General features: G+C 68.6%; 101 protein-coding genes and 1 pseudogene (2 of these 102 cut by a window edge). 54 read left to right on the top strand and 48 right to left on the bottom strand.

Going from position 1 to position 114,344, the window contains the following annotated elements; translation table 11 throughout:
- The 3 genes from JGR64_RS08750 to JGR64_RS08740 all read left to right on the top strand — a co-directional run.
- Positions 1–599, top strand: the final stretch of a protein-coding gene (locus JGR64_RS08750; RefSeq protein ID WP_199372982.1) for a DUF4105 domain-containing protein. The gene continues 1,240 nt to the left of window position 1, outside the view; the window shows 599 of its 1,839 coding nt (coding positions 1,241–1,839); the start codon falls outside the window, past its left edge; its stop codon occupies positions 597–599.
- Between the two features lie 71 nt (positions 600–670).
- Positions 671–2,239: a glycosyltransferase family 39 protein gene (locus tag JGR64_RS08745; protein WP_199372981.1), complete on the top strand. Its 1,569-nt coding sequence runs from the start codon at positions 671–673 to the stop codon at positions 2,237–2,239.
- 5 nt (positions 2,240–2,244) lie between these two features.
- Positions 2,245–3,441: an MFS transporter gene (locus tag JGR64_RS08740; protein WP_234446937.1), complete on the top strand. Its 1,197-nt coding sequence runs from the start codon at positions 2,245–2,247 to the stop codon at positions 3,439–3,441.
- 13 nt (positions 3,442–3,454) lie between these two features.
- On the opposite strand, the gene yeiP is transcribed toward JGR64_RS08740, so the two are convergent.
- The 7 genes from yeiP to JGR64_RS08705 all read right to left on the bottom strand — a co-directional run bounded on the left by yeiP (position 3,455) and on the right by JGR64_RS08705 (position 11,619).
- Positions 3,455–4,021 carry an elongation factor P-like protein YeiP gene (yeiP, locus tag JGR64_RS08735; protein WP_185115472.1) on the bottom strand — a complete coding sequence of 189 codons (567 nt, stop codon included), beginning with the start codon at positions 4,019–4,021 and terminating at the stop codon, positions 3,455–3,457.
- Between the two features lie 9 nt (positions 4,022–4,030).
- Positions 4,031–4,801 (bottom strand): SDR family NAD(P)-dependent oxidoreductase, encoded by a 771-nt coding sequence (locus JGR64_RS08730; protein ID WP_199372979.1) that lies wholly within the window; start codon positions 4,799–4,801, stop codon positions 4,031–4,033.
- Between the two features lie 31 nt (positions 4,802–4,832).
- The gene (locus JGR64_RS08725; protein ID WP_199372978.1) at positions 4,833–7,415 is read right to left on the bottom strand and encodes an EAL domain-containing protein; all 2,583 of its coding nucleotides are present in this window, start codon (positions 7,413–7,415) and stop codon (positions 4,833–4,835) included.
- Entirely contained in the window at positions 7,412–8,305 is an 894-nt protein-coding gene (locus JGR64_RS08720) for a hydroxymethylglutaryl-CoA lyase (RefSeq protein WP_199373249.1), read from the bottom strand. The genes JGR64_RS08725 and JGR64_RS08720 overlap by 4 nt, the downstream gene beginning before the upstream one ends.
- An 8-nt stretch (positions 8,306–8,313) precedes the next feature.
- Positions 8,314–10,326, bottom strand: a complete 2,013-nt coding sequence (locus tag JGR64_RS08715) for an acetyl/propionyl/methylcrotonyl-CoA carboxylase subunit alpha (protein WP_199372977.1) — start codon at positions 10,324–10,326, stop codon at positions 8,314–8,316.
- A gap of 48 nt (positions 10,327–10,374) precedes the next feature.
- Positions 10,375–10,758, bottom strand: coding sequence for a GxxExxY protein (locus JGR64_RS08710; RefSeq protein ID WP_199372976.1), 384 nt, complete (start codon positions 10,756–10,758; stop codon positions 10,375–10,377).
- 78 nt (positions 10,759–10,836) lie between these two features.
- The gene (locus tag JGR64_RS08705; RefSeq protein WP_199372975.1) at positions 10,837–11,619 is read right to left on the bottom strand and encodes an enoyl-CoA hydratase-related protein; all 783 of its coding nucleotides are present in this window, start codon (positions 11,617–11,619) and stop codon (positions 10,837–10,839) included.
- 84 nt (positions 11,620–11,703) lie between these two features.
- Between JGR64_RS08705 and JGR64_RS08700 the strand changes: the two genes are divergently transcribed.
- From JGR64_RS08700 to JGR64_RS08690, 3 genes are read left to right on the top strand one after another with little or no spacing between them, the layout of a single operon-like run.
- On the top strand, positions 11,704–11,952 hold the full coding sequence (locus JGR64_RS08700) for a FeoA family protein (RefSeq protein ID WP_199372974.1): 249 nt from the start codon (positions 11,704–11,706) through the stop codon (positions 11,950–11,952).
- Entirely contained in the window at positions 11,949–13,829 is a 1,881-nt protein-coding gene (locus tag JGR64_RS08695; RefSeq protein WP_199372973.1) for a ferrous iron transporter B, read from the top strand. The genes JGR64_RS08700 and JGR64_RS08695 overlap by 4 nt, the downstream gene beginning before the upstream one ends.
- A gap of 3 nt (positions 13,830–13,832) precedes the next feature.
- On the top strand, positions 13,833–14,072 hold the full coding sequence (locus JGR64_RS08690; protein WP_199372972.1) for a DUF6587 family protein: 240 nt from the start codon (positions 13,833–13,835) through the stop codon (positions 14,070–14,072).
- A gap of 107 nt (positions 14,073–14,179) precedes the next feature.
- On the opposite strand, the gene JGR64_RS08685 is transcribed toward JGR64_RS08690, so the two are convergent.
- The 11 genes from JGR64_RS08685 to JGR64_RS08635 all read right to left on the bottom strand — a co-directional run bounded on the left by JGR64_RS08685 (position 14,180) and on the right by JGR64_RS08635 (position 25,717).
- Positions 14,180–15,079 (bottom strand): hypothetical protein, encoded by a 900-nt coding sequence (locus JGR64_RS08685; RefSeq protein ID WP_199372971.1) that lies wholly within the window; start codon positions 15,077–15,079, stop codon positions 14,180–14,182.
- 239 nt (positions 15,080–15,318) lie between these two features.
- Positions 15,319–15,687: a hypothetical protein gene (locus JGR64_RS08680; RefSeq protein WP_199372970.1), complete on the bottom strand. Its 369-nt coding sequence runs from the start codon at positions 15,685–15,687 to the stop codon at positions 15,319–15,321.
- On the bottom strand, positions 15,684–16,241 hold the full coding sequence (locus JGR64_RS08675) for a polymer-forming cytoskeletal protein (RefSeq protein WP_199372969.1): 558 nt from the start codon (positions 16,239–16,241) through the stop codon (positions 15,684–15,686). Before JGR64_RS08675 ends, JGR64_RS08680 begins: the two co-directional genes overlap by 4 nt.
- A gap of 125 nt (positions 16,242–16,366) precedes the next feature.
- Complete coding sequence (locus JGR64_RS08670) at positions 16,367–17,974, bottom strand: carboxyl transferase domain-containing protein (RefSeq protein ID WP_199372968.1); 1,608 nt, start codon at positions 17,972–17,974, stop codon at positions 16,367–16,369.
- Between the two features lie 99 nt (positions 17,975–18,073).
- Positions 18,074–18,433, bottom strand: coding sequence for a hypothetical protein (locus tag JGR64_RS08665; protein WP_199372967.1), 360 nt, complete (start codon positions 18,431–18,433; stop codon positions 18,074–18,076).
- Between the two features lie 116 nt (positions 18,434–18,549).
- On the bottom strand, positions 18,550–18,897 hold the full coding sequence (locus tag JGR64_RS08660; protein WP_199372966.1) for a hypothetical protein: 348 nt from the start codon (positions 18,895–18,897) through the stop codon (positions 18,550–18,552).
- 122 nt (positions 18,898–19,019) lie between these two features.
- The gene (locus tag JGR64_RS08655; RefSeq protein WP_199372965.1) at positions 19,020–20,195 is read right to left on the bottom strand and encodes a thiolase family protein; all 1,176 of its coding nucleotides are present in this window, start codon (positions 20,193–20,195) and stop codon (positions 19,020–19,022) included.
- Positions 20,196–20,288: 93 nt separating this feature from the next.
- The gene (locus tag JGR64_RS08650) at positions 20,289–21,446 is read right to left on the bottom strand and encodes an isovaleryl-CoA dehydrogenase (RefSeq protein ID WP_199372964.1); all 1,158 of its coding nucleotides are present in this window, start codon (positions 21,444–21,446) and stop codon (positions 20,289–20,291) included.
- Positions 21,447–21,550: 104 nt separating this feature from the next.
- Complete coding sequence (locus JGR64_RS08645; RefSeq protein WP_199372963.1) at positions 21,551–22,654, bottom strand: Glu/Leu/Phe/Val dehydrogenase; 1,104 nt, start codon at positions 22,652–22,654, stop codon at positions 21,551–21,553.
- Positions 22,655–22,832: 178 nt separating this feature from the next.
- Complete coding sequence (locus JGR64_RS13895) at positions 22,833–24,092, bottom strand: 2OG-Fe(II) oxygenase (protein WP_234446936.1); 1,260 nt, start codon at positions 24,090–24,092, stop codon at positions 22,833–22,835.
- Positions 24,089–25,717, bottom strand: a complete 1,629-nt coding sequence (locus JGR64_RS08635; RefSeq protein ID WP_199372962.1) for a phospholipase D family protein — start codon at positions 25,715–25,717, stop codon at positions 24,089–24,091. Before JGR64_RS08635 ends, JGR64_RS13895 begins: the two co-directional genes overlap by 4 nt.
- Positions 25,718–25,802: 85 nt before the next feature.
- Between JGR64_RS08635 and JGR64_RS08630 the strand changes: the two genes are divergently transcribed.
- The 9 genes from JGR64_RS08630 to JGR64_RS08590 all read left to right on the top strand — a co-directional run bounded on the left by JGR64_RS08630 (position 25,803) and on the right by JGR64_RS08590 (position 45,010).
- Positions 25,803–27,935 (top strand): C1 family peptidase, encoded by a 2,133-nt coding sequence (locus JGR64_RS08630; RefSeq protein ID WP_199372961.1) that lies wholly within the window; start codon positions 25,803–25,805, stop codon positions 27,933–27,935.
- A 126-nt stretch (positions 27,936–28,061) separates the two neighbouring features.
- Positions 28,062–28,637 carry a biliverdin-producing heme oxygenase gene (locus JGR64_RS08625; RefSeq protein ID WP_199372960.1) on the top strand — a complete coding sequence of 192 codons (576 nt, stop codon included), beginning with the start codon at positions 28,062–28,064 and terminating at the stop codon, positions 28,635–28,637.
- Entirely contained in the window at positions 28,634–30,325 is a 1,692-nt protein-coding gene (locus JGR64_RS08620) for a GAF domain-containing protein (RefSeq protein ID WP_199372959.1), read from the top strand. The genes JGR64_RS08625 and JGR64_RS08620 overlap by 4 nt, the downstream gene beginning before the upstream one ends.
- Before the next feature lie 83 nt (positions 30,326–30,408).
- Positions 30,409–33,960 carry a methylmalonyl-CoA mutase family protein gene (locus JGR64_RS08615; protein WP_199372958.1) on the top strand — a complete coding sequence of 1,184 codons (3,552 nt, stop codon included), beginning with the start codon at positions 30,409–30,411 and terminating at the stop codon, positions 33,958–33,960.
- Between the two features lie 269 nt (positions 33,961–34,229).
- Positions 34,230–34,655, top strand: coding sequence for a very short patch repair endonuclease (locus tag JGR64_RS08610; RefSeq protein WP_199372957.1), 426 nt, complete (start codon positions 34,230–34,232; stop codon positions 34,653–34,655).
- A 2-nt stretch (positions 34,656–34,657) separates the two neighbouring features.
- On the top strand, positions 34,658–36,082 hold the full coding sequence (locus JGR64_RS08605) for a DNA cytosine methyltransferase (protein ID WP_199372956.1): 1,425 nt from the start codon (positions 34,658–34,660) through the stop codon (positions 36,080–36,082).
- 66 nt (positions 36,083–36,148) lie between these two features.
- Positions 36,149–38,035 carry a hypothetical protein gene (locus tag JGR64_RS08600; protein ID WP_199372955.1) on the top strand — a complete coding sequence of 629 codons (1,887 nt, stop codon included), beginning with the start codon at positions 36,149–36,151 and terminating at the stop codon, positions 38,033–38,035.
- A gap of 847 nt (positions 38,036–38,882) precedes the next feature.
- Positions 38,883–39,542 carry a hypothetical protein gene (locus JGR64_RS13890; RefSeq protein WP_199372954.1) on the top strand — a complete coding sequence of 220 codons (660 nt, stop codon included), beginning with the start codon at positions 38,883–38,885 and terminating at the stop codon, positions 39,540–39,542.
- Between the two features lie 494 nt (positions 39,543–40,036).
- Positions 40,037–45,010 (top strand): ATP-binding protein, encoded by a 4,974-nt coding sequence (locus tag JGR64_RS08590; protein WP_199372953.1) that lies wholly within the window; start codon positions 40,037–40,039, stop codon positions 45,008–45,010.
- Positions 45,011–45,304: 294 nt separating this feature from the next.
- Here JGR64_RS08590 and JGR64_RS08585 read toward each other — a convergent pair whose 3' ends face one another.
- From JGR64_RS08585 to JGR64_RS08560, 6 genes are all read right to left on the bottom strand, one after another.
- A complete protein-coding gene (locus JGR64_RS08585; protein ID WP_255531422.1) occupies positions 45,305–45,448 on the bottom strand; it encodes a DUF188 domain-containing protein in 144 nt (47 codons plus the stop codon).
- Positions 45,449–45,463: 15 nt separating this feature from the next.
- Positions 45,464–46,270 carry a beta-eliminating lyase-related protein gene (locus JGR64_RS08580; protein WP_199372951.1) on the bottom strand — a complete coding sequence of 269 codons (807 nt, stop codon included), beginning with the start codon at positions 46,268–46,270 and terminating at the stop codon, positions 45,464–45,466.
- 45 nt (positions 46,271–46,315) lie between these two features.
- Complete coding sequence (locus JGR64_RS08575; RefSeq protein WP_199372950.1) at positions 46,316–46,759, bottom strand: FKBP-type peptidyl-prolyl cis-trans isomerase; 444 nt, start codon at positions 46,757–46,759, stop codon at positions 46,316–46,318.
- A 79-nt stretch (positions 46,760–46,838) separates the two neighbouring features.
- Positions 46,839–47,249 (bottom strand): RcnB family protein, encoded by a 411-nt coding sequence (locus tag JGR64_RS08570; protein WP_199372949.1) that lies wholly within the window; start codon positions 47,247–47,249, stop codon positions 46,839–46,841.
- A 123-nt stretch (positions 47,250–47,372) separates the two neighbouring features.
- Entirely contained in the window at positions 47,373–48,326 is a 954-nt protein-coding gene (locus JGR64_RS08565) for a TerC family protein (protein WP_199372948.1), read from the bottom strand.
- A gap of 244 nt (positions 48,327–48,570) precedes the next feature.
- Positions 48,571–49,728 carry a beta-eliminating lyase-related protein gene (locus JGR64_RS08560; protein WP_199372947.1) on the bottom strand — a complete coding sequence of 386 codons (1,158 nt, stop codon included), beginning with the start codon at positions 49,726–49,728 and terminating at the stop codon, positions 48,571–48,573.
- 173 nt (positions 49,729–49,901) lie between these two features.
- On the opposite strand from JGR64_RS08560, the gene JGR64_RS08555 reads away from it, so the two are divergent.
- Entirely contained in the window at positions 49,902–50,375 is a 474-nt protein-coding gene (locus tag JGR64_RS08555) for a nuclear transport factor 2 family protein (protein ID WP_234446935.1), read from the top strand.
- A gap of 16 nt (positions 50,376–50,391) precedes the next feature.
- Here JGR64_RS08555 and JGR64_RS08550 read toward each other — a convergent pair whose 3' ends face one another.
- Positions 50,392–51,054 (bottom strand): hypothetical protein, encoded by a 663-nt coding sequence (locus JGR64_RS08550; RefSeq protein ID WP_199372945.1) that lies wholly within the window; start codon positions 51,052–51,054, stop codon positions 50,392–50,394.
- A gap of 274 nt (positions 51,055–51,328) precedes the next feature.
- Between JGR64_RS08550 and JGR64_RS08545 the strand changes: the two genes are divergently transcribed.
- Complete coding sequence (locus JGR64_RS08545) at positions 51,329–51,889, top strand: hypothetical protein (protein WP_199372944.1); 561 nt, start codon at positions 51,329–51,331, stop codon at positions 51,887–51,889.
- A 111-nt stretch (positions 51,890–52,000) separates the two neighbouring features.
- On the opposite strand, the gene JGR64_RS08540 is transcribed toward JGR64_RS08545, so the two are convergent.
- The 3 genes from JGR64_RS08540 to JGR64_RS08530 form a co-directional block, all read right to left on the bottom strand.
- A complete protein-coding gene (locus JGR64_RS08540) occupies positions 52,001–53,500 on the bottom strand; it encodes an FG-GAP-like repeat-containing protein (protein ID WP_199372943.1) in 1,500 nt (499 codons plus the stop codon).
- A 19-nt stretch (positions 53,501–53,519) separates the two neighbouring features.
- The gene (locus JGR64_RS08535) at positions 53,520–54,218 is read right to left on the bottom strand and encodes an SIMPL domain-containing protein (RefSeq protein WP_234446934.1); all 699 of its coding nucleotides are present in this window, start codon (positions 54,216–54,218) and stop codon (positions 53,520–53,522) included.
- A gap of 68 nt (positions 54,219–54,286) precedes the next feature.
- Positions 54,287–55,075 carry an SHOCT domain-containing protein gene (locus tag JGR64_RS08530; protein WP_199372941.1) on the bottom strand — a complete coding sequence of 263 codons (789 nt, stop codon included), beginning with the start codon at positions 55,073–55,075 and terminating at the stop codon, positions 54,287–54,289.
- A 163-nt stretch (positions 55,076–55,238) separates the two neighbouring features.
- Between JGR64_RS08530 and JGR64_RS08525 the strand changes: the two genes are divergently transcribed.
- From JGR64_RS08525 to JGR64_RS08515, 3 genes are all read left to right on the top strand, one after another.
- Positions 55,239–55,739, top strand: a complete 501-nt coding sequence (locus JGR64_RS08525) for a GFA family protein (protein WP_199372940.1) — start codon at positions 55,239–55,241, stop codon at positions 55,737–55,739.
- A 78-nt stretch (positions 55,740–55,817) separates the two neighbouring features.
- A complete protein-coding gene (locus JGR64_RS08520) occupies positions 55,818–56,771 on the top strand; it encodes a DUF4344 domain-containing metallopeptidase (protein ID WP_233348028.1) in 954 nt (317 codons plus the stop codon).
- A gap of 75 nt (positions 56,772–56,846) precedes the next feature.
- Positions 56,847–57,947 (top strand): alkene reductase, encoded by a 1,101-nt coding sequence (locus tag JGR64_RS08515; RefSeq protein ID WP_199372939.1) that lies wholly within the window; start codon positions 56,847–56,849, stop codon positions 57,945–57,947.
- Between the two features lie 16 nt (positions 57,948–57,963).
- Here the strand turns inward: JGR64_RS08515 and JGR64_RS08510 are convergent, their stop codons facing one another.
- Both JGR64_RS08510 and JGR64_RS08505 read right to left on the bottom strand, forming a co-directional pair.
- Entirely contained in the window at positions 57,964–58,443 is a 480-nt protein-coding gene (locus tag JGR64_RS08510; protein WP_199372938.1) for a VOC family protein, read from the bottom strand.
- Positions 58,440–58,883, bottom strand: a complete 444-nt coding sequence (locus JGR64_RS08505; RefSeq protein ID WP_199372937.1) for a VOC family protein — start codon at positions 58,881–58,883, stop codon at positions 58,440–58,442. Before JGR64_RS08505 ends, JGR64_RS08510 begins: the two co-directional genes overlap by 4 nt.
- A 203-nt stretch (positions 58,884–59,086) precedes the next feature.
- Here JGR64_RS08505 and JGR64_RS08500 point away from each other — a divergent pair, with 203 nt between their 5' ends.
- From JGR64_RS08500 to JGR64_RS08490, 3 genes are all read left to right on the top strand, one after another.
- Entirely contained in the window at positions 59,087–59,905 is an 819-nt protein-coding gene (locus JGR64_RS08500; protein WP_199372936.1) for an alpha/beta hydrolase, read from the top strand.
- Positions 59,906–59,968: 63 nt separating this feature from the next.
- Positions 59,969–60,568, top strand: coding sequence for a YdeI/OmpD-associated family protein (locus JGR64_RS08495; RefSeq protein ID WP_199372935.1), 600 nt, complete (start codon positions 59,969–59,971; stop codon positions 60,566–60,568).
- Positions 60,569–60,726: 158 nt separating this feature from the next.
- Positions 60,727–63,291, top strand: a complete 2,565-nt coding sequence (locus tag JGR64_RS08490) for a TonB-dependent receptor (protein WP_233348026.1) — start codon at positions 60,727–60,729, stop codon at positions 63,289–63,291.
- A gap of 115 nt (positions 63,292–63,406) precedes the next feature.
- On the opposite strand, the gene JGR64_RS08485 is transcribed toward JGR64_RS08490, so the two are convergent.
- Both JGR64_RS08485 and JGR64_RS08480 read right to left on the bottom strand, forming a co-directional pair.
- Positions 63,407–64,468 carry a DUF3667 domain-containing protein gene (locus tag JGR64_RS08485; protein WP_199372934.1) on the bottom strand — a complete coding sequence of 354 codons (1,062 nt, stop codon included), beginning with the start codon at positions 64,466–64,468 and terminating at the stop codon, positions 63,407–63,409.
- Between the two features lie 190 nt (positions 64,469–64,658).
- On the bottom strand, positions 64,659–65,189 hold the full coding sequence (locus JGR64_RS08480) for a DUF1036 domain-containing protein (protein WP_199372933.1): 531 nt from the start codon (positions 65,187–65,189) through the stop codon (positions 64,659–64,661).
- Positions 65,190–65,623: 434 nt separating this feature from the next.
- Here JGR64_RS08480 and JGR64_RS08475 point away from each other — a divergent pair, with 434 nt between their 5' ends.
- The 4 genes from JGR64_RS08475 (at position 65,624) to JGR64_RS08460 (ending at position 70,655) form a co-directional block, all read left to right on the top strand.
- A complete protein-coding gene (locus JGR64_RS08475) occupies positions 65,624–67,324 on the top strand; it encodes a DUF4231 domain-containing protein (RefSeq protein WP_233348023.1) in 1,701 nt (566 codons plus the stop codon).
- Positions 67,325–67,387: 63 nt separating this feature from the next.
- The gene (locus tag JGR64_RS08470; RefSeq protein WP_199372932.1) at positions 67,388–69,520 is read left to right on the top strand and encodes a TIR domain-containing protein; all 2,133 of its coding nucleotides are present in this window, start codon (positions 67,388–67,390) and stop codon (positions 69,518–69,520) included.
- Positions 69,504–69,929, top strand: coding sequence for a hypothetical protein (locus JGR64_RS08465; RefSeq protein ID WP_199372931.1), 426 nt, complete (start codon positions 69,504–69,506; stop codon positions 69,927–69,929). The genes JGR64_RS08470 and JGR64_RS08465 overlap by 17 nt, the downstream gene beginning before the upstream one ends.
- 108 nt (positions 69,930–70,037) lie before the next feature.
- Positions 70,038–70,655: a hypothetical protein gene (locus JGR64_RS08460; protein WP_199372930.1), complete on the top strand. Its 618-nt coding sequence runs from the start codon at positions 70,038–70,040 to the stop codon at positions 70,653–70,655.
- A gap of 7 nt (positions 70,656–70,662) precedes the next feature.
- Here the strand turns inward: JGR64_RS08460 and JGR64_RS08455 are convergent, their stop codons facing one another.
- Complete coding sequence (locus JGR64_RS08455) at positions 70,663–71,157, bottom strand: hypothetical protein (protein WP_199372929.1); 495 nt, start codon at positions 71,155–71,157, stop codon at positions 70,663–70,665.
- Between the two features lie 238 nt (positions 71,158–71,395).
- Here JGR64_RS08455 and JGR64_RS08450 point away from each other — a divergent pair, with 238 nt between their 5' ends.
- The 5 genes from JGR64_RS08450 (at position 71,396) to JGR64_RS08430 (ending at position 76,716) form a co-directional block, all read left to right on the top strand.
- Positions 71,396–72,070, top strand: coding sequence for a DUF5666 domain-containing protein (locus JGR64_RS08450; protein WP_199372928.1), 675 nt, complete (start codon positions 71,396–71,398; stop codon positions 72,068–72,070).
- Positions 72,071–72,165: 95 nt separating this feature from the next.
- A complete protein-coding gene (locus JGR64_RS08445; RefSeq protein ID WP_199372927.1) occupies positions 72,166–72,576 on the top strand; it encodes a hypothetical protein in 411 nt (136 codons plus the stop codon).
- A 12-nt stretch (positions 72,577–72,588) separates the two neighbouring features.
- Positions 72,589–73,695: a PHB depolymerase family esterase gene (locus tag JGR64_RS08440; protein WP_199372926.1), complete on the top strand. Its 1,107-nt coding sequence runs from the start codon at positions 72,589–72,591 to the stop codon at positions 73,693–73,695.
- A gap of 29 nt (positions 73,696–73,724) precedes the next feature.
- Positions 73,725–76,190 carry an HAD-IC family P-type ATPase gene (locus tag JGR64_RS08435; RefSeq protein ID WP_199372925.1) on the top strand — a complete coding sequence of 822 codons (2,466 nt, stop codon included), beginning with the start codon at positions 73,725–73,727 and terminating at the stop codon, positions 76,188–76,190.
- Between the two features lie 55 nt (positions 76,191–76,245).
- Entirely contained in the window at positions 76,246–76,716 is a 471-nt protein-coding gene (locus JGR64_RS08430) for a DUF1456 family protein (protein WP_199372924.1), read from the top strand.
- A 23-nt stretch (positions 76,717–76,739) separates the two neighbouring features.
- Here the strand turns inward: JGR64_RS08430 and trmY are convergent, their stop codons facing one another.
- Positions 76,740–77,477, bottom strand: coding sequence for a tRNA (pseudouridine(54)-N(1))-methyltransferase TrmY (gene trmY / locus JGR64_RS08425; RefSeq protein ID WP_233348021.1), 738 nt, complete (start codon positions 77,475–77,477; stop codon positions 76,740–76,742).
- A 21-nt stretch (positions 77,478–77,498) separates the two neighbouring features.
- Here trmY and JGR64_RS08420 point away from each other — a divergent pair, with 21 nt between their 5' ends.
- Positions 77,499–77,846, top strand: coding sequence for a DUF1428 domain-containing protein (locus JGR64_RS08420; protein WP_199372923.1), 348 nt, complete (start codon positions 77,499–77,501; stop codon positions 77,844–77,846).
- 257 nt (positions 77,847–78,103) lie between these two features.
- On the opposite strand, the gene JGR64_RS08415 is transcribed toward JGR64_RS08420, so the two are convergent.
- The 3 genes from JGR64_RS08415 to JGR64_RS08405 form a co-directional block, all read right to left on the bottom strand.
- Positions 78,104–79,480, bottom strand: coding sequence for a vanadium-dependent haloperoxidase (locus tag JGR64_RS08415; RefSeq protein WP_199372922.1), 1,377 nt, complete (start codon positions 79,478–79,480; stop codon positions 78,104–78,106).
- A 119-nt stretch (positions 79,481–79,599) separates the two neighbouring features.
- On the bottom strand, positions 79,600–79,827 hold the full coding sequence (locus tag JGR64_RS08410; protein WP_199372921.1) for a helix-turn-helix transcriptional regulator: 228 nt from the start codon (positions 79,825–79,827) through the stop codon (positions 79,600–79,602).
- A 1-nt stretch (position 79,828) separates the two neighbouring features.
- Entirely contained in the window at positions 79,829–80,362 is a 534-nt protein-coding gene (locus JGR64_RS08405) for a DUF2975 domain-containing protein (protein ID WP_199372920.1), read from the bottom strand.
- Between the two features lie 260 nt (positions 80,363–80,622).
- On the opposite strand from JGR64_RS08405, the gene JGR64_RS08400 reads away from it, so the two are divergent.
- Positions 80,623–82,044, top strand: coding sequence for a hypothetical protein (locus tag JGR64_RS08400; RefSeq protein ID WP_200649738.1), 1,422 nt, complete (start codon positions 80,623–80,625; stop codon positions 82,042–82,044).
- Between the two features lie 52 nt (positions 82,045–82,096).
- Here JGR64_RS08400 and fabR read toward each other — a convergent pair whose 3' ends face one another.
- Complete coding sequence (gene fabR / locus JGR64_RS08395) at positions 82,097–82,741, bottom strand: HTH-type transcriptional repressor FabR (RefSeq protein WP_199372918.1); 645 nt, start codon at positions 82,739–82,741, stop codon at positions 82,097–82,099.
- A gap of 257 nt (positions 82,742–82,998) precedes the next feature.
- Here fabR and gntA point away from each other — a divergent pair, with 257 nt between their 5' ends.
- The 5 genes from gntA (at position 82,999) to JGR64_RS08370 (ending at position 86,835) form a co-directional block, all read left to right on the top strand.
- Positions 82,999–83,751, top strand: coding sequence for a guanitoxin biosynthesis heme-dependent pre-guanitoxin N-hydroxylase GntA (gntA, locus tag JGR64_RS08390; protein WP_199372917.1), 753 nt, complete (start codon positions 82,999–83,001; stop codon positions 83,749–83,751).
- Complete coding sequence (locus JGR64_RS08385) at positions 83,748–84,395, top strand: urea carboxylase-associated family protein (RefSeq protein ID WP_199372916.1); 648 nt, start codon at positions 83,748–83,750, stop codon at positions 84,393–84,395. The genes gntA and JGR64_RS08385 overlap by 4 nt, the downstream gene beginning before the upstream one ends.
- Before the next feature lie 34 nt (positions 84,396–84,429).
- On the top strand, positions 84,430–85,470 hold the full coding sequence (locus JGR64_RS08380; protein ID WP_199372915.1) for an LD-carboxypeptidase: 1,041 nt from the start codon (positions 84,430–84,432) through the stop codon (positions 85,468–85,470).
- A 76-nt stretch (positions 85,471–85,546) separates the two neighbouring features.
- Positions 85,547–86,152, top strand: a complete 606-nt coding sequence (locus JGR64_RS08375; RefSeq protein WP_199372914.1) for a DUF6151 family protein — start codon at positions 85,547–85,549, stop codon at positions 86,150–86,152.
- 101 nt (positions 86,153–86,253) lie between these two features.
- On the top strand, positions 86,254–86,835 hold the full coding sequence (locus JGR64_RS08370; RefSeq protein WP_199372913.1) for a hypothetical protein: 582 nt from the start codon (positions 86,254–86,256) through the stop codon (positions 86,833–86,835).
- Here the strand turns inward: JGR64_RS08370 and JGR64_RS08365 are convergent.
- The gene (locus tag JGR64_RS08365) at positions 86,802–87,461 is read right to left on the bottom strand and encodes a glutathione S-transferase family protein (RefSeq protein WP_199372912.1); all 660 of its coding nucleotides are present in this window, start codon (positions 87,459–87,461) and stop codon (positions 86,802–86,804) included. The two genes, JGR64_RS08370 and JGR64_RS08365, sit on opposite strands and share 34 nt — an antisense overlap.
- Positions 87,462–87,511: 50 nt before the next feature.
- On the opposite strand from JGR64_RS08365, the gene JGR64_RS08360 reads away from it, so the two are divergent.
- Positions 87,512–88,069, top strand: coding sequence for a DUF3228 family protein (locus JGR64_RS08360; RefSeq protein ID WP_199372911.1), 558 nt, complete (start codon positions 87,512–87,514; stop codon positions 88,067–88,069).
- A 7-nt stretch (positions 88,070–88,076) separates the two neighbouring features.
- Here the strand turns inward: JGR64_RS08360 and JGR64_RS08355 are convergent, their stop codons facing one another.
- Positions 88,077–88,799: an rRNA pseudouridine synthase gene (locus tag JGR64_RS08355; protein WP_199372910.1), complete on the bottom strand. Its 723-nt coding sequence runs from the start codon at positions 88,797–88,799 to the stop codon at positions 88,077–88,079.
- Positions 88,800–88,919: 120 nt separating this feature from the next.
- Between JGR64_RS08355 and JGR64_RS08350 the strand changes: the two genes are divergently transcribed.
- From JGR64_RS08350 to JGR64_RS08340, 3 genes are read left to right on the top strand one after another with little or no spacing between them, the layout of a single operon-like run.
- Positions 88,920–90,143: a putative DNA modification/repair radical SAM protein gene (locus JGR64_RS08350; protein ID WP_199372909.1), complete on the top strand. Its 1,224-nt coding sequence runs from the start codon at positions 88,920–88,922 to the stop codon at positions 90,141–90,143.
- Positions 90,143–91,606, top strand: a complete 1,464-nt coding sequence (locus JGR64_RS08345; RefSeq protein WP_199372908.1) for a UdgX family uracil-DNA binding protein — start codon at positions 90,143–90,145, stop codon at positions 91,604–91,606. Before JGR64_RS08350 ends, JGR64_RS08345 begins: the two co-directional genes overlap by 1 nt.
- A 38-nt stretch (positions 91,607–91,644) precedes the next feature.
- The gene (locus JGR64_RS08340; RefSeq protein WP_199372907.1) at positions 91,645–92,262 is read left to right on the top strand and encodes a YbhB/YbcL family Raf kinase inhibitor-like protein; all 618 of its coding nucleotides are present in this window, start codon (positions 91,645–91,647) and stop codon (positions 92,260–92,262) included.
- A 30-nt stretch (positions 92,263–92,292) separates the two neighbouring features.
- On the opposite strand, the gene JGR64_RS08335 is transcribed toward JGR64_RS08340, so the two are convergent.
- Positions 92,293–94,230, bottom strand: a complete 1,938-nt coding sequence (locus JGR64_RS08335; protein ID WP_199372906.1) for a prolyl oligopeptidase family serine peptidase — start codon at positions 94,228–94,230, stop codon at positions 92,293–92,295.
- 163 nt (positions 94,231–94,393) lie between these two features.
- Here JGR64_RS08335 and JGR64_RS08330 point away from each other — a divergent pair, with 163 nt between their 5' ends.
- The 3 genes from JGR64_RS08330 to JGR64_RS08320 are packed head-to-tail and all read left to right on the top strand — an operon-like array spanning position 94,394 to position 97,480.
- Entirely contained in the window at positions 94,394–96,460 is a 2,067-nt protein-coding gene (locus tag JGR64_RS08330; RefSeq protein ID WP_199372905.1) for a S9 family peptidase, read from the top strand.
- Positions 96,461–96,505: 45 nt separating this feature from the next.
- Positions 96,506–96,985: a DUF1801 domain-containing protein gene (locus tag JGR64_RS08325; protein ID WP_199372904.1), complete on the top strand. Its 480-nt coding sequence runs from the start codon at positions 96,506–96,508 to the stop codon at positions 96,983–96,985.
- Between the two features lie 48 nt (positions 96,986–97,033).
- Positions 97,034–97,480: a GNAT family N-acetyltransferase gene (locus JGR64_RS08320; RefSeq protein ID WP_199372903.1), complete on the top strand. Its 447-nt coding sequence runs from the start codon at positions 97,034–97,036 to the stop codon at positions 97,478–97,480.
- 16 nt (positions 97,481–97,496) lie between these two features.
- Here JGR64_RS08320 and JGR64_RS08315 read toward each other — a convergent pair whose 3' ends face one another.
- Both JGR64_RS08315 and JGR64_RS08310 read right to left on the bottom strand, forming a co-directional pair.
- Positions 97,497–98,234: a UPF0149 family protein gene (locus JGR64_RS08315; RefSeq protein WP_199372902.1), complete on the bottom strand. Its 738-nt coding sequence runs from the start codon at positions 98,232–98,234 to the stop codon at positions 97,497–97,499.
- A 55-nt stretch (positions 98,235–98,289) separates the two neighbouring features.
- Entirely contained in the window at positions 98,290–99,366 is a 1,077-nt protein-coding gene (locus JGR64_RS08310; protein ID WP_199372901.1) for a Gfo/Idh/MocA family oxidoreductase, read from the bottom strand.
- Positions 99,367–99,572: 206 nt separating this feature from the next.
- On the opposite strand from JGR64_RS08310, the gene JGR64_RS08305 reads away from it, so the two are divergent.
- Positions 99,573–99,854, top strand: a complete 282-nt coding sequence (locus JGR64_RS08305) for a hypothetical protein (protein ID WP_199372900.1) — start codon at positions 99,573–99,575, stop codon at positions 99,852–99,854.
- Between the two features lie 54 nt (positions 99,855–99,908).
- Here JGR64_RS08305 and JGR64_RS08300 read toward each other — a convergent pair whose 3' ends face one another.
- A complete protein-coding gene (locus JGR64_RS08300) occupies positions 99,909–100,433 on the bottom strand; it encodes a hypothetical protein (protein WP_199372899.1) in 525 nt (174 codons plus the stop codon).
- Between the two features lie 139 nt (positions 100,434–100,572).
- Here JGR64_RS08300 and JGR64_RS08295 point away from each other — a divergent pair, with 139 nt between their 5' ends.
- Entirely contained in the window at positions 100,573–102,435 is a 1,863-nt protein-coding gene (locus JGR64_RS08295) for a winged helix-turn-helix domain-containing protein (protein ID WP_199372898.1), read from the top strand.
- 150 nt (positions 102,436–102,585) lie between these two features.
- Positions 102,586–104,334, top strand: coding sequence for a GGDEF domain-containing protein (locus tag JGR64_RS08290; protein ID WP_199372897.1), 1,749 nt, complete (start codon positions 102,586–102,588; stop codon positions 104,332–104,334).
- Between the two features lie 16 nt (positions 104,335–104,350).
- On the opposite strand, the gene JGR64_RS08285 is transcribed toward JGR64_RS08290, so the two are convergent.
- Both JGR64_RS08285 and JGR64_RS08280 read right to left on the bottom strand, forming a co-directional pair.
- On the bottom strand, positions 104,351–105,943 hold the full coding sequence (locus JGR64_RS08285; protein WP_199372896.1) for a M20/M25/M40 family metallo-hydrolase: 1,593 nt from the start codon (positions 105,941–105,943) through the stop codon (positions 104,351–104,353).
- A gap of 81 nt (positions 105,944–106,024) precedes the next feature.
- Positions 106,025–107,344 carry an aminotransferase class V-fold PLP-dependent enzyme gene (locus JGR64_RS08280; RefSeq protein ID WP_199372895.1) on the bottom strand — a complete coding sequence of 440 codons (1,320 nt, stop codon included), beginning with the start codon at positions 107,342–107,344 and terminating at the stop codon, positions 106,025–106,027.
- A 126-nt stretch (positions 107,345–107,470) separates the two neighbouring features.
- On the opposite strand from JGR64_RS08280, the gene JGR64_RS08275 reads away from it, so the two are divergent.
- The gene (locus JGR64_RS08275; RefSeq protein ID WP_199372894.1) at positions 107,471–108,499 is read left to right on the top strand and encodes a histone deacetylase family protein; all 1,029 of its coding nucleotides are present in this window, start codon (positions 107,471–107,473) and stop codon (positions 108,497–108,499) included.
- Here the strand turns inward: JGR64_RS08275 and JGR64_RS08270 are convergent.
- Positions 108,436–109,671, bottom strand: a complete 1,236-nt coding sequence (locus JGR64_RS08270) for an MFS transporter (protein ID WP_233348019.1) — start codon at positions 109,669–109,671, stop codon at positions 108,436–108,438. The genes JGR64_RS08275 and JGR64_RS08270 overlap by 64 nt on opposite strands.
- Before the next feature lie 108 nt (positions 109,672–109,779).
- Between JGR64_RS08270 and JGR64_RS08265 the strand changes: the two genes are divergently transcribed.
- Entirely contained in the window at positions 109,780–110,685 is a 906-nt protein-coding gene (locus JGR64_RS08265; protein ID WP_199372892.1) for a LysR family transcriptional regulator, read from the top strand.
- Between the two features lie 129 nt (positions 110,686–110,814).
- Complete coding sequence (locus JGR64_RS08260) at positions 110,815–111,702, top strand: acyltransferase (RefSeq protein WP_199372891.1); 888 nt, start codon at positions 110,815–110,817, stop codon at positions 111,700–111,702.
- 16 nt (positions 111,703–111,718) lie between these two features.
- Here the strand turns inward: JGR64_RS08260 and JGR64_RS08255 are convergent.
- Positions 111,719–112,471: pseudogene (locus JGR64_RS08255) on the bottom strand (PQQ-dependent sugar dehydrogenase); the annotation flags it as partial.
- 135 nt (positions 112,472–112,606) lie between these two features.
- Between JGR64_RS08255 and JGR64_RS08250 the strand changes: the two are divergent.
- Together JGR64_RS08250 and JGR64_RS08245 are read left to right on the top strand one after the other, a co-directional pair.
- Positions 112,607–113,938, top strand: coding sequence for an amidohydrolase (locus JGR64_RS08250; RefSeq protein ID WP_199372890.1), 1,332 nt, complete (start codon positions 112,607–112,609; stop codon positions 113,936–113,938).
- An 87-nt stretch (positions 113,939–114,025) separates the two neighbouring features.
- Positions 114,026–114,344: the 5' portion of a YajD family HNH nuclease gene (locus tag JGR64_RS08245; protein ID WP_199372889.1), read on the top strand. The gene runs 56 nt beyond the window's last position; only the first 319 of its 375 coding nucleotides appear in the window; it begins with the start codon at positions 114,026–114,028; its stop codon lies off the right edge, out of view.

Here is a 114,344-nt window from a genome sequence, read left to right as displayed (position 1 = left end):
GGCTCGGCTACCGTTTCGAGCCCTGGAACGCCCACTACCAGGCGCTGTACGACACTGCACGCGAGAGCCTCGCGCTGGAGCACGCCGCCGTGGCGGACTGGCTGCGCATGGCGCCCGTGCAGCGTGCGCCGTGGCTGCAACGCGGCGACATGCGCGCGTCCGCGGCACTGCTGCTGCTGGAAGAGGCGGCCCTGCGCCGCGAGGAGCAGCAGGCGCGCGATGCGCTCAAGCGGCTCGTGTTCCGCGCCGGCGCCGCCGGCGGTGCCGCCTACCGGCGCGCGACCGACGTGCCCGGCGACGGGCTGCTGCCGATCCTGGCCGAGGCGTTGCGCGAAGGTGGCGCACTGGCCAGTCCGTCGGCCCTGCTGTCGCTGCCGGGTTACGGCCTGCCGCTGGCGGCCGAGCGCACGCAGGCCCGTACCGGCGCTGGCGCACGTGCGGCCCGCCTGCGCGCGCTGGAGGACCGCCTGCGGGCCGCGGCCCGTGACCGGTTGCCGCGGGCGACACGGGAATCACTGGAGCAGGCCGAAGCCAACGTGGCCGCCCTGGGCGCCCGCCTGCGTGGACTGCACGAAGCCGAAGGCGGCGTTGCCTTCTAGGCGCGGCGGCGCTGCGACAATTCTCCGATGCGGCCGCGGCGATGATGCCGGCTCCACGTGCAGGCCGCCGCATGCGCTTCTTCCGACTCCATCACCCTCCGGGCGCAGTCCGTCCCGTCGACCTTCGGGTCGTCAGGGATCGCAGTGCCTGGGGTTTCGCGCTTCTCTGCATCCTGCTGGCGTTCGCGTTCCTCGGCAGTCGCGGGCTGTGGGATCCCGACGAGGGGCGCTACGCCAATGTGGCGCTCAACATGCTCGACAGCGGCGACTGGCTCAATCCGAAGCGCAGCGGCGATGTCGGCCATTGGACGAAGCCGCCGCTGACCTACTGGGCGATCGCCGCGAGCGTGGGCGTGTTCGGCAAGACCGCCGCGGCGGCGCGGCTCCCGGCGGCGCTCTCCTACCTGTTGTGCATCTGGCTGACCTGGCGCATAGGCAGGCGGCTGGCGCCGGGCTGCGAACGCACTGCCGCGCTGGCCTACGCCACCATGCTGCTCCCGTTCGGGGCGTCGCAGATGGTCACGACCGACTTCCTGCTCGCCGCATTCGAGACCCTGGCGGTATGGGCGTTCGTCGAGGCGCGGATGTCGGGCCGGCATCCTGGCGCCTGGGGGGGCCTCATGTGGGTGGGCTTCGCGCTGGCGTTCCTGACCAAGGGGCCGCCGGGACTGTTGCCGTTGCCGGTGCTGCTGGCATTCGACTGGCTGGTGTGGCGCCGGCATCCCGGGTTCCGCTTGTGGGGACTGTCGCTGTTCTGCCTGCTGGCGCTGCCCTGGTTTGTCGCGGTCGTCGCCGACAACCCGGGGCTGCTCGAGTATTTCGTGGGCGACGAGGTGGTGAATCGTGTCGTCACCGACAAGTTCGGGCGCCACGAACAGTGGTACGGGTGGTTGCTCGTGTATGCGCCCACCCTGGTCGTGGGGACCATGCCGTGGTCGCCGGCGCTGTGGCGATGGCTGCGCGCACTGCCGGCCGACCTGCAGCGGTGGCGCAGCGTCGAAGGCCGGCAGGCCGACCCTGCGGCGCTCTTCCTCGCGCTGTGGGTGCTGCTGCCGCTGCTGGTGTTCTGCCTGGCCCAGTCCCGGCTGCCGCTGTACCTGCTGCCGCTGTTCGTGCCGTTGGCACTGCTGGTCGCGGTCCAGCGCCGGAAGGAACACCGGAGTTTGCCGCGGTGGCCGTGGCTGGCCGCCTGGGTCGTGGTGCTGCTGGCGCTGAAGCTTGCCGCGAGCTTCTGGCCCACGCACAAGGACGCGTCACAGTGGGCAGTCGCGATCCACGAGCGGGCGCCGGGCCCGGTGCACGAAGTGATCTTCGTCGAGGACATGACGCGTTACGGACTGCGCCTGCACCTCGATGCCGAGATCGAAAAGATCGGCCTGGATCCGGTTCCTGCCGGGGCCAGGGCACGCTTCAATCCGGTCGATGACGAGGATCTCGCGACCGAACTCGCGGAGGCCGCCGACCAGCCCGGAGCGGTCTGGATCTGCAAGCAGTCACGGTGGCCCGGCATCCGTCTTCGGATCGCGGCGCTGGGATTCGTCGCCACCCCGCTGGGCACGCCCTATCGCGGGCGCGTCATCTTCAGGACCCGCCCTGTCGCGGCGCTCTCCGGACCCGTGGCCGGTCAGGACCGGCATTGAGCCGCGTGGCCAGGCCGACCTCCCGTTTCCGGCGCCTGCCCGTCCCGCCCACGGTCTGGACGCTGGGCTTCGTCAGCCTGTTCACCGACATGGGCTCGGAAATGGTGCACGCGCTGTTGCCCGTGCTGCTGGTCCAGGGCCTGGGGGCAAGCATGTTGGCGATCGGACTGATCGAGGGCGCGGCGGAGTCGCTGGCGATGGTGGTGAAAGTGTTCTCCGGCTATCTCAGCGATGCCGTGGGCCGGCGCAAGCCGCTGGTGCTGTTGGGCTATGGCCTGGCGGCCGCGGTCAAACCCGTGTTCCCGCTGGCCGACTCGGTCGCCACGGTGACGCTTGCGCGGCTGCTCGACCGCCTGGGGAAGGGCATCAGGGGTGCTCCCCGCGACGCGCTGGTGGTCGACGTGACGCCTCCCGCCGTCATGGGTGCGGCCTTCGGGCTGCGCCAATCCATGGACACCGTCGGCGCCGTGCTGGGGCCGCTGCTGGCCATGGCGCTGATGTGGCTGCATGCAGGCGACATCCGCACCGTGCTCTGGTGGGCGGTGCTGCCAGGCGCAGTTGCGGTGGTGCTGCTGCTCCGGTTGCGGGAACCGCCCCGGCAGCATGGGCGCGCCACTCCGCCATTGACCCGGCCGGGCCTTGCGCGGCTCGGCTCCGGCTTTGCGCGGCTGGCGGTGCTGGGCGCCTTGTTCTCGCTCGCGCGGTTCAGCGAGGCGTTCCTGATCCTTCGCGCCACAGATGTCGGCCTGGCGCTTGCCTACGTGCCACTGGTGCTGGCGTTGATGAGCCTCGCCTACGCAGCGACTGCGTATCCGGCGGGCCGCCTGGCCGACCGGATGCCCCCGGCGATGCTGCTGGCGGGTGGCATGGTGATGCTCGCGCTGGCGGACATGGCACTGGTCCTGGCCAACGATGCGACGTGGGTGCTCGTCGGTGCCGCACTGTGGGGGCTCCACCTGGGCCTGACCCAGGGGGTGCTCGCAAGCATGGTGGCCGGCGTGGCGCCGGAGCAGCATCGCGGCACCGCGTTCGGCGTGTTCAACCTGGTGTCGGGCGTGGCGCTGCTGGCCGCAAGCGTGCTCGCCGGATGGCTGTGGGACAGCGCAGGACCGGCGTGGACGTTCGGGGTCGGGGCGGGGCTGTCGCTGCTGACCCTGCTGCTGATCCCCGTGCTGGGTGCCGGGGGTAAGCGCCCGCCGTAGCGGGCGCGCCCTGTCAGTCGGCGCGGCCGGAGAACTCGCCGCTGGTGGTGTTGACCAGCACGCGCTCGCCGTTGCCGATGTACTCCGGCACCTGGATCTCGATGCCGGTGGACAGCCGCGCCGGCTTCGGCCGCTTGGTAGCCGTGCCGCCCTTGAGTTCGGGCGGGGTTTCCACGACTTCCAGGGTCACGGTCTGCGGGAGCTGGAGCGCGACCGGGGCGTCGTCGATCAGCTGCACGTAGCAGCCGCTGAGGCCATCGGTGATGTAGCCGGCACCGTCGCCGACCATCGCCGGATCGAGCGGGTAGGGCGTGAAGTCCTCGTCGTCCATGAACACGAAGGCATCGCCGTCCTTGTAGGAGAAGCTGGCCTGGCGGCGCAGCAGCTCGACTTCCTTCAGGTCGTCGTCGCCGTCGAACGAGGCGTCGGTCTTGTTGCCGCCGGGCACGCTGTACATGGTGAAGCGGAAGCGCACGTTGCCGCCGCGGCCCTGCGGCGAGCTGCGGTCGATGTCGCGGACCTGGTACACGGTGCCGTTGTGCTCGACCACGTTTCCTTTCTTCACGTCATAGGCTTTCATCGAGGGTCCTTACTTGGGTGCGAGGCGCACGGCGCCGTCGAGGCGGATGGTTTCGCCGTTGATGTAGCGGTTGCCGATGACGTACGCGACCAGGTCGGCGAACTCTTCGGGGCGGCCAAGGCGCGAGGGGAACGGGATCGACGCGCCCAGCGAGGCCTGCACGTCATCGGGCATGCCGTCGACCATCGGCGTCCAGAAGATGCCGGGCGCGATGGTGTTCACGCGGATGCCGAAGCGCGCCAGTTCGCGCGCCATCGGCAGGGTCATCGCGACCACGCCGCCCTTGGACGCCGAGTAGGCGGCCTGGCCGATCTGGCCTTCGTAGGCGGCGACCGAGGCGGTGTTGATGATCACGCCGCGCTCGCCGTCGTCGCCCGGCGCGTTGTGCTGCATCTGCGCGGCAGCGGCCTTGGCGACGTTGAAGCTGCCGACCAGGTTGACCATCACCGTTGTGGAGAACTGCTGCAGCGGCATCGGTGCCTCGCGGCCGAGCACGCGGCCGGCGCCGAGGATGCCGGCGCAGTTGATCGCCGCGTCCAGCCCGCCGAGGAAATCCTTCGCCGCCGCCACGTTGGTTGCCACGCCATCCTCGCTGGTGACGTCGGTGCGGAAGTAGCGTGCGTTGGCATCGCCGAGCGCGGCGATCGCGGCGCCGCCCTTGTCGTCATTCACGTCGAACAGCGCGACCTTGCCGCCGGCGTCGACGATGCGCGTGGCCACGGCAAGGCCGAGGCCGGAAACGCCACCGGTGACGATGGCGCGGGTGTCCTGGAGCCGCATGGAGTGGGTTCCTTGAGGGTAAACCGCGATTTTAGCGCGTCCCCGGTGCTCCAAGGCTCAGCGCGAACTGGTCGGCCGGCAGGCCCGGCGAGAACAGGAAGCCCTGGCCAACCGGCACGCCGAGCGCGAGCAGGAACGCGCGCTGCTCTTCGTTCTCCACGCCTTCCGCCACCAGCCCGAGGCCGAGGCTGTGGGCGATGCCGGCGACCGCCTGGCAGACGGCGACGTCCGACGCATTGCCGGGCACGCCGGCCACGAACAGCTGGCTCAGCTTCAGGCCCTGGATCGGCAGCCGGCGCAGGTAGTTGAGCGCGCTGTAGCCCTCGCCGAAGTCGTCGATCGCCAGCGCGACGTCCATCGCGCGCAGCTGGGCGAAGGTGTTCATCGTCTCGGGTGCGTCCTCGATCAGCACGCGCTCGGTGAATTCCAGCTCCAGCGCCGCGCCGGGCAGGGCGTATTCGTCGAGCAGCGCGCGCACGTTGGCGGCAAGGTCGTCGCCCAGGAACTGCCGGTAGGACACGTTGACCGCCACCCGCACGATGCCGTGCCCGGCGTCGCGCCATTCCGCGACCTGGCGGCAGGCCATGCGCAGCACCCAGAGCCCGATGCGCACGATGTCGCCGGTGCTTTCGGCCTGGCTGATGAAGTGGTCGGGCCGCATTTCGCCCAGGCGCTCGTTGCGCCAGCGGATCAGCGCCTCTGCGGCGACGATGCGGCCGCTGACGAGGTCCACCTGCGGCTGGTAGACAAGGTGGAACTCGTCGTTGTCGGCGGCGTGGCGCAGCTGGGTTTCGAAGCGCAGGCGGTCGCGCTGCGACTGCGCCATGGCCGGGGTGAACACCTGCCGGCCGTTGCGCACCCGCCGCTTGCTCGCGTACATCGCGGTGTCGGCGCTCTGGATCAGCGCGTGCGGGCTCTCGCCGTCATCGGGCGCGCGCGCGATGCCGATGCTCGCGGTGACCGCGAACTCCTCCTTCTCCACGCCAAAGCCGATGGCGAAGGCGTCGAGGATCGCGTCCGCCAGCCGCTCGGGGCTGTCCGGATCGTCGGCGGTGGAGCAGGCCACCAGGAACTCGTCGCCGCCGAAGCGCGCAATCAGGCCCTCGGTGCCCACGGCCCGGCGCAGGCGCTGCGCGGCGGTCACCAGCAGGGCGTCGCCGGCGGAATGGCCCAGCACGTCGTTGACCATCTTGAAACGGTCGAGGTCGATGTACAGCACCGCCACCCGCGACAGCGTGGCATCGGCCATGCGCGCGGCCAGCTCGCCCAGGATCGCGTCGCGGTTGAGCAGGCCGGTGAGCGGATCGGTGCGCGCCTGCACGCGCAGTGTTTCCTGGCCCTGCTTGTGCGCGGTGATGTCCTGCAGGGTGCCGGTGATGCGGCTGGCGCCCGGGTCGCCGGGTTCGGCCTCGCCGATCACGCGCACCCAGAATGCGTGGCCGTCGGCGCGCGAGCCTTGCAGCTCGAGGTCGAAACCGTGGCCTTCGAGGATCGTCGCGTCCACCGCACGCCGGAAGCGCGCGCGGTCGTCGTGGGCGAGGCAGGCGATCATGTCGTCGATCGACGCCGGCAACTGCGCCTGCGCCAGGATCCCGGCGGCGACATCGGTGAGGTACAGCCGTGCTGCGGCGCGGTCCCATTCCCAGCCACCGATGCGCGCCAGGGTCTGCACGCGATGGAACAGCGCGCTGTCGCGCTTGAGCGCGGTGACGTCGGAGAACATCGACAGCGCCTGGTGCGGCCGGTCGCTGCCGGCGGCGTACTGCGGCACCGAAGTCACCGACAGCCAGCGCAGCTTTCGCTGCGGGCGGTGGTAGAGGCCAAGCAGGGTGCTGCCGATCAGGCGGCCTTCGCGGATGGCGCGCATGGCGGGATACTCCTCGGCCGGCATTTCGCTGCCGTCCTCGCGCACCACCATCCACTCGCTCGCCGGGCGCGGCGTGCGCTGGTTCGGGTGGCCCGGCACGTGGCCCGGTACGCCGATCATGCGCAGCGCGGCGGAGTTCGCGTACACCAGGCTGCCATCCGCTGTCTGGATCACGATGCCCTTGTCGATCACCTCCATCAGCTCGCGGTAGCGCACCTCGGCTTCGCGCCGGCGGCTGAGGTCGCGGGCCACCGCCACCACGCACTTCCGGCCGTCGTGCAGGAAGCCGGCCGAATGCACTTCCACCGGGAACCGCGTGCCGTCGGCGCGCATGTTGCTCACTTCGATCACGAAGCTCTCGCCGCGGTCCACGGCGTCCCACACCGGCGCCATGTGGTCCTCGGGCAGGTCCGGGTTGAGCACGTGGATCGGCTGGCCGACGATCTCCTCGCGCGGCCGCCGGTAGGCCGCCATGCCGGCCTTGTTGAGGTCGAGCACGATGCCATGCTCGTCGATGATGCTGACCGGGTCGGGTACGGCGTCGAACAGCGCGTGGTAGCGCAGGCGCGCGACCTCGGCGTCCACGCTGGCCGCCTGCAGCGCATCGCGCGCGTGGCAGAGCATCTCGCGGGTGTGGGCAGGCAACGAGAGGTCGCGGCAGGCGGAGTCGAGCGCTGCGAGGACCTGCGCGTTGCCGTCGTTGTCCGACAGCAGCGCGTGGGTTCCAGGCAGGCTCGTCGCGGTCATGTCGCGGTGCGCGCCCGCGTTACCCTGCTGCCGCTTTCGCGGCCGAGTAACCCGGCCAGCCAGCGGCCGGTGTCGGCCAGCGCGTCAAGGTCGACTCCGGTCTGGATGCCCATGCCGTGCAGCATATACACCAGGTCCTCGGTGGCGAGGTTGCCGCTGGCGCCCTTCGCATAGGGGCAGCCGCCGGTGCCCGAGACCGCAGCATCGACCACCGCCACGCCTTCCTCCAGGCAGGCCAGCACGTTGGCCAGCGCCTGGCCGTAGGTGTCGTGGAAGTGCACCGCGAGCGCAGGCATCGGCACCGCGTCGGCCACCGCGCGCAGCATCGCGCGCGCCTTGCCCGGGGTGCCCACGCCAATGGTGTCGCCAAGCGAGATCTCGTAGCAGCCCATCGCATGCAGCGCGCGCGCCACGCGCACCACCTCCGCCACCGGCACGTCGCCCTGGTAGGGGCAGCCGAGCACGGTGGAGACGTAGCCGCGCACGCGCACGCCGTCGTCGGCGGCCTGCGCCAGCACCGGGCGGAAGCGTTCCAGCGATTCGTCGATGCCGGCGTTGGTGTTGCGGCGGTTGAAGGCTTCCGACGCCGCAGTGAACAGCGCGACCTCGGTGGCGCCGACGGCGCGCGCGCGCGCGTAGCCCTGCAGGTTGGGCACCAGCACCGGATAGGCCACGCCATCGCGCCGCGCGATGCCGGCGAACACGTCCGCGGCATCGGCCAGCTGCGGCACCCACTTCGGGCTGACGAAGCTGGTGGCTTCGATCGTCTGCAGGCCGGTGGCCGACAGCCGGTCGACCAGCGCGATCTTGTCCGCGGTGGCGACGATCGCCGCTTCGTTCTGCAGGCCGTCGCGCGGTCCCACCTCGACGATGCGCACGCGGGACGGCAGGGCCATGGTCAGGACTCCAGGACCACCAGCACCGCATCGGCCTCGACGAAGTCGCCTTCGTGCGCGCGCAGCTCGGCTACGACACCGTCGCGCGGCGCCTTGAGCGCGAGCTCCATCTTCATCGCCTCCATGACCAGCAGTTCCTGTCCCTGCGCCACGCTGTCCCCCGGGGCTACCCTGGTGACGACAATACGCCCGGGCATCGGTGCCGCGATACGGTCTCCCGAGCCGGCGGTGTCGGCCAGGTCGGCCTGGTAGGGGAGGGCGCGCTCGAAGCGCCAGTGGCGACGCCCGTCGTGGAGCATCAGGCGGCCTGCGTGGGCATCGAGCCGGTAGCGCCGGCCGGCACCGTCGAAGCGCGCCGACAGGCCGCCGTCGATCAGGCGCGCCCCGGCCACCGCGCTGTCCGCGCCATCGCGGCTGATGCGGTAGTCGCCGTGCGCACCATGCGCCTCGAACACATGGCGCTGGCCGTCGGCGCGCAGCACCACGCGGCGCAGGCCGGCGTGGCCCAGGCGCCAGCCGTCGGCGATCGCCCAGGGCGAGCCGGGGTCGCTGCTGCCGGCGGCGGCGCAGCGCGCCTCGGCTTCTTCGGCAAGGAGCGCGGCGGTGGCGGCGGCGAGCAGGGCGGCATCGTGGTCGCCGGCAGCGGCGCCGGCGTCGTCGCCGATGAACTCGTCCAGGTGGCGGTCGAGGTAGCCGGTGTCGATGCTGCCGTCGACCACCGCCGGGTGGCGGACCAGGCGTTCGAGGAAGGCGATGTTCGACTTCGGGCCATCGATCGCGCAGTCCGCCAGCGCGTCGCGCAGCCGCGCCAGCGCGCCGGCGCGGTCGCGGTCATGGACGATCAGCTTGGCGATCATCGGGTCGTAGAAGATCGTCACCACGTCGCCCTCCACGACGCCGGCATCGACACGCACGTGAGCCGACGGTGCGGGCAGGCGCAGGCGCTGCAGGCGGCCGGAGCCGGGCAGGAAGCCGGCGTCGGGGTCCTCGGCGTACAGCCGCACCTCGATCGCATGGCCGTTGCGAGCAATCGCGTCCTGCGCCAGCGGCAGCGGCTCGCCCGCGGCCACGCGCAGCTGCCACTCCACCAGGTCCAGGCCGGTGACCATCTCGGTGACGGGGTGTTCGACCTGCAGCCGGGTGTTGATCTCCATGAAGAAGAACTCGCCCGACGGCGCGACGATGAACTCCACCGTGCCGGCGTTGGCGTAGTCGATGGCGCGCGCGGCCAGCACCGCGGCCTCGCCCATGCGCGTACGCAATTCCGGCGTGAGGAACGGCGAGGGCGCCTCCTCGAGCACCTTCTGGTAGCGGCGCTGCGCGGAGCACTCGCGTTCGTTGAGATGGATGGCGTTGCCGTGCGCGTCGCCGAACACCTGGATCTCGATGTGCCGCGGCGATTCGATGTAGCGCTCCAGCAGCACGCGGTCGCGGCCGAAGGCATTGCGCGCCTCGCGCTGGCAGCTTTCCAGCGCCGGCAGGAACTCCGCGGCCGCGCGCACCACGCGCATGCCCTTGCCGCCGCCGCCGTGCGCGGCCTTGATCATCAGCGGATAGCCGATGCGGTCGGCTTCGCGCTGCAGCAGCTCCGGCTCCTGGCCTTCGCCGGTGTAGCCGGGCACCACCGGCACGCCCGCGGCGTCCATCAGCTCCTTGGCGCCGGCCTTGCTGCCCATCCTGCGCATCGACGCCGCCTTCGGGCCGATGAAGGCGATGCCGGCGGCCTCGACCGCGTCGGCGAAGTCGGCGTTCTCGCTGAGGAATCCGTAGCCCGGATGGATGGCCTGCGCACCGGACTGCTTCGCCACGTCGAGGATCGCGTCGCCACGCAGGTAGCTGTCCTGCGGCCGCGGCCCACCGATCGGCCACGCCTCGTCCGCCAGGCGCACGTGCTGCGCGTCGGCGTCGGCTTCGGAGTACACCGCCACCGTGGCGATGCCCATGCGCCGCGCGGTGCGGATGACGCGGCAGGCGATTTCGCCGCGGTTGGCGATCAGGATTTTCTGGAAGAGCATTCTTTTGGCCACGGATTTGCGCGGATTACGCGGATCAGGCTGAGGAGTCTATGAGAAAACGCGCCTGCGGAATTCGGGGCGGGGACCGAAGTTGAGGAGGAGGCCCACGCGGATGCGCGTCGCTTTGAGGTAGTTGAGCAGCTGCGCTTCGTGGGCATCAGTCAGGGAGCGTGCTGCTTTGATTTCGACGAGCAGGCAACCCTCGACTAGAACGTCCGTGCGGAATTCGCCCACCAGGTGGTTGTGGAACCGCACCTCGACGGGGACCTGCCGTTCCGCTCGCAGTCCACATTCATGCAGGCGAATCGCAAGTGCCTGCTCGTACACGCTCTCCAAAAACCCGTGCCCCAACTCGTTATACGTATCAAAGAAAGCCCCGATCACCTGCTTGCTGACCCTGCGATGCATCAGCCCCGTCATGTCCGCATCCATGCGTCCTCCCTCCATTGGTTCTTGCCTCGACCCGATCCGCGCAATCCGCGCAAATCCGTGGCCAAAAACGCTGTTGCTCTACTCCACCCACCCCGGCGCGCGCTTGTCGAGAAAGGCGGCCAGGCCTTCCTGGCCTTCCGGCGACACGCGCAGGGCGGCGATCAGCGCGGCGTTGTCGTGGTCGAGGCGGTCGGCATCGGTTGCGGTGGCGACTTCACGCACCAGGCGCTTGGCATCGGCGGACGCGAATGGCGCGGCCTTCAGCAGCAGCGCCACCTGACGATCGACGGCGGCATCCAGCTCGTCGGCGGGTACCAGCTGGTGCAGCAGGCCGATGCGCAGCGCCTCGGCGGCATCGAAGATCTCGGCCGTGGCAAACCAGCGCCGCGCCTGGCGGCTGCCGATCGCGGCGATGACGTAGGGCGAGATCACCGCCGGCAGCAGGCCCAGGCGGCTTTCGGTCAGGCCGAACTTCGCCTCCGGCACGCCGATGGCGATGTCGCAGCAGGCCACCAGGCCCACGCCGCCGCCAAACGCCGCGCCGTGCACGCGCGCGATGGTCGGCTTGGGCAGGCGGTCCAGGGTGCGCATCAGCCGCGCCAGGGCGAGGGCATCGTCGCGGTTCGCGCCTTCGTCGGCCGCGGCCATGGCGCGCATCCAGTTGAGGTCGGCGCCGGCGGAGAACGAGGCGCCGCGGCCTTCCAGCACCACCACGCGCACCCCGGCGTCGCCAGCCAGCGCGTCGAGCGCGGCGGTGAGTTCGGCGATCAGCGCGGCATCGAACGCGTTGTGCAGCGTCGGACGGTCCAGGCACAGGCGTGCCACGGCACCATGCCGCGTAAGTGTCAGGGGTGCCGGCATCTCGAGCCTCCGCGTTTGGACATAAATGATAGCCGCGGGCCGTCACCGCGCTACAATGAGAACAGTTCCCATTTGGAAGTTGCCGTGAGGCTGACCGAGCTGCCGCGCCGCGAACGTGCCATCGTCGAGCGCGTCGAGTCGCGATACGACAACGACCACATCGCGCGCCGCCTGCGCGAGCTCGGTTTCGTGGCGGGCGAAGAAGTGCAGGTCACCGCCGCCGGTCCGTTCGGCGCCGAGCCGCTGCTGGTGCAGGTTGGCTACACGCGTTTCGCGCTGCGCCGCGACGAGGCCGCGCGCGTGGTGCTGCGCAACGGCGACGCGCGGCCATGAGCGCCGACGCCAGGGCGCTGCCGCGGCTGGCGCTGGTCGGCAACCCGAATTGCGGCAAGACCGCGCTGTTCAACCAGCTGACCGGCAGCCGGCAGAAGGTCGCCAACTACACGGGCGTCACCGTCGAGCGCAAGGAAGGCCGCCTGATCGCGCCGTCCGGGCGCCAGTACGCGGTGCTCGACCTGCCCGGCGCCTACAGCCTGCATCCCTCGAGCCTGGACGAGGCGATCACCCGCGACCTGTGTCGCGGCTTCTATCCCGGCGAGCCGGTGCCCGACGCCATCGTCTGCGTGATCGACGCCACCAACCTGCGCCTGCACCTGCGCTTCGCGCTGGAAGTGCGCGAGCTCGGACTGCCGATGGTGATCGCGCTCAACATGGCCGACGCCGCCGCACGCCGCGGCGTGGTGATCGATCGCGCCGCACTGGAGGCCGAGCTTGGTGTGCCAGTGGTGGAGACCGTGGCCGTGCAGCACGACGGTGCCGTGGCGCTGGTCGAACGGATCGAAGCGATGACCGCGGCGCCGCGGCCGCCCCACGTTCGCCTGGGTGGCACCGACACGGCGGTCGACAGCGACGCGCTGCACGCGGAAACCCGGCGCCTGCTGGCACTCGCGGTCACCATGCCCACGCGCACCGCACGCCTCGACGACAGCCTGGACCGGTGGCTGCTGCACCCGGTGTTCGGGCTGCTGACGCTGGCGGTGGTGATGTTCCTGATCTTCCAGGCGGTGTACGCCTGGGCCACGCCGGTGATGGACCTGATCGAAGCCGGCACCGCGTGGCTGGGCGAGGCGGTCGCCGCGGTCATGCCGGATGGTCCGCTGCAGAGCCTGCTGGTCGACGGCATCATCGCCGGGCTGGGCGGGGTGGTGGTGTTCCTGCCGCAGATCCTGGTGCTGTTCGCCTTCATCCTCGCGCTGGAGGAATCCGGCTACCTGCCGCGCGCGGCGTTCCTGCTCGACCGCATGATGGCGGCGGCGGGCCTCTCCGGCCGCTCCTTCATCCCGCTGCTGTCGAGCTTCGCCTGCGCGGTGCCGGGCATCATGTCCACGCGCTCCATCCAGGACCCGCGCGACCGCATCGCCACGATCATGGTGGCGCCGCTGATGACCTGCTCGGCGCGGCTGCCGGTGTATGCGCTGCTCATCGGCGCCTTCATCCCCACTCGCGAAGTCGCCGGCATGTTCAACCTGCAGGGCCTGGTGCTGTTCGCGCTGTACATGGCCGGCATCGTCAGTGCGCTGGCGGTGTCGTGGATCATGAAGCGCTGGCGCCGCGACAAGGGCGAGCATCCGCTGCTGCTGGAGCTGCCGTCGTACCGGGTGCCGCACCCGCGCGACCTGCTGATCGGGCTCTACGAGCGCGGCATGATCTTCCTCAAGCGCGTCGGCGGCATCATCTTCGCGCTCACCGTGCTGCTGTGGGTGCTGCTGTCGTTCCCGGCGCCGCCGGTCGACGCCATCGGCTCGGCCATCGACTACAGCTTTGCCGGCCGCATTGGCCACGCGCTGGCCTCGGTGTTCGCCCCGATCGGCTTCAACTGGCAGATCTGCATCGCGCTGATCCCGGGCCTGGCCGCGCGCGAGGTCGCGGTGTCCGCGCTGGCCACCGTGTACGCGCTGTCCGCCGTGGACGACGAAGCCGCCAGCCAGGCCCTGCTGCCGATCATCAGCGACGGCTGGTCGCTCGCCACCGGCCTGTCCCTGCTGGTGTGGTTCATCTACGCGCCGCAGTGCATCGCCACCTGGGCGGCCATCCGTCGCGAGACCGGTTCGTGGAAGCTCATGGCCATCAACGCGGTGTTCCTGTTCCTGCTGGCGTACCTGGCGTCGTTCGCCACCTATCAGATCACCGTGGCGCTGGGCGGCGGCTGAGCCATGGATGCCGGTCTCGCCGTGCAATACGTGGTCGTGGCGCTGGTGGTCCTGCTCGCCGCCTGGATGGCGCTGCGCCGGCAGTTTCCCGGCACCACGCGTCGCCTGCGCATCGCGATCGCGCTGCCGCTGGTGCGCGACGGGCGGCCGGCGTGGATGCGGCGCCTCGGCCTGCGCATCGCGCCTGCGGGCAGTGGCGGCGGCGCGGCCTGCGGCAACACGTCATGTGGTGGCTGCGGTTGATGGGTTGAATTGTCGCGCGCTGGCGCGTTGGCACATCGCTCCGCGGTCTGACGGCCCTGCGGGCCTTTAGGCCCGCTGCGCGATGCGCCAACGCGCCTGTGGCGACATTACGGTGGCGTTGAGAGGCGTGCGTGTACGGCGCGGGCGAATCCTGCGCCGGCGTGGGGATCCTGGCCGAGGTAGAAGTCCGGTTCGATCAGTTCGGCTTCCATCAACAGCCAACGGCCGTCGGCGTCGGGCACGACGTCGATGCGTGCGTACAACAGTGGCGTGCCGATCGCGGCGAGGGTCTGCCCGGCCAGCGCAAGCGCGCCCTCGGGCGGATCGGGCACGGCGGTGTAGAGGCCTCCGTACTGCACCTGGATGCGGAAGTCGCCTGGGACGGGGCGCTTGTTGACCGCGTGGCTCAGGCGCCCGCCGAAAAACAGCAGCGAGGTTTCGCCTTCGGTCTCGATCGTCGGCAGGTAGGGCTGGATCATGGCGGCACCGTCGGGCGCGCCGACCAGTGCCTCGCCGCGACGCAGGCGCTGCGTCTGCCAGGCACCGCCGGATACGGTCGGCTTGACGATCAGCTGTGCGGCGCCGGTTGCCTCGAACATCGCATCGATTTGTTCGCGCGTGACGCGCTCGGTCCACGTAGTCGGCGGGATTGCGATGCCGCGCTGCGCCAGCACGTCGAGGTAGTGCTTGTCGGAGTTGGAAGCCAGCACCTCGGCCGGGTTGGCGATCGCCACGCCCGCGTGCTGCCACGCGCGGCATGCCCGCAGCCAGCGCGCGTGGTCGAGGTGATAACCCCACACCAGCAACGGCAGCACGAGCGGGAATTCCATCAGCTGCGCGCAGTCGTCGACATGCGCGGTCCAGGGCGTGGGCGTTGCCGTCACGCCTGCGGTGGCGAGCGCGGCGGAGAGCCGCGCGAGCACGCCGGGCCAGCTCCCGGCATAGGTCTCATCCTCCGGGTCCGGGGTGAGGATGGCGACGCGGTTCGATTCGACTGGGGTGTGCATGGCGAGAGTCCTTGTCGCGCTGGCGGGTCGTCACATCGCTTCGCGGTCTGACGGCCCTTCGGGCCTTTCGGCCCGCTGCGCGATGCGACAACCCGCCCGTGGCGAGCTTTTCGCGGCCCGGAGGGCCGCCGGCCCGCGGCGGCGCTGGGAGCGGTGGGCGTGCACCGTGCGGAGCCGGCCTCGGCACGCAAGACGGTGGAGCACGGTGCACGCCCACCGCCAACGCCAAGCACAAGGCTCTAATGCCGCGAAGTAGGCTTCTTCGGCATCCGCCGCATGTCGTTGGTCGGCATCAACTCCACCGCCAGGGTAAACGTGCGCGCATCGCCCGGATGGATGGCACCCACGCCGACCACCTGGTGCGACACCTCCTTGCCCTCGTCGTCACGGATGGTCAGCACCACCGAATATTCCCAGGCACCACCTTCGGCGGGATGGCGGATCTCGCCCTCCACCTGCAGCGCACGGGTGACCTGCGTGGGCTGCGCCTTGTCTTCAAAGCGCAGGTAGTGCCGGCACGATGGACATGCCACCGCGCTTTCGAGGATTGTCGTCTTGCAGTGCGGGCAGGTGCGCGTGGCACCTGCCGCACCGGGGCGCGTGCTCACGAGACCAGGTCGAGCCCGGCCTTCGAAGCGTCCTTCTTGCCCTTGTCGTCCTTGGCCGGCGCATCGCCGTCGCCCCAACCGCACTCCACGTTGCCGCGGATGCGCGCGCCGGCCGCGACCGTCAGCGTGCCCGCCTTGACGTCGCCCATCAGGACCGACGACTGCTGCAGCTCCACGCGCGACGCCGACTCGATGTTGCCTTCCAGCTCGCCGGCCACCGTGACGCGCTGCGCGCGCACGCCACCGTTGAGCTTGGCGCCGCTCTCGATGGTCAGGTCGCCTTCGACGTTCACGTCGCCCTTGAACTTGCCGGCGATGCGCACATGGCCGCTGCCGGAGATCTTGCCCTCGATGGTCAGGTCGGCCGCGATCAGCGATTCCTTGAGCTGCGGCTGCGCCGGCACGCGCGGGGTCGGCGTGGGCGTCTGCACCGGAGCGAAGTCGGCGATCGCGGGAGTGGGCTCGCGCACCGGCGTGTCGGCCTGGCTGTTGCTGTTGCCGAACGGCAGCGTGGTGTCTTTCTTGGCGGAGCCTTGCGGGTTGAAAATGGCCATCGGGGGATGCTTCCTCAAGTACAGGGTAGGGCGTCAGGGAAGTCCGAGCCTATCACGCGCGCACCTTCACACCGCTGTGACATGGGTCACCAAAACTGAACCGGGCCAATGACTTGCGTCCGCCGCTACATGCGGAACACGCCGAACCGGGCGGGCTCCACAGGCGCATTCAGTGACGCGGAAACCGCCATGCCAAGCACCCGACGGGTGTCGGCTGGGTCGATGATGCCGTCGTCCCACAGCCGTGCCGTCGCATACCAGGGGCTGCCCTGCGACTCGTACTGGTCGCGGATCGGCGTCTTGAATGCTTCCTCCTCGTCTGCGCTCCAGCTGCCGCCACGCGCCTCGATGCCGTCGCGCGTGACCGTGGCCAGCACGCTGGCCGCCTGCTCGCCGCCCATCACGCTGATGCGCGCGTTGGGCCACATCCACAGGAAGCGCGCGCCGTAGGCGCGGCCGCACATCGCGTAGTTGCCGGCGCCGAAGCTGCCGCCGATCACCACGGTGAACTTGGGCACGCTCGAGCACGCGACGGCGGTGACCATCTTCGCGCCGTCCTTGGCGATGCCGGCGTTCTCGTATTTCCTGCCGACCATGAAGCCGGTGATGTTCTGCAGGAACACCAGCGGGATGCCGCGCTGGTTGCACAGCTCGATGAAGTGCGCGCCCTTGAGCGCCGACTCGGAGAACAGGATGCCGTTGTTGGCGACGATGCCGACCGGATAGCCGTGCAGGTGCGCGAAGCCAGTGACCAGCGTCTTGCCGTAGCGCGCCTTGAACTCCTGGAATTCGCTGCCGTCGACGATGCGCGCGATGACCTCGCGGATGTCGAACGGGCGGCGCGTGTCCTTCGGCACGATGCCGTACAGCTCCTCGGCCGCGAACAGGGGTTCCACCACCGGGCGTGTCGCCACCGGCAGGACCTTGCGGCGGTTGAAGGTGCCCACGATGTCGCGCGCGATCTGCAGCGCGTGGCGATCGTCCTCGGCGAAATGGTCTGCCACGCCCGAGACCGCGGTGTGCACGTCGGCGCCGCCAAGGGCTTCGGCATCCACCATCTCGCCGGTGGCCGCCTTCACCAGCGGCGGGCCGCCGAGGAAGATCGTGCCCTGGCCCTTGACGATCACCGACTCGTCGCACATCGCCGGCACGTAGGCGCCGCCGGCCGTGCAGCTGCCCATCACCACCGCGACCTGCGGGATGTTCTCGGCACTCATCCGTGCCTGGTTGTAGAAGATGCGGCCGAAGTGCTCGCGGTCCGGGAACACCTCGTCCTGCAGGGGCAGGAAGGCGCCGCCGGAGTCGACCAGGTACACGCAGGGCAGGTGGTTCTCGCGCGCGACTTCCTGCGCGCGCAGGTGCTTCTTCACCGTCATCGGGAAGTAGGTGCCGCCCTTGACCGTGGCGTCGTTGGCCACGACCACCACTTCCTGGCCCATCACCCGGCCGATGCCGCAGACCATGCCGGCCGCGGGCGCGGCGCCGTCGTACATGTCCTCGGCGGCAAGCGGCGCGATCTCGAGGAAGGGCGAACCCGGGTCGAGCAGGGCGGCGATGCGCTCGCGTGGCAGCAGCTTGCCGCGCGCGGTGTGCTTCTCGCGCGCCTTGTCACCGCCGCCGTCGGCCGCGCGCGCCAGGCGCCGGTCGAGCTCGGCGACGAGTGCACGGTGGTGATCGACGTTGCCGATGAAGTCGCTGGACGCGGTGTCCAGGCTGCTGCTGAGGACGGGCATGCGCTCACACGTGGCTGCGGGTGGCCGGCAAGGATACCCGCAAGAAAAAAGGCCCGCCGAAGCGGGCCTTTGCTGCCGGGCAGAGCCAGGCGGCGAAGGTCAGTCTTCGACCTTGTCGGCGGCGGCGTCGGCCTTGTCGGCGGCGTCGCGCAGCGCGTCGGCGGTGGCGGCCTCGGCATTTTCGGCGGCAGCGGCTGCGGCGGCCTGCGCTTCGGCGGTGGCCTGGTCGACAGCGGCACCGGCTTCGGCAGCGGTTTCGCCGGCGGCAGCGGCAGCGGCGTCGGCGGACGCGGCGACGGCGTCACCGGTGGCTTCGGCGGCCTGGCCGATGGTGTCGCCAGCGGTCTCGGCGGTGGCTTCGGCCTCGGCGGCGGCCTGCTGGGCGGTGGAGGTCTCGTTCTGGCACGCGGCGAGCGCGAAGGTGCAGGCGGCCAGCAGAGCGACGGTCTTGATCTTCATGGGAAATCCCCTGAGGTGTGGTTGAGCGGAGTTTGCAGCGGGAGTTGCAATGGAAAAGCCGCTGGCGGACCAGCGGCTTTTCTTTCTACATGACGCTAGGGATACGGCTGACCCGATTACGGGGTCGCCGCGTCCTTGACAGCCTCGGCCTCGTTCTCGGCGGCGTCGGCAGCGTCCTGCGCGGTGTCGAGCGCGTCTTCGGCGGCATCGGCAGCGGCGTCGGCGGCTTCGCCGGTACCGGCGGCAGCGGCGGCAGCGGCCTGGTCGGCAGCGGCGTCAGCAGCGGCAACGGCCGAGTCGGCAGCGGCGTCGGCAGCCTGGGTGCCGGCCATGGCGGCGTCGGCAGCAGCCTGGTCGGCGGTCTGCGCGGCGTCGGCAGCGGCGTCGGCGGCGGCGTCCTGGTTGGAGCACGCGGTCAGGGCGAAGCCCAGCGCCAGCGCGATCAGCAGCTTGTTGATGGTCATTTGGTACATTCCTCGTCGTGGATTGGGCAACGCGCAACTGCGCGCCGCGACAATGATGACAAGCCTCGATTGGCTGTCAAGCGGAAGTTTGAAGTGCCAGAGGTAAAGGGCGTGTTAACGGATCAGGCAAGTTCGACCGCGATCGCGGTCGCCTCGCCGCCGCCGATGCACAGCGAAGCCACGCCACGCTTGCCTCCGCTGGCCTTCAGGGCGTGCAGCAGGGTGACCACCAGGCGGGCACCACTGGCGCCGATCGGATGTCCCAGCGCGCAGGCGCCGCCATTGACGTTTACCTTGGCGTGGGGAATGTCGAGATCGTGCATGGGCGCCATTGCCACGCAGGCGAAGGCCTCGTTGATCTCGAACAGATCGACGTCGGCGACCGTCCAGCCCGCCTTGGCGAGCACGTTTGAAATCGCTTTCACCGGCGCGGTGGTGAACCATTCCGGCGCCTGCGCATGGCTGGCGTGGGCCACGATGCGCGCCAGCGGGGCATGCCCGCGACGGCTGGCTTCGTCAGACGACATCATCACCACCGCGGCGGCGCCATCGGAAATCTTCGACGAAGAGGCGGCCGTGAGCAGGCCCTCCTTGCCGAATGCGGGGCGCAGGCCGGGAATCTTGGCCACGTCGATGCGGCCCGGCTCTTCGTCGCTGTCGACCACCACGTCGCCCTTGCGCGACTTCACCGTGACCGCCGCGATCTCGTCCTTGAACGCCCCCGACGCCTGCGCCTGCTGCGCGCGGCGCACGCTTTCGGCCGAGAACGCATCAAGTGCTTCGCGGCTGAAGTTGTACTTGTCGCAGGCGGCATCGCCGAACACGCCCATCGCCTTGCCGTCATCCGGGTTGGTCAGGCCGTCGTGCGCCATGTGGTCGAGGAACTCGGCGCTGCCGAAGCGCAACCCGGTGCGCGAGCCGTTGAGCAGGTGCGGGGCATTGGTCATCGACTCCATGCCACCCGCCACCACCACCGAGGCCGAGCCGGCCTTGATCATGTCGTGCGCCAGCATGATGGTCTTCATGCCCGAGCCGCACACCTTGTTGACGGTGGTGCAGCCGGCGGCATCGGGGATGCCCGCCGCGCGCGACGCCTGGCGCGCCGGCGCCTGGCCGAGGCCGGCCGGCAGCACGCAGCCCATCAGGACCTCGTCGACCTGGTCGGCGGCAACGCCCGAGGCGGAAAGCGCGGCGGAGATCGCCGTGGCGCCGAGGGTCTGGGTGGGCACGCCGGTGAACTGGCCGAGCATGGAACCGATGGCGGTGCGCTTGGCACCGACGATGACGATGTCGGTCATGGGGAACTCCGATGGTGATGTGCGGCCATTATCGCACTGCAGCATCGGCCTGCCATCGGCCGTTGGTCCGGGGGCTGGGCGCCCCCGGGGCCCTCAGGCGCGGCCTTCGAACAGCTCGCGCCCGATCAGCATGCGCCGGATCTCGTTGGTGCCGGCGCCGATCGCGTACAGTTTGGCGTCGCGCAGGATTCGCCCGGTCGGGTACTCGTTGATGTAGCCGTTGCCGCCGAGCGCCTGGATGCCTTCCAGCGCCACCTGCACCGCGGCCTCGGAGGCGTGCAGCAGGCAGCTGGCGGCATCGATGCGCGAACGGTGGCCGGCGTCGTAGTCACGCGCCACCTGGTAGGCGAAGGCGCGGCTGGACTGCAGCGCGGTGTACATGTCGGCGATCTTGGCCTGCATGATGCCGAACGTGCCGATGGCGGCGTCGAACTGGCGGCGCTCGCGCACGTAGGGCAGGGCGGCATCGAGCGCGGCCTGCATGAGGCCGATCGGACCGCCGGAGAGCACCAGGCGCTCGGTGTCGAGGCCCTTCATCAGCACGCGCACGCCCTGGTTCACTTCGCCCAGCACGTTCTCGGCCGGGATCGCGCAGTTCTCGAACACCAGTTCGCAGGTGTTGGAGCCGCGCATGCCCAGCTTGTCGAGCTTCTGCGCGGTGCTGAAGCCGGGCATGCCGCGCTCCACGATGAACGCCGTCATGCCCTTGCTGCCGGCCTCCTTGCCCGCGGTGCGCATGTAGACCACCAGCACGTCGGCCTCGGGGCCGTTGGTGATCCACATCTTGCTGCCGTTGGCGATCCACGCGCCGTCGCGAAGCTCCGCGCGGCAGGCCATCGAACCGACCACGTCGGAGCCGGCGCCGGCCTCGCTCATCGCCAGCGCGCCCTTCCATTCGCCGCTGCACAGCTTCGGCAGGTACTTCGCGCGCTGCGCGTCGTTGCCGTTGGCATGCAGGTTGTTGACGCAGAGGTTGGAGTGCGCGCCATAGGACAGGCCGATGGCGCCCGAGGCGCGCGAGATCTCCTCCATCGCCACCAGGTGCGCCAGGTAGCCCATGTCGCTGCCGCCGAACTCGCCCGGCACGGTCAGGCCGAGCAGGCCCATCTCGCCAAGCTTCGGCCACAGCGCCTGCGGGAACGCGTTGTCGTGGTCGGCGGCCTCGGCGAGCGGTGCGATCTCGGCTTCGGCAAAACGGCGCACGGCGTCGCGCAGCGCGTCGATGTCTTCTCCAAGCGGAAACGGGCGCATGGTCGTTCCTCCATGTGGTGCGGCCGGCACATCCGGTGCCGGCGCTGATTTCGGAAACAACGACGGGGCACTCGGCCCCGTCGTTGCGTACTACGTGGCGCGGATTATGCGCCGCCGCGGATGCGGCCCTGGAAGCGCGGCGTGCTGCGCCCCAGCGGAAGCTTCAGCTTGCCCATCACCTCGATGCGCTCCTCGGCCATGCGGTCGGCGGCCTTGTAGGTCGGGATGCCGTCACGGTCGGCGATCTCGAAGATGCGCGTCAGGTTGTGGTAGATCGTGCGCATCATGCGCATGGCGCGCTCGCGGTTGTAGCCGGTCATTTCCAGCGCGACGTTCATCACGCCGCCGGCGTTCACGGCGTAGTCCGGCGCGTACACGATGCCGCGCTTGGCCACTTCGTCGCCGATCGCGTTGCTGGCCAGCTGGTTGTTGGCCGGGCCGCAGATGACCTTGAACTTCATGCGGTCAAGCGTCTGCTCGTTGAGCGTGCCGCCCAGCGCGCAGGGCGAGTACACGTCGGCGTCGACGTCGTAGATGTCGTCCGGCGCGACGGCTTCGGCACCGTACTCGTTGACCGCCTTGTCCAGCAGCGCCTTGTTGATGTCGGTCACGAAGATCTTCGCGCCGCGCTCCTTCAGCAGCTTCACGTATTCCATGCCCACGTGGCCGAGGCCCTGCACGGCATAGCTGTAGTTGCCGACTTCCTCGTCGCCGTACTTCTTCTGCAGCGTGGCCATCAGGCCCTGCAGCGAACCGTAGGCGGTGAACGGCGACGGATCGCCCGAGCCACCGTGCACCTGGTGCACGCCGGTCACGAACTCGGTCTCGCGGTACACGTATTCCATGTCGTTGACGTCGATGCCGACGTCCTCGGCGGTGATGTAGCGGCCGCCCAGCGACTGCACGAACTGGCCGAACGCGCGGAACAGCGCCTCGGACTTGTCGGTGGCCGGGTCGCCGATGATCACCGCCTTGCCGCCGCCGATGTCCAGGCCGGCCACCGCGTTCTTGTACGTCATGCCGCGCGACAGGCGCAGCACGTCGTTCAGCGCGTCGGCCTCGGTCTTGTACGGCCACATGCGCGTGCCGCCCAGGGCCGGGCCGAGCACCGTGTTGTGGATCGCGATGATCGCCTTCAGGCCGGCGTCCTTGTTGTGGCAGAACACGACCTGCTCGTGGCCGTAGGTATCGAGGTGCTCGAAAATCATTTCGCAAACTCCGCTGCCGGCGCGTCGCGAGGTGCGACCAACGTCGGCGATGTTGGTGTAAGTCGTTGAATCGACAAGGGTCGAGGCGCGAGTCGCGCGATATCGGCGCAACAAGCCGGGAATTTTACCCCCCTCCCCGGGGAAAAGCCCGTGGCGTCAGGTGAAGGCGCCGGGCCCCTCACCAGTCGCGGTAGGGCCGCTGGCGGAGCCACAGGGTGGCCAGCCACTTCACGCCGCGCTCGACCGGCAGCCCGGCATGCAGCGAATCCGGGTCCGGGCGTCCGTCGGCGAGCAGGTTGTCGAACACCACCGCGCGGCCGGCGCGGGGCGTCACGGTGACCCCGGCAACCGGGAACTCCGTGCCGCCGCCGGCCTCCACCGCGTCGAGGTACACGCAGATGGTGCGCGCGCGGTTGCCGGCCTGCGGACGGTCGCCGTCGATCGCGGCCTGCGGCAGGTAGTCGCGATGCGGGCGGTACTGCTGCCCGGGGGCGTAGCGCAGCACGATCAGGTGTTCGGCATGCACCAGGTCGATGCCGGCCGCGGCGCAGAGGCGCAGCTGCACCGCGCGCAGCGCCAGGTCCTCCAGCACCGGGTCGACACTGGCATCGCTGCTGGTGCGCAGCGGCATCGCGAGCGCAGCGCCCGTCACCGGGTCGACCGTCTGCGACGCCCGCAGCAGCGGATCCGCGCACGCCACCAGCAGGCGGCATTCGTCCGCCGACAGCAGGCCCTCGATGGTGGACACATGCGGGCGGTGCGCCAGCAGCTCCGCCGGCGGCATCGCCAGCGCATCCTCGAAGGCCAGCTGGTGCGGCACGGACGCCGGTTGCCAGGGCATCGCCGCATCGATTGCCGGCAGCCCTGTCCGGCCATGCGCCGCGAGTTGCGCATCGAGCGAGGCCGCCACGTCGGGGTTCACCGGGCCGCCTTCGCCGCGACGCAGGCGCTCGGCCAGCAGCTGCGCCGACACGGGGTCGCCGGCCGCCGCCGCGCGTTCGAACAGCTGCAGCGCCAGTGCCTGGTCGTCGGCCTGCGCGCGGCGCCCGAAGTGGATCGCCGCGGCGCGCAGTGCCGGCGGGTAGCCGGCCTCGACCGCGCGCGCGACGCGCTGGTTGATGCGCCCGTCGCGCGGCAGGGCCACCCCGCCCAGCGCGACCAGCGCCAGGTGGTAGGCGGCCACCGCGTCGCCGTCGGCCTCCGCGCGCTGCAGCCAGTCGACGGCCGCGGCGGGGTCGGGTGCGCCGACGATGCCGTGCAGCAGCATCCGCGCCAGCTCCACCCGCGCGCCGGCGTGGCCCGCCTCCGCCGCGCTGCGGTAGGCGAGCAGCGCCGCGTCCATGTCCATGTGCGCCACCAGCACCTGGCCCAGCCGGTAGCCGGCCGAGGCATCGCCCGCACGGGCCTGGGCGCGCAGCGCGTCGAGGTCGTGGCTCACAGCTGCGACTCGATCGGCAGCCAGCGCATCACCGCGGCCTGCGCGCGGCGCCAGGCGCCGGCTTCCGGCTCGCGGTCATGGACGCGCGGCGGCTCCGCCGCGCGGTCCAGCCAGCGCAGCTTGTCGGTGGGATCCAGCCACACCCGGTAGCTCAGCGCGGGGCTGGCCAGGTGCAGGTATTCGGCGCGCAGCGCGTCAGCCAGGCCGGCGTGGTCGAAGAACACGCCCATCTCGGTATTGAGCCAGGCGGAGCGCGGGTCGAGGTTGTAGGAGCCGATGAAGCCGTGGCTGCGGTCGATCAGGAACGCCTTGGTGTGCAGGCTGGCACCACTGCCTCTGGCGCTGCCGCTGCCGCCAAAGCCGCTGCCGCGGCTGGCAGTGGCGCGTGGGCCGTCCTTGCCGGCGTCCGCATCGCCCGCGTCGCCCGCGCCTGCCGCCTCGTGCCGCAGTTCGTACAGGTGCACGCCGCCGGCGAGCAGCGGTTTGCGGTACTTCGAATAGCCGCCGTGCACCGCGGCCACGTCGTTGGCGGCCAGCGAATTGGTCACCACGCCCACGTGCACGCCGCCTGCGGCCAGGCCGGTGAGCTGCGCGGTGATGGCGTCGCCGGGCACGAAGTAGGGCGAGATCAGCAGCGCCGCCTGGCGGGCGTCGCGCAGGGCGGCATCGATGCGGTGCACCAGCCAGCCGCGCTGGTCGTCGCCGGCGTGCTTGAGCGGCGGGTCGGACACCACCTCGATGTGTTCGCTCCAGTACGGCGCGAGCTCCTGTTCAACGTAGGCGCGCACCGTGGGCGACGACTCCACGCGCTCGAGGTAGCGGCGCGCCGCGGCGGTTTCGGCCTCGCCGCCGATCGCCGCCAGGATCGCCGGCGCATCGAAGTCGCGTCGCTTGTTCAACCCGGCCAGCGGCACCGCCGCGTCGCTGTTCCAGAACGCATCGAAGATCGCATCGGCGTCGGCCACCGCCGGCCCGAACAACAGCAGGTCGAGGTCGTGGAAGTTGGCGTCGTCGGACGCGCTGAAATACTCCAGGCCGATGTTGCGGCCGCCCACCACCGCCACCCGGCCGTCGGCGATCCACGCCTTGTTGTGCATGCGGTGGTTGAGGCTGAAGACGCGCTGCAGCATTTCCAGCAGGCGCGAGATGCCGTCGCGGTTGCGGAACGGGTTGTACACCCGCACCTCGATGCCGGCATGGCTGTCGAGCAGCATCAGCTGGCCATCCTTGCCGCCGGCGCTGATGTCGTCGAGCAGCAGGCGCACGCGCACGCCGCGCTCGGCGGCCAGCCACGCCTCGCGCGCCAGCAGGCGGCCGGTGAGGTCGTCGTGCCAGATGTAGTACTGCAGGTCCAGGCTGCGCCCGGCCTGGCGCGCCGACATGGCGCGCGCGGCAAAGGCATCGATGCCGTCGGTGAGCATCAGCGCGCCGGTCTTGCCGGGGTTGCGCGCCAGCAGCGGCACGAGCTCGCGGTCCAGCGCGGTCTGGTCGGGCGACAGCGGCAGCGCATGGCTCGGCGCGCCGTTGGCCGCCGGCGTGAGCTGGTCGGCCAGCAGCAGTCCGCTGCCCACCATGGCCGCAGCCGAAAACGTGCCCCACAGCAGGATGCGCTTGACCCGGGTCATCGTGTGCTCGAACGTGGATGCCGCGCACAGCCGCGGCCGCGCGACTGTAGCCGCCGCGTAGTCCCCCCAGCAAGGAGAGACGAGCATGGCCACACGTCGCAGCACGCCGCGCACCGCGGAAGGACCCGTCACCGCAACGCCACCGCTGGCCGTGCTGCAGCCCGGCACCGGCACGCGGTTGTTCGATGCGCGGCCCGATACCGCCGACTTCCGCGACCGCATGTTCGAACCCACGCTGGTCGACGTGCCCACCGAAGCACCGCTCGATGACCATCTCGCGCTCGGCGTGCCGGTGCTCGACCAGGGCGTGGACGGCGCCTGCACCGCGTTCGGCCTGGCCACCGTGGCGCATACGCTCTTGCGCCGCCGCCGACCGCAGCCCGAAGCCGCGCAGATCAGCGCACGCATGTTCTACGACATGGCGCGCCGCTACGACGAGTGGGACGGCGAGGGCTACGCCGGCTCCAGCTGCCGCGGCGCCATGAAAGCCTGGCACCGCCATGGCGTATGCGCCGAGGAGCTGTGGCCGTACCGCCCCGGCATCGCCATCGAGCCATATACAGAGGAACGCGCGCGCGACGCCCTGCGCAATCCGATGGGCGCCTACGCCCGCGTCAACCACAAGGACCTGGTGGCCATGCACGCCGCGTTCGGCGAGGTGCGCGTGCTGTATGCGTCCTGCGCCGTGCACGCGGGCTGGCAGGCGCCGCCGAAGGATGGCCACATCGCCTGGAAGCGCCAGGAGGTCATCGGCTACCACGCGTTCGCGATCGTCGGCTACGACCGCGGCGGGTTCTGGATCCAGAACGCCTGGGGCACCGGCTGGGGCCGCGGCGGTTTCGGCCGCATCAGCTACGACGAATGGCTGGAGCACGGCACCGATGTCTGGGTGGCGCGGCTGGCGGTGCCGGTGGAGCTGGAACGCGCGGGCTCTGCGGCAGTCAGCAACTCGCTGCTGGGCCGGCAGTCGGTGGGCTACGCGCAGGCCGACCTGCGCCCGCACATCGTGAGCCTTGGCAACAACGGCGCGCTGCGCTGCGATGGCCGCTTCGCCTGCACCCAGGACGACGTGCGCAACATCGTGCGCCGCGACATGCGCGCCATCACCGCCGGCTGGAAGAAGAAACGCGTGCTGCTGTACGCGCACGGCGGGCTGGTGCCGGAGGATGCCGCCATCCAGCGCGTCGCCGACTACCGCGAGGCGATGCTGGCGCAGGAGATCTACCCGCTGTCCTTCATCTGGAAGACCGACCTGTGGACCACGCTCGGCAACATCCTGAAGGACGCCGCGCGCCCGCGCAGCGAGGGCATCGTCGACAAGGCCAAGGACCTGCTGCTCGACCGCCTCGATGACACGGTCGAGCCACTCGCGCGCGCGATCGGTGGCCGCGCGGTGTGGGACGAGATGAAGGAGAACGCCACGCTGGCCACCACCGCGGTGCGCGCCGCGCCCGGCGGCGGCGTGGTGGAGCACGGCGGCGCCGCGCAAGTCGCGCGCCTGGTCGATGAGTGGCGGCGCGAGGACGCCAAGGTCGAGATCCACATCGCCGCGCACAGCGCCGGCAGCATCCTGATGGCGCCGCTGCTGCAGCTGCTCACGCGCCCCGGGCAGATCATCGGCGGCCCGGCCCACGGCATGCTCGGCATGGGCGGGCGCGTGGCCAGCGTGTCGCTTTGGGCGCCGGCCATCGACATGGACGGCTTCATCCAGGCCTACGTGCCTGCCATCTCCTCGCGCGCGGTGGCGCGCGCATCGCTCACCACGCTCACCGACAGCGCCGAGCAGGACGACCACTGCATGCGCCTGTACAACAAGTCGCTGCTGTACCTGGTGGCCCGCGCGCTGGAAAAGCAGCCGCGCAGCTGGATCGACCAGCGCCTGCGCCAGGGCACGCCGATCGCTGGCATGGCGCGCTTCATCGCCGCACGTGAGCCCGCCGACCAGGCCTGGGGCCATGAACGCGTGACCAAGCTGATCGAAGCCGGCCGCCTCGCGTGGGTGCAGGCACCCAACGACCGGCCGCTGGGTGATCCGGGCGCGTCGCGTGCGTCCACCCACGGCGGTTTCGATGACGATCCGGCCACGCTGCAGGCGCTGATTTCATTCATCCTCGGCCGTGCCACGGCACCTGCCGGGATCGCCCTGCACCGCACCAGTGCTGACATGAGCGCGCGGCGTGAGCGTGCGCGCGATGCGCTATCCGAGTCATCTACATGAACGAGGGCCCGGTTCGCGCGGTTTACGTCGTCGCGCAGCGGGTGATTAGATGGCGGCCATCGCGCCTGGGTGGCGCGCGTGAAGTGAGGCTGGGCGATGCAGGGAGCCGGACAGGAGGTGCGCCCGATGGGCGCCGATGACATGCGGCACGCGGGCGCGCTGCATGAAGTGCGCGCCGCCACCCGTGCCACGCATGAAGCGCTCGACGCCGCGCTGCCCGACGGGTTGCACGGTGTCGACGACTACACCCGCTACCTCGGCGCGCTGCTGCCGCTCGCGCAGTGGCTGGCCGACAGCTGGTCTCCGGCATGGCCGGAAGAGCTGGCGTACTGGCATGACCACGAACGCGTCGACTGCCTGCGCGCGGACCTGGCCGCGCTCGACGCACCCGCATCCGGCAGCGCGATGGCCAGCGCCGCCACGCCCGCCGAGTGGCTGGGCGGCTGCTATGTGATGGAAGGCTCCGCACTCGGCGCGCGCGTGCTGTCGCGCCACGTCGACGCGCTGGTCAACGACCGCCCGGAAGTCGCCGGCGCACGGAAGTTCATGCGCCACCTCGGGCGCGATCCCAAGCGCTGGCGCTGCTTCGCCGGCCGCCTCGATGCGCTGCCGGCCGAGGCCGTGGCCGACGCCGTGCGCGGCGCGCGGCGCGGGTTCGCCATGGTGCACCACCACCTCGTGCCGCAAGGAGTGCCCGCATGAACGTCGATCCGCAACTGCAACGCGCACTGGATGCCTGCGCCGAAGAACCCATCCACGTCATCGGCGCCATCCAGCCGCCCGGCGTGCTGCTGGTGTTCCGCCGCAGCGACCACCGCATCGTCGCTGCGTCCGCCAACGCGGTGGAGCTGTTCGAAGTCGACGGCATCAACGCATTGCTCGGCCAGCCGGTGGAGACGCTGCTCGACAGCGGCCCGCTGGGCGCGATCGAGGCGGTGCTGGCGCGGGGCGTGGGCGGGCTGTCGCAGTTCGCCGGCATCATCAACGTCGGGCCGATGGGTGCGATGCACGAGGTGTCCACGCACGCCATGGGCGACCTGGTGCACCTCGAGCTGCAGCCCGCGGGCCAGGCCCCGCCGCTGGAAGGCGGACACATGGCGGTCAGCGGCCTGGACGATGCCTCCGCAGGCCAGGAGTTCCTGCCCGCGGTGGCGCGCAAGGTGCAGGCGCTGTCGGGCTACGGGCGGGTGATGGTCTACCGCTTCCTCGCCGACCACAGCGGCGAGGTGGTGGCCGAGGCGCTGGCGGGCGACATGGCGTCGTATGCCGACCTGCGCTTCCCGGCATCGGACATCCCGCCGCAGGCGCGCGCGCTGTACGTGCGCAACCGCCTGCGGGTGATCGCCGACACCAGCTGCACGCCGGTGCCGGTGCACCAGCTGCCGTCGCTGGGCGCGCCGCTGGACATGAGCTTCGACGTGCTGCGCGCGGTGGCGCCGGTGCACGTCGAGTACCTGCACAACATGGGCGTGGCGGCATCGATGTCGATCTCGCTGGTGGTCAACGGCAAGCTGTGGGGGCTGGTGGCGTGTCATCACGACGCGCCGCGTCCGATCGGCGCGCGCCAGCGCCAGGCGCTGGACATGGTCGGCCGCCACGTGTCGATGATCCTCGACGCCCGCGCGCTGCGCGCCCGCGCCCGCCGCGAGGACGTCATGCGCGCGCAGCGCGATGCGCTGGAATCCACGCTGCGCGCCGCGCCGGTGCCGTCCGAGGCATTGCTGGAGCATCTGGATGTGCTGCAGGGTGCGGTGCGTGCCGATGGGGTCGCCGTGCACATCGGCGGCGAGCTGCGCAGCCATGGCGTGGTGCCCGATGCGGCCGGCCTGGACGCGGCACTGCAGTGGGCGCGCGCCCAGGGTCGCCGCGGTCCGGCGTCCACGCGGGCGTGCAGCGACTGGACCAGCGCCGGGATGACCGGCGCCTGCGGCCTCTTCAGCACGCCGCTGGGCGAGGGCGCCGACGACTGGCTGCTGCTGTTCCGTTCCGAACAGCGCGAAACCGTGCGCTGGGCCGGGCGCCCGGACCGCCCGTTCCAGGTGGATCCCGACGGCGGCAAGATCGGCCCGCGCACCAGCTTCGAAGCCTGGGAGCAGCAGGTCGTCGGCACGGCGGCGCCGTGGACCGACCGCGATGCGGAATTGGCGCACCACCTGTGCCTGGTGATCGAGCGCCACCTGGTGGCCGCGCCATCGCTGCCGCGCCCGGCGGAGGCGCTGATGGACGAACGCCTGGTGAGCCACGAGGCCCGCGATCTGGCCGCGCGCCTGTTGCGCCTCGCGGAACTGCTGTCCACCGCACGCACCCGCCGCGCACGCCTGCAGCGCCTGAACGCGCTGCTGCTGCAGATGGAAGAAGAGCTGGGCGCGCTGGCCGATGTCGAGGAATAGCGCGCCGGCCGGTCCGTTCGGCAGTCGTGGAGGCCCGGGCTACAATCGGGCGGTTCCCCACGAACCGTATGGACCTGCCCCCGATGAGCGTTCCCGCCAGCCAGCACTTCCCGACCGCGCAGTCTGAAACCAGCCCGCTGCGGTTCGTCACCGCCGCCAGCCTGTTCGACGGCCACGACGCCGCCATCAACATCATGCGGCGGCTGATCCAGGCGCAGGGCGCGGAGGTCATCCACCTCGGCCACAACCGCTCGGTGGAAGACGTGGTGCGCGCCGCGCTGCAGGAAGACGCCGACGCCATCGCCCTGTCCAGCTACCAGGGCGGGCACGTCGAGTACATGAAGTACATGGTCGACATGCTGCGCGAGCACGGCGCAGGCCACATCCGCGTGGTCGCCGGCGGCGGCGGCACCATCACCCCGGAAGAGATCCGCGAGCTGCAGGACTACGGCGTGGAGCGCATCTACCACCCCAACGACGGCATGAAGCTGGGCCTGGTGGAGATGATCGAGGACGTGGTGGCCCGCGTCGGCGCCGCCCGCGAGCAGCGCGGCCAGGCGCACCTGCCGCCGGCGGACGACGTGGTGGCCCGCATCGGCCCGTCGCGGGTCGATCCGGACCAGGTGGCCATCGGCCACACGCTGTCGGCGATCGAAGCCGGCACCTACGGCGAGGCCGAGCTCACTGCGCTGCGCAAGCACTGGGCCGTGGGCACGCACGCACCGGTGATCGGCATCACCGGCACCGGCGGCGCCGGCAAGTCGTCGGTCACCGATGAACTGCTGAACCGCTTCCTGTCGAGCTTCCCGGACATCCGCATCGCCGTGGTCTCGGTGGACCCGACCCGCCGCCGCACCGGCGGCGCGCTGCTCGGCGACCGTATCCGCATGAACTCGCTGCGCAGCCATCGCGTGTACATGCGCTCCATGGCCACGCGCCGCCAGAACGTGGCCACCAACGCCGTGCTCAAGGACTGCATCGCCTACCTGCGCGGCCTCGGCTTTGGCCTGGTGATCGTGGAGACCGCCGGCATCGGCCAGTCGGACTCGGAGATCGTCGACATGGTCGACTTCCCGATGTACGTCATGACGTCGGACTACGGCGCGGCCAGCCAGCTCGAGAAGATCGACATGATCGACTTCGCCGAGCTGATCGTGCTCAACAAGTACGACAAGCGTGGCGCGGAGGACGCCCTGCGCGACATCCGCAAGCAGTGGAAGCGCAACCGCGTGGCGTTCAAGACCGCCGACGAGGACGTGCCGGTCTATCCCACCATCGCCAGCCAGTTCAACGACCCCGGCATCAGCTGGATGTTCGCCAACCTGTGCCGCCTGCTGCGCGAGAAGCTGTCGCTGCCGGCCGAACGCTGGACGCCGAACGTCGACACCACGCTGAAGGAGCCGCGCGCCACCGTGCTGATCCCCGGCGCGCGCGTGCGCTATCTCGCCGAGATCGCCGAGCAGGGCAGGGCGATCAACGCCAGCATCGAGAAGCAGGCCGAAGCCGCGGATCGTGCGCAGGCGTTCTGGCAGTCGCTGCACGAACTCGCTGACGACCGGCTGCCGAACGCGCTGGACCTGTACGCCGCCGCCGACGTCGCGCCCGCGGGCGCGAGCGACCGGAGCCTCCTGACGTTGCGCCAGCGCTACAATGACGCGCTGCAGTCGCTCACCCCGGATTCGCTGAACCTGCTGCGCGCCTGGCCGCAGCGGCTGAAGTCGATCACGGACGAAGTCACCGAATACGAAGTGCGCGGCAAGGCGATCCGCGTGGAGAACTACCGCGAGTCGCTGAGCCACCAGAAGATCCCCAAGATCGCCGCGCCCACCTACAAGAGCTGGGGCGAGCTGCTGACGTTCCTGGGCAAGGAGAACCTGCCGGGCAGCTACCCCTATACCGGCGGCGTGTACCCGTACCGCCGCACCGGCGAGGACCCGATCCGCATGTTCGCCGGCGAAGGCACGCCGGAGCGCACCAACCGTCGCTTCCATTACCTGAGCGTGGGCCAGCCGGCCGCGCGCCTGTCCACCGCCTTCGACTCGGTCACCCTCTACGGCGAAGACCCCGCACCGCGCCCGGATATCTACGGCAAGATCGGCAACTCCGGCGTCAACGTGCCCACGCTCGACGACATGAAGAAGCTGTACTCCGGCTTCGACCTGTGCGCGCCCACCACCAGCGTGTCGATGACCATCAACGGCCCCGCGCCGATGATCCTGGCGATGTTCATGAACTGCGCCGTCGACCAGCAGGTGGAGAAGTACCTGAAGGCCGACCCCGCGCGCTGGGCCGCCGCCGAACAGAAGCTCGCCAAGATCTTCGAAGGCAAGCAGCGCCCGGTCTATTACGGTGACCTGCCGCCGACCAACGACGGCCTGGGCCTGGGCCTGCTGGGCGTGACCGGCAACGAGATGGTGGATGCCGAGACCTACGCGCGCATCAAGGCGGAAACGCTCAAGACCGTGCGTGGCACCGTGCAGGCCGACATCCTGAAAGAGGACCAGGCGCAGAACACCTGCATCTTCAGCACCGAGTTCGCCCTGCGCATGATGGGCGACATCCAGCAGTACTTCGTCGACAACGGCGTGCGCAACTTCTACTCGGTGTCAATCTCCGGGTATCACATTGCCGAAGCCGGGGCGAACCCGATCAGCCAGCTGGCATTTACGCTTTCCAACGGCTTCACGATCGTCGAGTACTACCTGGCGCGCGGCATGAAGATCGACGACTTTGCGCCCAACCTGTCGTTCTTCTTCTCCAACGGCATGGACCCCGAGTACACCGTGATCGGCCGCGTGGCCCGCCGCATCTGGGCGCGCGCGATGCGCGAGCGCTACGGCGCCAACGAACGCAGCCAGATGATGAAGTACCACATCCAGACCAGCGGCCGCAGCCTGCACGCGCAGGAGATCCAGTTCAACGACATCCGCACCACGCTGCAGGCGCTGTACGCGCTGTTCGACAACTGCAACTCGCTGCACACCAACGCCTACGACGAAGCCATCACCACGCCGACGGAGGAGAGCGTGCGCCGCGCCGTGGCGATCCAGATGATCATCAACAAGGAGCTGGGGCTCAACTTCAACGAGAACCCCTGGCAGGGCAGCTTTGCCGTCGACTACCTGACCGGCATGGTGGAAGAGGCCGTGTACAAGGAGTTCGAAGCCATCAGCGAGCGCGGCGGCGTGCTGGGCGCCATGGACACCATGTACCAGCGCGGCAAGATCCAGGAAGAGAGCCTGTACTACGAACACAAGAAGCACGACGGCAGCCTGCCGCTGGTGGGCGTGAACACGTTCCTGCCGAAGGAGCACGCCGGCGAGATCGCCACCGAGATCGAACTGATCCGCTCAACGGAAGAAGAGAAGGGCCAGCAGATCGCCAACGTGGAGCTGTGGCAGCAGGGGCGCAACGCCCTGGCGCCGGCCGGCGAGACGTCACACGCGCACCAGGCGGCGGCGGATGAGGAGCCTGCGATGGTGCACGACGGCCATGGCCTCGCGTACCTTCAGAACACGGCGCGGGAGAGGCGCAACGTGTTCGAGGCGCTGATGGAAGCGGTGAAGACGCATAGCCTGGGGCAGATCAGCCATGCGCTTTATGATGTGGGTGGGGAATACAGGCGGAATATGTGATGGGTCCGGCGAGTTCGCCTCACGGGCGAAGTCTAGATCGAGAGCTAGGCGCCTGAAGTTGATAGAGCGCTGTCAAGGTGCATTTCAGGGGAAGGCGTAAGTGTGAGAGTTCAGGCTTCTGTCTTTGTGGGAGTCTCTGCAACGGCGCTTACGTACTGCTGCCGCGGTTGCGCTATCTGCGGGGCCGCGCGCGTTCGCCTCTACCGGAGAGTCTCGTTCCGTGAGACCCTGGTCCACGATCATGCGGGGAGCTGGGGTAGGAATCGTCGGTGGCTGACACGCTGACCCCTGAAGAGCGAAGTGAAAGGATGTCGCGGATTAGAAGCCGTGACACCAGTCCGGAGCTCTTGGTCAGGCGGTTCCTCCATGCGGCCGGATTTCGCTACCGGCTTCATGTGAGAGATCTGCCTGGGAGGCCCGACATCGTGCTTCCGAAATATAAGGCCGTCGTTCTCGTCAATGGGTGCTTTTGGCATGCCCACCACTGCCAGAAAGGGCGCGTCCCGGGGACTAGGTCAGAGTTTTGGGCGAATAAGTTTCAGAAGAATCGCAAGAGAGATAGGGCTAATAGGCGTCTGTTACGCGAAGCTGGTTGGAGCGTTATTACCCTGTGGGAGTGCTCTTTGAGTAAGCGTCGTGTTGATAAAGAACTGGATCGTCTTGCACAGAAGATCTTGGCAGCCCCAGGGAAATGAATATGAGCCATGGTTTTGAACGCAGGGATTCGGCCCGGCATGCGAAGGGTGATCCGCTCGGCGAGCATCCGGTCGTCGGAATGGTTGACGCGAAGTTCGTCGACTTGTTTGCTGGCTGCGGCGGCATTTCACTTGGATTGTGCCAGGCGGGGTGGAGCGGACGCTTCGCCGTCGAGCGTGCTGAAGACGCTTTCGCGACATTTGCGGCCAACTTTCTAGGTGGCGATGCGCGGTATCAGTTCGATTGGCCGGAATGGCTGGGGAAATCTGCCCATTCGATCGAGGATGTGCTGGACAAGTGCGAAGCGATGATCGCGAGTCTCTGTGGAGACGTTAGCCTAGTGGCTGGAGGCCCTCCCTGCCAAGGATTCTCTTTTGCGGGGAAGAGGAACGGCTCGGACCCAAGAAACCGAATGTTCGAGCAGTATGTTCGATTCATCAAACTGGTCCGTCCGCGATTCTTGCTTCTCGAAAATGTTCCTGGGATGGGCGTGGCGCACAGGGACGGGCGCGGCATCCACCGGAAGACGTACTACGAGAAACTCATCGAAGAGCTCGACATGATCGGTTACGAGGCCAGGGGAGCTGTGCTGGATGCGGCTGAGTTCGGCGTTCCGCAAAGGCGCGAGCGGCTGGTCGTCATCGGCGTACGCCGAGAAGGTGTCAACTCACTTCTCGCGGCCGCTGAAACGACTTATGCATCGGAGCTCATCGATCATCTGTTCACTCAGGCGCAGGATGAAGGTAAAAGGCAGGTCAATGAATTGGGAGGGCGGGTCTCCGCGTTTGCGGCCATCTCTGACTTAGAGGTTGGCGAAGATCTTCTGCGCGGCACCGTTGAGTATCCGGGACGTGACTCGAGAGTTGGCTATAGGCAAGTGAAGTATCGTGGGCCAAGGACCAAGTATCAGATGCTGATGCACGAGGGCCACGTCTCTGCTGACATGGATAGCATGAGGCTGGCCAAGCATACGGAAGACGTCCGCGTCAGGTTTGCGACTATCCTGGCGGGGACCGAGGGGCGGCGTGGGAAGAACATCTCTCCGGAATTTCGCGCGAGCCTCAACATGCTGAAGCATCGTACCGTTCCGATGGATTCCCTTGCTCCAGCCCCTACTTTGACAACGTTGCCCGACGATATCCTTCACTACAGTGAGCCTCGCATCCTCACCGTCCGGGAGTACGCTCGCCTCCAGTCGTTTCCGGATTGGTTTCAGTTCCGAGGCAAGTACACGACTGGAGGGGTGCGTCGGAAAGTTGAATCGCCGCGGTACACGCAGGTAGGAAATGCGGTTCCTCCACTGCTTAGCAGGGCGTTGGGTGTGAGTCTCATGCGCGTCCTTTATTCCGAAGCCAAGCTAACGCGGGCAGGCAGCCCGCAATCCATGTCTCGGCAAAGCGCCGAACGTGCCTGCAGCGGAACCTAAGCAGGCGTAACCAGATCGATATGTGGCAAGGGGGGGGTGATGGGGCTAGATCTTTCCGATGAGCCGGTGAGGCAGAACGTCTTCCTGAAGAAGCTACTGGCACTTCAGCAAGACGGCAGTGGCGCAATTAGCTCGCCGTCGAATTGGCTACGTCAGCCGCTACTTCGCGTGGAAACGCCGACGCTCGCCTGTGTAAAAGGGTTTGCTGAGAGTATTGCGACGGCGACTACGCCCCACTGGCTTGTTCTTGTTGGTGGGCCGGGCAACGGCAAGAGCTTGGCTGTACAGCAACTCGCTCATGCGCTGCTCGACGCGGGCTATCAAATCAAGGACGAGACAGGTGTCTCTATTGAGGCGATGGCATCGAGACCTGTTCCAGCGGTATTGGAGGTGCGTGGCGTCGACGGTACTCTCGTGGCGAGGATCGCGCAGGATGCGTCCGTCGTCCCCAATCCGTATGCCACAGCCCCCAATCCGGCCGCTGACCTCCACGATCTGTTCAAGCGCTGCATCGAGGATGGATGCCATTTGGTCGCATGCGCGAACCGCGGCGTACTCGAAGCAGCTGCGGCCCTTCTATCCGCAGAGGGTGCCGATGGGCCAACCGAGCTCGTTCAAGTACTTGCGAGCACGGGACATCGAACAAAGGAAGTCTCGAGCCAGCTCTATCCAGCTAGTGGAGTAACGCTCACGGCCCGAGCGATGGATTCGGGGAGCCTCTTTGAAGGCGATGACCCGGTCTTCCTCCAACTGCTTCGTCTAGCGACCGCGCAAGAGCACTGGCAGAGTTGTCAGAGTTGCCCCCTGGCGGCTGTCTGTCCCTTCTTGTTGAATAGGAACGAACTTGCGACGGAGCCGGGCACTCGTACGTTCGCGCGCCTTTGCGAGGATGCGGAGCTGCTCGATGGACAGCCCCTTGTCTTTCGTGAGGCAAGCGCTCTGGTCTCGCTGATCCTTGCAGGCTGCGCTGCCGACTATGAAGCGGCAAGTCCTTGCGATTGGGTGCATCGTCAGGCGACTGCGAAAGCATGGTTTCGCCTTGCAGCGCGTCGTTCCCACATGATGTTCTTTAGTTCCCAGGCGCCACTCGGGATCGATCGGAATGAAGATGTACACGCCCTGAGTATTCTGTGCGACCAAGCGGGAATCGGCGGGGAGCGCATCTTGTGCGAGCCTCCGTCTACGCGGGTTGGTCTGGCTCGCATGCTTGGTGCAAATGGCGTCATGCAGCAGCTTGATCCGCTCGCCGCGCCGCTACGGCGTGATTTAATGCGTTGGGGGGATGGTTTCGCCGCCGGGGAGCAGCTCTCTGATTTGGAGCAGGCTTGCCAGGGTATTTGGGACGAGTTGGACGCCGCTCTGCAGGAGCCCAGGCCTGACTCAGCGGTAAGTCTGGCCGCTCTCGCTCGCTGGCGAACCAGTCACTCGTTGCGGTTTGGGGCTCTCTGGGAGGGAGCGTACGCGTTGCGCGACGAGCTACATAGGTTTCGTGAAGCCATAGGCGTTCCGCGACGCCCTCCACTGGGAGAGCGCGCTCATCTGACAAAGATGCTTCGTGGAGTTCTTGATAGCGAGCAGGGAATTCGTGTCGCATCTCACGTTCGAATCGACAGCTCCGCCTTAACCGAAGTGAATGTTGACTGGAATGAGAGTTATGCGCGGCGAACGATCTGTATTGTCTTGGGCGACGGCTCAGCCGGTGTGTTAGCCCAGATATCTGCGGCAGCTTTTGTCTGGCTCGTTCGGCGGCACGACGCACCACTGCATGACGGCACTTTTCCGGTGGTTTGGTTGCAGGCAGCACGAGATTCGATTGCTCGCGCAGCTTCCGCGAGCATGTACTCGCGCATGCCCAGCGGTGGCGTGTTGATTGAGGGGGCTCCTTCCGGCGTCATTCGCGTCATGTGGGAGTCTCGCGAAGTAGAGGCGCAGTTGGTGAGTGCAGATGGCTAGGATAGGAAAAGAACCGGCTCGCGCCCCGGCTTTCAAGCGCGGATTCCTGGCTCTCCCGACAACCGGCATGCGGTTGGCGCCGCAGGTCCTTGTTCTCGAGCTAATGCGAGAGCTTGCGTACTCTCAGTCTGGGGGAGCAACTAACTCTGACGTCCCCAGCGCGACGGCTCTGGACCCCTTCGCGGATGATGGGCCCCTAGCGGCCGCTCCGCTTCCTGCGAAAGCGGCCCTCGCGGCGATGCGGGGCCGAGCAAAGCAAAGAAAGCAACAAAGCTGTTTCTACGCTCCATGCCATCCTTACTTGGCCGCGTACGGATGGTTTCGTCGCAATAGTGACCGTGTTGTTCGAGATTTCTTCCTTCGTGGCGCTCTCGCGAGCGGGGTGAGAGGGGATGCCGATTTCGCGAAGGCAGTGGCTGTACAGTCCATTGCCGCGATCTATGGCACTGGCCGGAAGGGTGTTGACGTAATGGAGCTTAGTGCGGAAACGCTCGAGCGACCGGCCAGTCTGGATGCTCCAGACGACGCGGAAAATGGCCTATTCGCGTCGCTGTCGGCAGCGCCTAGCTGGGGCCTTAGCCGCGACGATGCTATTAGTGTGCGCATCGCGCGTGACTGGCTTTCGCTCTGTGAGATTGAGGGCCACTTGCCTCGGATTGCCTGGGTTGATCTGGTAGGTACGTTCCTACGTACGGTCATACCCTTGTGGATTCTTGCCCAACTTAGGGTCTGCGTCGTCATTCGCGATTTTGCGAGAGAGGCATGCGCCGGGCGGATAGCCAGTGCACAATCTGTTCGCGCCGAGATAGATCGCCGAAACGAGAGCTTGTTAGTACCCAGCATCACGTTGACGGACAGTGTCGACGAAGCCGTCATCGACTACATGCGCGCTCGCGTCGAACTTAACGTCCTCCTTGGCAAGCTTGCTGAGCTAGATGGAGTTGATAAGGCAGAAATCGAGAAGCCTCTCTCGGTGGAGCCGTGTGAGGGCTGTCTGGATGTAGAGAGGTTCGGCCAAATCTTGGCCTTAGAAGGTGCCTCCGGAGAGTTGATGCGTTCAGTCATCATGGCCGCGGAGACCTACCCCGCGTGGGTGCGCCCGTTAAAAGAGGGGCAGGGGAAGAACATCGAGGAGTTCCTCCGGGTCATGCGCGATGACCATGTCGGAGGCCAAGACGACGGTTATCTTCTGGCGCGTGGGCCGGCTAACCGACGATTGTTCCGGGTCTTCCCGGCCTCTAAGGTCATTGCGTTGTACACGCTCCTAGCGCATGCAGATAAGTCACGTCGCGTTGGGCCAAGTCAACGACTTTTGTTGAATGATCTAGAAGGTATTTGGCGCGAACTCGGGGTTGATTTTACTTTGCTAGGGGGAGTGCGCGCCGAGCTCCTCAGGGCGCTGAGCCAGATTGGAATTCTCAGGGGTACCCCTGACGCAGGCGAGGGGGCGGTCTTGGTAAATCCCTACGCCGAGGCGCTCAGGTCCATGGAGGAGGTTTCGTCGTGAGTAGTCCGAACCCTGTGGCAGTAGCCCTCGCTGATTGCATCACTGATTGGTGGAGCCGCGTCATGCCGAACTCGGGGGATTGCCGAATGGTCCTCCCGTCGCCGACGCTCAAGGTGGCCGAGGCGTTGCATGAGACATTGCTGGCTCGCGGACTTACTAGCTACCTGGTTACGAGCGGGCGAAGCGGGAGTCCAGTTCCTTCAGAGCTAGGGAAGGTTTTGCGGGCTGAGGCTGTTACGAGCGTGCGTGACGGCTCGTTTGTCGCCATCGTCGAGCCTGGCGTTCTGTCAAAGCTTCAGGAGTCGATTCAGGGATCTGGCGGTGGAATTCGCAGTCTGACCATCCCAGATGAGTGGCCGTGGGCTCCCGCCGAGGCTGGCTTCGATTTCCTTGAGAATTTCTTTCCTAGATGGGTGATTGCATCGGGATACCCCGACGCCGAACAGGAGGCGGCCAGAGCGCTATTGAGGCTGGCGGTGGACGCTACGGAGCCAATGAAGCGCCGCGCCGAAGTGCTCTTCGACGAGGTGCTGAGTTGCCAGCTAGATCGTCAGGTGTCCAGCGCTGAGCGGGCGGATTCGTTCGCGATGCGGGTAGGCGTGCCTAGCCTAAATGGGCCTTCGATCTCCTTCAGCGGCGTGCCAGCGGCAGGGGCTGAAGAGCTCGCGAGCTTAGGTTCGATTATCGCTTCGATGGAGGATGCAACGGCCCGCGAGGCGATCGAGCAGAACGTCGAAGCAGCCTTGGAGGAGCTCTCAGAGACCGAGAGACCAAGCGTTGGCGAGTTGAAGGAGCTTCTAAACGGAACACTGGATCGACTGCGAACCCTAAGGGACCGCGGTCGTGGCGCCTTGGGTCTCCGTAATGCTCTGCCAGAAGATAGGCATGCGTGGCGCTTGCTTACCGTCTCCGTCCTCAAGAGGACCTTCGCGCATCAGGTAGCGGTTGCCCCGATCACTCTCAGCGCGTCTTGGAAGTTTCTGCCCGAATCGGGATGCGCACTACATGGGGGGCGGCACGGAATCGCGTCACATGGGCCTCTACCGTCAATTCTTTTAACTGTCGATCGACCGGCTCAGATCGAAGCTCGTGTCGAGTTGAAGCATGGTAGGAAGTCATTGGGGCAATGTGTAATTCCTCCCGGCGCTAGTGAGCGTGAGCTGCATCCGAGCTGGGACGGGGTTGACGCTAGTAGCATCGCTCTGGTGTTGACAGCTACTGCCGGGGATCTACCGCGCGCAGTTACCAAGCTCTTCCTCGAGCGACCTGTCGACTCGGCTCCGAGCTTTTTCCTTGTCGCCACACTTTCTAAGGATCTCGCCGGCGTTAAGGGTTTGAGACGGATTGATCCGTCCGACGACGGCGACCAAGAAGAATCAGTGGATATCGACAGTTTCACGGCCGTGTTCGCGGTCTCAAGAAGCGAAGAGCTGTCCGTAACGCTAGATGGCCTGCCCGTGGATCAAGAAGTCCTCGCTCAGGGAATCTCGCGAATTTCGATCGACATGTCGCGCGTGGCTGACGCCGGTAGTCCTCCGGAGTTGGTGTTAACCACTGCTGATACCTCGATTGCGCTGCAGCTCGCAGCGAACCAGAAGAGGGGGGGGGACTGCAACTTGGAGCTGGCTTTGGCGCAGTCGCTGCACTCGAACCCATCCGGTGCGAATGCCGTTAGCTCGCTCAGGGCGTGGTGCGGTGACTTCGACGCTCGACCGCTCCTCGGGTCCCCGGACGATGGTCAGGAGAGACGCTTTCGCCTGGCCCTGACTTTCGAACATGCAAGCGAGCCTTGGCGACCAATCGTGCTCAGTTCGCCTCTGGACGGTCCGACAGCGCTCATTGAAAAAGGCAGCTTCCGCGTCGCTGACGATATGTCCTCGGTCCTTGGCGCCGCTTTGGCTGTCGAGCCAGCCCTGTCTGAGGACGTGTGCGCTCTAGTTGCCTCCTATGATGCTGCCCGCAGAGAACTCAAGGAAGCAGTCGATTTTCGTCATGGCAGCAAATCGCGGGTCGGCTTGCCACTCTACGCATTAGCGAGCTTCAATTACGAGGAAGGTGATGCTGTTTCGCGGGCGGCAGTTGGCTATCTCCAAGCGTTTTCTAGGATTCAGAAGGCGCTCGCCAGCGGCAGCTATTCCTATGTCGAGAGATTTCTGCTGGCGTATCTAGACACGGTTGTATGCACCCGTGGCGGCGGTGGCGCCTGGGAGATCGTCGGCTGCGCAGTCGGGCCTTGGCACCCGCTCGTTGTGGCAAAGCGCATGATGGTCGGACGGGGCATCCGCAGGCTTGCCGAGATTCAATCTTCCGAGTTGCGCTGGCTGAGAAGGCTTGGCGTCCTTCTAGAAGGAACGACAGGCTTCCGCTGGTTCGCCGGGCTGGGCGCAGAATCGTCACATTTGGTGCCGTTCTACGTTGACGCCACCGATGATCCGGGATGGCTTCTCTTGTCATCTACCACGGGCGGCTCCGATGAAATTATTGACGGGGAACCGTGGGGGCATGCGCTACTTGGTTTGACCGGGTTGCGTGGCGGTGGAGGGGAGGCCAGGGGCCTGACGGGCTATCTGGCTGACTATTTTCGTGCGTTTCCTTCCAAGCGATCGATCGTGGCGAAGCTGAGTGGGGAGGCGACCGGTTGTGAGGCGGCCTCAGCCGCTCGAGCATTCCTCACTGTTGATGGCAAAGCTACCTCGAGCGGCCAGTCATTGAAGGGCGGAATCCACATCGTAATCGACGGCGATGGCGGGGACGCTGACGACTATCCCGATTGGGCGGCGCCTGTGGTTTGCGTTTATCCGCGCGGCGGTGATGGGTTTCTCGCTAATCACCAGATAGATATGCTTCTCGCACGCCCAGCATTGAAAGCTGCATTCCCAATTCAGTCTGAGCAAGAAGTTGGGCTCTTTGCCCCGAGAGGTGACGGGGTAGCCAGCGTGCTGCAGCTTCCTCTCCGAACGTTGGATGCTAGTGGCTCAGGTGTAAGCGACTCGAGGCTGTCTTACAATTCGGATTGCGACACGTCGGAAGATTTGGGCGCGGCCTTTGCTACCGCTGTCGCTGATGCCCAATCAGCATCTGGTCCGTGTCGGTCCGTTGCTGTAAGGACTCTGACTCTTGATGCCGGACTGAAAGATGCCGTTTGGACAGTACTGCCAGGAGAGGGCGCGGACCCGGCCGTTCTCTTAAATTGGGCTCGCGAAAGCTCCAAGTCCGGAACTCCGAGAGTGCTCTGGGACTATCGGTTAGCTATTGCGCAGTCGGCACGGAGCTACTACGTGCTTAGCGAGGTCCCCCGCACTCTGGTCCACCATCTGTCAACGAGCGCTGTCTTCAAGGATCTGGATCGGGCGGGAGCAGCGCTGCTCGAGCTTGCGAGAATCGGCTTGGCTCTGGGCTCGGAGGCCTTCAAATCGCGATCGCGGGCCCTTGGCGTTGCAGGCTTGGTTGGAGCCGCAAGGGTCGCCCAGATAGTCTTGCAAGGTGCGTGTGCCGATGAGGAGGAGTGTTGCGCGTTTGTCTTGCCGATTGACTCCTTTAGGGATCTCCTGGGCGGGGATCTGGAGGGCGGTACTGAGGCGGACGTGTCCGACTACCGGCGGGGCGATCTGATTGGCGTCGTTTGCCGCACATCACAAGGGTGTGCTGAGCTTGCCTTCTGCTCGATCGAAAGTAAGTACAGTAGTTCGACATATTCTGAAGGGCTTGCGGAGAAGGCTCTTGAGCAGGCCGCGCGATCACTCGCCAGACTTGTAGCCATCTCGCGTGCGGCTGGCGAGGCTGATGCGCTTGCCGAACGTGTCGCATTAGCGAAACTTCTTGAGTTCGGACTTAGGTTGGACGCTTCGAGAAATTCAGATGTCATATCCGCGGTGCTATCTGCGGTTCTAAAGGGCAAGCATCGGACCGGCCTGTTGGGGAGCACCGGTTGTATTGTGGTCTCAACAGAAATTGCCGCTGTCGATTCGGGGGTGCGTGAGTTGGACGAGGGGGTCTGGGTTAGGCTGGCACCGTGTCGGTGGCCCGACGAAGCGGGCGATTTCCAACCCATTGCAGCCCAGTTGATTTCTCTTCAAAAGGCGCCTTGGCGCGCTCGAGCTGATGCGGTGTCTGGACCTGCAGCACATCACGACCACCGTGAAGTGACATCGGTTGTTGCTTCAGCATCGCCTGATTCCAGTGGTTCAGGAGACACGTCTTTGTCTGTGGAAGAGGAGCGCAAGTCGGACGTGGCTAGTACCGACCACAAGTTGGCCCCGCTCTCGCTCCTCTTGGGCGTAAGCGATGTGGGTCGGCCTGTGACGTGGCGTGCTGGGCAAAATTCGAACCACAACTTCATGGTCACCGGGTCGTCGGGGTTGGGTAAAACGCAGCTCCTCAAGAGCGTTCTCTTGCAGAGTCGTAATCAGGGCCTTCCTGCATTGATCTTGGACTTCAAGAACGACTTTGCGAGTGACAAGGGATTCCTCGAAGCGGCACGGCTCGATGTTCAATACGTGAGCTTCGAAGGACTGCCTTACAACCCGTTAATTCCTTGTCCGCAGCCAGACCCTCGGACCGGGGAGCTCACGTACCCCGTGAGCCAACATCTCACCGGCATCGTGTCCACTTTCCAGAGGACGTACGGGCTCGGCGAGCAGCAAGCTGCGGCGCTGAAGGACGCGATTAGGACTGCCTTTGACTCGGCGGGGATAGCGTCGACAGGCATGGCCAGGGAGATACCGGGTCAGTTCCCGGACTTCGCGTTGGTCGGGGAGCATCTGCGTGAAACTAATAGACTTGCTTATAACCGACTTGATCCCCTTTTCGATCTGGAGATCTTTCGGGAAAAGTATCGAAATACAGCGTTCAGCGAGCTTCTTGGAAAGGGCTACGTCCTTGATTTGAGCGGGATTCAGGCCGACCACATCCAGAATACGCTTGCAATGTTGCTGGTGCATTCGGCTCATCGGTACCTGAATTCTTTGCCTCATGCAGCTTCGGTTAACCAACTATTGGTGTTTGATGAAGCGCATCGGATCCTCCGCTCTGATGACGTGGAGCGGCTCGTCCGCGAGTGTCGCGCTTACGGTCTCGGCGTGCTTCTCTCATCGCAGTACCCGACCGATTTCCCTGCCGATACTGCGGCGAATTTGGCGACCAAGGTTCTCCACGGAAACGGTCCCGATGTTTCAAGAGTCCAGGCAATTCGTTCCACGCTCGGCCTGTCTCCCGACATGGACGGAAAACTCAATCTCGGAATGTTTCACGCAGCGATGCTGGCAATGCCCGGACAAGTTGTTCTGGCCCGTACCCTTGGGTACCCGCATCAGCTCATTCTAGAAGCCGTGAGGAATGGCGCGCATGCGGTCGCTGAGGTGAGGCAGGTGCGTGGGATGCACGAAGACAAGTTTGACTCAACGCTGGAACATCTGGTCCAAACGGGGTTGGTGACGGTCATTGGCGATCAGGTCAGTTTGGCGGGATGAGACGGGGGAGCCTCGTCCTCTGATCCGGCAGCTGCGGTCGCCGTAGCGAATCCAGACCGGGTACATGCGCAGATGTTGCCGGCCTTCAATTTCCCGGGGCTCGGCGCGCGCGCCAAGATTGACCGCTTTGCCACTGCGGGCCGCGGTCTTGAGACAGATTGAAGTAGCAGTGCAGGAGCGGCGCGGGTAGGCCTCGCAGTTGAAGCGGGTGTTTCCACAGTGGCCGGAGCCATCGATTCGCATGGCCTGGGGCAGAGGAGGGACGATAGTGGCGCGGGGGACGCCGATGGGGCGTTAATTGTTGACGTGGGCCGGCGCCCGTCGAGCCAGCAACGCGTACAGCTGGTTTGCAATCGCCTGTCGGTCGCGCGCGCCAAAGACGGCGGGGCGGCCGGTTTGCACTCCGGCCCATCGCAACTCTTCCATGAAGTCCCGCACCGAAATCCGCCCGGATCAATCCTCTCGACCACGAGCCGCATTGATGAACTTCCCAGCCAGAGTTTCCGCCGATAGCCGCAGCAGCGACGCGTTCAACTCCATCGCAAAGCGACCGGTGTCCGGATGGTCGTGCGACAGCACAACGTCCTGCTTCGCCAGTCGTTCGCGAAACAGCTCCGCCGCGACCCCAGTCGCTGTCATGAAGAACCGACTGGTGCCGCGTGGCAGCTTCTCGAACGAGAACCGGCGATCCTCCTGCAGCAATGCAATCAACCGGTCAGCTACCTGCCAGGGCTTCGCGTAGTCCTCCAGGTGGTCGTCGACGAACCGCAATGCCACCGCGGCCTCGGGCCAGGCATGCGGCAGGGCGCCACCGAACATGCGCCGCTGGTAATACAGGCGGTCGATAAACCCGGCATCACCGGCGAGGATCGCGCCGGAGGCGGCGTTGAAGTGCTTCCACAGCGAGACGTACACGGTGTCGAACAGTGCGCTGTACGCGTGGAGACTCTGGCCGGAGTGGAGTGGCAGGTTGAACATCCGCGCGCCGTTCAGGTGCAGGCGGATGCCGCGCTCGCGGGCGAGGCTGCTGACGCGGCGGAGTTCATCGAAGTCGGCCATCTCGTGATGGCGCCGGCGCACCGGCGTTTCAACCGCAATCACTCTGGCGTGGGTCTCGACCCGGCCGCTGATTGAGCGACGTCCCCCGATTTTGAGTAGCGAAGCGATCTGGAGTCCAACGCCCCAGATGCCCATAGAGATCATCGTCCCGGGGTCAGGCAAAGGCAGCGCAAGTTGTCGCCAGCCGATCTGCGGGCCCACTACTTTTGGATCTGTTGTCCCGATTTCCAGCCTGCACGGCGCCGGCTACCTCCTGATCTCCAGCAACTCCACCTCGAACACCAGCGATGCGCCGGGCGGGATGGTCCTGCCGGCGCCCTCGGCGCCGTAGCCGAGGAACGCGGGGATATGCAGTTCGCGTGTCCCGCCAACCTGCATGCCCACCACACCCTCGTCCCAGCCCCGGATCACCCGGCCCCGGCCCAGCTCGAACGCGAAGGGCTGGCCGCGATCGCGGGAGCTGTCGAACTTCGCGCCACGCTTGTCCGGCGCGTGCTGGTCGTAGAGCCAGCCGGTGTAATGCACGCTGACCTCGTCACCGGCCGCGGCCGCAATGCCTTCGCCCGTCGTCACTTCGATGCGCTGCAGTTCGGCCACGTCCCCGCCGCTGTAGGGCGGCGGGCTGCTGCAGGCGGCGAGCAGCAGCAGAACGGAGAGCGTGGCGGCATTGCGGAGTAGGCGACGGGTCATGGGATGCGGCGCGTTGGACGGAACCGGCAGGGTAGCCCGGAGCGAGGCTTGCTCGCTCCGGTCGCGCCACAATCGCGCCTCAGTCGCCCAAGATGCGCGCGACGAGCCCGGAGGCGAGTTCGATCATGTAGTAGGTGTCGTCCTGCGGATGCGGGCGCACGTAGGTGTAGCCGGCCGGCGGCGCGTCCCAGCCGTAGCTGCGGTAGTCATGCACGTAGTAGCGCGGCTGCCGGTACTCGACCGGGATGTACTGGCCGCGCGCCCAGCGGCGGTACGCCTTCTCGTCTTCGCGGACGGCCTTCCAGTAGTGGCGCTCGGCTTTCTCGTAGTCCTTGCGGGCGCGCCTCTCGGCCTTCTGGCGGTCCTTCCAGTAGTCGCGCTCGGCCTTCTGGTCGTAGCGGTCATGGCGGTGGTTGTCCCGCGCTTCGGCAGTACCGGCGGCGGAGACGGCAACGGTGGCGAGCGCGGCGGCGAGCAGGAGGCGTTTCATGGCAGCGACCTCATGGGGTGGATGAGTGGGGCCCATGCTGTCGGTCGCAAGGTGAACGTACTGCCGACAGGCCCTCCAACTCCAGATCCGCATGCAGGTCGCTCAGGAACGTCGAGGCGTTGATCACGGCGCAACCTTTCGCGGGCGCGCCAGGCTCAGCACCACGGTGCTGGCCAGGATCATGGCCACGACGGCCAGCGACCACAGCACCGGGATCTTGTACACGTCGATCAGCAGCATCTTCGCGCCGATGAACACCAGCACCACCGCCAGGCCGTAGGGCAGCAGGTGGAAGCGCTCGGCCATGCCGGCCAGCAGGAAGAACATCGCGCGCAGGCCCAGCACCGCGAACACGTTCGAGGTCAGCACGATGAAGGGGTCGGTGGTGATGGCGAAGATCGCCGGGATCGAGTCCACCGCGAAGATCACGTCGGTGAGGCCGATCATCACCAGCACGATGAACAGCGGGGTGAACTTGCGACGGCTGCCGCTGCCCAGCCACAGCGCGCTGCCGTGGTAGCGGCGCACGAAGGGCACATGTGCGGTGAGCCAGCGCAGCAGCGGATTGTTCTCCAGGTCGGGCTCCTTGCCCGCGGCAAACCACATCTTGAAGCCGGTCAGCAGCAGGAACGCGCCGAACACGTAGAGCATCCAGTGGAAGTGGGCCAGCAGCGCGGCGCCGGCGAAGATCAGGATCGCGCGCAGCACGATCGCGACGAGGATGCCGATCACCAGCACGCGCTGGCGCTGCACCTCGGGCACGGCGAAGTAGGTCATCAACATCAGGAAGACGAAGATGTTGTCGACCGCCAGCGCCTTCTCCACCAGGTAGCCGGTGAGGAACTCGAGGCCCACGCGCCGGGCCTCGTCGGGGCCGGCGGTCTGGCCGATGTACCACCACAGGGCGGCATTGAAGGCCATCGCCAGGGCCACCCAGCCCAGGCTCCACCACGTCGCTTCCTTGAACGTGACCTTGTGCGCGCCGCCATGGCGCATCAGCACCAGGTCGACCATCAGCGCGACAAGTACCAGGCCGGAGAAACCGGCCCACAACCAGGCATTGCCTATCGTTTCCATCGTGATTTCCGGGCAGGGGGAGAGGTCGCCCGCGGACGCAGGCGGCACGGAACCCTTGCTCGGAGATCCGGGGACGCACCTTCGCCATCGCGGCGAAGGTCTTGCTCACAGCCCGGTGGGCTGCCGTGGGACCGGAGCATCGCTGCTCGTAATGACGGCCTGCACGCTGGGAGCTACTCCCCTTCGGCGCGCATTGTGCGGTGCCCCGGCTGCGGCGCGCAACCCGCGTGGCCCGGTAGATCGTTCATGGGATCACAGCCGCATTGATCAGCATGCCGGCCAGGGCGTCCGCCGACACCCGCAACAGCGACGCGTTCACCTCCATCGCAAACCGGCCGGTGTCGGGGTGGCCTTGCGACAGCACAACACCCTGCTTTGCGAGCCGTTCGCGGAACAGTTCCGGCGCGACCCCTGTCATTGTCATGAAGAACCGACTGGTACCGCGTGGCAGCTTCTCGAAGGAGAACCGGCGGTCGTCCTGCAGCAGTGCGATCAACCGGTCAGCCACCTGCCATGACTTCGCGTAGTCCTCGAGGTAGCCGTCGACGAACCGCAATGCCACCGCGGCCTCGGGCCAGGCGTGCGGCAGGGCGCCGCCGAACATGCGCCGCTGGTGGAACAGGCCGTCGATGAACGCGGCATCCCCTGCGAGGATCGCGCCGGAGGCGGCGTTGAAGTGCTTCCACAGCGAGACGTACACGGTGTCGAACAGCGCGCTGTACGCGTGGAGACTCTGGCCCGAGTGCAGTGGCAGGTTGAACATGCGCGCGCCGTCCAGGTGCAGGCGGATGCCGCGCTCGCGGGCGAGGTTGCTGACGCGCTTGAGTGCATCGAAGTCGGCCATCTCGTGATGGCGCCGACGCACCGGCGATTCGATCGCGATCACGCCAACGCGGGTCTCGACCCGGCCGCTGCTCGAGCGTGCCAGCCAGCGCTCCACCTCCTCGACGGGGAGGGTGCTGCCGCCTTCGGCCAGGGGCACGAGGTTCAACCCGCTCAGGGTCTGCGCGCAGTCGCCGCTGTCGTTGTAGAGGTGGCTTTCCGCCTGCACGAGCACGCGGCGATCATCCCCGGCGAGCTTGCGCAGCGCGAGGTGGTTGGCCAGCGTTCCGGTGGGCAGGTAGATCGCGTCGTCCTTGCCGAGCAGCTTGGCGAACTTGCGCTCCAGTTGGCGGATGGCGCCGCCCTGCGAGTAGTAGTCGGGCTCGAAGCCGTCCTGCGCCACGACTTCGCCCAGCAGTGCTGCGTACTCGGCGGGGCTGAGCCCAAGCCCGTCGGACGCGAAGTTCACGCGCTTGAACAATGTCGTGGCGGCGTTTGCCGTGGCGGGTGCGCCCAGTGCGGCCAGCATCGGTGACGCGGCGGCAACTCCACTCACGCCAAGGAAGCGGCGTCGATCCATGTGTGGTCCTCGGTGCAGGGCGTGCGGGCAGCTACGCCTGCCATGAAGCATAACCAACGCCATGACCACCTCGCCGCCACGCTGGATCGAGGGTGCGATGGCCGGCAGTTCCCTGATCGCGCGTTGCCTTTCTCTGGGCCACGCCGTGCCCGCCACCCAAGTGAGACCACTTCATGTCCATGCACACACGATGCGTGACCGGGCTGCTGCTGTGCGGATTGATGACCGCCAGCGGCGCCGTGCTGGCGGCGGATCCATCGCCCGCCGGCCAGTGTTTCGTCGCGGCCATGAAGGTCGGCGATGCCGATGCCGTGGCCGCCTGCTATGTGGAAGACGGAATCATGTGGTTCCCGGGCGGACCGATGGCACAGGGCCGGCCCGCGATCCGCGACGGGTTTGCGCACTACTTCAGCGAGCACGAGATCAAGGACGCCAGCCTGAGCCAGATGGGCGAGTCCGCCTCGGGCGACACGCGTACCGCTTGGGGCACCTACGCGATCACGGCCGTGCACAAGGCGACGCAGACCGCCTCGGTGGAGACCGGCCGCTATGTCGACCTGCAGAAGCTGGTCGACGGCAAGTGGCTGTACGTGGTGGACCACCCTTCCGGCGATCCGGCACCGGCCGCGGATGACGCAACTCCGTAGCAACTTCGGAATTTACTCAATCAGGTCGCACCAGCTCCTGCACCGCAAGCGCCACATCCACCGCCCGCCGGTTCGTCATCGGCTGGCCTTCCTCGATCTCGTTGACCAGCATCGCGCCCATCTGGGCGAGGCCCACGGAGACGTTGCCGATGACCACCTGCGGTCCCACGGCCGACAGCTGCCCGCTGAAGTTGATGCGGCCGGACGGGAAGACCAGGTGGCCGCCGAGTGCCTGGACGGCGGGATCGTCGACGGCCCAGCCGATGGAGCGCACCTCGGACTCGGACTGGGTGTCGAGGTCGGCGGTGACCATGACGCCGAAGCTGGCGGCCTGGATGGCCTCGAACGGGTTCTTCGACTGCGCGCGCGGCGACAGCCAGGTGCAGCTCACGCCGTGCTTGCGCTCGGCGGTGCTGCCCCAGGGTCCGCTCTCGCCATCCAGCGTCCACCCTTCGAGGAATGCGCCCGCCGCCGCGGCGATGCGACTGCAGTCCGGCAGGTCGGCGGGCGCCGGCAGCGCCCTTTCCGGAGCCGGCCCGCTGACATTGGCGAGCGACGCCGCAGGAATGGCACCGCTGTCGGCGCCACACCCGACGAGCGCCAACGCGAACGGTGCGACAAGAAAAGGCAGGCGCGATGCGCGCTGCGACAGGCGAGGGTGGTGCACGGACGCGTCCATGGCGTTCTTCTCCGGTGCGCCCGGCAACGGTGCCTGGGCCAAATGACGACAGGAGAGTCTAGCCGGGCCCCGCCGTCCCTCCAGGCAACCCGCGTTCCACTTTGCCAATCGCGTCCGCCGAGCGCCCATGGCAGGCCGAAGGCAGTCCGCAGCAGCAGCCCCATCACCAGCAGCGGCAGGCCGTGCAGGGTTCACATGGCTGCGCGCGCGATGCGTTGCGCGCGTTATCCTCGCCCGACGCGGGCGGGGGCCCGCGCCAACCAGGGGATGTGCGATGCGTGGAATCTGGCAGGCGGCGCTGGCCGCGGCGGCGTTGCTGTGGGCGGGACAGGCCGGTGCGGTGCAGGGCACGTTCGTGCTCGCCGACGGCAGCTACTCGATCAACGTCGAGGAAGACGGCGGCAACCTGGTGGTGGTGGAGCCGAACAAGCGCTCGGTCTATACGCCCGACGGCAGCGGCGCCTACGTGTTCCACAACGCGAACACCGGGTCCAACTTCTACCTTCGCGTGCACGACGAATCGACCATCGAGGCGGGGCGCGTGGGGACCGACTCGCCGTGGATCCTGAAAAAGGTGGACGTGGCCGGCGCGATGGCGGCGCTGGAGAGCAACGAGGAACACGTGGCGATCGCCGAGCGCTACGCGGCGCTGGCGGAGTCGGACCCGGACAACGCGCAGGCGTGGTCGATGTGCTCGGCCGTGGCGTTCAAGCGCGCGATGGACGACGGCCCGCAATTCGCCGAGTACGCGCAGCAGACCGCGCAGATGCTGCAGCTGATCATGACCAGCCCCGCGAATCCCTGCGACGACGCCATCCCCGCACGCTACTGGTAGGCCGGGGCGCTGCTGGCGTGGCCTTCGGTGCGCGTGCAGCGGGCGGGACTGGCGGCGCTGGGGCTCTACACGCTCGCACTGATGCTGTGACGTGCGGAAGCGTTCCCCGCCCTACGGACTGCCGGGGGCGGGGAGGCTGATCCGCTTGACCGCCACGTTGTTGGCCGGCCGCAGGTCGGCCGCGAACCGGTCGATGCGCGCCGTTCCGATGAGGAAGTTCCGCTGCGAGGTTGTGCGGATGCGGAAGGGGAACTCCATCAGGTGGTGCGCGCCCGCCGCGATCGAGGGCAGGCGGCAGGTGACCTCGAGCGCGCCGTCCTCTTCCGGCGGCCAGCACCCGTCCGGCACGGCCGTGGCGTGGACCGATCCGAGGCGCGCCTGGAGGTGGAACGTGACGTCGTACGAGCCGCTCGGGCCGGTGCCGAGGTTGTCGACCCGCACGGCGCCGGCGGCGGCGTCAAGCTCCAGGGCGATCGCCAGGTCGCTGCCTGCCACCGTGCTGCGGCCGGCCATGAAGGCCACCCCGCCGTAACTGCCCAGCAGCACCAGGTCCTGGATGCCGTCGCCATTGACGTCGCCCAGCGCGAAATCCCAGACCACGCCCACCTCGTGCAGCACCGGCGGCGCAAAGCCACCGTTGGGGCGCGCGAGCCGGGTCACCACCGCGCGATCAAGGGACTGGGTCAGCATCAGCAGGTCCTGGCGGCCGTCGCCGTCGAGGTCGTGGCCGCGCATGCTGGCGATGGTCCCGCGCCCGCCACCCAGCGGCTCCCTGGAGCGATACCTGCCATGGCGGTCCTGCGGATGGAGGACCATCGTGTGCCTTGGCCACCAATTGAGTGCGATGGCGATGTCGGCGCGGCCGTCCCCCGTGAAATCCGCGGCGGCGATGCTGGCGGTGTGCTGCGTCGTCAGCAGGGTGCGCGGGGTTGCGGAGAACCCGGTGCCGTCGTTGATGCGCGCTTGCACCACGCCCTGTGACTGGTAGACCAGGTCCAGCCGCCCGTCGCCGCCGACGTCGGCCAGCTGGAAGGTGGAGGGAGAGCTCGTGATCCCCAGCCAGGTCGCCTCGCCGAAGCGGGCGCCGCCGAGGCCGGGCAGGACGCCGATGGAGCCGTGGCCGTCGTCCCCGACCAGGTCCAGGTGACCGTCGCCATTGAAATCGGTGAACTCCATCCGGCCGAACGACTTGGTGGTGGGAAAGGATTCGCGGCTGAAGGCCCCGCCGTCGTTGCGGAGCACGGTCAGCATCCGGGTTTCGTAGTGGGACACCAGGATGTCCAGGTCACCGTCGGCGTCGAGGTCGGCCACCGCCATGTACCGGGCGTTCGCCTGGGTGCTCAACGGGTCGGGGTGGTATTCGATGGCCACGGGCGGGGCGAATCCGCTCGCGGCCTGGGCATACAGCACGACGCGGTTGCGGAAGTAGGAGGTGCCGGCGGCGAGCACCAGCACGTCGTCGAGGCCGTCCCCGGTGACATCGCCCACTGCCACCGACCATGCGCCCAGGGCGTCGGGCGCGATCGCGGCAATGGGTTCGAACCCATGTTCCGCGACGGCCGGCGCGCACGCGCAGGCAAGGACCATGGCGACCGCTATCAGCTTGTGCACTGCGCTTCTCCCCGTTGATTCACCGTGTGATCTCGAACACCGCCGACACGCGTTCGGTGAAGTCGATCGTCGGCTGCAGGTAGCGGCCGCTGTCGATGCGCGAGCCAGTCACCTGGATGCGGTCGAGGGTCGTGTTGCCGTAGCCGTCCGCCTGCATCGAGTTGAGGCTGTTGATGCTGTACACCGGTCCGAGGCCGCCGCCGAATGCCACGGCGAGACCTGCGGCCTTCTCGCGGGCGTGGGCGACCGCGCGTGCGCGCGCGTCCTCGCGCAGGCTGGCTTCCTTGCTGGACTTGAAGGTGACATCGGAGACATCGGTGAAGCCGGCGGCCAGTGCGGCGTCGAGCCAAGCGCTGAGCCTGTCGAGATCGTCGAGGCGCACCTTCACTTCGCGGCTGGCGACATGGCCACGCGACAGGGGGCGATCGTTGTCGTCGTAATCGATGTCTTCGCGCAGGGCGAGGTCGGACGCCGTCATGTCATCGGGTGCCACGTCGAAGCCCGGGGCCACCTTGAGCAACGCGTTGACCGCACGGTCCACCACCCGCTTGGCTTCGCCGGGATCGGCGGAGCGCTGGCGCACCACCATCGTGACGGTCGCCGAGTCCGGCGCCACGCTGACCAGGCCTTCGCCCTGCACGACGACGTGCGGAGCGTCAGGGAGCGGGGTGCCGGCCATGGCGGTGGCGGAGAGCAGGGAGAGGAGGACGGCGATCATCCATGGGTGCATGTCTGGACTCCGGGTGCAGTGGTTGCGGATCGGTCTGCTTTGCTCGGCGCGCTGGTTCAAAGCTCGGAAAGAATGCGTTGCTGCTGCGCCTGGTAGGCGCTCTCGTCGATAGCGCCACTTTCGCGCAGCTCTTTCAGCGCCGCCAGGCGGGCTTCGATCGTTTGACTGGGCGTCGCAGGTGCCGCGGGCGCCGGAACCGTCTCGGTCCTCTCTCCTGCGAGACCGGCCAGGACAACCGGCGAGGCAAGGAAGCGATCGAAGATGTCCTGGTAGAGCTCGGCATAACGCCGCTTGAAATGCTTCCACCCGCCCCTGGGCATGGGGTCGACGCCCTTGAAGTCCTGTGTCGCAAGCCAGTCGCCTTGCGCGTCATAGCTGTCGATGGTGACGTCGTGGGTGAACTCGGGGCTCGCGAATCCCTGGTCGTAGGACCACTCGCGCAGCGTGATGACCATGAGCAGCCCCGGTCCGTCGTGGCTCATGGCGCGACTGCGCTCCGCGGCTGCAGTGCCCTTCGGACTGGGCACAAGCGTGGCGGAGTACCCGGCTCGCTCGAATCCAAGGCGCAGCCGTTCGCCGATGTACATCGCCAGCGGCGTGCGGTCGGCGGTGTTGCGGCTGATCGGGATGCCATAGAGTTCGCGTGACATGCCCTCGTAGGATTCATCGCTGTCGCCGTCGAGCACATAGGGCCGACTGTCGATCAGCGTGATGCGGATATCCGTGCCGGGCGTGGACGCCGCAGGAACGCGCATGGCGTAGTCCTCCGCCACGATCCTGGCCGCGAAGGCCGGTGCGGCAACCAGGCATGCTGCGAGCAGCATGATTCGCAATGCAGTCTTCATGTTGGATATCCCCTGGATTCGTGGCCCCTTCCACGTGCGAAGAGTAACCCGCTGCGGCGTCGACTTCAGGAGGGGGCGCCGTGTGGCGCCGGGCGCGTCGGCACTCACGGGATTGAAGCGCAATTTGCACTAGCGTCTATGCCCCCGCTTCCGGATGTCCGCCATGCACCTCGAAGGCTCCTGCCACTGCGGCAAGGTCCGCTTCCGCTGCCAGGCGTACGCGCCGGTGCCTTACCAGCACTGCTATTGCTCGATCTGCCGCAAGACCGCGGGCGGCAGTGGCAGTGCGGTGAACCTGGGTGCACGCGCCGACACGCTCGTGGTCGAAGGCCGCGAGCACGTGGCCATCTACCGGGCCCGGATCCGTGACGACGAGGGCCGCCACCGCCTCAGTTCCGGGCGCCGGCACTTCTGCAAGCACTGTGGCAGCGCGCTGTGGCTGTTCGATCCGGAGTGGCCGGAGCTGGTGCATCCGCATGCATCGGCCATCGACACGCCACTGCCGCGTGCCGTCGAGCGGGTGCACATGCTGCTGGATTCAAAGGCCAACTGGGTGGAGGTGCCCGACGGGCGTGGCGACGTGCACCTCGACGGGTATCCCGATGAATCGTTGGAGGACTGGCATCGGCGCCACGGCCAGTTGGACGAGATCGGCGCGGCTTGAGAGGCCGGTTGGTGCCGGTGTGCTCCTGCATACTTGCTCGAGGACCGCGGAGAGGGTGTTCTGGTCGGAATGATGAGAATGATCGCGCTGCTTGCGGCGTTGTCGGTTGCCGCCGGCTGTGCCGCCGTGCCCGGACCCGTGGCGGGTGCCCACGGCGCGCGCGAGACGGTGCAGCACCGGCTCTCCGGTCTCATGCCGCGCACGGTGGTGCGCGCGAGGGAACGGTCAGCCGGCCACGCGCCGGCACAGGTCGTGCCGATGTTCGAGTACGCCTACACGCCACCGCACTCGCCCGGCCTGCAGCAGATCCATGTCCGCGTGCGCGACGCCGACCTGTTGCGCCGCCTGCCGGAAGTGCAGGCGATCGACGGCCTGTTCGTGCTGCCGCGGCGCCTGCGTTATGTCACCGCCGAGTGCGGCGAGTTCGGTGCCTTCTACCGGCCGGCCGAGGCGGAGGTGGTGCTGTGCTACGAAACCCTGCGCACGCTCTACGAGCGCGGCCGCGAGCAGCAGCGCATGGGCGGGCTGGGTGATGACCATCCGCTGCGTTACGTACGCGCCAACATCCGCTTCATCGTGCTGCACGAAACCGGGCACGCACTGGTGCAGCTACTGGACCTGCCGGTCACCGGGCGCCAGGAGGATGCGGTGGACCAGCTGGCGGCGATCCTGATGCTGCGGTTCGCCGGCCTGGACGAAACCTCCGACCAGGTGATCGGCAACCTGCGCATGGCCGCGGACTGGCTGCTGTCGCGGAGTACAGGCGCCTACAACCTGGACGCGTATGCCGACGAGCACGCGCTGGGCGAACAGCGCTACTTCAACCTGCAGTGCCTGATCTACGGCACCGACCCGGCCGCGTTCGCCAACATGGTGGATGCCGGGGACCTGACCCCCGCACGCGCGAAGGTCTGCCCGCGCGAGACGCGGCTGGCCACCCGGGCCTGGCTGCGCCTGCTGTTGCCGCACCTGGCGCCGGGCTTCGAGCTGTACCTGGAGGAGGCGGCGCGCTACCTGGAGCGACAGGGGTGAGCCCTGGACGGCCGCGCGGTGGCGGCTTGCGCCCGGTGGGGGCATCCTGACCGGCCCACACCGAGTGCCCCCCCGATGCATCCGAACCTGCTTTCACCCGTCCAGGCCGGCGCCGTGGCGCTGCCCAATCGCGTGCTGATGGCGCCGCTGACGCGCTCGCGCGCCGGCCAGCCCGGCGACGTGCCGACCGCCATGAACGCCGAGTACTACGCGCAGCGCGCTGGTGCCGGGCTCATCGTGTCCGAGGCGACGCAGGTCTCGCCGCAGGGCCAGGGCTATGCGCTCACGCCGGGCATCTACAGCGACGCGCAGGAAGCCGGCTGGAAGCTGGTGACCGATGCGGTGCACGCGCGCGGCGGCCGGATCGCGGCGCAGCTGTGGCACGTCGGGCGCATCTCGCATCCGCTGCTGCGGCCCGATGGCGCCGTGCCGGTCGCGCCATCGGCCATCGTCGCCAAGGGCGCGACGTGTTTCGTGATCCAGGCCGACGGCACGCCCGCCAACCTGCCGTCGACCCTGCCGCGTGCGCTGGAGACCGGCGAGATCCCGGCGGTCATCGAGGAGTTCGTGCAGGCGGCCCGGCGCGCCGACCGCGCCGGCTTCGACATGGTCGAGATCCACGCGGCCAACGGCTACCTGCTGCAGCAGTTCCTGGCGACCAACAGCAATCGGCGTACCGACGGCTACGGCGGCTCGCTCGAGAACCGTGCCCGCATCGTGCTGGAGGTGGTGGATGCGGTGATCGCCGAGTTGGGCGCGGGGCGCGTGGGCGTGCGCATGTCGCCGCACTTCACCGGCCACGACATCGCCGACCTCGAGCCCGAGGAAAGCGCGCTGTACCTGGCGCGCGAGTTCACCCAGCGCGGCATCGCCTACCTGCACATCGCCGAGCCGGACTGGGCCGGTGGCCCGAAGCTGAGCGACTCGTTCCGCCGAGCGCTGCGCCAGGACTTCCCGGGCACGCTGGTGTTCTGCGGCGGCTACACGGCCGAAAGCGCCGAGGCGCTGATCGCGGGCGGCGTGGGGGATGCGGTGGCCTTTGGCCGCCTGTACATCGCAAACCCGGATCTTGTTGAGCGTTTCCGCACGGGTGCCGACCTCAACACGCCGGACCGGTCCACGTTCTACGGCGGCGATGCGCGTGGCTATACCGATTACCCGACACTCGGCGCGTGAGCGGCACGCGCGGCGCTCAACCGCGGCGCGCCGCCTCGATCGCGGCCACGTCGATCTTGCGCATGGTCATCATGGCGTTGAACACGCGCTTGGCCGCGGCGCGGTCGGAGCCGGTGTAGGCCTCGGTGAGGACGCGAGGAGTGATCTGCCAGGAGACGCCCCACTTGTCCTTGCACCAGCCGCATTCGCTCTCCTGGCCGCCGTTGCCGACGATGGCGTTCCACAGGCGGTCGGTCTCGGCCTGGTCGTCGGTGGCCACCTGGAACGAGAACGCCTCGCTCTGCTTGAACGTGTCGCCGCCGTTGAGGCCGAGGCAGGGGATGCCCAGCACGGTGAACTCGACCGTCAGCACGTCGCCTTCCTTGCCCGACGGGTAGTCACCGGGCGCGCGGTTGACGGCGGTGACGGCGCTGTCGGGGAAGGTCCTGGCATAGAAGGTGGCGGCGCCGAGTGCGTCGCTCTCGTACCAGAGGCAGATGGTGTTCCTGGCGATCATGGCTGTGGCTTCCAATCCGTCGCCGGGATGGTGTTGACCATCCACGGCACGCCGAAGCGGTCGACCAGCGCGCCGTAGCCCGGCGACCAGAAGGTTGCCGCGAACGGCATCACCTGCTTGCCGCCTTCGGCCAGCTGCTCGAACCAGCGCCGCGCCTTGTCGATGTCATCGGTGTGCACGGTGACGTCGAAGCCGTTCTTGGGCTTGTCCACATCGGGCGCCCAGTCGACGTCCATGTCGGCGCCCATCAGTGCCTGGTCACCGACCTCGAGCCAGCAGTGCATCAGCCACGTCTTGTACTTCTCGTCGCTGATCGGCATGTCCGGCGGCGCATCGGCGTAGGGGAACGCGGCGGTGATCTTGCCGCCGAGCACCTTGGCGTAGAACTCGAACGCTTCGCGGCATTGCCCCTGGAAGCTCAGGCTGGTGACGATTTTCACGGGGTCTCCCATGTGGTCGGCAGGGTGAATCGCCTTCGTACGCCGGCAGCCGTTAACGGGCCGCGAGAGCGTGCGCGAGGGCGCGCTGCGGGCGCTGCAGCACGCGCTGGGGCGCCATGCACGTGCCGGGACGGCGGGATCCGCGGCCGCACTTCGCGCGGCATCGCGTTGGCCCTTTGACCGCAACGCGAGGACGCCGCCGCATGAATCCCACCCGCCGCCTGTGCTCCCTGCTGCTGGCCAGCCTCTGCCTGCTGCCGACGATGGCGCTCTGCGCGCCGCAGTTGGCGCGCGTCAACGGCGTGGACATCGCCTGGACCGACGCGGGCAGCGGCGAGCCGCTGGTGCTGATCCACGGCTTTGGCGACTGCGCCAGCGTGTGGACCCCGTTTATTCCGGGCCTGTCGAAGCAGTACCGGGTAATTACGATGGAATTGCGCGGTCACGGCAGTTCGGGCGAATTCGAGGGGCCGTTCCTGTTCGAGGATTCCGCGGGCGATCTGTTGGGTCTGCTCGACCACCTGGGTCTGGAGCACGTCAAGGCGATGGGCATCAGCGCGGGCGGCATGACCCTGCTGCATGCGGCGGCCAGGCAGCCGGAGCGCATCGAGGCCATGGCGGTCATCGGCGCGGCGCACCACTTTCCGGAGCAGGCGCGCCAGATCATGCGCGGCACGCCGGGCAACCTCCCGCCGCCGGTGCGGGCGTTCTTCGACGCCTGCGCAACGCGTGGCCCGGCGCAGGTGGACGGGCTGCTGAAGCGGTTCCACGACTTCAAGGACAACGACGAGGACATCGGCATGTCAGCGCAGGAGCTCGCGCGGATCCAGGCGCGCACGCTGATCGTGCATGGCGATCGCGACGAGTTCTTTCCGGTGGGCATCCCGGTGGAGCTGTACACCGCGATCCCGGACGCGGAGCTGTGGATCGTGCCCGGCGGCGACCACGTGCCGCTGTTCGACCAAAACGCGCGTCCGTTCGAAGACGCGGCGCTCCGCTTCCTGGCCGACCCGGTGGAGTGAACCGCCGGGCCGCGCCAGCCCTGTCGCGCCGGCTAGCATTGCGCGACAGCCGAGGAGCACGCCATGCCCATGCCAGACCCGCGCATCGACGCCTACATCGCCCGCCAGGCCGACTTCGCGCAGCCGATCCTCAACGAACTGCGCGCGCGCGTCCACGCCGCCTGTGCCGACGTCGAGGAAGCCATCAAATGGGGCGCGCCGGCCTTCCTGTATCGCGGCAAGCTGATCGCGGGGATGGCCGGCTTCAAGCAGCACGCGGCCTTCAATCTCTGGCTCGGCAAGCAGGTGGTGGAGGCGAATGCCGCACTGGGGCAGGGGATGGGGCAATACGGCCGCCTCACTTCGCCCGCGGACCTGCCGGCGAAGCGCGAGACCACCCGGCACGTGCACGCGGCGATGGCGCTGGTCGAAGCCGGCGGCGCCGCGCGCGCGGTGAGCGCACCCAAGCCGCCGCCCAGCCTGCCGGACGACCTTGCCGCGGCAATGGCGACCAACGCGGCTTCGCAACGCACCTGGGACGGGTTTCCGCCCGGCAAGCGGCGCGAATACGCGGAGTGGATCACCGAGGCCAAGCGTGACGAGACGCGCGCGCGCCGCGTTGCGCAGTCGGTCGAGTGGCTGGCGGAGGGCAAGTCGCGCAACTGGAAGTACGCGAAGTGCTGATGAAAATGTTCTTGCCAAGACGTTAAAGGTCTGTTAAACGCGAGACGAGCCGGTACGGACAGGGGCGAACGGCGAAGTAGCGGTACCCAATCCATCCAAGCGAGAGGGGAACTTCGATGACGCACTTGACTGCCAGGCGCTGCCTGGCGCGGCACTCCATGTCCGTGGGCGTCCGGCTCGCGCTGGCCACCACGATGTTGTCGGTCGCCGGCATTGCCAGCGCGCAGGCACAGGCGCCGGAGCCGCAGGATGAAGCAAAGCGGACCACCAACCTGGGTACCGTCTCGGTGCTCGGTTCGCGCACCAGTCCGCGGTCGGAAACGACATCGGCGGTGCCCATCGACATCATCGAAGGCGCGGACTTCCACGCCCAGCCTTCCGTCGACGTGCTCGACAAGCTGCGCACGCTGATTCCCTCGTTCAACGTCAGCACCGTGCCGATCGACGATGCCGCCACCCTGGTACGCCCGGCGAACCTGCGCGGGCTGCCGCCGGACAGCACGCTGGTGCTGGTCAATGGCAAGCGCCGCCACCGCGCGGCGGTCATCACCTTCCTCGGCCATGGCCTGTCCGACGGTTCGCAGGGGCCGGACATCTCGGTGTTTCCCTCGCTGGCGCTGGAACAGGTGGAAGTGCTGCGTGACGGCGCGGCGGCACAGTACGGCTCGGACGCCATCGCCGGCGTCATCAATTTCCAGCTCAAGCGCCTGGACACGGGTGGCACCGTGGAGGCCTTCGGCGGCCAGTTCTACGACGGCGACGGTTTCACCCAGCAATACAGCGCACAGCTGGGCCTGCCGCTCACGGCGAATGGCTTCGCCACGTTGACCGCGGAGTGGCGCGCCGCCGACCCGACCTCGCGCAGCGTGCAGCGTGACGATGCGGCGGCCACGGCCGCGGCGGGCTACCCCGGCGTGCTCAACCCGGTGCAGGTCTGGGGTTTGCCGGAGACCGACCACGACCTGAAGTTCGTCGCCAACATGGGCATGACGACCGAGGTCGCGGACTTCTACCTGTTCGGCAACTACGCCAAGCGCGAAGTGATCGGCGCGTTCTACTACCGTGATCCGACCTCGCGCGCCGGCGTGTACACCAACGACGAAGGCGCGACGCTGCTGATCGGCTCGCTCGACGGCGCCGCGTGCCCGACGATCGCGCTGCGCGATGCCGCCGGCAACCTGATCCCGTATGCCACGGTGGGCGCGCAGGTGGCGGCGCTGCCGGCCAACTGCTTCACCTTCCTTTCCGGCATTCCTGGCGGCTTTACCCCGAGCTTTGGCGGCGAGATGGAAGACCGCGCCGTCACCGCGGGCGCCAAGGGCATGTGGGCCGACAGCTGGAGCTGGGACTTCAGCCTGTCCTACGGCCGCAACAACGTCGACTTCTTCCTGCTCAACACCGTCAACGCGTCCCTGGGCCCGGATCAACCGGCCGGCCTGCGCTTCAATCCCGGCGGCAACGTGCAGACCGAGCGCAACGTCAACTTCGACGTCGGGCACGACATCGAGACCGGGTTCACCGACGGGCCGATCCGCCTGGCCATGGGTGCGGAGTGGCGCGAGGAGGAGTTCGAGATCAAGGCCGGCGATCCCGCGTCGTTCGGGATCGGACCGCTCACCGAGCAGGGCTTCAGCATCGGATCGAACGGCTTCCCCGGCTTCAACCCGCGCATCGCCGGCACCTTCAACCGTGACAACTGGGCGCTGTACGTGGACGCGGAGGCGCGTCTGACGCCGCAGTTCCTGCTGGCCGCGGCGGTACGTCACGAGGACTACAGCGACTTCGGCGGGACCACCAACTGGAAGCTGACCGGCCGCTACGACTTCACCGAGGAATTCGCCCTGCGCGGCGCGCTCAGCACCGGGTTCCGCGCGCCCACCCCGGGCCAGTCCAACGTCAGCCAGGTCACCAGTTCGTTCATCGATGGCGAGCTGCGCGACACCGCCACCCTGCCGTCCACCAACCCGGTGGCCGTGTTCTACGGTGGCGAGCCGCTGACGCCGGAAGAGTCGAAGAACGTCTCGCTCGGCCTGGTCTGGAGCAGTGAGGGCTGGCAGGCGACGCTCGACGCCTACCGGATCGAAGTCACCGACCGCATCGCGCGCAGCACCGACTTCACCCTCACCGATGCCGACCGCGCCGCGCTGATCGCGGCGGGCATCAGCGAGGCGGCCACCCTCAGCCGCGTGGGCTTCTTCGTCAACGATTTCGACACCACCACGTCGGGCGTCGACCTGGTCACCAGCTTCACCGGCGACCACTTCGGCGGCGCCACCACGTATTCGCTGGCGGCGAACTGGAACCGGACCGAAGTCGACAGCTTCACGCCGGGGATCATTTCCGAAGCGAGGGTCAAGAAGCTGGAGGATTCGCTGCCAAGCACCAAGGGCTACTTCAGCGTCAGCCACCAGCGCGAGGTGTTCAACGCCAACCTGCGGGTGAACTACTACGGCTCGTTCTACGAGGACCACCTCGACAGCGACGTGATCCTCGCCGAAGACGGTGGCCTGCCGATCTACGGCGACAGCGCCGTCACCGTGGATGCCGAGATCGGCTGGAAGTTCTCGTCAGGCCTGTACTTCAACGTCGGCGCGCAGAACATCTTCGACGAGGTGCCCGAAGAGAACCAGTGGGGAGGTGTGGCCGGTGCGCGCTACCCCGTGCATGCACCGTACGGCTTCAACGGCGGCTTCTACTACGCGCGCGTGGGCTATACGTTCTGATTCCGCCGGGCGGCGGCACGGAGGTGGCCAGCTGCTGGCTGCCTCCGTGCGCGCGGTGCGCGGGGCAGCCCGCCCAACCCGTGCGACGACGCGATCTCGTCGCGGCACTGGCCCGTCAGGCCGTCGTCATCCGCGCCAGGAACACCAGCACGGTCGCGGTCGCCAGCATCATGAAATAGATGAAGCCGAGCACCAGGTATTTGAGCAGCGTCAGCCACCAGGCCTGGCCATACACCCGCTTCTGCATCAGCAGCAGGTAAAGCGGCATCCACAGCAGCACCGCCGCCATGCCCAGGCCGAGAAGGGTGTTCGCCGTGGTGGAGGCCACCAGGCCGTCCAGCACCGACAGCACGAACGCCAGCGACAGCATGATCAGCAGGAACACGTGGCTGTAGAGCGCCACGACCAGGTGCTCGAGGTACAGGCGCCGCGTGAACAGGTAGGCGACCTTCAGCAGCAGCGCGAACACCGGCACCAGCAGGAACAGCGCCGACGGTGCCGCGGACATCACCGCCTGCAGCCAAGTGTCGGCGCTGGCGCTGTCCAGCGACCGCATGTTCATTTCGAGGTTGCCGATCTTGCGGTTGAGCCAGTCGTTGGCGAACCCGGGCCACCAGCCGACCACGACGGGGTTGTCCCGGGCATTCCACTCGCCGCGGTGCCCGAGCATGTTGAACTGCAGGCCTTCGGGGCCGGCCGGCGGCGCGCCCGCATCGGCACCGGCGGCGCCGGGCTTGGGTCGGCCGCCCAGTTCGACGACGCGGTTGGCCGCCGCCCCGCGGATCCGCACTTCCGCGGCCACCAGCGACGGCATCACGCCGGGGGTATTGCCGGCCGCCGTGCGCGCCCGCTCGATGTCCCCGACCATCCGGTCGCGAACACGCTCGACTTCTTCGACGGTGCCGGCCGAGGTGATCGCCTCGATGCCTTCCACGTCGACCGCACCCTCCTCGATGTGCACGGCCGCCGAGCCGATGAAGAACGTGAGCAGGCTGAGCACCACGAACAGCCGCAGCGGCGCAATGTAGCGGGCGCGGTGGCCGGCCAGGTAGTTGATCGCGACTCTTCCCGGCAAGACGAGGTCGCGCAGGGTGCGGAACAGCCGCCCGTCCAGATGCCAGAAGGCCTCGAAGAATTCCTCCACCGCATGCCCGGCATGCCGGATGGGGTTGTGCATGGACTGCCCGCAGTCGTGGCAGAACGTGCCATGCAGTGCGGCAGCGCAGTTTTCGCACCAGCTTGGCGCAGGCTGCGCAACGGTCGGGATGGCCTGCTCTGTCACTCGCGTTTGCCCCAGGATCGTGAACGGCGGCGCACACGATAACGGGCGGCGGTGATCCGGCGCCAGAGGCGCGAATCGTCCGGACTCAGGGATAGGTGAATTCCAGGTCCAAGGTGCGATTTTCGTGGTTGTAGATCGAGTAGGCATCGTCTTCGACGTAAACGCTTCCCATGTACGAGAATCGCTCCCGTCTTTCTTCTGCTCGACATGCCTGCATGTCCTGCGGGTTCCACGAGAACTCGTCAAATGCCTTCGTGGGATGCAGGCAGACGTTTGCATCCTGGCCTCCGGCACCGCTGAAGTGGATCTGGGTTCCGCCTACGACCAGCACGTGCAGCCAGATTTCGTAGTTCTGGACGTCCTGAAGCGTCATGGTGTTTTCGCAGCGGCCCGCCGGAATGGTCCACCAACCTTCCCGGCGCCAACCGGATGCCATCAATGCGGCGATGCCACGGGGCACCGCTTTGGTCGCGATGGCCAGTGCAACGTCGTAGGTCTGGTTCTTGTTGCAGATGATCAGGGCATCGCCGGGCGCCGCGGCTGCTGGAGATGTGGGTGCCAGCAGTGCCACGCTCAGCAGAGCGATGGTCCAGCGCATTGTCGAACTTGCGGTCATGACCAGTCTCCTTGCATGGCGGCGCGAGGTCAGTACTGCCGCCAACGCCGGAAATGTGCGGGGACGGACATGTGGCTGATCGTCCCGCACCATGGGTAGCGCCAAGAGTCGCGACGGCGCGCTGCTACCGCCGCAGGCCTTTGATTACGCACCGACGACGCGCAACACGGTCGCGCTTGCGGTAGACGACCTCTGCGGCAGCGGCTGCCTTGGCGTCGTGGTCGGCCACGACGGCGGGTTCACGGTTTTCGTCAATCGAGGATGCCGCTGCACCTGGCGTCACGCTGTCCGCACGGCTGGACCTGCGCTGTGGCGGCTTGTCGCTGGGCCTCCTTGCTCCCACGATAGGTGGACAGGCGCACCCGCCGGCCCATTTGCGCAGCGGTTGGCGTGTTTACAGCTGGAGGCGAGGGCTTCCGTCGCCCGGAGCGTCCATGGCCGCCAATCCCGACATGCCCCTGCTCGCCAACAGCCTGGTGATCGGCGTGACCGGGCATCGCAGGCTGCGCGCGCAGGACATCGCCGGGCTTGAAGCCGATGTGCGGACGTTCCTGCAGGAGCTGCAGGCGAGGTTCCCCGGATTGCCGCTGGTGGTGTTGTCGCCGATGGCCGAAGGCGCCGACCAGCTGGTCGCGCAGGTCGCGCTGGACCTGGGGCTGTACGTGGTCGCGCCGCTGCCGCTGCCGCTCGCGCTGTATCGCGAAGACTTCAAGGATCCCGCCAACCTGCAGCTGCTGGACCGCCAGCTGGCGCAGGTGGAAGTGCTGGAGCTGCCGCTGGAGCGCGGTGAGACGCCGGCGACGCTGGCGCTGCCCGGACCCACGCGCGACCGGCGCTACCGGCAGGCGGGGATCTTCGTGTCCAGCCATTGCCACGTGCTGCTCGCGCTGTGGGATGGCCGGCAGACGGGGCGGGTGGGCGGCACGGCGGACATCGTGCGCTTCCACATGGAGGGCGCGACGCAGGCCGACCCGGACAACCGGCGCGCCGCGGACACCCTGCTCGGGCCGGACCAGGAGAACGTCGCCTATCACGTGCCTGCGGCGCGGGACGGCAACGCGGACGTGGCGAATGCCCGCCCGCGCTGGCTGGCGGCCGGCGAGGACGCGCAGGCCGGACTGGCCTTGCCGGACGCGTTCGCGCGGATGTTCTCGCGGCAGGCGGCATTCAACGCCGACATGCGCAAGTACGCGGCACCGATCGCCGCGCAGCCCGCGCCGTCGCCCGCGGCCGCGGCGTGCCCGGTGTGGCGCACGTTCGTCGCAGCCGACTGGCTGGCGCGCATCTACCAGCGCCGCGTGGCGCGCGTGCTGCTGACGACCTACGTGCTGGTCGCGCTGATGGGCTTCGCGTTTTTCACCTACACCGACGTGGTGAGCAATGACCTGGTGATCTATGCCTTCCTGCTGCTGTTCGCCACCGGCTCGGTGGTGATGACGATCGCCAGCCGCCGCGAATGGCAGCGCAAGTACCTGGATTACCGCGCGCTCGCCGAAGGCCTGCGGGTGCAGTCCTACTGGCGGCGCGCGGGCATCGTGGTGGCGGGCGCGCGCGCGTTCGCGCACGACAACTTCATGCAGAAGCAGGACGTCGAGCTGGGCTGGATCCGCAACGTGATGCGCGGTGCCGGCATCGACGGCATGCGCGTGCCGCTGGCCGCGGACGGCGGGGATGTGCAGGGGGTGGTCGACGAGTGGGTCGGCGAGCCCGGCGGCAATGGCCAGCTGGGTTACTACGCCGGCAGCTCGCTGTACCGGGCGCGGCTGCATCGCCGCGGGGAAATGCTGGGGCACGTCTGTCTCGGGTTGGGGGTGGGGCTGTGCGTGGTGCTGGCCATCTTCGCCAGCCGGTTCGACGCCTCCACCAAGCAGGTGCTGGTCTCGGCGATGGGCATCCTGTCGGTGGCCGCCGCCGTGCACGAGGCCTACATGCACAAGAAGGCGGACAAGGAGTTGATCCGGCAGTACCGCTTCATGCAGCGCATCTTCACCTCGGCGTATCGCCGGCTGGCGGCGGTCGCGGACGTGGTGGGCCGGCAGCGCATCCTGGGCGCGCTGGGCGAGGCGGCGCTCACCGAGCATGCCGAGTGGACCCTGCTGCACCGCGAGCGTCCGCTGCCGCAATCGCGCATCTGAACCACATGGCCGTGGCGGGCGACGGAACGCGTTGGACCTCGGACGCCCGGGGTATTTCCCTACATGCGCTTTCGTGCTTTCCTGAGTTACAGCCATGCCGACGCCGCCTGGGCGCGCTGGCTGCTGCGACGGCTGGAAACCTACCGGGTGCCGTCGCACCTGGTCGGTACGCAGGGCACGCACGGGGTCATCGGGCGCCGCCTGGGCAGTTTTTTCCTGGATCGCGACGAGCTGCCCACGGCCGGCGACCTCGGCGAGACGATCCACGAGGCGCTCGCAGGTTCCGATGCGCTGGTGGTGCTGTGTTCGCCCGCCGCCGTCGCCTCGCGCTGGGTCAACGCCGAGATCGAAGCCTTCCAGGACAGCGGCCGCGGCGACCGCGTGCTGTGCTTCGTGGTGGGCGGCGATCCGGGCGGCGCGGATCCGGCGCAGGCCTGCTTCCCGCCGACGCTGCTGCGTCCGGCGGCCGGCGGCGCCGCGCACGAGCCCCTGGCGGCCGATGCCCGCCCCGAGGGTGACGGCCGCCAGCGCGCCTTCCTCAAGCTGGTGGCGGGGCTGCTCGGTGTCGGTTACGACGCACTGGCGCAGCGCGAAGCGCAGCGGCGCATGCGCCGGATGGCGATCGTGTCCGTGGCATCGGTCGCGGGCATGGCACTCGCGCTGGGCCTGGCGGCGACCGCGTACGTGGCGCGCAACGACGCGCAGCGCCGGCAGGCGCAGGCGGAGGACATCGTCGGCTTCATGCTCGGCGACCTGCGCGCGAAGCTGGCCACGGTGGGCCGGCTGGACCTGATGCGCGCGGTGGACGACAAGGCCACCGGCTACTTCGCCGCACTCGATCCGCGCGACATGAGCGACCGCACGCTGGAGGAGCAGGCGCGCTCGCTGACCGGCATCGGCGAGGTGCGGCTGGAAGGCGGCGACCACGACGCGGCGATGGCCGCGTTCCGCGAGGCGCACGCGCGCAGCACGCTGCTGCACGAGCGCGCGCCGGCCAGCGGGCAGCGCCTGTTCGACCTGGCGCAGGCCGAGTTCTGGATTGGCTACGTGGCGCTGCAGCAGGGACGCTACGCCGACGCCGGCACCTGGCTGCGCCGCTACAGGGACAGCGCGGAGCGGCTGGCGGCGATGGATCGCGACAACTTCGACTGGCAGCGCGAGGTCGCCTACGCCCACCACAACCTCGCCGTGCTCGACGAAGCCCAGGGCCGCCCCGCCGAGGCCGAGCGCGCACTGGGCCAGGAACTGGCCCTGTACCGCGGCTGGTTGCGCGCGCGACCGCACGACACCGCGCTGCGCGACGAGGCAGCCAACGTCGCATCGTGGCTGGGCACGCTGTCCGACCGCCGCGGTGCGCTGGCCCAGGCCGAGGCATTTCTGGCGGAGCACGTCGACGGCATGCGCCGCAACATGGCCGACGAACCGGAAGTCGCCGAATGGCGCGTGCAGCACGTGGACGCGCTGCTGTTGCTGGCGCAGGTGCAGACCAGGCGAGGGCGATGGGAGGAGGCGCATGCGAGCCTCGCCCTGGCGTCGCCGCGCGCCGCGGCGCTGGCGCGCCAGGATCCCGGCAACAACAGGTGGCAGGTCACCCTGGGCGTCACCCGCCTGCTGCAGGCGAGGCTGCAGGAGGCAGCAGGGAAGCCGGGAGCCGATGCGCTGGCGGCCGAGGCGCGCGCCATCCTGTCGCGCGCGCGGCAGGCGGAACCCGAGTCCGACCGGGTGCTGCACCTGCTGGCGGCCACGCACAGCCTCCAGGCCCAGCTGGCGCTGGGGCGCGGCGACGCGACCGCCGCGCGCGCGCACGTGCGCGATGCGGCGGCGCTGCTGGCACCCGCCTGGCGCGGCGAACGCAGCGAGCGATTGCGGCTGCTGCTTGCCTACAACCTGGACCTGTCCGCCGAAGCCGCCAGCATGGCGTCCGACACCGATGCCGCCCGCGCTGGCTGGCAACAGGTGCGCGACCTGCTCACCGCGGATGCCGGCGACGCGCCGCCGTTCGATCGCCTGGACCTGCTGGTGCGCAGCCTCCACCACCTCGGTTTCGACGACCAGGCGCGAGCCTACATGCAGCGCCTGGAAGCCGCCGGCTACGTGCCGTCGCGGCCATGGCCTTCAGATGCAGGCGGACGCCTGTCCCCCCTGGCCCCGGACGGCCCCCACGCAGCAGGAGTTCGTCATGATCAACGCCAATGAAAACTTCGACGTCACTCTCGACGTCCGCAACTCGCCAGCGCGCGGAAAAGACGGTTACACCACCACCACCGCCAGCAACGGAAAGAAGTACAGCTACCGCTACACCGGCGGCAGCGATGGCGCCGGAGGCGTGGAGCAGATCGCCGACGGCCACAGCGGGACGATCACCGTGACCGTGGGGCCGGACGCCCGCTACGAGGTCACCCGCGTGGACTTCAGCGGTGACATCGAGTCGCAGCTGTCGTGGGCCGTCGGGTCGTCGCCCCGCGTCGTCGTGATCACCGACCGCGACACGTCCACGGGCGAAGGCGACTACGTGGTCATCGTGAAAGACACGTCGGCCGACTGCACGGTGCCCTGCGACCCGCCCATCAAGAACAAGCCGGTCGCACAGACACAGACCAAGTGACCACGCCCCCGGCCGTGGCGCGCTGCGCCATGGCCGGGCGTTGATGGCCGCGGCGCACGCCGGCAGCGATGGTGTGGCAAGCTCGGCAGACTTCCACGGAGCTGCCCGATGACACATCGCATTGGATTGATGCTGTTGTTGCTGTGCGTTGCGGGCGCCGCGGTCGCGGTCGAAGCCCTGCCGGCCGTGCAGCCTGAAGGCAGGTACATCGACGACGACCTGGCGGCGACCTACCTTCCCACGCCGCCGGGCGACCGGGCGCGCTTCCGTCGTGCGATCAATGCGTCGATCCAGAAGAACCCGCGCAACGTCTCGGCGCTGTCCCACCGCGCCTATCTGTTCATGGAAAGCGGTGACCTGAAGCGTGCGCGCCGCGATTTCGACGCGGCGCTGGCTGCGTCGGAGCCGGGCGGTCCGCACGAGCGGCATGTGTTGTGGTCCAGGGGCTGGGCAAGCTACGAGCAGGACGATTACGCGGCGACGTTCGCCGACTGGCAGCGCACCATCGCGCTGCACGGCGGCGAGCCGTACTGGGCGGCCTACAGCCTGGCGCTGCTGTACTGGACGACCGGGCAGTCCGATCTCGCCATGCAGTGGTTCTCCACCGCGGCGGCGGCAGATCGGAAATGGCGGACAGCGGATGGCGTGGCCGACCAGATCAAGCGCTGGGCACCACCCCAGCGCGAGCGTATGCAGGCGCTGTTCGCGGCATGGGAGCAGCGTTGAGGCGGGGCTAGCGCTCGAAGTCCCTGCGCGCCGCCGCCCAGCACGCGGGCACGACGACCAGCTGCGCAAACAGCCACATGCCCGCCGCCAGTCCGGGCCACCTCGCGCCGGGAGCCATGAGCACCCAGGCGGCGAACACCAGCGTCACGCCCACCGGCGCCAGCACGATGGCCGCCGCGCGCAACGAGTGACCGAACGGCCCCGCGCGGAGGCTGCGCGCGATCGCAAACAGTGCGGGCCATCCGAACAGCATCGCGAGCACGACGCTCGCCAACAGCCGTTCACCCGCGCCCAGGTGCGCTTGGCCGGCGAATTGCAGCGCCACCAGGGCAAGGAACAGGACGAGCGCCAGCGGAGCCAGGACCGGGATCCGCACGAAGGCCGTGTCCAGCGTGCCGGTGTCACCGGTATCGGTCGGGTCATGGCCCGCGCCGTGGCAGTGGCGGCATACGCCGGGCGGGAACCGGCCGGAGCCTTTGCACAGGGGACAAAGCCGCTGCATGCGGAGTTCTCGTGTTGATGGAGGTGGACACACTGGCGCTGTTGTCGCGGGTGCGGCGGCAAGCTGCGGAGACCTTCTCCTGCCCGGGCACTCCCATGCAACTCCAGGGCGCCGTAGCGCGTGCACATCCGCTGCGCGCTGCGGCGCCGAGCTGGTACCCGCCGTTGCGATCGCAATTACCCCGCGTTCACGGGTGCCGGTGCATATGGCAACTCTCGAAGATCTTCGGAGCATCTCCATGAACTACGCGATCCGCGGCATCGGGCTGGTGCTGGCCACGGGTGTCTTGCTGCTCACCGGCTGCGTGAGCCCGGGTGGTTATGGAAGCTATCCCGATGGTTACGGGCAGCCCGATCAGGGATACCCCTCGCAGTACGGCAGCCAGTTGCAGGGCACCGTCGACAGCGTCGACACCGCCTACGATCGCATCCTGCTGGTCGTCGACGACCCGCGCGCCGGCCGTGCACAGCGCACGGAAGTGCGCTACGACCAGCGCACCCGCCTGTTCTACCAGGGGCGCGAGAGTTCGGTGGAAGGATTGGAGCGGGGTGACGTGGTCCGCATCGATGTCGCGCAGTCGGGCCGAGAACTCTGGGCGCGCCAGGTCGAGGTGGTGCGCAATGTGCGCGAAGGGGGGTACGGCGGCGGCTACGGCGCGGGCAGCGCCCAGGACCTGCGTGGCTCGGTCGCGCTGGTCGACACGCGGGCGCGGCTGATCCGCCTCGACGGCGGCGGCTACGGCAACAACGTGCAGTTGCGTTACGACGGCCGTACCACGGTCGAGTACCAGGGGCGCAGCTACCGCCCGGAGGACATGCAGCGCGGCGACCTCGTGCGCATCCAGGCGCGGCAGGTCGGCAACAACGAATGGCTGGCGGAGCGCATCTTCGTGGAGCGGTCGGCAGGGCGCTGAACACGCGCCTGCGCTTCGCGGGTGCGGCCCGGGATTAACAAACCATCCATATGGATGGTGATAGGCTGGCGCATGCCATCCAGAAGCACCCGCACATGACCGACCTGCGCCCGCGCGCCATTGCCGACAGCGAGAAGATCACCATCAACCTCGGGGTCGTCGACCTCGGCCAGATCGACCTGCTGGTGCAGGAAGGCTTCTATTCCAACCGCACCGACCTCATCCGCACCGCCATCCGCAACCAGCTGGCCGTGCACGGCGACGCGCTGCGGACCACGGTCGCGCGCCGCACGCTGGTGATGGGGCTGCAGGACTACGGGCGCCGCGAGCTCGAAGCCGCGCGCGATGCCGGCGAACGCCTGCGCATCCAGGCACTGGGCCTGGTTCGTATTGCAGACGACGTCGCGCCGGAGCTGGCGCTTGCGGCCATCGAATCGATTTCGGTGCTCGGCGTGCTGCAGGCAAGCGCCAAGGTCAAGGCCGCGCTGGCCGGCCGCATCCACTGATCAGGACACCCGATGACACCCGGAAACAACACCATGCGCCAGGCGATGCGCCTGATGCAGGCCGGCGATCTGCAGGCCGCGACACGCACCATCCAGGACGCGCTTGGCGGCAACGCTGGCGCGGCTCCAGTCGCTTCCGGGCACGGCGGACATGACGTGCGCGGCAATGCAGATGCGCGCGGGCCCTGCATCGAGGGCGAGTTCCGGGTGGTCGAGGGCGGCAAGGCGCAAACCGCCGAGGTGCCATGCAAAACGCGTCGCGGCAGCCACTCGCGCCACCGCTTCTCCTGCGACGCCGGAGCGTTGGACTATCGGTTGCATATTCCCGCAGGCCTCGACACCGCCGGCGCGCCCCTGCTCGTGATGTTGCACGGCTGCACGCAGACACCTGAGGATTTCGCCCGCGGCACGCGCATGAACGACCTTGCGGGCGAGCGGGGCTACGTCGTGGCCTGGCCTGCGCAGTCGGCCCAGCGCAACCAGAACCTGTGCTGGAACTGGTTCCGCGGCAGCGACCAGCAGCGCGGGCAGGGTGAGCCGGCGATCCTCGCCGCGCTGACCAGGGACCTCGTCGCTTCCCACCGACTGGACGCCGGTCGCGTGTATGTAGCCGGCCTGTCCGCGGGCGGCGCGATGGCCGCGGTGCTCGCCAGCACGCACCCGGATATCTACGCCGCCATCGGCGTGCACTCCGGCCTGCCGATCGGGATGGCCAGCGACGTGCCGTCGGCGTTCGCGGCCATGCGCCAAGGTGGTGGACGCAGCCGGCGTGCATCCGCCGCGGGCACTGCGCCCGTGCCTGCGATCGTGTTCCACGGCGACAGCGACACCACCGTGCATCCGGGCAATGGCCACGGCGTGGTCGAACAGAGTCTCGGCCGTGGCAGCGAAGCAGCCGAGGCCAGCACGGTCGAACGCAGCATCGCGCCGGGCGGACGCAGTGTGACCCGCACCGTGCATCGCGCTGCCGATGGCCGGGTCGCGGCCGAGCACTGGGTCATCCATGGCGCCGGCCACGCCTGGGCCGGCGGCGATGCGGCGGGCACATACACCGATCCGCAAGGGCCGGACGCGTCGGCGGAGATGCTGCGGTTCTTTGCGGGTTGCCGGATCGCTTAAAGTAGGCCTCCGCCGGAGCAGATGCCACGATGCCGAGCTGGCCCTTCCCGCGCGAAGTGCTTGAAGACAGCAATCCGCTCCTCGGCCTGAGCACCGAACAGGTCACCGGGCGCCGACGCCGTTTCGGCGACAACGACGTGACCGGGGCGACGCCGCGGCGCTGGTGGACGGCCGCCGCGGCGTCGGCGCGCGATCCGATGCTGTGGTTCCTGCTGGTGGTGAGCCTGCTGTTCCTGGCACTCGGCGACCGTGCCGAAGCGCTCGTGCTGCTGCTGGCGATCGTGCCCCTGCTGGGCATGGACGCCTGGCTGCACCGGCGTACGCAGGCGTCGACGGAAGGCCTGGCCAGCCGCCTGGCCGCCGAGGCCCGCGTTCTGCGCGACGACAGCTGGCAGGTGCTGCCGGCCCGCGAGCTGGTGCCAGGCGATGTGGTGGAGGTGGCCGCGGGTGACTGGATCCCGGCCGACGGCCTGGTGCTGTCCGGCGGCGATCCCCAGTTCGACGAATCGTCGCTCACCGGTGAGTCGCTGCCGGTGCGCAAGCGCGCGTTCGAGGTCGCCGGCGCGCTGCCCGACAGCGTCGATGCGTCGCACTGGGCGCACGCCGGGACGCGCCTGCTCACCGGCAGCGCGCGCTTGTGGGTCGTGCATACCGGTGCGCTGACCCGCTACGGCGAGATCGTGCGCCTGGCGCGTGCCGGCGGCCAGGCGCGCACGCCGCTGCAGCAGTCGGTGACGCGCCTGGTGCGCGCGCTGCTCTTCGCGGCGCTGCTGCTGTGCCTGGTGCTGGCGGCGGTGCGGTTGGCGCATGGGCACGGCCTGGTCGATGCGCTGATCAGCGCGCTGACCCTGGCAGTCGCCGCGCTCCCGGAGGAATTCCCGGTGGTGTTCACCTTGTTCCTCGGGGTGGGGGTCTATCGGCTGGCCCAGCGCCAGGCGCTGGTGCGGCGCGCCGTGGCGGTGGAGAACATCGGCCGGGTGAGCGTGATCTGCTCCGACAAGACCGGCACCCTCACCGAGGGCGAGCTGCGGCTGGTCGAGACGGTCCCGGTCGATGGCATGGATGCGACCGGCCTGCTGGCGCTGGCGGCCCGTGCATCCGGTGGCGCCAATCACGACCCGATGGATCGCGCGATCCGCGAGGCGGCGCCTCCGCCGCCGGAGCACCAGGAGCGCGTGGCCACGTTCCCCTTCACCGAGGAGCGCCGGCGCGAGACCACGCTGCTGCGCGACAGCGGCAGCGACGGCCTGGTCGCCGTGGTCAAGGGCGCGCCGGAGACGGTGCTGGCGATGTGCACGGTCGGGCCCGGCAGCCTCGGCGCGTGGCGCGAGCGGCTCGATGCTTTGGCCGGTCGCGGCTGCAAGGTGATCGCCTGCGCGCACCGCGCGCTGCCGGCACACCATGCCCCGGCGCTCGAGCCGGACTCGGGCTATGCCATGGCCGGGTTGCTGGCCTTCGGCGACCCGGTGCGCGAGGGCGTGCGCGAGTCGGTGCAGGCCTGCCTGGCCGCGGGCATCCGCGTGATCATGGTGACCGGCGACCATCCGCTCACCGCCGGCGCGATCGCCGGGGAGATCGGCATCGGTGGCGGCGCACCGGTGGTGCTGAGCCTTGAAGGCCGGCAGGGCACGCCGGTGGACGCGGAGGAGCTGGCCGGCGCCGATGTCATCGCCCGCGCCGCGCCGGCACAGAAGCTGCAGCTGGTGCAGGCGCTGCAGGCGCGCGGGCACACCGTTGCGGTGACCGGCGATGGCGTCAATGACGTGCCGGCGCTGCAGGCGGCCGACATCGGCATCGCGATGGGCGAGCGCGGTACCCGCAGCGCGCGCGAGGCGGCCGCCATCGTGCTGCTGGACGACAACTTCCGCACCCTGGTCAACGCGATTGCCGAAGGCCGGCAGCTGTTTTCCAACCTGCAGCGCGGGTTCGCCTACCTGATCCTGGTGCATCTGCCGCTGGTGCTGTCGGCGGCGCTGGTGCCGCTGCTCGGGTTTCCGCTGCTGTACCTGCCGATCCACATCGTCTGGCTGGAGCTGCTCATCCACCCCACGGCGATGCTTGCCTTCCAGCTGCGCAGCGACGCGCGGCTGGAAGGGCGTCCTCCCGCGGCCGGGAGGGTGCGCTTCTTCTCGCAGCGGGCGTGGTGGGCGCTGGGGCTTGCCGGCGCAGCCGCGACCGCCGCGGTATTGGCCGGCTACCGGATCGGCAGCCTGTCGGGGAGTGCGGGCGATCCGGCAGCGGACGGGCGGTCGCTCGCGCTTGCGGTGCTGATCCTGTGCAGCGTGGCGTTCCTGGTGGTGCTCACCGGGCTGCGCGGGACGATGCCGCGGGTCATCGCCGCAGCGGGCGTGGCCAGCGTCGCGCTGATCCAGGTGCCGGCGCTCTCGGGGCTGCTGGAGGTGCGGCCGCTGGGCGCGACCGGCCTTGCCACAGCGATCGCGCTGGCAGGAGTGGTGGCGCTGGCGGCGCTGCCGCTCCGGCGCGCGTTGGACTGAAGATTGCGGGCGTGGCTGAGTAGACTTGCCGCATCCCCACACCGCACCCGAATCCATGATCAACAATGACGTGCTGCGCAGCATCCGTTACATGCTCGACCTCGGCGACAGCAAGGTGGTCGAGATCGTCCATCTGGCCGATCCCGCATTTGCCCTCGAAAAGGACGACGTGCGCCCGTTCCTGCTGAAGGAAGACGAGCCCGGGCACGTGGCCTGCAGCGACGGCGTGCTCGCGCATTTCCTCGACGGGCTGATCCTGCACCTGCGCGGCCGGGATGAGAGCGTGCCGTCGCGGCCGGTGGAGAAGCGCATCAGCAACAACATCGTGCTGAAGAAGCTGCGCGTGGCGTTCGAACTCAAGGACGTGGACATGCACGACATCTTCGCGGCGGCCGGATTCCCCGTGTCCAAGCCGGAGCTGTCGGCGTTGTTCCGCCAGCCCGGGCACAAGAATTTCCGCCAGTGCGGCGACCAGCTGCTGCGCAACTTCCTCAAGGGGCTGACGCTGCGCGTGCGCGGCGCCTGATCCGCACGTGCGCGATGGGCGCGTCAGCGCTGGTCCAGTGCGTGATGCACCAGCACGACGCACTGCGATGCGAACAGCATCTTCGATCCCAGGGTGATCTTCTTCGCGCCCATGCGTTCGAGGCCGGGGATGGTCTTCCTGGGCATCGGGATATGGTCGGTCAGCAGGAAGCAGGGATTGGACCCGAACACCTGTTCAGCGATCGGCGTGCCCTTGGGATCCAGCAGGAACAGTTGATGGTCTTCGGCAAGCGCCTGCACCAGCCGCTCGAAGCTTGACGTGCGTACGGTGACGCCCGATTCCACCGGCCGCGCCTCGTCCTTGCCCATTCCATTCGAGGCATCCAGCGCTTTCGCGATCTTGCCCAGCAGCGCGCGTTCGTCGAAGCCGCCGATCTCGTGCATGGCGTTGACGTCGAAGCGGATGGTGCGGGAAAAATCGCGGGTGCTTTCCAGCACCAGGTAGACCATGACATCCGGACGATGCGATTGCGCCACGAAAATCGCATTCATCAATGTATGCGCGAGGATTTCGGTGTGCGCATCCTTCCCGACCGAGGCCAGCAGTGCCTGGCTGTCGGTGGGTGCTGCGCGCGCTCTCAGTACGAAGGTTCGCATGGGTGTCCCGGGTGGAAGTCGTCTCGTGCGGCACGCTGCAGGCCGCGCGGCCATTGTCCCGGCAAACCGGTGGGGGGTCGAATGGCCGATCGGCAGGCGCCGATCCGTTGTGTCGATTTGCAGCGGCGCGATCGTCAGCGCCAATCCCCCAACTGGAGTGCCCACATGACCTACGTCACCGGTTTCCTGGTCCCTGTCCCCAATGGCAACAAGGATCGCTACATCAAGTCCGCCGAGGCCGGTTGGGCGCTGTTCCAGAAGCACGGCGCGCTGAAGCAGGTCGAGGCCTGGGGCGAACACATCGAGGACGGCAAGACCACGGACTTCAAGCGCGCGGTCAAGCTGGAAGACGGGGAACAGGTGGTCTTCTCCTGGCTCATCTGGCCCGACAAGGCCACCGCCGACGCGGCGTGGGAAAAGATGCAGAACGACCCGGCCATGAAGGAAATGGACATGCCCTTCGACGGCAAGCGGATGATCTGGGGCGGGTTCCAGACCATCTTCGAAAGCTGACCCGCGACTCCCAAAAAAAGGCCCGGACAAGTCCGGGCCTTTTCAATTGATCGTGCGAAGCGCGGTCAGGCCGGTCCGAAGACCTTGGCGGCGTTCTTGTCGCGCTTCTCGGCCTTCTTTTCCTTCGCGGTCTTGGCCGGTTTCTTCTTCGTTTCCTTCTTCTTGTCCAGACCCTTGCTCATTTCATTCTCCTCGGCGCGTTGATAAGGCACTGCGGGTGCAGGCGGCCTGCCCAGTATGCGCCAGCCGCGGTCGCGTCACGGGCGCAGGTAGCCCGAGTACACCCAGTCCGCCACCTGGTTTCCCATGCGCAGGCCGGCGGTGCATCCCTCGAGGAAGTGCAGGCCGCCGTACACCCGGCTGAGCGCCTGCTCGTTCTCCGCCAGCGTGAGCCTTGCGTAGCCGCGGGTGATGGTCTTCGGCGGCAGCGCGGTCAGCGGTGCGGGCAGCGGCGTGGCCGGCGCAGTGACGGTCCGGGTGAAGGGAAGTACATCTGTGCCGAAGAAGCGCCGCAAGGTCTGCGCAACGGCGCCGGTCAGGCCGGTCGAGGCGCACGGGTAGTCCGGATACGGCGGCGTCTGCAGGAACGGCCGCCACCAGCGGTCGCTGTGGGTCCACGGGTTGCCGTCGTTGCGCCAGCGGATCGCGGTTACCGGGCGCCAGAAATTGTAGAAATACTTGCTCTCCATGTTGGTGACGTGGGTGTCGGAGGTGGCGATGTTGACCAGTGCGAACAGCCGGGCATGCTCCCAAAGGTCCAGGCCGCGCGGGGCGACCGCGAGGCGCACGTTCGCGTTCCATTCCAGCCCGCCGCCGGCCCAGAAACGCGCGATGTCGCTCGGCTCCGAGTCGGGCTGCGCGCCGCGCACGCGCGCGTCGCCAACCTGTTTCACGAACGCGTACTCGGCGGTGTAGCGGACGCCGCGCAACCTGAAGATCGCGGCCCGCGGCGCGCGGAAGCGCGTGGCGCTGTCGAGGGCGAAGGGCGTGACCGCGGACCAGCCGGTGAAGGCAGGTGTGGTGACGGCGGGAAACTCCGGCGCCGGCGTGGGCTGGTGCACGCCCAGCCCGGGTGGCAGCGTGTACGGCGGCGAGTTGGGCGTGCCCGAGCCGTCGATCGGCACCAGGCCCGTGGCGGTGGCGTCATAGCGCAAGGCGATGATGGCGTCCGCGGCGTCCTCGCCCGCGGCAATGCCCGCCGCCTCGGGGAGGGTCGGTGCGCCCGGGCCGATCGCGGCCGCGTAGGCGGCTTCGATCGCCTGGATCGCGAGCGCGCGATTGGTGTCTTCAGGCGGCGTGGCCGGCGGCAGCGCCGACATCATTGCCAGCAGCGCGGTGCGTGCGGCCGCCGCGACGGCGGCGTCGGGCGCAGCAATCGGGGAGGCGAGCGGCAGGTCGTTGTAGGTCTCGAAGCGCGGCTCGATGCTGTTCAACGCGTCGTGCACGGCGATCTGGGTGATCGCCATCATGCGGGCCTGCTGCTGCGGGCCGCCGAAGCGTGGCCCGACCACGGGGCCACTGGCGAGCGCGTTCCAGTCGGTGACCGAGTCCGCCTGCACCGGAAGGGCGAAGGCGAGCAGCAGAGCGGTGGCAAGCAGGCCCCGGCGTGCGGGGCGGGTGGGGGAGACGTTCATGTCGGGGGTTCCTGGCACGGGGGAGGAGCGCGCCTCCCCTGTGTGCCCGTTGTCCGGACCAGCGCACCTTGTCCAACGTCCAAAACCCGACGTTCCGGCAACCCGATGGTGAGGATGTCTCAGTCCTGCTCCCGGGGCGCCTGGGCGGGGTCGAAGGCGAGCAGGTCACCCGGCTGGCAGGCGAGCGCGGCACAGATGGCCTCCAGCGTCGAGAACCGGATCGCCTTGGCCTTGCCGGTCTTCAGGATCGACAGGTTTGCCAGCGTGATGTCGACGCGCGCGGCCAGCTCGGTGAGCGTCATGCGCCGCTCGTGCAGCAGCTCATCGAGGCGGACGAGGATGCCCATGTCACACCGTTCCTTCGAGGTCGCTGCGCATGCGCGCGCCCTCGGCGAACACGCGCGCGAGCACGAACAGCAGCAGCACCGCCAGCCAGGGCGCCACGGAGAAGTGCAGGTCGAGGTCCAGCTCCGGCATGGATGACGTGGTGGCCAGTGCGATCGCGCCGATCAGCAGCCGCAGGCCCTCGCCCGCAAGCACCCACCAGGCGATGGCCTCCAGGCGCCGTGCGTTGCCGGACACGAACGGGTCGCCGGCACGCACGGTTTCGACGATGGCCAGCAGCTGGCGCAGGACGCGATCGACAACCGCCGCGCCGACGATGCCCAGTAACAGGATCGCGCGCAGGCCGACGACGATCCGGTCGCGGTGTTCTGCCGGGAACAGCATGCCCAGCGCGTCCCAGAGGATGGTCCCCGGAATCAGGCTCAGGACCAGCATCACCAGCACGCCGACGGCGTAGGCCAGGTTGAGGACGATCAGGACGCGGATCAGCGGCCGCGACCACGCGAGGGCAGCGGTCGGGGCATTCGGAACGTTCATGGGGCAGCTCCTGCGCATCGAGGATCGATATTAAACATATCGAAAAACAATATGCAAGAGCCGCGTCGCGCATGTCTGAAAACGTGCTGCAGAGCAAGATGCACAACTGTTCATTTTGTGTACAGTCGTATATGAGTCGACCGCGAAGCCTTCCCCCCGGTGTTCTGGCGGGGGCAGCCAGGTCGGACTCGGGGGTCAGGTTGTTCCTTGGTTTTCCGCGTTTTCGTGGTCCAACGACACAGCACTTAGGGGTACATCGAATGAATCGAATGGGAAAGATGGCGGTCGGCATCGCGCTGGCCATGGGCATGGCGTTTACCGGGGGCACCATGGCCGCTGGCGTTGAACGCGCCGCAAAGCCCGACGGCAACGTGAAGTTCTTCCTGGCGGATCCGGAGCTGGGCGTGGCCGGTGTTTACACCGTCAATGGCACCGAGCTGTACTTCGAGGCCCGCAGGACGCTGGATGCCGCCACCGGCGCGCCGGGTGCACTCAGCCTGCGGGTCATCGACGGCGAAGCCCGCACCGTGGCCCTGGGCGGCGAGCCCTACGCCAAGCAGTGGGAGCCGCAGCACGGCGAGTTCACCAAGTCCGACGGCTTTGCCTATTCCGACCTCCTGTCCGGGCTGGGCGGGGCGCTTGAAGCCGCCAACCTGCACGTGGCGCTGTCGGCCGAGAAATCGGCACTGGCGGACCTGGCGCGGCAGGCGGCGGGCGCCCCGGCGGCGCGCTACCCGGTGCGTGCGGGCGTGGATGCCCGGCGGTCTTCCGCTCCGGATGCAGCGCAGGTCGCCGATTTCTACGTGCGCTCGGCAAAGGAACTCGGGATCGCCAGGGAGCGCGACGGCACCATCCAGGCCAACCTGGGCAACGGCATCACGCTGCTGGGGTCGCAGAAGTTCATCGCCGACGAGCCTGGCGCCGACGGGCAGATGGGCCGCATCGACGCCTATTCGATGGTGAAAGCCGCGGACGGCTACGTGCTGGCATCGGAACTCGGTGGCGACGAGGTGCCGAAGGGCTGGCTGGAGTCGATGGAAGCCGAAAACGCGCGCGACCACCACGCGCTGGCCACTGATTTCGGCCGAGCGGCAACCGCGTTGAACGCGCTGGCCTACAGCGGCACGTGGGCACAGGGCGTCGCACAGGGCAATCCCGCCGAACAGGCGACGATGCAACGCCTGGCGCAGACCCTGGCCACGCACCTCCTGCCGGTACGCGATGACGCGGTGGCTGCGGGCGATGTCCGGCGCGCGGCCGGCGGCATGTACCAGACCTACATCCAGGTGTGGCGCAAGCCGTTCGTGGTGATCGCCGAGCATTCGGGCACGCGCGTTGGCAAGTGGCGTTACAACAGCGCGACCTCGACGGTGAAGACGCACCAGGGCTGGACCAGCTACTGCAACCACGGCACCTGCGCGGCCACCGAGAACATGACCCACAAGTGCACGTTCACCGGCCCGCGCCTGACGTACTACCGCGTGCCGGCGCGGCGCACCGATGCCGGCGGCCACACCTGTTCCACGCCGTACTGGGCGATCGCGCGCGGCGGGCATCACAACTGCCACGACGATTCCTCGACCCAGGTCAGGGCGGTCCGCGGTCAGGCGTACGGCTCCAACAGCTACCGCTGCAACGATTCCATCTACTGGATGTACGCGCCGACCTGCACGGCGCAGTAAGCAAGGTACTTCCCAGGTTGCATCGACGACGCCGGACACCCGTCCGGCGTCGTCATTTTCCGCCGGCGTGCATCGCGCGCGCGCCGATGACGATCATCTTGACCATCATCGTCAGGTCTTCGATCTGCTGCGGGTAGCGTTCGCGCGGCATGTCCATCGCGCTCGCACCCACCGCGAACACCAGGCGAGTGATGGCGCGGGCCACCACCGCCGGCTCGTGCAGCGGCACGCCGGTGACCTTGGCCAGCAGGATCAGGTCCACGCGCAGCTCTTCCTCGAAATAGGAGAGCTGGCGGTCCACCGCCTGCTTGTAGGCATCCGAACCCGCGAGACCCTCCCGCAGCAGCAGCTGCAGCAGCTGGTCGTCGGCGCTCAGCTGGTCGAAGAAGGCCTCCACGGAGCTGCGCACAACGCCGTGGCCCGAGCTTGCGCGCTGGCGGCGCGCCTGGCCGATGATCGTGCGCAGTGAAACGCCCGCGCGCTCGATCAGCGTGACCGCGAGTTCGTCGATGTCGCGGAAATGCCGATAGAAACTGTTCGGCGCGATGCGCGCTTCGCGTGCGACTTCGCGCAGGCCAAGCGTGGACACGCTGCGGTTCGGCCCGAGCAGGGCCAGCGCCGCGCTGATCAGGTCTTCTCGCGTGATCGAGGGCCTCCGGCCGAGGGCGGGGCGGGGAGGCAGGGCGGAATCGGGCACGGCTGAGTGGGCATCGCAGGTGGAGAGCCGACATCATGGCGCAAACCGCGATACATCTGTGCAGGAACCTGAATCCGTGTTGCGCAGGGCGAAGCTGCGGGGCGAGCCGATCCGTGGCAGGAACATGAACCACTTCAGCAATTCCGGTGTCTTGCGTGCAATGCGTACACGCGGTTGTGGCGTGGGCATGGCTAGCCTCGACGCGTCGAATCCCCGACGCACGAAGCAAATCCGCCCCAACGAGAAGCCTGTCGACGATGAACTCCACCGCTCCGCGCCGTTGCCCCCACGCCACCGCATCCGCCAACGTCCAGGCGACGCGGTCCCCCGTTCCTCCCGCCGCTGGCGCAATGACCGCGCGGTTCCTGGATTTCGTGGGCGCTCAGTCCTTCCCCTGCGTGGGCGCGAAAGGCGCGCTGGCGCGCGATGCGATCGACGTGCACGAGTTCGCTCGTCTCGGCGATCGCAGTAATGACGCATCGCTGCTCGATGCACTCGGCACGTTCGCGATGATGGTCGACGACGCCGACCCGGCAGACAGCACGACGTACTCGTTCGTGGCCCTGTTCGATGGTCCGCAGGATGCCGATGAGAGCCGTTTCGAGGCGCTGCTGTGGTCGCAACTGCAGCGCCTGCACGACATCGACGTGCGCCGTGGCACGCGCTGGGCCCCTGACGTGAGCCGTGATCCGGGAGACCCGCGCTTCAGCCTGAGCCTCGCGGGGCATCCGTTCTTCGTGATCGGCCTGCACCCCGGCGCTTCGCGCATGGCGCGCCGCTTTGCGTGGCCGGCACTGGTCTTCAATTCACATCGCCAGTTCGAACAGCTGCGCGCCGATGGCCGTTACCCGAAGATGCAGGCGGCCACGCGCGAGCGCGACACCGCGCTGCAAGGCTCGATCAACCCCAACCTCGCCGACTTCGGTGCCGCCGCGGAAACGCGGCAGTACAGCGGCCGCGAAACAGAGGCCGGATGGACATGCCCGTTCCGCGTGCGGAGCCCGAAATGAGCGAAGCCGCGACAGCCGAGCGCATCGCGCCCTGTTCCGGACGCGCGGTGGAGCTCGCGGCGGGCGACGTCCTGGTCGTCATCGACCCGATGGGCCAGCAGGTCAGCGACCTCACTGCGTTCTCGCGGGAAGATACGGCCGAATACCTCTCCTCGGGCCGCTCCATCGACTACGCATCGAAATTGTGGCTGAGCACCGGCGACGTGCTGTATTCCAACCGCAGCCGCCCGATGTTCACCATCCTCGAGGACACCTGCGGGCGACACGACTTCACGCTCACACCGTGCTCGAAGCGGATGTTCGAACTGCTTTATGGTGAGGCTGAAGGACGCCCCGGTTGCGAAGGCAACCTGGCGTCCGCGCTCGCCCCGTATGGCATCGGGATCGATCGGGTGCCCATCGCGTTCAACATTTTCATGAACGTCTCGGTGGACGGCACGACCGGGAACGTCGCGGTGCTGCCGCCGCTAAGCAAGGCGGGCGACTTCATCCGCCTGCGCGCGGAGATGCCGCTGGTGGTCGCGATGACCGCGTGTTCGGCGGGTCAGTCGAACAACTTCAGCTACAAGCCCATCGATTTCAGGCTGGAAAAGGGCAGCGGTCCCGCGCCGGGCGCCATTGGCCCGCCTGCCACGGATTGCTAGTCTGGCCGCCGTATCCGGATCGGCAGGCGGCAACTTGGACAGACGACACTTCATCGGCACCGCGGCGCTCGCGGGCCTGCTGTTGCCGCTCGCAGGTGGGGGCAGGGCCATCGCCTCGCCGGCTGGCCGCCTGCTGCCGGTCGCGCTCAAGCGCGGCGACACCGTGGCGCTGGTCAGTCCGTCGTCGCAGGTGGACGACAGTTTCAACCTGCAGCTCGCGCGCGAGGTCATGGAAGCGCTCGGGTTCAAGGTGAGGACCGGGGCGAATTACGCCGCGCGGCGCGGCCACCTGGCGGGCAGCGATGCCGGGCGCGCGGACGACATCAATGCGGCGTTCGCCGACCGCGACGTCAAGGCCGTGATCTGCGTGCGTGGCGGTTCCGGCGCGGCGCGGCTGTTGCCGCTGCTCGATTACGGCGTGATCCGCGCCAATCCAAAAGCGCTGCTCGGGTATTCCGACATCACCGCGCTTCACAACGCGATCCACGCACAGACCGGCCTGGTCACCTTCCATGGGCCCAATGGCTCGGGCAGCTGGAACAGTTTCAATGCCGACCAGTTCCGGCGGCTGTTCTTCAAGCGCGAGCTGATGCAGTACCGCAACGTGGCCGATGCCGGCGACGAACTGGTGCCGCGCAAGAACCGCACGGTCACGATCACCGGCGGGAAGGTGCGGGGCGAGCTGGTGGGCGGGAACCTGGCCGTGCTGACCGCGCTGGCGGGATCGCCATACCTGCCCGACTTCCGCGGCAAGATCCTGTTCCTCGAGGATGTGGAAGAAGCGCCGTATCGCGTCGACCGCATGTTCAGCACCTTGAAGCTGATGGGTGCGCTGGACCAGATCGCCGGCTTCATCTTTGGCGAGTGCACCGACTGCAATCCGGGCGACGGCTACGGCTCGCTGACGCTGCAGGAGATCCTCGACGACTACATCCTGCCGCTGGGCATCCCGGCCTACCGCGGCGCGATGATCGGCCACATCCGCCAGCAGTTCATCCTGCCCGTCGGTGGGCGCGTGGAGCTGGATGCCGATGCCGGCAGCTTCCGGTTGCTGGAACCGGTGTTCCAGTCCTAGGTCGGTGCGGGCGCGCACGAATCGCGCAAGGGCGGCGTATTGCGGGCATTCGAGCGCAGGTGGATAGTCGCAGCCGATGGCGATTCCATTTCACTGCACCTGCGGCGCGCTCCAGGGCGAGATCGAGCCAAGCCACGCGTATGCGCGCGCCACCTGCTATTGCCGCGACTGCCGGGCGTTCGCGCGCACGCTGGGGCGAGGTGGCGACGTGCTGGATGGCATGGGCGGCGTCGACATCATCGCGATGCTCCCGGCGGGCCTGCGCATCACCGCGGGGCGCGCGCAGCTGGCGTGCCTGTCGCTCAGCCCGAAGGGGCTGCTGCGCTGGTACGCGGCCTGCTGCAACACGCCCATCGCCAACACGCCGCGCGACCGCAAGTTGCCGTACGTCGGTTTCCTCAGCCACTGCATCGCAGCTGAGCCTGGTGACGTGGACGCGGCATTCGGACCGTCGCGCATCGCGCTGAACACGGCGTCCGCCGAAGGCCAGGTGGCGGCCACGCCGGTGCGCACCGCGCTCGGCGTGCTGCGCATCATGTCGGGCGTGGCGGCGGCCAGGCTGCGCGGCCGCGGTGCGGCCAACCCGTTCTTCGCAGCCGGATCCTCCCGGCCGGTCGTCGAGCCCCGCGTATTGACGCTCCAGCAGCGTGCCGACGCCAGCAGGCCCTCCGGTCCGGCCTAGTCCACCGCGCAGCGTGCACTTCATTCGCGCTTCACCGGGACGCCATTCGCTGCTCACCGACCGCGGCGAAGATCGCGTCATCACCCTTCGGAGGCATGGCGATGACAAGGACGACGGCAGCCGGGGCTGCCGCGCGCAGGAACAGCCTGCGGCCGTGGATGTGGGGCGGCGCGGCGTGCCTGCTGCTCTTGCCGGCACTGGCGATGCAGCTGGGTGCCCCCGGCGTGGTGTGGACCGCGGAAGACTTCGTGGCGATGGGGCTGATGCTGGCGGTCGCCTGCGGGCTGTACGAGCTGGGTGCGTGGCTCGATGGCGGCTTCGCGTATCGCGCCGGCTTCGGCCTGGCGGTGCTGACCGCGTTCCTGACCGTCTGGGTCAACGTTGCGGTGGGTATGCTCGGTGACGAGGGCAACCGGGCCAACATAATGTTCGCCGGCGTGCTGGCCATCGCCGCGCTCGGCGCCATCCTGGGCCGGGGCAGGGCGCCCGGCATGTCGTGGGCCATGTTCGCAGCGGCGTGCGCGCAGCTGATGGCTGCAGGCGCGGGGCTGGCGATGGGCTTCGCGGCGCTGGAAGTGTCGCTGACCGCGTGCTTTGCGCTGCCGTGGCTGGCGGCGGGCCTGCTCTTCCTCTGGGCGAAGCCGGCCGCTCAGTCCGCGTCAGGCGCGCCGAGCGGGAAGTAGTTGCGGTAGGGCCGTCCCTCATCCACCGCACGCGCGAACGAGGGCCGGGCCAGCAGGCGCTCGCGATAGCCCAGGAGCGCGCGGTGTCGTTCCGGGATCGGATGGGTCCAGTGCGCGTAGAACAGGAATGGCGCCGCGCCGCAGTCGGCAAGGCTGAAGGCGTCGCCGGCGGCCCAGGTCCTGTCCGCCATGCGCGTGTCGAGCCAGGCGTAGGCGGTTTCCAGCATCGCCCGGGCTTCGCGCACGCCGTAGGCGTCGCGGTCGGCGGCCGGGCGGAGCGCGTCGGCCACGCACTTCTGCTGCGGCGTGGACACGTAGTTGTCGAAGAACCGGTCCATGAAGCGCACTTCGAGCGCGGTGTCGGGATCATCCGGCAGCAGCGTGCATGGACCGGGGTGGCGTTGCTGCAGGTATTCGATGATGGTGCTCGCTTCGATCACCGTGCGGCCGCGGTCCAGCAACACCGGGAACTTGCGCAGCGACCAGAGTGCGGCGAGCTGGTCCATGTGCCCGTCTTCTTCAAGATGGCGGTACTCGAACGCGGTGCCGTTCTCGTACAGCGCCACCAGCACCTTCTGGCAGTACGACGAGAACGGGTGGGCATAGAGGATCGGCAGGGAGGTCATCCGGGTCACTCCTGCAGGCGTCGGCAGGAGTTTCGGCTATCGTCCCCCGGATGACCATCTTTCTCACTGAATTCGCCCGCGCCCGGCTGTTCCCGCGCGAACCACGCGGCAACACCATCCAGGACTGCACGCCCGAGGCGTTCGAACGCCACCTCAACGCCGAGCCGCCACTCGAGGTGCTCGACGGCTACGCGCCGTTCTGCAAGCTGCACGTGCACCGCAACTGGACGAGCACCCGCTGCCTCGCGGTGCCGATCACCGACGCCAACCGCCACCTGCTGCGCTCCGACTACGAAGCGCGCACGCGCGCCGAGCTGCCCGTGCTGGTGCGCTGGTTCGAAGGCCTGGAGCCGCCGGTCGCGGACTACCTGATCCCGATCCTCTACAGCCGCGAACAGCTGGCGAAGGAGGGCACGGTGATCGATGCCGACTGGGGCGTGGTGGGCTGCATGTACACCGCGGAGCCCGTGGAAACGCCGATGGCGCCGATCACCATGATGCGCAACGCGCTCGGCGTGGACGAAGGCGGCTCCGGCGTGCATATCGATCGCGAGGCCTACCGCGCCAGCGTGGAGTTCTGGCGCACGCACGCAAACTGGCGCGGCTGACGCGGGCTCAGAAGCGCTCGCCCACCGGCAGGTAGCGCCAGGTGCCCACCGGCATCTTCGCCAGTGGCACCTTGCCGATGCGGATGCGGCGGATCGCCACCACGTCCAGCCCCACCTGGGCGCACATGTCGCGCAGCTGCCCGCCCTGCGCGCCCTTGATGGCGAAGCGCAGGCGGATCTCGTTCTGCCAGCTGACCTTGCACGGTGGCAGCGCGCGGCCGCCGTAGTGCAGGCCGTGGCACAGCCGGCGCAGGCCGTACGGCGCGATGTCGCCGCTCACCTCGACCACGTACTCGTGCTCGATCTCGTCGCCGTCCTCGGTCAGGCGCCGCCACACGCGGCCGTCCTGGGTGAACACCATCAGACCGCTGGCGTCGGCGTCCAGCGGCACCAGCGGCGTCAGGCGGTGGAAGTGGCGCTCGAGCAGGCGTTCGCCGGAGGGGTCGTCCTCCCAGCGCGTCTCCGGCTGCACCAGTGCCGCGGCGGCCCTGCGGCCGCTGATCGCGTCGTAGCCGACCGGCTTGTGCAGCAGGATGGTCGCCGGCTCCACGGCCTCGAGCTTCGCCGCGGGGTCGAGGTCGACGCTTTCGGTGGTCACCGGGTGCGCCGGGTCCTCCACCACGCGGCCGTCCACCGACACCCAGCCACCCTTGATGTACTGCTCGGCCTCGATGCGTGAGCAGCGGGCCAGGTCGGCCACGCGTTTGGCCAGTCGAAGCGGGTCGGACATCGGGAAACGCCGGAAGAATCTGGGCAGGCAGTGTAGCGATCCGCACGGGATTCAGTTTCATGAATCAGAGTGAGCCGGTTCGTCTCACGACGCGAGACGTCCCACTGCGACCCTCCGCCGATGCAGCTCACCGACAAGCTCGCCGTGCTGGCCGATGCCGCCAAATACGACGCGTCCTGCTCGTCGAGCGGCGGGGCGAAGCGTGACGCGCGCGGGACGCCCGGTGGCATCGGCTCCACCGGCGGCATGGGCATCTGCCACGCCTACGCGCCGGACGGCCGCTGCATCTCGCTGCTGAAGATCCTGCTGACCAACTTCTGCATCTACGACTGCGCCTACTGCATCAACCGGCGCAGCTCCAACGTGCGCCGCGCGCGCTTCAGCGTGGACGAGGTGGTGCGGCTGACCATGGATTTCTACCGCCGCAACTACATCGAGGGCCTGTTCCTGTCGTCGGGCATCATCCAGTCCGGCGACTACACCATGGAGCAGCTGGTGGAGGTGGCGCGGCGGCTGCGCGTGGAAGAGAAGTTCCGCGGCTACATCCACCTCAAGACCATTCCCGATGCTTCGCCGGAGCTGCTGGCCGCCGCCGGACGCTGGGCCGACCGGCTGAGCATCAACGTCGAGATGCCCACCGAGGGCGGGCTGAAGGCGCTGGCGCCGGAGAAGGACGCGCAGGGCATCCGCCGGTCGATGGGCCGGCTGCGGCTGGGCATCGAGGAGGCCAAGGCCGAGAAGAAGGCGCCGCGCTTCGCGCCGGCCGGGCAGAGCACGCAGATGATCGTCGGCGCGGACGCCGCCAGCGACCGCGACGTGCTGGAAACCAGCAGCACGCTCTACAACAGCTACCGGCTCAGGCGGGTGTACTTCTCGGCGTTCAGCCCGATTCCCGACGCCTCGCGCGCGCTGCCGCTGCGGCCGCCGCCGCTGCTGCGCGAGCACCGCCTGTACCAGGCCGACTGGCTGATGCGCTTCTACGGCTTCGAGGTGGGCGAGATCGCGCCGAGCGGCGCAGACGGCATGCTCGATCTCGACATCGACCCCAAGCTTGCGTGGGCGCTGCGCCACCGCGAGCAGTTCCCGGTGGACCTCGACACCGCGCCGCGCGAGATGCTGCTGCGCGTGCCGGGGCTCGGCGCCAAAACCGTGCACAAGCTGCTGGTGATGCGCCGCCATCGCCGCCTGCGCTACGACGACCTGGTGCGGTTGCGCGTGGCGATGGGCAAGGTGTCGCCCTTCATCTGCACGCCGGACCATCGCCCGCGCGGCGACGTGGAAAGCGCCGTGCTGCGCGCCGCGATGGCCGCGCCGCCGCGCCAGCCGGATCTGTTCGGACACTGATGCGCCGCGTCACGCTCGACGACGGCGCGGACCTCGCGCAGTGGCGGGATGCAGCACGCAGCCTGCTGGCCGATGACGTGCCGCCTGCCGAGGTGCTGTGGCAGGGAGGAGCGCAGGGCGATTTGCTCGGTGCGATGGCAATGGCGACGTCGGCGGCGGATGCCGGCATTGCAGGCACGCCGGCAGCCAGTCGCATGCCGGACGCGACGGGCACCCCGCGCGTATCCCGCGGGTTCCTCGCGCTCGCCACGCTGGTCATCGCCCATGCCGACCCGCAGCGCCACGCGCGGCTGTATCGCCTGCTGTGGCGGCTGGTGCACGGCGAACGCACGCTGCTGGCCATGGCGACCGATCCGGACGTGGCCTGGGCGCACGATGCCGCCAAGGCCGTGAGTCGCGAGAAGCACAAGATGAAGGCCTTCGTGCGCTTCCGCGAAGTCGCCGACGCCAGCGGCGCGGTCTACATCGCCTGGTTCGAGCCCGAACACGACGTGCTGCCGCAGGTCGCGCCGTTCTTCGTGCGCCGCTTCGCCGGCATGCGCTGGTCGATCCTCACCCCCACGCGCAGCGCGCACTGGGATGGCCAGGCGCTGCAACTGGGGGAAGGCGCGCACCGCGGCGAAGCGCCCGATGGCGACGCACTGGAAGAGCTGTGGCGCGTGTACTACGCCAACATCTTCAACCCGGCGCGGCTGAAGGTGGACGCGATGGTCAAGGAGATGCCGCGGCGCTACTGGAAGAACATGCCGGAGACGGCGCTGATCCCGGCGCTGGTCCGCGATGCCGGCGCTCGCATGCAGCAGATGGTGGACGCGGCGCCGACGGTCCCGCGCAAGGCGTTCCCGGCGCCGGACCTGCCGTCGCGCCCGCTGCCCGCAGGCGGGTTGCAGGGCGTGCACCAGGCCGTGTCCGCATGCCGTGCCTGCGCGCTGTGGCGTCCCGCCACGCAGGCGGTGCCCGGCGAAGGCCCGGCCGACGCGCGGGTCATGGTGATCGGCGAGCAGCCCGGCGACCAGGAGGACCTCGCGGGCCGTCCGTTCGTGGGGCCGGCGGGCAAGCTCTTCGACCGCGCGCTGCGTGAGGCCGGCATCGGCCGCGACACGTTGTACATCACCAACACCGTCAAGCACTTCAAGTACGCCCCGCGTGGCAAGCATCGCCTGCACGTGCGCGCGGACGCCGGAGAGCAGGCCGCCTGCCGTCCGTGGCTGGAGGCGGAACTTGCGCAGCTGCGCCCGCGCTTCGTGCTCTGCCTGGGCGCAATGGCGGGGCAGGCGCTGCTCGGCCCCGGCTTTGCCGTGTTGAAGCAGCGCGGGCGCTGGCACTCGACGGGTGATGGCCGTGCGGTCCTCGCAACGGTGCACCCGTCCTACCTGCTGCGGCTGCCCGCCGCCGCGCAGGCGCAGGCCTGGGACGCATTCCTGGCTGACCTGCGCATGCTGCGGAGCGCGTTGGATGGATAGGCGCGGCGGCACGCGTCAGACCACAGGGGATTTCGCCCATGACCGCCACGCGCCAACGTGCCGTGTTTTCGATCGCGCTGGCGGTCGGCCTCGCCAGCCTTGCCGCCTGCCAGGGCGAGGAGGCATCGCTGGCGTTCGATGGCGCCGAGACGCGCTCGGCCGCTGTCGGCGACTTCGCATTGAGGTCGACCTCTTTCGCCGACGGTGAGTCCATTCCTCGGCGCCACAGCGCGTACGGCGATGACATCTCGCCTGCGCTGGCGTGGCAGCCCGTGGAGGGCGCCGCGTCGTACGCGCTGGTGATGGAAGATCCCGACGCCGACCGGCCGGCGCCCTACGTGCACTGGGTCGCCTGGAACATCCCGGCAACGGCGACGGCGCTGGACGAGGGCTTGCGCGCGGATGCGCGGCTGGCTGCTCCAGCGGGCATGCAGCAGGGCCTCAACGACCGTGGGTCCACGGGGTACTTCGGCCCCAAGCCGCCGGCGGGCAGTGGCCTGCACCACTACCACGTGCAGCTGTTCGCGCTCGACACGACCCTCGACATCGCCGCCGACGCCGACCGCAACGCGCTGGTCAAGGCCATGCGCGGCCACGTGCTGGGCCGGGCGCGGCTGGTGGGCACGTACGCCGCGCCGGATGCGGCGCGCCCCTGATCAAGCCTGGCATTGCGACTTGCGGACGCGCTACTGCGTCCCGATGTGCCGCGCCAGGAATGTCTCGAGCCGCGTGTAGAAGGCGATATTGTTCGCGTCGCTGTAGAAGCCGTGTCCTTCGCGCGGCACCGGCATCCACTCGGGCGGCCGCCCCGCGTCCTCCAGTGCCTTCTTCATCGCCACTGCCTGCGAATACGGCGTGCGTTCATCGATCTCGCCGTGGGCGAGGAACACGGGCGCCTTGATCTTCGCGACCAGGGAGGTTGGTGAATTGGCTTGCAGCATGGCGTCGCCGCTGCCGATGGCGCGCGCGAAGTAGGCGCGGCCCTGCGCGGTGGAGGCGGTGTCGCTCCTGGTGGTGAATACCTTGAGGTCGTACAGCCCGGCCAGCCCTGCGGCGCACTTGATCAGCTCCGGTGCGCGTGCGGCGGTCATCATCGCCGAGTAGGCGCCGAAGCTGGCGCCGTAGGCGCAGACGCGTTCGGGATCGGCGTGGCCCTGGGCGATCGCCCAGCGCACGCCGTCGATCAGGTCGTCCTGGATCCGCGTGCCCCAGTTGTGGAAGCCGGCCTGGCGGAACCGGTAGCCGCGTCCCAGGCTGCCGCGGTAGTTGACCTGCAGGACCAGGTAGCCGCGACTGGCGAGGAACTGGGCATCCGTGTCGAAGCCCCAGGCATCGCCGTCGACGTGTGGCCCGCCGTGGGGAAGCAGCACCATTGGCATCGCCGACGGCTCCGCGGTTCCGGCCGGAATGGTGAGGTAGCCGTCGAGCTCCATGCCGTCGCTGGCCTTGAAGCGGAAGTAGCGGCGCTCGCCCATCCGCGCAGGATCGATGCCCTCGCGCGAGGCGAACAGCAGCTTGGCCGTCGCCAGCTTGCGGTCGAAGAGGTACCACATGCCCGGGTCGCGATCGCTGTAGACATGCAGCAGCGAGAGGTTGCCATCGGCGCTGTGGTTGGCATAGCTGACATGGTGCGAGGGGAACAGGTCGCGCAGCATGCGGTGCTCCTGCGCGTCGGATGAGGCCTCGTCGAAATAGACGACCCGCGGCCGCCCGTACATCAGCGTCGCCGCGAACGGCTGCCAGGACGCGTTCCACTCGACGCCGCCCACGCTTCCGAAGTCGTCCCTGGCGAGGGTCTCGCGCCTGGCCCCCGACGGGTCCGCCCTGACGAGAAACGAGGGCCCGTTGTCCACGCTGAGTGACGCGAAGACCGCGCCCCCGTCGGGGGTGATGGCGAATGGCGCAAACCGTCCCCCGGTGCGTTCCGCGGGCACCTGTTGCCAGTTCCGGCCTTCCGCGTCGGCCTGGTACAGCCGGAAGTTGTCGTGCTCGTCGGTGCCGGCGGCGAATCGCGGAACGCCCGCCTGATCGAGCACGAAGCCAAGGTCCTTGACGCCGATGTCGGCAACCAGGCGGTGGGTGGCGCGTCCTGTGTCCACGTCGTACAGCATGGAGCGGCCGCTGTTGCCCGAGAGCCTGCGCATGTAGAAGCGGTTGTCCAGCTCCAGCGGCACGCCATCGATATAGCCGAAGCCGCGCTCGAGGCCGGGCATGCGCGTGGACTGCTGGTAGCCGTAGATGTACTTCTGGTTGCTGCCGTCGTAATCGGTGGCGATGATCTCGCCCATCGCCCGTGGCTGCTCGCGTGCGCCATACAGCCGGCCCTTGGCGATCACCAGCCGCCGGTTGCTGACCCAGTGCATCTGCACCGGCAGTTCGTAGCGGGGCAATTTCAGCAGCGCGGTCTGCGCCATGTCGGCCACCCGGTGCACCACGATGGCGTGGTTGCCCTCGCCCAGGTTCGTGGACACCGCCACGTGCATCCCGTCGGGGGACAGGCGCGGCGAACTCCGCTTGTCGGCCACGGCGAACGCCTCGACGGGCACCGCGTCCGCGGCCTGGGCCCAGGCCGCTGCAAGTCCGAACATCGCCCCCACCACCACCGCTTGCCGCCAGCGTTCCATGTGTACCCCTGCGTTCCCGTTCCCCGGCTCGGGAGTGTCACCGAAATAGCGGCAGCCGGCACGGGGTCCGACCCCCTGCCGGCCGGCATATTGGAGCGCGCTCGGCCGGGTGCTCTACTGCGACGGTTTTCCATCCGCCTGTCCGACACCCAAGGAGTTCCACATGCAACGATCGCTGATCCCCGTCGCAGGCCTGGTGCTTGCCATGTCCATCTCCACCGCGCTCGCGCAGTCAACGCCAACGGCCGCCGAGCGCATCGCCGGCGTCGAGCTGATCAAGCGCGAGGCGCTGTTCGGCAACCCCGAGCGCGCGGTGGTGATGATCAGCCCGGACGGCAAGACCTTGAGCTGGGTGGCGCCGGTGGATGGCGTGATGAACGTCTGGGTGGCGCCGGCCGACAATCCCGCCGCCGCGCGTGCCGTCACCCAGGACACCGCGCGTGGCATCCGCAACTATTTCTGGTCGTACCTGCCGGACACGCTGCTGTACCTGCGCGACAGCGGTGGCGACGAGGACTTCCACCTCTTCAGCGTCAACGTCGCCACCGGCAAGACCACCGACCTGACTCCGTTCCCGAAGACCACGGCGCAGGTGACGGGCGCGAGCCACGCGCATCCGGGCACGCTGCTGGTCGGCATGAACGACCGCGACCCGAAGTGGCATGACCTCTACAAGGTCGACCTGGCCAGCGGCGAGCGCACGCTGGTGGAGAAGAACGACGACGAGATCGGCGCGTACCTGGCCGACGACGAACTGCAGGTGCGCTACGCCACGCGCGCGCGCGCCGACGGTGGGCAGGACATCCTGCAGCCGGACGGCAAGGCCGGCTGGAAGGTGTACTCGGATATTCCCTTCGAGGATTCGATGACCACCCAGCCTGCCGGCCTGACCGCCGACGGCAGCACGCTCTACATGCTGGATTCGCGCGGGCGCAATACCTCCGCGCTGTACGCCGTCGATGTCGCCAGCGGCGAACGCGCGCTGGTGCTGGAGGATGCGCGTGCCGACGTGGGCCAGGCACTGCCGCACCCGGTCACCGGCAAGGTGCAGGCGGTCGCGGTGAACTACCTGCGCGAGGAATGGCAGGCGGTCGACCCGGCCATCGCCGCGGACCTCGAAAAGCTGCAGGCCATCGGCCCCGGCGAGATCGGCGTCAACGCACGCACGCTTGATGACAGCACCTGGATCGTCACCTATTCGGCCGCCGACGCGCCGGTGGTCTATTACCGCTACGACCGCGCGGCCGGCGGCACGCTGACCAAGCTGTTCTCCGCGCGCCCCGCACTGGACGGCAAGCCGCTGGTGCCGCAGTGGCCGCAGGAGATCACCTCGCGCGACGGCAAGACCCTGGTCAGCTACCTGTCGCTGCCGAAGAGTGCTGACGCCGACGGCGACGGCAAGGCGGACGTGGCCGTGCCCTTGGTCCTGCTGGTGCACGGCGGCCCTTGGGCGCGCGACGAGTACGGCTACAGCGGCTTCAACCAGTGGCTGGCCAACCGCGGCTACGCCACGCTGGCGGTCAACTTCCGCGGCTCCACCGGATTCGGCAAGGAGTTCACCAACGCCGGCAACGGCGAGTGGGCCGCCAAGATGCACGACGATCTTCTGGACGCCGTGCAGTGGGCGGTCGACCAGGGTGTCACCACGCCGGACCAGGTTGCGATCATGGGCGGCAGCTACGGCGGCTACGCCACGCTCACCGGGCTGACCTTCACACCGGACACCTTCGCCTGCGGCGTGGACATCGTCGGCCCGTCCAACCTCAACACGCTGCTCAGCACCGTGCCGCCGTACTGGGCCAGCTTCTACGAGCAGCTGGCCAAGCGCATGGGCGACCCGCGCACGGAAGAAGGCAAGGCGTGGCTGACGGAACGTTCACCGCTGACGCACGCCGACCGCATCAGCAAGCCGCTGCTGATTGGGCAGGGCGCCAACGACCCGCGCGTGAAGCAGGACGAGTCCGACCAGATCGTCAAGGCGATGACCGCCAACAACATCCCGGTGACCTACGTGCTGTTCCCCGACGAAGGCCATGGCTTCGCGCGGCCGGAGAACAGCAAGGCGTTCAACGCCGTGGCAGAAGGCTTTCTCGCCAAGTGCCTGGGCGGCCGCGCCGAGCCGATCGCCGGTGACTTTGCCGGTTCCAGCATCAGCGTGCCCACCGGTGCCGAAGGCGTACCGGGCCTGCCGGAATCGCTGAAGGGTCACGATCAGGTGATCCGCAAGTAAGCGCTGATATGGTGCCCCTGCCATGGAGGGCGGGGGCCCAAACCGGTGACTGAAGCAGACGACACGCAGGTGGCCGACGGCGCCGCCGCCAACGGAGTCCAGCACACGATGAGCGAAAACAAGACCAGGGCGACCGACGCGAGCGTGTCGGCATTCCTCGCGGCCATCGAAGATCAGCAGCGCCGCGAAGACTGCCAGATGCTGCTCACCATGATGGCCAGGATCACCGGCAAGCGGGCGGGGATGTGGGGGCCGAGCATCGTCGGCTTCGACAGCTACCACTACCGGTACGAAAGCGGCCGCGAGGGCGACATGGCGGTCACCGGGTTCTCGCCGCGCAAGAACGACATCAGCGTCTACCTCACGGCAAGCGGCCCCGACCAGGGCGAGCTGCTCGCGCGGCTCGGTCGCCACAAGATGGGCAAGTCGTGCCTGTCCATCCGCAGGCTCTCCGACGTGGATCTCGATGTGCTCGAGAAGCTGATCTCGGGCTCCGTGGCGGAGGTCAGGCGCGTTCACGGCTAGATCGTCGCGCATCGCGCGACAGATCCGCTCCTGCTCGCTGCCTTCGCCATGACGCTCTCCCTACGCCCGGCCGACGCCCATGACTTCGCCTTCTGCGAATCGCTGAGCCGCCGCAACATGGCCACGTACCTTGCGGTGCGCGGCATTGCCTGGGATCCGGAGCGCTTCCGCTCCAGCTGGGCGCAGTTCGAGAACCTGGTGATCCTGGCCGGTTCCGACGCCGTCGGCCTGCTGCGGCTGCTGTCCGAAGACGACGCCCTCGGGCTGCGCGACCTGCAGCTTGTCCCCGAACGCCAATGCCAGGGCATCGGCACGTGGGCGCTACGGCAGGCGCAGGGCTTTGCCATCGGCCGCGGGCTCCGCTGCGTGCAGCTGCGGGTCTACGCCGAGAATCCGGCCCGCGCGCTGTATGCACGCCTGGGGTTCGCGGTCGAAGCGGTGGTGGACGGCACGGTGCACATGGCCTGGCCGGTGCCGCCTCGCGGCGCAGAGTGACAAGGCAGCCGGTTCGCTACTCGGTGGACGAGTTCCCGCAGCACTTCTTGTACTTCTTCCCGCTGCCGCAAGGGCACGGCGCGTTGCGCTCGGGCGTGGCTTCGCGGCGGATCGGCTCACGCGGCGTCAGCGCCTCGACGCGGTGGTGGTTGAGGTCGGCCAGCATGCCCGGCAGCCCGACGATGATTTCCAGGCGCTCGCGGTAGCTGATCGGCGTGGCCGGCGCGGACGGGTCTTCGGCGTCGATGACCTCGCCGCTGGCGAGCCGGTCGAGCAGGTCGAAGATGTCCTCCATCCAGTCGTTGTCGTCCAGCCAGGTGTCCCATTCCTGCTCGCGCAGCCCGACCGCGGCGAAGAAGCCCAGCGCCCAGTCGTGGCCGACGTCGAGCTCGTCCTCGCGCATTGCGTCCTCGCCGGTCAGGTCCGGATCTTCCGGCAGCCACATGAGCGGCGCGAGGTGGTCGGGCAGGTCGTCGTCGCCATGGCGCACGCGCGCGCTGCACATGTTCCAGTGGCCCATCAGCAGGTCCTGCACCTGGGCCTCTTCCTCGGCCGTCTCCCAGCGCCGCGGCTTGCCGCCCCAGACCACCGGCTGCCACTCCTCGGGCGGTACTGCCGACGGCCCGACCACAAGCGCCGACAGGAACCCGTCCAGCGCCTCCAGGTTGAAGCCCTTGAACGGGACCGCGCGCTGCTCAAGCAGGGCGGCAAGGCGCTCGATCTTGTCGTCGTCGAGGTAGGCGGGGGTGGTCATGGCGGGCATCGTGGCAGTCGGGGGAACGGGAGGCGCGCATGGTAGTCCGTAAGGCTCATTGCTGCCTTTGAATCGCGTCCAGCGTCTCATGCAGGGCCACCGCATCCCGGAAATGCGGTGCGCTGCGCGTGCCATGGCGGATGTCCCCGGCGATCAACGCATACATGCGCGCCACGTTGCGCGCCACGGCGTTGTCGGGCCAGCCTTCGTAGCTGCCGGGCGGCGGCATGAGCGCCGTCATCGCCGTCGCGTCGCCGTTCGCACCCGTCACCGCGAGCTGCTCCAGCTGGGCATGGCCGCTGGCGGCCGTCACCAGGATGTCGCCTTCGGTGCCGTTGATTTCCCAGAGCAGGTTCGTGCCGCGCGACATGCCGCCGCGGTAATGGATGGAGAACGCGGCCCCGCTGTCCAGCGTGCCCTGCACCAGCACCTGGTCGGGCGTGGTGGTGGGGATGGTCGTGCCGGCGTCGGTGACGTCGACGGTCTGGCGGCGGTTGACCAACCGTGCGGACAGGTGCCGGAAGCCGCCAAGCACGTCGCGGAAGCCGGCCAACGTGTGCCCGAGCGGGATGCTCAGCAGCGTGGCGCCGTTGTCGACGTCATAGAGATAGGCATGCGCGGCGTCGGTCATGGCGCCCCACTGGCCGCCGCTGCCCACCAGCGTGGTCGACAGCACCTCGCCCACGTATCCGCCGGCGACGAGGTCGCGGACGTGCTGCAGCTCCGGCGCCACGCGCATCTGCGTGCCGACCGCGGCCACCACGCCGCGTGCTTCGGCCAGGTCCGCCAGTTCTCGCGCTTCCTCCAGGCCGTTGCCCAGCGGCCACTCGCAGTACACGTGCTTGCCCGCGGCCAGCGCTGCGGTCACCAGGGCATGGTGGTGCGGCACCTTTACGGTGACCACCACGAGATCGACGTCGGGCGAGGCCACCAGCGCCTGCGCATTCTCGAACGCATGCGCAAGGCCGAAGGCGGTGGCGGCGCGTTCCGCGCTGGCCCGGCTGGTGTTGGCCACGCCCACCAGCTCGAAATCACCGGGCAGTGCCGCCAGTGCCGGCACGTGCGCCATGGCGGCCCAGTGGATGCCGGGGTTGAGGCCGATGATGCCGACACGGATGCGCGGGTTGCTCATGGAGACTCCTGTTGCCGGCAACGATGCGCCGATGGGGATCCGAGTCTGGCATGGTCGGATTACCGCCCGTGGTAGCGCTTCGCGTGGTGGCCCACATGGCCTGATCCGGCAGCGGATCGCGTACGCCTGATCGCAGGCGGGGGCGAATGGAACGCGCCGATCGGCGGTTCCAAGGGGCTGTGCATCCACTGGTTTCGGGAACGACCATGGCAACTTCCGACCGCTATTGCATGCCAGTGGGCAACATCGGCCAGGCGGAGCTCGATCTGCTGGAGTGCCTGCTTTGCATCGACCGCGGGCAACCGGTCGATTCCCGCGCCGGCGAGCTGCTCGAACGCCTGGTGGAAGCGGGCCTGGTAGACAGTTGCGACGGCCACCACGTGCTGACGCTGGCCGGCATCGAACGCTGCCGGTCGCTGCAGCACCGCATCGCCGCGGACAGGGAGGCGGCCAAGGTGCTGGCGGCGCGGGGCCTGATCCTTTCCTGATGCAGTGGGCACCGCGGCGCGCGTGGCCGCCGCGGTGCCGTGCGGGCGCATCGTCTACAGGTCCCGCGTGGAAACGCCGGTGCCGCAAAGCTCGACAAGGACGGTGTCGTTGGGCGCATAGCCGGTCGCGCGGACCGGGCCCGAGATGAGGTCGCCGTCATGGCTCATCTGAAGGTCGCGGTGGATCCGCGTGTAGCCGGTGTACACGCCGTCCAGGAACTGGTCGAAGCGCACGTCGGCGACGTACCGTCCGGTGTTGCGGTTGTACGACCACGTCCCCAGCCCGTGCGAGCGCTCGTAGTGGCCGGTGGGAATGTCCGCGCCTCCCGGCGGGAACCGCGGCATGTCCACCCAGGTGCCGCCGGCATTGAAAAGCAGGGTGTTGCGGACCTCCTGGAAGGGCACGGTGCTGCCACAGGGCCGGACTTCGGCATGGGTCAGCCACACACCCGCGATCCGGTTGCCCGCCGGGTGCGGCGGGCGGATCCTCGAGGCGTCCGTCTCTCCGGCCACGACCGGATTGGCGGCGAGGCACAGCGGGGCGAGGGCGAGGGCGAGCAGGGTGGCTCGGATGTTCATGGCAGGACTCCTGTCGTTGGGGGGTGCCCGCTTGACGGCGGGTATGCCGTTGTCGGCATTGCCGAGCTTCGGCCCGTCCCTGTCGGGAAGTCCTGCTAAATTCATGAAAAAAGCTGAAACCGCCGCCCCCGGAGCCGCCATGCCGGGCTCGCCTGCGCGCCATCGCCACTTCGGCCCGTATTGCCTGGACATCCAGGCACGGGAGCTGCGCGCGCGCGACGGCAGCGTGCTGCCGCTCACCGCCCGGGCGTTCGACACCCTGTGCTGCCTGGTGGACAACCGCGACCGGGTGGTGAGCAAGGACGAACTGCTGGCCACCGTCTGGGCGGGGCGCGTGGTGGAAGAGAACAACCTCACCCAGGCGGTGTCCACGCTGCGCCGCGTGCTGGGCGGCGGGCGCTACATCGCCACGGTGCCGGGGCGCGGCTACCGCTTTGTCGCTGACGTGGCCGACGGCGATGGCCACGCAGCCGCGCCGGTGCCGATGCCTGCGCCGTGGTGGGCCCGGCATGTGGCCGTGCCGGGCGCCGTGATGTTCCTGGTGGCGCTGCTGGCGGCGGTGGCGTGGTCGCTGTGGGACTGGCCGCCGCGGGCCGCTTCGCGCCCGGAAGCCGCGCTGGCTGTGCTGCCGTTCCGGGCACTCTCGGCGCCGGATGACGAGCTGCTCGGCCTCGGGCTGGCGGAAACCCTGATCACGCGGCTCGGTCGCTCCGGTGAGCTGCGCGTGCGTTCGCTCGCGTCATCGCAGCGCGTCGCCGGCGCGCATCCCGACGCGCAGCAGGCCGCAAGCCAGCTCGGCGCCACGCATGTCATCGAAGGATCGACCCAGCGCGTGGGCGGCAGCATCCGCGTCAATGCCCGCCTGGTCGCTGCGGACAGCGGTGCCATCGTCTGGGCGGATACCTTCGATACCGACGCGCAGCGCGTGTTCACCCTGCAGGACCGCATCGCCGGCGCGGTCACCGACGCGCTGGCGCTCTCGCCGATCGTGCTGCCGGAACGCGCTCGCAGCGCCTGCGACGGCGCTGATCCGCAGGCCTATCGCGCCTGGCTGCGCGGCCACCACCTGCTGCAGCGGCCCGATGCGGCCCGGCTGGAGCAGGCACTGGCGGCGTTCCGCAGCGCCATCGATCTCGACCCCGCCTGCACGCGCGCCTATGCCGGCCTGGCGCTTGCCTGGCGCGGCCTGGTGCATACCGATCGCGAACCCGCCGAGATGTTCCCGTTGGCCAAGGCGGCAGTGGCGCGCGCGCTGGAGATCGATCCGGAATCACCCGAGGCGCTGGTCGCGCAGGGGCGCAACCGCCATCTGTACGACTGGGACTGGCCCGGGGCGGAAACGTCGCTGCAGCAGGCGATCGCCTTGAATCCCAGCCTGATGGAAGCGCGCTTCGCGTATGCCCATCTGCTGGTGGACCTGGGCCGTTTCGAAGAAGGCCTGGCGCAGGCGCGCCAGGCAAGCGAGCTCGATCCGCTGTCGCCCATGATCAGTGCCCTGGAGGCCGGTTTCCTGACCGCGGCCCGGCAGCCGGAGGCGGCGCGGCTGCAGGTGGAACGTGCGCTCGCATTGCAGCCCGACTCGTGGATCGCGCTGCTGGTGCGCGGCGGCATGGCGCTGGATCGCGGCGACAGCGCCGCTGCGATCGCAGACCTGGAACGTGGCGCCGAACGCGCGCAGCGCACCAGCCAGATGCTCGCCGCACTGGCCGCCGCCTACGCCGCGGCGGGCGATCACGCGGACACCCTGGCCCTCCTGCGCGAGCTCGAGTCGCGCGCCGCGAAGGGCTACGTGCCCGCTACCAGCCTGGCCGCGGTGCACGTGGCGCTGGGCGACCGCGATGCCGCGCTCGACTGGCTCGAACGTGCCTGGCGCGAGCGCGACATCCGCATGGCGTTCCTCAAGGTCGACGCGCGCTGGAACGACGTGCGTGATGAGCCGCGATTCCAGGCGCTGTCACGTCGGCTCGGGCTGGAAGGCGGGCAGGCGTACGGCCGCTACTGAGGGCTCGCCGGTCGCGACCGCATGGTAAGGTCGCCGGTCTTTCTGGCCGGGTGATGCGGGTCATCCCGCGCGGCCATCGATGCCGGCCGATTCCCTCGGGGGGGAGCGAGATGTCGACACTGATCGCCGCCTGCGGACCATGACGCGCGCATGAGCCGGTACTGTTGCGTCGCCCTGCTGTGGCTGGCACTGGTCGGCGCGCCGGTGTTCGCCGCGGACGCGCCGGAGGCGGCGGTGGCGGAGATCGAGCGGCTGGGAACCACGGCGCACTGGCGCGACTCCGATGCCAGGATCGCGGCGCTGGCTTCGCGGCCGCAGGCCTTGACCGCTGAGCAGCGGCAGCGGATCGACCATGTGCGCCTGCGCAACCTGGCCCTGGCCGGCCAGCAGCCCGCCGCGCTGGACGGTCTGGTGGAGTTGCTGCGCCAGGACCTGCCCGCGCCGCTGCGCGTGCGCGTGTACACCACGGCCATCAGGGTGGCCGCCAACCTGGAGCGCTGGACGCTGGCGTTTGGCTTGCTCGGCGAGGGCCTGACGCACCTTCCGCAGGCACCGGCGGAATCGGCCCGATTGCTTGGCGCCGCGAGCTACCTGCACACCCTGGTGGGCGAAACCGGGAAGGCGCGCGACCTTGCCCTGCGTGCCCTTGCCCATGTCGACGCCGACGGTGACCCCGGCGCGCTGTGCCGGGCCGTGACGGACGTGGCGATGGCCGCGGACCACGCCAGCGATCCCCGCGAAGCCGAAGCGTGGCGACATCGCCAGATCGATGCCTGCACCCGCGCCGGCGACCTGGTCATGATCGCCAACGGCAAGCTCGGCGTCGGCAAGACGGCGGCCCGCCAGGAACGCCATGCGGAGGCGCTGGACTGGTCCCGCCGGGCGCTCGCGGACTTCGAGGCCGCCGGTTTCGGGGCCGGCGCCTGGAGCGCGAGGCTGGCAGTGGCGGAGGGCCTGATCGAATCCAGCAGCGGGCCTGGGGAGGCGGAGGCGCTGCTGGCCGACACACTGGCTTATTACAGCGACCATGACGCCCACTTCGCGATAGCCGAGACCGAAGAGCTGATCGCCCGCCTGGCCGAACGGCGCGGCGAGCCTGTCCAGGCGCTCGCCCATTTCAAGCGTTCCATGGCGGCATCCGAGGCGGCCGAACGCGATGCCCGCGAGCGCCGGCTGGCCTACCTGCAGGTCGAGTTCGATACCCGGTTGAAGGAGCAGCAGATCGCGCTGCTCGAAGCCGAGAAGGAGCTGGCCGCGGTGCAGGCCACCGCAACCCGGCGCCGCCAGCTGTTGCTGGCCGGCGGAATGGGCGGGATGCTGGTCATCGCGATCCTGCTGTTCGGCCTGCTGCGCCGGTCGATCCGCGAGCGCCGCCGCTACCGCTGGCAGTCCCAGCACGATGGACTGACCCGCCTGTACAACTATCAACAGGTGCGCAGGCTCGGCGCGAAGGCATTCACGCGTGCGCGCGGCGATGGCCGCCCGTTCACCGCGATCGTCGCCGACATCGACAAGTTCAAGCAGGTCAATGACGATTACGGACACGCCGCGGGCGACGAGGCGCTGCGTTCGCTCGGCGCATGGATCACCGACATCGTCGGCGGGCAGGGCATTGCCGGCCGCAGCGGCGGCGACGAGTTCACGATCCTGCTGGACGCGGATGCCGCGACCGCCGGGGCGCTCATGGAGCGCCTGCGAGCGCGGATCGAACCGGTCACGGTGTTCGGGCAGCGCGTCGACTTCAACGTCAGCGCGGGTATCTGCCAGGACGATGGCGAGACCGCGTCGCTGGAACAGCTGATCCACCGCGCCGACCGCGCGCTGTACCGCGCAAAGCACGGAGGGCGCGACCGTGTGGTGCTGGCGCGCGCACCAGGCGCGGATGCGACCGCCGGCTAGGCGGTGCAGCCGGGTTTCAGTCGCGTTCCAGCAGCGGCTTGCGCGGCATGCGCTCTTCGCGCGTGGCCGCGTGATAGACGAACGAGGCGACGATGGCCGCGGCCTGCTTGAGGTCTTCCGGCTCCACATGGTCCCAGGTGTCGAGGTGGCTGTGGTGGACGTTGGTGAAGTAGTCCAGCCGGTCCTGGATGAACTGGAAGCCGGGCAGCCCGACGCGGTCGAACGGAATGTGGTCGGTGCTGCCGGTGTTGCGCGTGGCCACCGTGGTGGCACCCACGTCATGGAACGGCGCCAGCCAGGCCTGGAAGATCGGCACCGCGGCCAGGTTCTCCTGGGCGTAGATGCCGCGGAAGCGGCCCGAGCCGTTGTCCATGTTGAAGTAGGCCGAGAAGCGCTCGTAGTCGCGCTTTTTCTGCAGCGGGCCGGTGGGCTCGCGCAGCGAGCCGGGCAGTGCCTGCTGCGCCGGATCGGTGGGTTCCGGATACGCGGCGAAATGACGCGCCACATGCCACTGCGAGCCGACCAGGCCCTGTTCCTCGCCGCTCCACAGCGCCACGCGGATGGTGCGGTCGGGCCGCGCGCCCACCGCCTTGAGGATGCGCATGGCCTCCATCATCACCGCGACGCCCGCGGCGTTGTCGGCGGCGCCGGTGCCGGTGTGCCACGAGTCCATGTGCGCACCGAGCATGACGATCTCGCCGGCCTTGCCGCCGCGGCCGGGGATTTCGGCGAGCGTGTTGTAGCCGGGCTGGTCGGCTTCGTCGGTGAAGCGTGCGTCCACGTCGACGCGCAGCTTGACCGTCTGTCCGCGCTCCACGGCGCGTACCAGCGGGTTGTAGTGCTCGGCCGCCATGGCCAGCTCCGGGATGCCCGCCGATTCGCCGGCCTTGCGCGAACCGCCGCCGCCAACGCGGATGATGCCGTTGTCCCAGCCGCTGATCGACAGCGCAGCCAGCGCGCCTTCGGCGACGAAGAATTCGTTGGTCGCCTTGGCCAGCCCGGTGCGCTCGGTGTATTCCTTTGCGCGCTTGGCGCGGCTGTCCTTCTCGTCCTTGGGCACGGAGAACGCCTGCAGCTCGGCCAGGCCGGCGTCGTCGTGACGGTGCGAATCCGCCTTCTCGCCGCGCACGTACTCGCGCGCTTCGCTCAGCAGCAGGATCTTCCCCGCCAGCTTGCCCTTGTACTTGTCCAGGTCCCCGCGCGTCTTGATGGTGACGACCATCGCCTCGCCTTCGACCGGACCGGCGGTGCCGGGCGTCCAGGCCTTGGGCAGCGCGTGCAGCGGCTGCGTGCGCGGGCCGAGCATCTGCACGCTGGCGTGGCTGAACTCCCAGCCGCGGCCAAAGCCGTCAAAGGCCTCGTCGCGCACGTTGGCCAGGCCCCAGGCGTTGAACCTGCCGCGCGTCCAGGCGTTGGCTTCGGCCATCTGCGGGGAGTTGGTGAGGCGCGGGCCGATGGCCTCGGTGAGGTGGCTGAAGGTCGCCATCACCTGCGAATTGTGGAACGCCTCCTGGCGGATACGGCTGACCATGTCCAGGTCGACGGGCTCGCTGGCCGTGGCCAGGCCGTTGGCTGCAAGGCAGAGCAGCATCGCGCAACGCTTCAACATTCAGTACCCCTGGCGCCCGGGAAGGGCGCGCCAAAGGCAACGACTGTAGCGGTCGCCGGCGCGATGCTCGCCGGTCGTTAGTCACGCCCGGCCGGAGATCTCGCGCACCGCGCGCACGGCACGTTCGACTTCGTCGGCGGTATTGACCAGGCTCGGCGCCAGCCGCGCGTAGGTGACGGCATACGGGCTCGTGCTGGCGACGATGTTGCGCGCGAACAGTTGCCTGACCACGTCCGCGGGGCTCACGCCGGCCACTTCGAACGCCACCAGGCCGGCCGAAAGCCCGGGCGAGATCGGTGTGTGCAGCTTGACCTTGGGGTTGGCTGCCAGTCCGGCCTTGCACTGGTCGTTGAGCTCGCGGATGCGGCCGGCCACGCGCGCGCGGCCCATCTGCCGGTGCATGGCGAATGCGGCGGCGGTCGCCCACTGGTGTTCGAACGCATGGAAGCCGCCGGGCGCCATGCGGTCGGCGTTGGTGGGAGACGCCACCGGGGCCTGTCGCTCCCAGGCCTGGTACTGGTCCAGGTCGCTGAAGCTCGGGATCACCGGGCGCAGGCGCGCCCAGTTGTCGGCATTGGCCCAGACCAGGCCGGTGCCGCGCGGCGCGAACATCCACTTATGGGTGCCGGCGCAGAAATAGTCGCAGCCCAACCCGGCCACGGTTTCGTCGGTGGAGCCAAGGCCGTGCACGCCGTCCACCACCAGCAGGAGCGGCGGGCCGCTGCGCGCGCGCAGCGCGGCGGCAAGCTCGCGGATCGGCAGGCGCATGCCGGTGCTGGAATGCACCCAGGTCAGGCCCACCACGCGCGTCTTCGGGCCGATGCCCTTGAGCAGGGCGTCGACCATGGCATCGGTGCTGGCGGTGGCCGCGTCGCTGTACAGCGGCACCATGCGCATCGTGGCGCCGGAGCGCTGGTTGGCCAGCCGGATCGACTCGTGGTGCGAGTAATGGTCGTGGGTGGTGCACAGCACTTCGTCGCCGGCCTTGAGCGGCAGCCCGTGATAGACGAGCGCGAGCCCGGTCGTGGTGTTGCCGGTCAGGCACACGTCCTGCGGGCGCGCGCCGAGATAGTCGGCGACCTCGGCCTGCACCTTCATCTGCACGTTGTGTTCGGCTTCCGCGAACAGGCCGTGTTCGACCACGTGGAACGGGTTGCGGTCGATCGCGCGGCGATAGCCTTCGATGGCGTCGCGCACCGGCACTGGATGGCTGGCGATGAAGAAGCTGGCGAGATGCATCAGGGCAGGGTCGAGCGAGAACTGCGCGCGCACGCGCTCCCAGGTGGACAGGTCGGGGGCCGCTGGGGTCTCGGCCTGCAGCGCGGCCAGCAGCGCGCCCGGCAGCACCGCGGCGGCGAGTGCGGCGTTGGCCGCGAGGAATTCACGTCGTGTCACCTGCATCGACCATCCTTCGTGCCGGGAGTCCAGACAGGCCAACGCGGTACCGCGCGGACGGCGGTCAGGCCGCGCTGCCGGCAGTCGGCAGGGATGGCTAGAATTGCCGGCCCACTCCTCCCGAGCGCCCCGATGCGGATCGTCCACTCGCCCTTGCACCTGCGCCACGACGGCGGCATGGAACTCCATCGCGGCGCGCTGGTGCCCTGCTACGAGATGCCGGCGCGCGCCGAGTACATCCGCGAGGCGCTGGTGGATGCCGGACACGCGCTGGTGGCGCCGCGCGACTTCGGCATGGACGCGCTGTCGGGCGTGCACGATGCGGGCTTCGTCGAGTTCCTGCGCACCGCATATCCGCGCTGGCGCGAGGACGGTCGCGACGGCTTCATGCTGCCGAGCGGCTTCCCGGCGCGGGGCCTGCGCCGCGACCGCGTGCCGTCCGGCATCAACGGCGCGATGGGCTATTACGCGTTCGATGCCGGCACGCCGATTGTCGAAGGTACCTGGGATGCCGCCTTTGCCGCGGCGCAGTGCGCCATGACCGCCGCCGCGCTGGTCGCCGAAGGCGAGCGATCCGCCTACGCGCTGTGCCGCCCGCCGGGCCACCACGCCGGGCGCAGCGTGTATGGCGGCTACTGCTTCCTCAACAACGCCGCGCTCGCCGCGCAGCAGCTGCGCGAACGCGGCTTCGGCAAGGTGGCGTTGTTCGACGTCGACTACCACCACGGCAACGGCACCCAGGACATCTTCTGGGAGCGCGACGACGTGCTGTTCGTGTCCATCCACGGCACGCCCGAGACCGAGTACCCGTACTTCCTCGGCTATGCCGACGAGACCGGCGCCGGCGCGGGCGAGGGCTGCACGCTCAACCTGCCGCTGCCGCGCGGCACGGACTGGGAGGCGTACAGCGCCGCGCTCGACACCGCGCTGCAGGCGATCACGGACTTCGGCGCGGACGCGCTGGTGGTGTCGCTGGGCGTGGACATCTACGAAGGCGATCCGATCAGCGAGTTCAAGCTGGGCCCGGAGCGCTTCCCGCAGCTGGGCGCGCGGCTCGCGTCGCTCGGCCTGCCGACGGTGCTGGTGCAGGAAGGCGGTTATGCGGTGCGCGAGATCGGCACCAATGTCGCCGGTGTGCTCGGCGCCTTCGGCCCCGCCTGATCGAGGCGCACGCTCCACCACGCCACCGCGAGTCCGGCAACCGTCAGCAACGCGGCAACCCACGGCACCGCGCCCAGGCCCGGTCCGTGCACGATCACCATGCCGCCCAGCCACGCGCCGATGGCATTGCCCAGGTTGAACGCGGCGATATTGAAGCTGGACGCGAGGTTCTCGCCGCCGCCTTCGGCCTTCTGCAGCACGCGCAGCTGCAGCGGTGCGACGGTGGCGAACGCGGCCACGCCGAGCAGGCCGGTGAACAGCACCGCCGCGGTCGGGCTGTGCAGCGCGAACGTCATCAGCGCCAGCACCGCCGCCAGCGCGGCGAGCGTGCCGAGCAGCGTGGCCACCGGGCGGCGGTCGGCCAGGCGGCCGCCGGCGAGGTTGCCGACGATCATGCCGACGCCGAACACCAGCAGGATCGGTGACACCGCGGCGTCGGCAAAGCCGCTGATCCGGGTCAGGATCGGCTGGATGTACGTGAACACCGCGAACAACCCGGCGTAGCCGAACACCGTGGCCAGGAGCCCGAGCAGTACCTGCGGGCGGCCGAGCACGCGCACCTCGTCGCGCAGCCGCGGCCGGATGCGTTCGCCGCGCTCGCGCGGCACCAGCAACGCGACCACCAGCGTGGCCAGCACGCCGATCCCGGCCACCGCCCAGAACGTCGCGCGCCAGCCGAAATGCAGCCCGATCCAGGCCCCGGCCGGCACCCCGAGCAGGGTGGCGATGGTCAGCCCGGTGAACATGATGGAGATCGCCGAGGCCTTGCGTTCCGGCGCCACCAGCCCGGTCGCCACCACTGCGCCGATGCCGAAGAACGTGCCATGCGCCAGCGAGGTGACCACGCGCGCGGCCATCAGCCACGCGTAGTCCGGCGCCAGCGCACAGGCCAGGTTGCCGAGCGTGAACACCACCATCAGCGCGACCAGCGCGGCCTTGCGCGGCAACCTGCTGCTGGCCGCGGTCAGCAGCGGAGCTCCGACGAACACGCCCAGCGCATAGCCGGAGATCAGCAGCCCTGCAGCGGCGATGGTGACACCGAGGTCGTCGGCCACCTGCACCAGCAGCCCCATGATCACGAACTCGGTGGTGCCGATGCCGAAGGCGCCGATGGCGAGCGCGTACAGCGCCAGCGGCATGGCGGGGCGTGGAGAGGCGGTGGAGGCGGGCATGGGCATGGGATCGACACGGGGTGGCAAGGGCGGGATGCGCAGACTGCCGCGTTGCATTGCCGTTTAAAACCGTCAAAATACGCGATCAGTATCAATTGAAGTTTGATAATGGAGCGACTCGACGATATCGCCCTGTTCCTGCGCGTGCTCGACCTCGGCTCCATCAGCGCGGCGGCGCGCAGCCTGGACCTGTCGGTGGCCGTGGCCAGCCAGCGCCTGAAACGGCTCGAGGCGCACCTGGGCGTGCGGCTGCTGCACCGGACCACGCGGCGCCTGCATGCGACGCCGGAGGGACTGCAGCTGGCCAGCGAGGGCCGCGCGCTGGTGGAAGACCTGGAGGCCGTCACCGCCGGCTTGCGCCAGGCCGGGTCCGGCGTGGCGGGCACGCTAAGGGTGACCATGTCGTCGACGTTCGGCCGCCTGTACATCTCGCCGCTGCTGCCGCGCTTCCTGGCGCTGCATCCGGCGGTGCGGGTCAGCGTGGACCTCAACGACCAGCGCCAGGACCTGGTGAGCGCAGGATTCGATCTCGGTATCCGAATCGGCGAACTTGACGATTCCAGCCTCGTCGCACGCCGGCTCGCGGGCAACCGGCGCGTGCTGTGCGCATCGCCCGATTACCTGCGTCGCGCCGGTGTTCCGCAGTTGCCGGGCGACCTTGCCAGTCACCAGTGCCTGCTGCTGGTGGGGCGCGAGGGCCGCCAGGACAGCTGGCAGTTTGGCGAAGGCGCGGCCACCGAAGTGGTGCGCGTGCGCGGGCGGATCGAAGCCAGTGAAGGCGAATTGCTGCGCGATGCCGCGCTGGCCGGGCTGGGCATCGCGCGGCACTCCACCTGGCACGTGCACGACGACCTGCGGGAAGGCCGCCTCCAAGTGGTGTTGCCCGGTTTTCCGCTGGCCGACACCGGGATCCATGCAGTGATGCCGCAGCGCAGGCTGGTGCCGCCGCGGGTGCGTGCGTTCGTCGACTTCCTGGCCGAGCACCTTGGCGGAACCCCGCCCTGGGAGCGGTGACGTGGCCGCCTTGCGTATCATTCCGCCCTTTCCGCCTTCGAATCCCTCCGTGATCGAGTCCGCCATGCACATGCCGTCCGCCCACGCCGACTCCGATCCGCGCGCCTTCGTCCACGGGCAGGGCCGCTGATGGCGTGGCTGCGCGCCACCGTGGTGTTCGTGCTGGTCGCGCTGAACACCGTGGTGCATGCGACCCCGCTGCTGGCGGTGGGGGTGTTCAAGGCGCTGCTGCCGTTCAAGCGCGTGCGGCTGGCCTGCAACCCGCTGCTGACCGGTGCGGCGGAAAGCTGGATCGCGGTGAACTCGGCGCTGGTCGAGCGTTTCAGCGGCACCCGCTTCGATGTGGTGGTGGACGCGAAGCTGCAGGTGGACGGGCATTACCTGGTGCTGGCCAACCACCAGAGCTGGGTGGACATCGTGGTGCTGCAGAAGGTGTTCAACCGGCGCATCCCGCTGCTGCGCTTCTTCCTCAAGCGCCAGCTGTTCTGGGTGCCGGTGCTGGGCCTGGCGTGGTGGGCGCTGGATTTCCCGTTCATGGGCCGCTACACGCGCCGCCAGATCGCGAAGAACCCCGAGCTGGGGCGGCGCGACATGGAAGCGGCGCGACGCGCCTGCGAGAAGTTCCGCGACATCCCGGTGGCGGTGATGAACTTCGTGGAAGGCACGCGTTTCACGCCTGAAAAACATGCCGCGCAGGCCTCGCCGTACCGGCACCTGCTGAAGCCGAAGTCCGGTGGCGTGTCGTACGTGATCGACGCCATGGGTGAGGGGCTGCATGCCGTGCTCGACGTGACCATCGCCTATCCCGGCGGTCGCCCGACGCTGGTGGACCTGATGGGCGGACGCGTCCCCGCGATCAACGTGCTGGTGCGACAGCGCGAGATCCCCGCCGGCCTGTCCGGCGGCGGCTCGCGCGATGACCGCGCCGTGCGTGCCCGTTTCCAGCAATGGATGAACGGACTGTGGGACGAGAAGGATGCCGACATGGGACGGATGCTGGGAGAGCAGGGCGGCTGACCCATGCCGCGCTGCCTCACCGCCGCGTCGAAGTCAGCTTCAGCAGCGCGCCCTTGCCCTTGCGGGTACCGTCCTCGAGCAGCCAGATGCCGCCATCCGGGCCCTGTTCGACCTCGCGGATGCGCCGCCTCATGTCGAATCGCTGCGCTTCGCGCGCGGTCTCGCCGTTGAATTCAACGCGCACCAGCGACATCGACGACAGGCCGCCGATGAACCCGTTGCCCTTCCAGGCCGGGAACATGTCGCCGCTGTAGATGATGAAGCCGGCCGGCGAGATCACCGGCGTCCAGGTGATCACCGGCGCGCGGAATTCGGGGCGCGTGGCGTGATCGGGGATCGGCTTGCCGTCGTAATGGTCGCCGTTGGACACCAGCGGGTAGCCGTAGTTGGCACCCTTCTCGATGCGGTTGAGCTCGTCGCCGCCCATCGGCCCCATCTCGTGCGCCCACAGCTGGCCGCTGCCGTCGAATGCCAGGCCGAGGATGTTGCGATGGCCGAGCGTCCAGGCCTGCGCGGCCACGCCGCCCTGGCGGGCGAAGGGGTTGTCGGTAGGCACGCTGCCGTCGTCGTCGAGGCGCACGATCTTGCCGAGATTGGTGCCCATGTCCTGCGCGGGATCGAACTCCTTGCGCTCGCTGGAGCTGATCCACAGCTTGCCGCCTGCATCGAAGGCAATGCGGTAGCCGAAGTGGCCGTCGCCGCTCTTCTTCGGCGACTGGCGCCAGATCGTCTCCACGTCCTGCAACGCACCGCCGCCGCTGTCGTCCAGTGGTTGGAAAGGATGAATGCTTTGCGCGCGATGTGGTGAAAAGCGGGTGAACTCCCGCGCGATACGGGGGTCGGACCTGGCTTGCCGTCGTCGGGAGAGCGACCGATCCCCAGTTTGAAGAGGTACTTGCCCACCATGTCATTGCGTAGACCCCTCTATCCCTGCGTCCTTGCCACCGCGCTCTGCTTCAGCGCCAATGCCAGTGCCCAGGCGCCTGCATCGTCGCTGGAGCAGCGCATCCGCGAAGACACGGCCGCCATCCAGCCGCAGCTGGTCGAGTGGCGGCGCGATATCCACCAGCATCCCGAACTTGGCGAGCAGGAAACACGCACCGCCGGCCTCGTTGCCGATCATCTGACGCGCCTCGGCATGGACGTGCAGACCGGCATCGCCGGGACCGGCGTCGTGGGCGTGCTCAAGGGCGGCAAGCCGGGACGCACCGTCGCGCTGCGCGCCGACATGGACGCACTGCCGGTCACGGAGCCCGCGGGCCTGCCGTTCGCGTCGAAGGCACGCGGCATCTATCACGGCACCGAGGTCGGCGTGATGCATGCCTGCGGCCACGATGCGCACACCGCGATGCTGATGGCCGCGGCCGAGGTGCTGGCGGGCATGAAGGACGAACTGGAAGGCGCGGTGATGTTCGTCTTCCAGCCGGCAGAGGAAGGGTCCAGCCTGGTGATGCCCGGCCCGGGTGCGAGCTGGGGCGCCAGGCGGATGCTGGAAGAAGGCGTGTTCGACACGCTGAAGCCCGATGCGGTGTTCGCCGTGCACGTCATGCCGGGCCCGGCGGGCCAGCTGAGCTGGCGCAGCGGCGCCACCACCGCGGCGAGCGACATGCTCAACATCACCGTGACCGGCAGCCAGGGCCACGGCGGCATGCCCTGGAACACGGTCGACCCGGTGGTGGCGTCCGCGCAGGTGATCGGCGGCGTGCAGACGGTCGTGAGCCGCAAGGCCAACCTGGCGCGGTCGCCGACCGTGGTGACCATCGGCACCATCAACGGCGGCACCGGTCCGAACATCGTGCCGGACAGCGTGGCGATGACCGGCACCATCCGCACCTATGACGAAGGCGTTCGCGCCCAGGTGGGCGACGACCTCAGGCGCAGTGCGGAAAAGATCGCCGAAGGCGCCGGCGCCACGGCCGATGTCTCGATCGAGCCGATGTACAGCTCGATCTTCAACAACGCGGATCTCGTGGAACAGATGACCCCGGTGCTGGAACGCGCCGCCGACGGCAACGTGGCGACGGCCGAGCTCCCCGGCGCCGCCGAGGACTTCTCGTTCTTCTCGCAGCAGGCGCCCGGCCTCTACATGTTCCTGGGCGTGACGCCCGAGGGGCAGGACCCGGCCACGGCGGCGCCCAACCACAACCCGCGGTTCACCGTGGACGAAGCTGCGCTGGAAGTGGGCGCGCGGGCGATGGCCATGATGGCCGCGGATTTCCTCGGCAGCGACAGCTGAGGCATGTCGCACCGGCTGCCGCCCCGTGCGGCAGCCGGATGCGCGGCACGGTGCTACCCTTTTGCCGCACCCGCCACGGAAACCGAGATGTCGACACGCGTACCCGACGAGGCCAGGCTCGACCGCATCGTGGCCGACGCCCGACGCAGCGCAGAGCAGCGCGACCAGGGCTACCGCGAGCGCGCGCTGAAGATGTACCCGTGGATCTGCGGGCGCTGCGCGCGCGAGTTCACCCGCGCCAACCTGCGTGAACTCACCGTGCACCACCGCAACCACAACCACGACGACAACCCGGCCGACGGCAGCAACTGGGAGCTGCTGTGCGTGTACTGCCACGACAACGAGCACTCCCGCCAGCTCGACCACACCGGCGTCAGCGCGATGTCGGCCGAAGATGCGCCGCCGT

The organism is Luteimonas sp. MC1572, from assembly GCF_016615815.1.
Lineage (GTDB): Bacteria > Pseudomonadota > Gammaproteobacteria > Xanthomonadales > Xanthomonadaceae > Luteimonas.
This window is presented reverse-complemented; position numbering and strand designations above follow the sequence as displayed.

Coding starts and splice junctions, on each gene's coding strand:
- JGR64_RS08490 (WP_233348026.1), top strand. CDS start 60,727: ATGTCCGTGGGCGTCCGGCTCGCGCTGGCCACCACGATGTTGTCGGTC.
- JGR64_RS08625 (WP_199372960.1), top strand. CDS start 28,062: ATGGGCGCCGATGACATGCGGCACGCGGGCGCGCTGCATGAAGTGCGC.
- JGR64_RS08530 (WP_199372941.1), bottom strand. CDS start 55,075: ATGAAGACTGCATTGCGAATCATGCTGCTCGCAGCATGCCTGGTTGCC.
- JGR64_RS08560 (WP_199372947.1), bottom strand. CDS start 49,728: ATGGATCGACGCCGCTTCCTTGGCGTGAGTGGAGTTGCCGCCGCGTCA.
- JGR64_RS08350 (WP_199372909.1), top strand. CDS start 88,920: ATGCAGCTCACCGACAAGCTCGCCGTGCTGGCCGATGCCGCCAAATAC.
- JGR64_RS08415 (WP_199372922.1), bottom strand. CDS start 79,480: ATGAACGTCTCCCCCACCCGCCCCGCACGCCGGGGCCTGCTTGCCACC.
- yeiP (WP_185115472.1), bottom strand. CDS start 4,021: ATGAAAGCCTATGACGTGAAGAAAGGAAACGTGGTCGAGCACAACGGC.
- JGR64_RS08250 (WP_199372890.1), top strand. CDS start 112,607: ATGTCATTGCGTAGACCCCTCTATCCCTGCGTCCTTGCCACCGCGCTC.
- JGR64_RS08515 (WP_199372939.1), top strand. CDS start 56,847: ATGCATCCGAACCTGCTTTCACCCGTCCAGGCCGGCGCCGTGGCGCTG.
- JGR64_RS08565 (WP_199372948.1), bottom strand. CDS start 48,326: ATGGAAACGATAGGCAATGCCTGGTTGTGGGCCGGTTTCTCCGGCCTG.
- JGR64_RS08645 (WP_199372963.1), bottom strand. CDS start 22,654: ATGATTTTCGAGCACCTCGATACCTACGGCCACGAGCAGGTCGTGTTC.
- JGR64_RS08690 (WP_199372972.1), top strand. CDS start 13,833: ATGGATGCCGGTCTCGCCGTGCAATACGTGGTCGTGGCGCTGGTGGTC.
- JGR64_RS08375 (WP_199372914.1), top strand. CDS start 85,547: ATGGCGATTCCATTTCACTGCACCTGCGGCGCGCTCCAGGGCGAGATC.
- JGR64_RS08725 (WP_199372978.1), bottom strand. CDS start 7,415: ATGACCGCGACGAGCCTGCCTGGAACCCACGCGCTGCTGTCGGACAAC.
- JGR64_RS08290 (WP_199372897.1), top strand. CDS start 102,586: ATGAGCCGGTACTGTTGCGTCGCCCTGCTGTGGCTGGCACTGGTCGGC.
- JGR64_RS08445 (WP_199372927.1), top strand. CDS start 72,166: ATGACCGACCTGCGCCCGCGCGCCATTGCCGACAGCGAGAAGATCACC.
- JGR64_RS08340 (WP_199372907.1), top strand. CDS start 91,645: ATGACCGCCACGCGCCAACGTGCCGTGTTTTCGATCGCGCTGGCGGTC.
- JGR64_RS08555 (WP_234446935.1), top strand. CDS start 49,902: ATGTCCATGCACACACGATGCGTGACCGGGCTGCTGCTGTGCGGATTG.
- JGR64_RS08495 (WP_199372935.1), top strand. CDS start 59,969: ATGCCCATGCCAGACCCGCGCATCGACGCCTACATCGCCCGCCAGGCC.
- JGR64_RS08575 (WP_199372950.1), bottom strand. CDS start 46,759: ATGACCCGTCGCCTACTCCGCAATGCCGCCACGCTCTCCGTTCTGCTG.
- JGR64_RS08550 (WP_199372945.1), bottom strand. CDS start 51,054: ATGGACGCGTCCGTGCACCACCCTCGCCTGTCGCAGCGCGCATCGCGC.
- JGR64_RS08335 (WP_199372906.1), bottom strand. CDS start 94,230: ATGGAACGCTGGCGGCAAGCGGTGGTGGTGGGGGCGATGTTCGGACTT.
- JGR64_RS08660 (WP_199372966.1), bottom strand. CDS start 18,897: ATGACCATCAACAAGCTGCTGATCGCGCTGGCGCTGGGCTTCGCCCTG.
- JGR64_RS08485 (WP_199372934.1), bottom strand. CDS start 64,468: ATGCACAACCCCATCCGGCATGCCGGGCATGCGGTGGAGGAATTCTTC.
- JGR64_RS08400 (WP_200649738.1), top strand. CDS start 80,623: ATGAATCGAATGGGAAAGATGGCGGTCGGCATCGCGCTGGCCATGGGC.
- JGR64_RS08270 (WP_233348019.1), bottom strand. CDS start 109,671: ATGCCCGCCTCCACCGCCTCTCCACGCCCCGCCATGCCGCTGGCGCTG.
- JGR64_RS08535 (WP_234446934.1), bottom strand. CDS start 54,218: ATGATCGCCGTCCTCCTCTCCCTGCTCTCCGCCACCGCCATGGCCGGC.
- JGR64_RS08370 (WP_199372913.1), top strand. CDS start 86,254: ATGACAAGGACGACGGCAGCCGGGGCTGCCGCGCGCAGGAACAGCCTG.
- JGR64_RS08695 (WP_199372973.1), top strand. CDS start 11,949: ATGAGCGCCGACGCCAGGGCGCTGCCGCGGCTGGCGCTGGTCGGCAAC.
- JGR64_RS08510 (WP_199372938.1), bottom strand. CDS start 58,443: ATGATCGCCAGGAACACCATCTGCCTCTGGTACGAGAGCGACGCACTC.
- JGR64_RS08590 (WP_199372953.1), top strand. CDS start 40,037: ATGAAGCGCCGCGCCGAAGTGCTCTTCGACGAGGTGCTGAGTTGCCAG.
- JGR64_RS08405 (WP_199372920.1), bottom strand. CDS start 80,362: ATGAACGTTCCGAATGCCCCGACCGCTGCCCTCGCGTGGTCGCGGCCG.
- JGR64_RS08500 (WP_199372936.1), top strand. CDS start 59,087: ATGAATCCCACCCGCCGCCTGTGCTCCCTGCTGCTGGCCAGCCTCTGC.
- JGR64_RS08705 (WP_199372975.1), bottom strand. CDS start 11,619: ATGCCGGCACCCCTGACACTTACGCGGCATGGTGCCGTGGCACGCCTG.
- JGR64_RS08465 (WP_199372931.1), top strand. CDS start 69,504: ATGATCAACGCCAATGAAAACTTCGACGTCACTCTCGACGTCCGCAAC.
- JGR64_RS08360 (WP_199372911.1), top strand. CDS start 87,512: ATGACCATCTTTCTCACTGAATTCGCCCGCGCCCGGCTGTTCCCGCGC.
- JGR64_RS08570 (WP_199372949.1), bottom strand. CDS start 47,249: ATGAAACGCCTCCTGCTCGCCGCCGCGCTCGCCACCGTTGCCGTCTCC.
- JGR64_RS08685 (WP_199372971.1), bottom strand. CDS start 15,079: ATGCACACCCCAGTCGAATCGAACCGCGTCGCCATCCTCACCCCGGAC.
- JGR64_RS08620 (WP_199372959.1), top strand. CDS start 28,634: ATGAACGTCGATCCGCAACTGCAACGCGCACTGGATGCCTGCGCCGAA.
- JGR64_RS08410 (WP_199372921.1), bottom strand. CDS start 79,827: ATGGGCATCCTCGTCCGCCTCGATGAGCTGCTGCACGAGCGGCGCATG.
- JGR64_RS08365 (WP_199372912.1), bottom strand. CDS start 87,461: ATGACCTCCCTGCCGATCCTCTATGCCCACCCGTTCTCGTCGTACTGC.
- JGR64_RS08545 (WP_199372944.1), top strand. CDS start 51,329: ATGCGTGGAATCTGGCAGGCGGCGCTGGCCGCGGCGGCGTTGCTGTGG.
- JGR64_RS08480 (WP_199372933.1), bottom strand. CDS start 65,189: ATGACCGCAAGTTCGACAATGCGCTGGACCATCGCTCTGCTGAGCGTG.
- JGR64_RS08745 (WP_199372981.1), top strand. CDS start 671: ATGCGCTTCTTCCGACTCCATCACCCTCCGGGCGCAGTCCGTCCCGTC.
- JGR64_RS08605 (WP_199372956.1), top strand. CDS start 34,658: ATGAGCCATGGTTTTGAACGCAGGGATTCGGCCCGGCATGCGAAGGGT.
- JGR64_RS08345 (WP_199372908.1), top strand. CDS start 90,143: ATGCGCCGCGTCACGCTCGACGACGGCGCGGACCTCGCGCAGTGGCGG.
- JGR64_RS08670 (WP_199372968.1), bottom strand. CDS start 17,974: ATGCCCGTCCTCAGCAGCAGCCTGGACACCGCGTCCAGCGACTTCATC.
- JGR64_RS08715 (WP_199372977.1), bottom strand. CDS start 10,326: ATGCTCTTCCAGAAAATCCTGATCGCCAACCGCGGCGAAATCGCCTGC.
- JGR64_RS08470 (WP_199372932.1), top strand. CDS start 67,388: ATGCGCTTTCGTGCTTTCCTGAGTTACAGCCATGCCGACGCCGCCTGG.
- JGR64_RS08315 (WP_199372902.1), bottom strand. CDS start 98,234: ATGACCACCCCCGCCTACCTCGACGACGACAAGATCGAGCGCCTTGCC.
- JGR64_RS08330 (WP_199372905.1), top strand. CDS start 94,394: ATGCAACGATCGCTGATCCCCGTCGCAGGCCTGGTGCTTGCCATGTCC.
- JGR64_RS08305 (WP_199372900.1), top strand. CDS start 99,573: ATGGCAACTTCCGACCGCTATTGCATGCCAGTGGGCAACATCGGCCAG.
- JGR64_RS08635 (WP_199372962.1), bottom strand. CDS start 25,717: ATGACCCGGGTCAAGCGCATCCTGCTGTGGGGCACGTTTTCGGCTGCG.
- JGR64_RS08475 (WP_233348023.1), top strand. CDS start 65,624: ATGGCCGCCAATCCCGACATGCCCCTGCTCGCCAACAGCCTGGTGATC.
- gntA (WP_199372917.1), top strand. CDS start 82,999: ATGAACTCCACCGCTCCGCGCCGTTGCCCCCACGCCACCGCATCCGCC.
- JGR64_RS08435 (WP_199372925.1), top strand. CDS start 73,725: ATGCCGAGCTGGCCCTTCCCGCGCGAAGTGCTTGAAGACAGCAATCCG.
- JGR64_RS08420 (WP_199372923.1), top strand. CDS start 77,499: ATGACCTACGTCACCGGTTTCCTGGTCCCTGTCCCCAATGGCAACAAG.
- JGR64_RS08730 (WP_199372979.1), bottom strand. CDS start 4,801: ATGCGGCTCCAGGACACCCGCGCCATCGTCACCGGTGGCGTTTCCGGC.
- JGR64_RS08665 (WP_199372967.1), bottom strand. CDS start 18,433: ATGAAGATCAAGACCGTCGCTCTGCTGGCCGCCTGCACCTTCGCGCTC.
- JGR64_RS08710 (WP_199372976.1), bottom strand. CDS start 10,758: ATGGATGCGGACATGACGGGGCTGATGCATCGCAGGGTCAGCAAGCAG.
- JGR64_RS08310 (WP_199372901.1), bottom strand. CDS start 99,366: ATGAGCAACCCGCGCATCCGTGTCGGCATCATCGGCCTCAACCCCGGC.
- JGR64_RS08320 (WP_199372903.1), top strand. CDS start 97,034: ATGACGCTCTCCCTACGCCCGGCCGACGCCCATGACTTCGCCTTCTGC.
- JGR64_RS08300 (WP_199372899.1), bottom strand. CDS start 100,433: ATGAACATCCGAGCCACCCTGCTCGCCCTCGCCCTCGCCCCGCTGTGC.
- JGR64_RS08520 (WP_233348028.1), top strand. CDS start 55,818: ATGATCGCGCTGCTTGCGGCGTTGTCGGTTGCCGCCGGCTGTGCCGCC.
- JGR64_RS08675 (WP_199372969.1), bottom strand. CDS start 16,241: ATGGCCATTTTCAACCCGCAAGGCTCCGCCAAGAAAGACACCACGCTG.
- JGR64_RS08460 (WP_199372930.1), top strand. CDS start 70,038: ATGACACATCGCATTGGATTGATGCTGTTGTTGCTGTGCGTTGCGGGC.
- JGR64_RS08630 (WP_199372961.1), top strand. CDS start 25,803: ATGGCCACACGTCGCAGCACGCCGCGCACCGCGGAAGGACCCGTCACC.
- JGR64_RS08525 (WP_199372940.1), top strand. CDS start 55,239: ATGCACCTCGAAGGCTCCTGCCACTGCGGCAAGGTCCGCTTCCGCTGC.
- JGR64_RS08355 (WP_199372910.1), bottom strand. CDS start 88,799: ATGTCCGACCCGCTTCGACTGGCCAAACGCGTGGCCGACCTGGCCCGC.
- JGR64_RS08430 (WP_199372924.1), top strand. CDS start 76,246: ATGATCAACAATGACGTGCTGCGCAGCATCCGTTACATGCTCGACCTC.
- JGR64_RS08450 (WP_199372928.1), top strand. CDS start 71,396: ATGAACTACGCGATCCGCGGCATCGGGCTGGTGCTGGCCACGGGTGTC.
- JGR64_RS08440 (WP_199372926.1), top strand. CDS start 72,589: ATGACACCCGGAAACAACACCATGCGCCAGGCGATGCGCCTGATGCAG.
- JGR64_RS08285 (WP_199372896.1), bottom strand. CDS start 105,943: ATGTTGAAGCGTTGCGCGATGCTGCTCTGCCTTGCAGCCAACGGCCTG.
- JGR64_RS08655 (WP_199372965.1), bottom strand. CDS start 20,195: ATGACCGACATCGTCATCGTCGGTGCCAAGCGCACCGCCATCGGTTCC.
- JGR64_RS08650 (WP_199372964.1), bottom strand. CDS start 21,446: ATGCGCCCGTTTCCGCTTGGAGAAGACATCGACGCGCTGCGCGACGCC.
- JGR64_RS08265 (WP_199372892.1), top strand. CDS start 109,780: ATGGAGCGACTCGACGATATCGCCCTGTTCCTGCGCGTGCTCGACCTC.
- JGR64_RS08260 (WP_199372891.1), top strand. CDS start 110,815: ATGGCGTGGCTGCGCGCCACCGTGGTGTTCGTGCTGGTCGCGCTGAAC.
- JGR64_RS08275 (WP_199372894.1), top strand. CDS start 107,471: ATGCGGATCGTCCACTCGCCCTTGCACCTGCGCCACGACGGCGGCATG.
- JGR64_RS08455 (WP_199372929.1), bottom strand. CDS start 71,157: ATGCAGCGGCTTTGTCCCCTGTGCAAAGGCTCCGGCCGGTTCCCGCCC.
- JGR64_RS08280 (WP_199372895.1), bottom strand. CDS start 107,344: ATGCAGGTGACACGACGTGAATTCCTCGCGGCCAACGCCGCACTCGCC.
- JGR64_RS08385 (WP_199372916.1), top strand. CDS start 83,748: ATGAGCGAAGCCGCGACAGCCGAGCGCATCGCGCCCTGTTCCGGACGC.
- JGR64_RS08295 (WP_199372898.1), top strand. CDS start 100,573: ATGCCGGGCTCGCCTGCGCGCCATCGCCACTTCGGCCCGTATTGCCTG.
- JGR64_RS08615 (WP_199372958.1), top strand. CDS start 30,409: ATGAGCGTTCCCGCCAGCCAGCACTTCCCGACCGCGCAGTCTGAAACC.